Annotated in this window: 106 protein-coding genes, 1 tRNA gene and 3 pseudogenes (1 of these 110 cut by a window edge); 58 read left to right on the forward strand and 52 right to left on the reverse strand. The window is 65.3% G+C overall.

Annotated elements, in window-relative coordinates; genetic code table 11:
• Positions 1 to 160, reverse strand: a 160-nt coding sequence (locus tag HL666_RS27475) for a transposase (RefSeq protein WP_172184631.1), incomplete at its 3' end; no start/stop codon positions are given.
• A 335-nt stretch (positions 161 to 495) separates the two neighbouring features.
• Between HL666_RS27475 and HL666_RS27480 the strand changes: the two genes are divergently transcribed.
• Positions 496 to 978: a prepilin peptidase gene (locus tag HL666_RS27480; RefSeq protein ID WP_172184633.1), complete on the forward strand. Its 483-nt coding sequence runs from the start codon at positions 496 to 498 to the stop codon at positions 976 to 978.
• 69 nt (positions 979 to 1047) lie between these two features.
• Here HL666_RS27480 and HL666_RS27485 read toward each other — a convergent pair whose 3' ends face one another.
• The 15 genes and pseudogenes from HL666_RS27485 to HL666_RS27550 form a co-directional block, all read right to left on the reverse strand.
• The gene (locus HL666_RS27485) at positions 1048 to 1542 is read right to left on the reverse strand and encodes a hypothetical protein (protein WP_311976463.1); all 495 of its coding nucleotides are present in this window, start codon (positions 1540 to 1542) and stop codon (positions 1048 to 1050) included.
• 20 nt (positions 1543 to 1562) lie between these two features.
• On the reverse strand, positions 1563 to 2132 hold the full coding sequence (gene gspM / locus HL666_RS27490) for a type II secretion system protein GspM (RefSeq protein WP_172184644.1): 570 nt from the start codon (positions 2130 to 2132) through the stop codon (positions 1563 to 1565).
• Positions 2129 to 3244: a PilN domain-containing protein gene (locus HL666_RS27495; RefSeq protein WP_246741633.1), complete on the reverse strand. Its 1116-nt coding sequence runs from the start codon at positions 3242 to 3244 to the stop codon at positions 2129 to 2131. Before HL666_RS27495 ends, gspM begins: the two co-directional genes overlap by 4 nt.
• A gap of 43 nt (positions 3245 to 3287) precedes the next feature.
• Complete coding sequence (locus HL666_RS27500; RefSeq protein WP_172184789.1) at positions 3288 to 5054, reverse strand: GspE/PulE family protein; 1767 nt, start codon at positions 5052 to 5054, stop codon at positions 3288 to 3290.
• Positions 5055 to 5074: 20 nt separating this feature from the next.
• The gene (locus tag HL666_RS27505) at positions 5075 to 5902 is read right to left on the reverse strand and encodes a type II secretion system minor pseudopilin (RefSeq protein ID WP_172184648.1); all 828 of its coding nucleotides are present in this window, start codon (positions 5900 to 5902) and stop codon (positions 5075 to 5077) included.
• Between the two features lie 8 nt (positions 5903 to 5910).
• Positions 5911 to 6585 carry a prepilin-type N-terminal cleavage/methylation domain-containing protein gene (locus HL666_RS27510; protein ID WP_246741634.1) on the reverse strand — a complete coding sequence of 225 codons (675 nt, stop codon included), beginning with the start codon at positions 6583 to 6585 and terminating at the stop codon, positions 5911 to 5913.
• Positions 6586 to 6594: 9 nt separating this feature from the next.
• Complete coding sequence (locus HL666_RS27515) at positions 6595 to 7023, reverse strand: type IV pilus modification PilV family protein (protein ID WP_172184650.1); 429 nt, start codon at positions 7021 to 7023, stop codon at positions 6595 to 6597.
• Complete coding sequence (gspG, locus tag HL666_RS27520; RefSeq protein WP_172184652.1) at positions 7020 to 7523, reverse strand: type II secretion system major pseudopilin GspG; 504 nt, start codon at positions 7521 to 7523, stop codon at positions 7020 to 7022. Before gspG ends, HL666_RS27515 begins: the two co-directional genes overlap by 4 nt.
• 15 nt (positions 7524 to 7538) lie before the next feature.
• Positions 7539 to 8009, reverse strand: a complete 471-nt coding sequence (locus tag HL666_RS27525) for a GspH/FimT family pseudopilin (RefSeq protein WP_172184654.1) — start codon at positions 8007 to 8009, stop codon at positions 7539 to 7541.
• Positions 8006 to 9226: a type II secretion system F family protein gene (locus tag HL666_RS27530; protein ID WP_172184664.1), complete on the reverse strand. Its 1221-nt coding sequence runs from the start codon at positions 9224 to 9226 to the stop codon at positions 8006 to 8008. Before HL666_RS27530 ends, HL666_RS27525 begins: the two co-directional genes overlap by 4 nt.
• Positions 9226 to 11481 carry a type II secretion system secretin GspD gene (gene gspD / locus HL666_RS27535; RefSeq protein ID WP_172184793.1) on the reverse strand — a complete coding sequence of 752 codons (2256 nt, stop codon included), beginning with the start codon at positions 11479 to 11481 and terminating at the stop codon, positions 9226 to 9228. Before gspD ends, HL666_RS27530 begins: the two co-directional genes overlap by 1 nt.
• A 358-nt stretch (positions 11482 to 11839) precedes the next feature.
• Entirely contained in the window at positions 11840 to 12142 is a 303-nt protein-coding gene (locus tag HL666_RS27540) for a YrhB domain-containing protein (RefSeq protein ID WP_172184666.1), read from the reverse strand.
• Complete coding sequence (locus tag HL666_RS34305) at positions 12142 to 15462, reverse strand: toxin glutamine deamidase domain-containing protein (protein ID WP_311976468.1); 3321 nt, start codon at positions 15460 to 15462, stop codon at positions 12142 to 12144. The genes HL666_RS27540 and HL666_RS34305 overlap by 1 nt, the downstream gene beginning before the upstream one ends.
• Before the next feature lie 1248 nt (positions 15463 to 16710).
• Positions 16711 to 17535 (reverse strand): annotated as a pseudogene (locus HL666_RS34710) (glycine-rich domain-containing protein); the annotation flags it as partial.
• A gap of 252 nt (positions 17536 to 17787) precedes the next feature.
• On the reverse strand, positions 17788 to 20595 hold the full coding sequence (locus HL666_RS27550; protein WP_172184795.1) for an FG-GAP-like repeat-containing protein: 2808 nt from the start codon (positions 20593 to 20595) through the stop codon (positions 17788 to 17790).
• A gap of 515 nt (positions 20596 to 21110) precedes the next feature.
• On the opposite strand from HL666_RS27550, the pseudogene HL666_RS27555 reads away from it, so the two are divergent.
• Positions 21111 to 21623 (forward strand): annotated as a pseudogene (locus HL666_RS27555) (IS66 family transposase); the annotation flags it as partial.
• 92 nt (positions 21624 to 21715) lie between these two features.
• Here the strand turns inward: HL666_RS27555 and HL666_RS34015 are convergent.
• A complete protein-coding gene (locus HL666_RS34015) occupies positions 21716 to 22120 on the reverse strand; it encodes an IS630 family transposase (protein WP_210262222.1) in 405 nt (134 codons plus the stop codon).
• Positions 22099 to 22770 carry a helix-turn-helix domain-containing protein gene (locus tag HL666_RS34020; RefSeq protein WP_210262224.1) on the reverse strand — a complete coding sequence of 224 codons (672 nt, stop codon included), beginning with the start codon at positions 22768 to 22770 and terminating at the stop codon, positions 22099 to 22101. The genes HL666_RS34015 and HL666_RS34020 overlap by 22 nt, the downstream gene beginning before the upstream one ends.
• Before the next feature lie 1861 nt (positions 22771 to 24631).
• Here HL666_RS34020 and HL666_RS34715 point away from each other — a divergent pair.
• The 3 genes and pseudogenes from HL666_RS34715 to HL666_RS27575 all read left to right on the forward strand — a co-directional run.
• Positions 24632 to 24754 (forward strand): annotated as a pseudogene (locus HL666_RS34715) (IS110 family transposase); the annotation flags it as partial.
• Positions 24755 to 26057: 1303 nt separating this feature from the next.
• Positions 26058 to 26786, forward strand: coding sequence for a helix-turn-helix domain-containing protein (locus HL666_RS27570; RefSeq protein WP_172184672.1), 729 nt, complete (start codon positions 26058 to 26060; stop codon positions 26784 to 26786).
• Positions 26787 to 27322: 536 nt separating this feature from the next.
• Positions 27323 to 28828, forward strand: coding sequence for a tyrosine-type recombinase/integrase (locus HL666_RS27575; protein WP_172184674.1), 1506 nt, complete (start codon positions 27323 to 27325; stop codon positions 28826 to 28828).
• A gap of 26 nt (positions 28829 to 28854) precedes the next feature.
• Here HL666_RS27575 and HL666_RS27580 read toward each other — a convergent pair.
• Positions 28855 to 28939, reverse strand: a tRNA-Leu gene (locus tag HL666_RS27580).
• A gap of 136 nt (positions 28940 to 29075) precedes the next feature.
• On the reverse strand, positions 29076 to 29366 hold the full coding sequence (locus HL666_RS27585; RefSeq protein ID WP_283814272.1) for a FliM/FliN family flagellar motor switch protein: 291 nt from the start codon (positions 29364 to 29366) through the stop codon (positions 29076 to 29078).
• A gap of 20 nt (positions 29367 to 29386) precedes the next feature.
• On the opposite strand from HL666_RS27585, the gene lipB reads away from it, so the two are divergent.
• Positions 29387 to 30109 (forward strand): lipoyl(octanoyl) transferase LipB, encoded by a 723-nt coding sequence (gene lipB, locus HL666_RS27590; RefSeq protein WP_172184676.1) that lies wholly within the window; start codon positions 29387 to 29389, stop codon positions 30107 to 30109.
• 64 nt (positions 30110 to 30173) lie between these two features.
• Here lipB and HL666_RS27595 read toward each other — a convergent pair whose 3' ends face one another.
• Entirely contained in the window at positions 30174 to 31373 is a 1200-nt protein-coding gene (locus HL666_RS27595; RefSeq protein WP_172184678.1) for a pyridoxal phosphate-dependent aminotransferase, read from the reverse strand.
• Between the two features lie 162 nt (positions 31374 to 31535).
• Here HL666_RS27595 and HL666_RS27600 point away from each other — a divergent pair, with 162 nt between their 5' ends.
• Both HL666_RS27600 and HL666_RS27605 read left to right on the forward strand, forming a co-directional pair.
• Positions 31536 to 32933 (forward strand): M48 family metalloprotease, encoded by a 1398-nt coding sequence (locus HL666_RS27600; protein WP_172132037.1) that lies wholly within the window; start codon positions 31536 to 31538, stop codon positions 32931 to 32933.
• Between the two features lie 98 nt (positions 32934 to 33031).
• Entirely contained in the window at positions 33032 to 33796 is a 765-nt protein-coding gene (locus tag HL666_RS27605; protein ID WP_172109434.1) for a DsbA family protein, read from the forward strand.
• A gap of 86 nt (positions 33797 to 33882) precedes the next feature.
• Here HL666_RS27605 and HL666_RS27610 read toward each other — a convergent pair whose 3' ends face one another.
• Positions 33883 to 34554 (reverse strand): GntR family transcriptional regulator, encoded by a 672-nt coding sequence (locus HL666_RS27610; RefSeq protein WP_172184680.1) that lies wholly within the window; start codon positions 34552 to 34554, stop codon positions 33883 to 33885.
• Between the two features lie 200 nt (positions 34555 to 34754).
• Between HL666_RS27610 and tcuA the strand changes: the two genes are divergently transcribed.
• From tcuA to aat, 10 genes are all read left to right on the forward strand, one after another.
• The gene (gene tcuA / locus HL666_RS27615) at positions 34755 to 36170 is read left to right on the forward strand and encodes an FAD-dependent tricarballylate dehydrogenase TcuA (RefSeq protein WP_172184682.1); all 1416 of its coding nucleotides are present in this window, start codon (positions 34755 to 34757) and stop codon (positions 36168 to 36170) included.
• The gene (gene tcuB / locus HL666_RS27620; RefSeq protein ID WP_172184684.1) at positions 36157 to 37254 is read left to right on the forward strand and encodes a tricarballylate utilization 4Fe-4S protein TcuB; all 1098 of its coding nucleotides are present in this window, start codon (positions 36157 to 36159) and stop codon (positions 37252 to 37254) included. Before tcuA ends, tcuB begins: the two co-directional genes overlap by 14 nt.
• Positions 37255 to 37409: 155 nt before the next feature.
• Positions 37410 to 38165 carry a DUF1236 domain-containing protein gene (locus HL666_RS27625; protein ID WP_172184686.1) on the forward strand — a complete coding sequence of 252 codons (756 nt, stop codon included), beginning with the start codon at positions 37410 to 37412 and terminating at the stop codon, positions 38163 to 38165.
• A gap of 265 nt (positions 38166 to 38430) precedes the next feature.
• The gene (locus tag HL666_RS27630) at positions 38431 to 38922 is read left to right on the forward strand and encodes a type II 3-dehydroquinate dehydratase (RefSeq protein WP_172132039.1); all 492 of its coding nucleotides are present in this window, start codon (positions 38431 to 38433) and stop codon (positions 38920 to 38922) included.
• Between the two features lie 51 nt (positions 38923 to 38973).
• Complete coding sequence (accB, locus tag HL666_RS27635; RefSeq protein WP_172184688.1) at positions 38974 to 39459, forward strand: acetyl-CoA carboxylase biotin carboxyl carrier protein; 486 nt, start codon at positions 38974 to 38976, stop codon at positions 39457 to 39459.
• A 76-nt stretch (positions 39460 to 39535) separates the two neighbouring features.
• A complete protein-coding gene (gene accC, locus HL666_RS27640) occupies positions 39536 to 40885 on the forward strand; it encodes an acetyl-CoA carboxylase biotin carboxylase subunit (protein ID WP_172132040.1) in 1350 nt (449 codons plus the stop codon).
• Positions 40886 to 41000: 115 nt separating this feature from the next.
• Positions 41001 to 42521, forward strand: coding sequence for a sensor histidine kinase (locus HL666_RS27645; RefSeq protein ID WP_172109442.1), 1521 nt, complete (start codon positions 41001 to 41003; stop codon positions 42519 to 42521).
• Positions 42518 to 42955 carry a response regulator gene (locus tag HL666_RS27650; RefSeq protein ID WP_172109443.1) on the forward strand — a complete coding sequence of 146 codons (438 nt, stop codon included), beginning with the start codon at positions 42518 to 42520 and terminating at the stop codon, positions 42953 to 42955. Before HL666_RS27645 ends, HL666_RS27650 begins: the two co-directional genes overlap by 4 nt.
• The gene (locus HL666_RS27655; RefSeq protein ID WP_172184690.1) at positions 42952 to 44040 is read left to right on the forward strand and encodes a sensor histidine kinase; all 1089 of its coding nucleotides are present in this window, start codon (positions 42952 to 42954) and stop codon (positions 44038 to 44040) included. Before HL666_RS27650 ends, HL666_RS27655 begins: the two co-directional genes overlap by 4 nt.
• Before the next feature lie 73 nt (positions 44041 to 44113).
• Positions 44114 to 44794 carry a leucyl/phenylalanyl-tRNA--protein transferase gene (gene aat, locus HL666_RS27660; RefSeq protein WP_172184692.1) on the forward strand — a complete coding sequence of 227 codons (681 nt, stop codon included), beginning with the start codon at positions 44114 to 44116 and terminating at the stop codon, positions 44792 to 44794.
• 5 nt (positions 44795 to 44799) lie between these two features.
• Here the strand turns inward: aat and HL666_RS27665 are convergent, their stop codons facing one another.
• Entirely contained in the window at positions 44800 to 45765 is a 966-nt protein-coding gene (locus HL666_RS27665) for a DUF2155 domain-containing protein (protein WP_172184694.1), read from the reverse strand.
• Positions 45766 to 46010: 245 nt separating this feature from the next.
• On the opposite strand from HL666_RS27665, the gene HL666_RS27670 reads away from it, so the two are divergent.
• From HL666_RS27670 to HL666_RS27710, 9 genes are all read left to right on the forward strand, one after another.
• Positions 46011 to 46784 (forward strand): SDR family NAD(P)-dependent oxidoreductase, encoded by a 774-nt coding sequence (locus HL666_RS27670; protein WP_172109447.1) that lies wholly within the window; start codon positions 46011 to 46013, stop codon positions 46782 to 46784.
• Between the two features lie 48 nt (positions 46785 to 46832).
• Complete coding sequence (gene lipP1 / locus HL666_RS27675) at positions 46833 to 47795, forward strand: LipP1 family hormone-sensitive lipase (RefSeq protein ID WP_172132043.1); 963 nt, start codon at positions 46833 to 46835, stop codon at positions 47793 to 47795.
• A gap of 102 nt (positions 47796 to 47897) precedes the next feature.
• On the forward strand, positions 47898 to 48254 hold the full coding sequence (locus tag HL666_RS27680; protein ID WP_172184696.1) for a cupin domain-containing protein: 357 nt from the start codon (positions 47898 to 47900) through the stop codon (positions 48252 to 48254).
• Between the two features lie 227 nt (positions 48255 to 48481).
• Entirely contained in the window at positions 48482 to 48652 is a 171-nt protein-coding gene (locus HL666_RS27685) for a hypothetical protein (RefSeq protein ID WP_172132045.1), read from the forward strand.
• A gap of 186 nt (positions 48653 to 48838) precedes the next feature.
• Positions 48839 to 50005 (forward strand): amino acid aminotransferase, encoded by a 1167-nt coding sequence (locus HL666_RS27690; protein WP_172184698.1) that lies wholly within the window; start codon positions 48839 to 48841, stop codon positions 50003 to 50005.
• A gap of 16 nt (positions 50006 to 50021) precedes the next feature.
• Entirely contained in the window at positions 50022 to 50645 is a 624-nt protein-coding gene (locus HL666_RS27695; RefSeq protein ID WP_172184700.1) for a YitT family protein, read from the forward strand.
• A 224-nt stretch (positions 50646 to 50869) separates the two neighbouring features.
• On the forward strand, positions 50870 to 51934 hold the full coding sequence (locus HL666_RS27700) for a ketopantoate reductase family protein (RefSeq protein ID WP_172109453.1): 1065 nt from the start codon (positions 50870 to 50872) through the stop codon (positions 51932 to 51934).
• A 129-nt stretch (positions 51935 to 52063) separates the two neighbouring features.
• Positions 52064 to 53077 carry a bile acid:sodium symporter family protein gene (locus tag HL666_RS27705; RefSeq protein ID WP_172184702.1) on the forward strand — a complete coding sequence of 338 codons (1014 nt, stop codon included), beginning with the start codon at positions 52064 to 52066 and terminating at the stop codon, positions 53075 to 53077.
• A gap of 124 nt (positions 53078 to 53201) precedes the next feature.
• Entirely contained in the window at positions 53202 to 54083 is an 882-nt protein-coding gene (locus HL666_RS27710; protein WP_172184704.1) for a transporter substrate-binding domain-containing protein, read from the forward strand.
• 130 nt (positions 54084 to 54213) lie between these two features.
• Here HL666_RS27710 and HL666_RS27715 read toward each other — a convergent pair whose 3' ends face one another.
• The 7 genes from HL666_RS27715 to HL666_RS27745 form a co-directional block, all read right to left on the reverse strand.
• Positions 54214 to 54882 carry an amino acid ABC transporter permease gene (locus tag HL666_RS27715; RefSeq protein WP_172109456.1) on the reverse strand — a complete coding sequence of 223 codons (669 nt, stop codon included), beginning with the start codon at positions 54880 to 54882 and terminating at the stop codon, positions 54214 to 54216.
• Positions 54883 to 54913: 31 nt separating this feature from the next.
• The gene (locus HL666_RS27720; protein ID WP_172184706.1) at positions 54914 to 56164 is read right to left on the reverse strand and encodes an NAD(P)/FAD-dependent oxidoreductase; all 1251 of its coding nucleotides are present in this window, start codon (positions 56162 to 56164) and stop codon (positions 54914 to 54916) included.
• 15 nt (positions 56165 to 56179) lie between these two features.
• Positions 56180 to 56938 carry an SDR family NAD(P)-dependent oxidoreductase gene (locus tag HL666_RS27725; RefSeq protein WP_172184708.1) on the reverse strand — a complete coding sequence of 253 codons (759 nt, stop codon included), beginning with the start codon at positions 56936 to 56938 and terminating at the stop codon, positions 56180 to 56182.
• A gap of 142 nt (positions 56939 to 57080) precedes the next feature.
• On the reverse strand, positions 57081 to 57359 hold the full coding sequence (locus HL666_RS27730; protein ID WP_172184710.1) for a hypothetical protein: 279 nt from the start codon (positions 57357 to 57359) through the stop codon (positions 57081 to 57083).
• A gap of 82 nt (positions 57360 to 57441) precedes the next feature.
• Positions 57442 to 58968 carry a peptide ligase PGM1-related protein gene (locus HL666_RS27735; protein WP_172184712.1) on the reverse strand — a complete coding sequence of 509 codons (1527 nt, stop codon included), beginning with the start codon at positions 58966 to 58968 and terminating at the stop codon, positions 57442 to 57444.
• Positions 58965 to 60047 (reverse strand): M14 family metallopeptidase, encoded by a 1083-nt coding sequence (locus HL666_RS27740; protein WP_172184714.1) that lies wholly within the window; start codon positions 60045 to 60047, stop codon positions 58965 to 58967. The genes HL666_RS27735 and HL666_RS27740 overlap by 4 nt, the downstream gene beginning before the upstream one ends.
• Before the next feature lie 71 nt (positions 60048 to 60118).
• Complete coding sequence (locus tag HL666_RS27745; RefSeq protein WP_172132055.1) at positions 60119 to 61066, reverse strand: GlxA family transcriptional regulator; 948 nt, start codon at positions 61064 to 61066, stop codon at positions 60119 to 60121.
• Between the two features lie 110 nt (positions 61067 to 61176).
• Between HL666_RS27745 and HL666_RS27750 the strand changes: the two genes are divergently transcribed.
• Entirely contained in the window at positions 61177 to 61875 is a 699-nt protein-coding gene (locus HL666_RS27750) for a DJ-1/PfpI family protein (RefSeq protein ID WP_172109463.1), read from the forward strand.
• Positions 61876 to 61973: 98 nt separating this feature from the next.
• On the opposite strand, the gene HL666_RS27755 is transcribed toward HL666_RS27750, so the two are convergent.
• On the reverse strand, positions 61974 to 62384 hold the full coding sequence (locus tag HL666_RS27755) for an NADH:ubiquinone oxidoreductase subunit NDUFA12 (RefSeq protein WP_172109464.1): 411 nt from the start codon (positions 62382 to 62384) through the stop codon (positions 61974 to 61976).
• A gap of 162 nt (positions 62385 to 62546) precedes the next feature.
• On the opposite strand from HL666_RS27755, the gene HL666_RS27760 reads away from it, so the two are divergent.
• The 3 genes from HL666_RS27760 (at position 62547) to HL666_RS27770 (ending at position 68463) form a co-directional block, all read left to right on the forward strand.
• Positions 62547 to 63224: a BA14K family protein gene (locus HL666_RS27760; RefSeq protein ID WP_172184716.1), complete on the forward strand. Its 678-nt coding sequence runs from the start codon at positions 62547 to 62549 to the stop codon at positions 63222 to 63224.
• A gap of 465 nt (positions 63225 to 63689) precedes the next feature.
• Positions 63690 to 65978 carry a CHASE3 domain-containing protein gene (locus HL666_RS27765; protein ID WP_172109466.1) on the forward strand — a complete coding sequence of 763 codons (2289 nt, stop codon included), beginning with the start codon at positions 63690 to 63692 and terminating at the stop codon, positions 65976 to 65978.
• Between the two features lie 196 nt (positions 65979 to 66174).
• Positions 66175 to 68463, forward strand: coding sequence for a CHASE3 domain-containing protein (locus tag HL666_RS27770; protein WP_172109467.1), 2289 nt, complete (start codon positions 66175 to 66177; stop codon positions 68461 to 68463).
• Here the strand turns inward: HL666_RS27770 and HL666_RS27775 are convergent.
• A complete protein-coding gene (locus HL666_RS27775) occupies positions 68426 to 69319 on the reverse strand; it encodes a DMT family transporter (RefSeq protein ID WP_172184718.1) in 894 nt (297 codons plus the stop codon). The genes HL666_RS27770 and HL666_RS27775 overlap by 38 nt on opposite strands.
• A gap of 713 nt (positions 69320 to 70032) precedes the next feature.
• On the opposite strand from HL666_RS27775, the gene HL666_RS27780 reads away from it, so the two are divergent.
• From HL666_RS27780 to HL666_RS27790, 3 genes are all read left to right on the forward strand, one after another.
• Positions 70033 to 73809, forward strand: a complete 3777-nt coding sequence (locus tag HL666_RS27780; RefSeq protein ID WP_172184720.1) for a vitamin B12-dependent ribonucleotide reductase — start codon at positions 70033 to 70035, stop codon at positions 73807 to 73809.
• A 91-nt stretch (positions 73810 to 73900) separates the two neighbouring features.
• The gene (locus HL666_RS27785; protein ID WP_172184722.1) at positions 73901 to 74836 is read left to right on the forward strand and encodes a hypothetical protein; all 936 of its coding nucleotides are present in this window, start codon (positions 73901 to 73903) and stop codon (positions 74834 to 74836) included.
• A 132-nt stretch (positions 74837 to 74968) separates the two neighbouring features.
• Positions 74969 to 75736, forward strand: a complete 768-nt coding sequence (locus HL666_RS27790) for a metallophosphoesterase (protein WP_172184724.1) — start codon at positions 74969 to 74971, stop codon at positions 75734 to 75736.
• A 253-nt stretch (positions 75737 to 75989) separates the two neighbouring features.
• Here HL666_RS27790 and HL666_RS27795 read toward each other — a convergent pair whose 3' ends face one another.
• Positions 75990 to 76475: a phosphatase domain-containing protein gene (locus HL666_RS27795; protein ID WP_172132064.1), complete on the reverse strand. Its 486-nt coding sequence runs from the start codon at positions 76473 to 76475 to the stop codon at positions 75990 to 75992.
• A 95-nt stretch (positions 76476 to 76570) separates the two neighbouring features.
• Here HL666_RS27795 and HL666_RS27800 point away from each other — a divergent pair, with 95 nt between their 5' ends.
• A complete protein-coding gene (locus HL666_RS27800) occupies positions 76571 to 76798 on the forward strand; it encodes a hypothetical protein (protein WP_172132065.1) in 228 nt (75 codons plus the stop codon).
• A 277-nt stretch (positions 76799 to 77075) separates the two neighbouring features.
• Here HL666_RS27800 and HL666_RS27805 read toward each other — a convergent pair whose 3' ends face one another.
• Complete coding sequence (locus tag HL666_RS27805) at positions 77076 to 78623, reverse strand: hypothetical protein (protein ID WP_172184726.1); 1548 nt, start codon at positions 78621 to 78623, stop codon at positions 77076 to 77078.
• Between the two features lie 699 nt (positions 78624 to 79322).
• Between HL666_RS27805 and HL666_RS27810 the strand changes: the two genes are divergently transcribed.
• Positions 79323 to 80483, forward strand: a complete 1161-nt coding sequence (locus HL666_RS27810; RefSeq protein ID WP_172184728.1) for a cytochrome P450 — start codon at positions 79323 to 79325, stop codon at positions 80481 to 80483.
• A 263-nt stretch (positions 80484 to 80746) separates the two neighbouring features.
• Here the strand turns inward: HL666_RS27810 and HL666_RS27815 are convergent, their stop codons facing one another.
• Positions 80747 to 81496: an SDR family NAD(P)-dependent oxidoreductase gene (locus HL666_RS27815; RefSeq protein ID WP_172184730.1), complete on the reverse strand. Its 750-nt coding sequence runs from the start codon at positions 81494 to 81496 to the stop codon at positions 80747 to 80749.
• Positions 81497 to 81588: 92 nt separating this feature from the next.
• Here HL666_RS27815 and HL666_RS27820 point away from each other — a divergent pair, with 92 nt between their 5' ends.
• Positions 81589 to 81900, forward strand: coding sequence for an ArsR/SmtB family transcription factor (locus HL666_RS27820; RefSeq protein ID WP_172109477.1), 312 nt, complete (start codon positions 81589 to 81591; stop codon positions 81898 to 81900).
• Positions 81901 to 82268: 368 nt separating this feature from the next.
• On the opposite strand, the gene HL666_RS27825 is transcribed toward HL666_RS27820, so the two are convergent.
• The gene (locus HL666_RS27825; protein WP_172109478.1) at positions 82269 to 82502 is read right to left on the reverse strand and encodes a DUF2171 domain-containing protein; all 234 of its coding nucleotides are present in this window, start codon (positions 82500 to 82502) and stop codon (positions 82269 to 82271) included.
• A 614-nt stretch (positions 82503 to 83116) separates the two neighbouring features.
• Positions 83117 to 85186, reverse strand: a complete 2070-nt coding sequence (locus HL666_RS27830; RefSeq protein WP_172109479.1) for a methyl-accepting chemotaxis protein — start codon at positions 85184 to 85186, stop codon at positions 83117 to 83119.
• Between the two features lie 176 nt (positions 85187 to 85362).
• Between HL666_RS27830 and HL666_RS27835 the strand changes: the two genes are divergently transcribed.
• The 4 genes from HL666_RS27835 (at position 85363) to HL666_RS27850 (ending at position 87319) form a co-directional block, all read left to right on the forward strand.
• Positions 85363 to 86130, forward strand: coding sequence for a lysozyme family protein (locus HL666_RS27835; protein WP_376698628.1), 768 nt, complete (start codon positions 85363 to 85365; stop codon positions 86128 to 86130).
• A 146-nt stretch (positions 86131 to 86276) separates the two neighbouring features.
• A complete protein-coding gene (locus HL666_RS27840) occupies positions 86277 to 86558 on the forward strand; it encodes a DUF2312 domain-containing protein (protein WP_172184732.1) in 282 nt (93 codons plus the stop codon).
• A 154-nt stretch (positions 86559 to 86712) separates the two neighbouring features.
• The gene (locus tag HL666_RS27845) at positions 86713 to 87063 is read left to right on the forward strand and encodes a zinc ribbon domain-containing protein YjdM (RefSeq protein ID WP_172109481.1); all 351 of its coding nucleotides are present in this window, start codon (positions 86713 to 86715) and stop codon (positions 87061 to 87063) included.
• A 64-nt stretch (positions 87064 to 87127) separates the two neighbouring features.
• Positions 87128 to 87319, forward strand: a complete 192-nt coding sequence (locus HL666_RS27850) for a hypothetical protein (RefSeq protein WP_172132070.1) — start codon at positions 87128 to 87130, stop codon at positions 87317 to 87319.
• Positions 87320 to 87383: 64 nt separating this feature from the next.
• On the opposite strand, the gene HL666_RS27855 is transcribed toward HL666_RS27850, so the two are convergent.
• Positions 87384 to 88355: a VOC family protein gene (locus HL666_RS27855; protein WP_172132071.1), complete on the reverse strand. Its 972-nt coding sequence runs from the start codon at positions 88353 to 88355 to the stop codon at positions 87384 to 87386.
• A gap of 456 nt (positions 88356 to 88811) precedes the next feature.
• Between HL666_RS27855 and HL666_RS27860 the strand changes: the two genes are divergently transcribed.
• Entirely contained in the window at positions 88812 to 89027 is a 216-nt protein-coding gene (locus HL666_RS27860) for a hypothetical protein (RefSeq protein ID WP_172109484.1), read from the forward strand.
• 230 nt (positions 89028 to 89257) lie between these two features.
• Entirely contained in the window at positions 89258 to 89488 is a 231-nt protein-coding gene (locus HL666_RS27865; protein WP_172109485.1) for an FmdB family zinc ribbon protein, read from the forward strand.
• A 27-nt stretch (positions 89489 to 89515) separates the two neighbouring features.
• Here the strand turns inward: HL666_RS27865 and HL666_RS27870 are convergent, their stop codons facing one another.
• The 6 genes from HL666_RS27870 to HL666_RS27895 all read right to left on the reverse strand — a co-directional run bounded on the left by HL666_RS27870 (position 89516) and on the right by HL666_RS27895 (position 94859).
• Positions 89516 to 89947, reverse strand: coding sequence for a Rieske (2Fe-2S) protein (locus HL666_RS27870; RefSeq protein WP_172132124.1), 432 nt, complete (start codon positions 89945 to 89947; stop codon positions 89516 to 89518).
• 176 nt (positions 89948 to 90123) lie between these two features.
• Entirely contained in the window at positions 90124 to 90846 is a 723-nt protein-coding gene (locus tag HL666_RS27875; protein ID WP_172132072.1) for a DUF3750 domain-containing protein, read from the reverse strand.
• A 129-nt stretch (positions 90847 to 90975) separates the two neighbouring features.
• The gene (locus HL666_RS27880) at positions 90976 to 91812 is read right to left on the reverse strand and encodes an SH3 domain-containing protein (RefSeq protein WP_172132073.1); all 837 of its coding nucleotides are present in this window, start codon (positions 91810 to 91812) and stop codon (positions 90976 to 90978) included.
• 168 nt (positions 91813 to 91980) lie between these two features.
• Entirely contained in the window at positions 91981 to 92796 is an 816-nt protein-coding gene (locus tag HL666_RS27885; protein ID WP_172184734.1) for a DUF2066 domain-containing protein, read from the reverse strand.
• A gap of 23 nt (positions 92797 to 92819) precedes the next feature.
• A complete protein-coding gene (locus tag HL666_RS27890) occupies positions 92820 to 93113 on the reverse strand; it encodes a copper-binding protein (RefSeq protein WP_172109489.1) in 294 nt (97 codons plus the stop codon).
• A gap of 894 nt (positions 93114 to 94007) precedes the next feature.
• Positions 94008 to 94859, reverse strand: a complete 852-nt coding sequence (locus tag HL666_RS27895) for a 3-hydroxybutyryl-CoA dehydrogenase (RefSeq protein ID WP_172109490.1) — start codon at positions 94857 to 94859, stop codon at positions 94008 to 94010.
• A 240-nt stretch (positions 94860 to 95099) separates the two neighbouring features.
• On the opposite strand from HL666_RS27895, the gene HL666_RS27900 reads away from it, so the two are divergent.
• From HL666_RS27900 to HL666_RS27920, 5 genes are all read left to right on the forward strand, one after another.
• On the forward strand, positions 95100 to 95546 hold the full coding sequence (locus HL666_RS27900) for a hypothetical protein (protein ID WP_172109491.1): 447 nt from the start codon (positions 95100 to 95102) through the stop codon (positions 95544 to 95546).
• A 120-nt stretch (positions 95547 to 95666) separates the two neighbouring features.
• The gene (locus HL666_RS27905) at positions 95667 to 95864 is read left to right on the forward strand and encodes a hypothetical protein (RefSeq protein WP_172109492.1); all 198 of its coding nucleotides are present in this window, start codon (positions 95667 to 95669) and stop codon (positions 95862 to 95864) included.
• Between the two features lie 124 nt (positions 95865 to 95988).
• Positions 95989 to 96195 carry a hypothetical protein gene (locus HL666_RS27910; protein ID WP_172109493.1) on the forward strand — a complete coding sequence of 69 codons (207 nt, stop codon included), beginning with the start codon at positions 95989 to 95991 and terminating at the stop codon, positions 96193 to 96195.
• Positions 96196 to 96331: 136 nt separating this feature from the next.
• Complete coding sequence (locus tag HL666_RS27915) at positions 96332 to 97126, forward strand: DUF72 domain-containing protein (protein ID WP_172132075.1); 795 nt, start codon at positions 96332 to 96334, stop codon at positions 97124 to 97126.
• 29 nt (positions 97127 to 97155) lie between these two features.
• Positions 97156 to 97689: a DUF4142 domain-containing protein gene (locus HL666_RS27920; protein ID WP_172109494.1), complete on the forward strand. Its 534-nt coding sequence runs from the start codon at positions 97156 to 97158 to the stop codon at positions 97687 to 97689.
• 136 nt (positions 97690 to 97825) lie between these two features.
• On the opposite strand, the gene HL666_RS27925 is transcribed toward HL666_RS27920, so the two are convergent.
• Entirely contained in the window at positions 97826 to 99901 is a 2076-nt protein-coding gene (locus HL666_RS27925; protein ID WP_172184736.1) for a methyl-accepting chemotaxis protein, read from the reverse strand.
• Between the two features lie 309 nt (positions 99902 to 100210).
• Between HL666_RS27925 and HL666_RS27930 the strand changes: the two genes are divergently transcribed.
• The 6 genes from HL666_RS27930 to HL666_RS27955 all read left to right on the forward strand — a co-directional run bounded on the left by HL666_RS27930 (position 100211) and on the right by HL666_RS27955 (position 106298).
• Entirely contained in the window at positions 100211 to 100948 is a 738-nt protein-coding gene (locus tag HL666_RS27930) for a Crp/Fnr family transcriptional regulator (protein WP_172109826.1), read from the forward strand.
• Between the two features lie 72 nt (positions 100949 to 101020).
• Entirely contained in the window at positions 101021 to 103093 is a 2073-nt protein-coding gene (locus HL666_RS27935) for a sensor histidine kinase (protein WP_172184738.1), read from the forward strand.
• 564 nt (positions 103094 to 103657) lie between these two features.
• A complete protein-coding gene (locus HL666_RS27940; protein WP_172132079.1) occupies positions 103658 to 104548 on the forward strand; it encodes a hypothetical protein in 891 nt (296 codons plus the stop codon).
• Positions 104549 to 104684: 136 nt separating this feature from the next.
• Complete coding sequence (locus tag HL666_RS27945) at positions 104685 to 104891, forward strand: hypothetical protein (protein ID WP_172109498.1); 207 nt, start codon at positions 104685 to 104687, stop codon at positions 104889 to 104891.
• 119 nt (positions 104892 to 105010) lie between these two features.
• Entirely contained in the window at positions 105011 to 105397 is a 387-nt protein-coding gene (locus HL666_RS27950; RefSeq protein WP_172109499.1) for a hypothetical protein, read from the forward strand.
• A 226-nt stretch (positions 105398 to 105623) separates the two neighbouring features.
• On the forward strand, positions 105624 to 106298 hold the full coding sequence (locus HL666_RS27955; protein WP_172184740.1) for an HAD family hydrolase: 675 nt from the start codon (positions 105624 to 105626) through the stop codon (positions 106296 to 106298).
• 6 nt (positions 106299 to 106304) lie between these two features.
• Here HL666_RS27955 and HL666_RS27960 read toward each other — a convergent pair whose 3' ends face one another.
• The 3 genes from HL666_RS27960 to HL666_RS27970 form a co-directional block, all read right to left on the reverse strand.
• Positions 106305 to 107141, reverse strand: a complete 837-nt coding sequence (locus HL666_RS27960; RefSeq protein WP_172109501.1) for an HD domain-containing protein — start codon at positions 107139 to 107141, stop codon at positions 106305 to 106307.
• A 325-nt stretch (positions 107142 to 107466) separates the two neighbouring features.
• A complete protein-coding gene (locus HL666_RS27965) occupies positions 107467 to 108351 on the reverse strand; it encodes a hypothetical protein (RefSeq protein WP_172184742.1) in 885 nt (294 codons plus the stop codon).
• 220 nt (positions 108352 to 108571) lie between these two features.
• Positions 108572 to 108754 (reverse strand): hypothetical protein, encoded by a 183-nt coding sequence (locus HL666_RS27970; protein ID WP_172109827.1) that lies wholly within the window; start codon positions 108752 to 108754, stop codon positions 108572 to 108574.
• A gap of 221 nt (positions 108755 to 108975) precedes the next feature.
• On the opposite strand from HL666_RS27970, the gene HL666_RS27975 reads away from it, so the two are divergent.
• From HL666_RS27975 to HL666_RS27985, 3 genes are all read left to right on the forward strand, one after another.
• The gene (locus tag HL666_RS27975; protein ID WP_172109503.1) at positions 108976 to 109209 is read left to right on the forward strand and encodes a DUF6894 family protein; all 234 of its coding nucleotides are present in this window, start codon (positions 108976 to 108978) and stop codon (positions 109207 to 109209) included.
• Between the two features lie 14 nt (positions 109210 to 109223).
• Complete coding sequence (locus tag HL666_RS27980) at positions 109224 to 109385, forward strand: hypothetical protein (RefSeq protein WP_172184744.1); 162 nt, start codon at positions 109224 to 109226, stop codon at positions 109383 to 109385.
• 100 nt (positions 109386 to 109485) lie between these two features.
• On the forward strand, positions 109486 to 109884 hold the full coding sequence (locus HL666_RS27985; protein WP_172184746.1) for a hypothetical protein: 399 nt from the start codon (positions 109486 to 109488) through the stop codon (positions 109882 to 109884).
• 14 nt (positions 109885 to 109898) lie between these two features.
• Here HL666_RS27985 and HL666_RS27990 read toward each other — a convergent pair whose 3' ends face one another.
• The 4 genes from HL666_RS27990 to HL666_RS28005 form a co-directional block, all read right to left on the reverse strand.
• Positions 109899 to 110825, reverse strand: a complete 927-nt coding sequence (locus tag HL666_RS27990; protein WP_172184748.1) for a 2-hydroxyacid dehydrogenase — start codon at positions 110823 to 110825, stop codon at positions 109899 to 109901.
• The gene (locus HL666_RS27995; RefSeq protein ID WP_172184750.1) at positions 110822 to 112120 is read right to left on the reverse strand and encodes an ArgE/DapE family deacylase; all 1299 of its coding nucleotides are present in this window, start codon (positions 112118 to 112120) and stop codon (positions 110822 to 110824) included. The genes HL666_RS27990 and HL666_RS27995 overlap by 4 nt, the downstream gene beginning before the upstream one ends.
• Positions 112121 to 112157: 37 nt before the next feature.
• A complete protein-coding gene (gene gabT, locus HL666_RS28000; RefSeq protein ID WP_172184752.1) occupies positions 112158 to 113447 on the reverse strand; it encodes a 4-aminobutyrate--2-oxoglutarate transaminase in 1290 nt (429 codons plus the stop codon).
• A gap of 130 nt (positions 113448 to 113577) precedes the next feature.
• Positions 113578 to 114465: a LysR substrate-binding domain-containing protein gene (locus HL666_RS28005; RefSeq protein ID WP_172109509.1), complete on the reverse strand. Its 888-nt coding sequence runs from the start codon at positions 114463 to 114465 to the stop codon at positions 113578 to 113580.
• Between the two features lie 386 nt (positions 114466 to 114851).
• Here HL666_RS28005 and HL666_RS28010 point away from each other — a divergent pair, with 386 nt between their 5' ends.
• Positions 114852 to 114889, forward strand: the beginning of a protein-coding gene (locus HL666_RS28010) for a hypothetical protein (protein WP_172132085.1). It continues 208 nt past the right edge of the window; the window shows 38 of its 246 coding nt (coding positions 1-38); its start codon is at positions 114852 to 114854; its stop codon lies beyond the right edge, outside the window.

Raw genomic sequence — 114889 nt, forward strand, 5'->3', positions numbered from 1 at the left:
TGGCCTCCGAGACGTCCATTCCACCGAATTTGGCCTTCCACTTGTAAATGCTGGCGTCGCTCACGCCATGCTTGCGGTACAGATCGGCGACAGGAACGCCAGCCTCGTGCTCCTTCAAAATCCCGATGATCTGCTCTTCCGTAAAGCGACTGCGCTTCATGCTCTGGTCCTCTCTAGGGGCCAGAACGAACTTCAAACTGGATTAAGCCCGAGGGGCAAGGTCACGAGCATTCTCCCACTCAAGACGTCCACGGCCTAATGAGCTTAAGACGCGCGAGCGTCTATTTTCCCACCCGCCGCCAAGGCGGAAATCAAAGGCCAAAAAAGCCAACAAAATCAATGTTGAATTTCGGGGATGGTGCGCTCGGAGGGCGGGTATCTCGATCGCGAGTTCAATGGCTTGTCTCGCAAGCTGAACAAAAAGGTGCTTATCGGAAGGAGAAGTGCACTTTCTGGCGGCGGTGTTCTTAGAGTAAGACAGCCTCCGAATCCGACATGACCGCCCCCGATATTGCCTCGACCTGTCTGTTCTTACTCCCATGCATCTTGCTTTTGCTCACGTGGAGCGACTTCGAGCGCAAGATCATACCAAACTCATTGAACGCTGCGGTCGCCGTGCTCGGGGCTGTGCGGACGGCCGCCTTGGACGGATTTCTTGCCCTGACGGAAACCGTGCTCCAGGCGTTGCTTGTCGCGGCCGTCGTTTGGCTCTTTCGCAGGCTGTATGTCTTGGTTCGAAACCAGCAAGGTCTGGGGCTCGGCGACGTGAAGCTTTTGGCAGCCTCCACTCTTTGGGTCGGTCTTGCCGGAATTCCGATCGAGTTGCTCTGTGCCTCCCTGACGGCGCTTGCGGCGGTCGCAGCTCTGCACATGATCGGCTACACGATGACGCGAAAGAGCGCTCTGCCTTTTGGACCGTTTCTGGCTTTTGGGCTGCTCGCCAGCATTGCCGTGCAGGAGAACGGGTGGCTGGCTTGAGCCGGCTGCGATAGGCCCGAACGAATACGGCCGATATCCGCGAGCCCCGATATGATGCGCGATGCAGCCTCAGTTTCGAGGATAGAGCTGCAATTCGATCGCGCGCCCCGCCTGCTCGATCCGAACACCTGACGCGTCGATCGACGTCACCCGCCAGCCCTGAAACGTCTCGTTCTCGGTGACCCAGGAGCCTGCGCCACCTCCCACCTTGCTGAGCAGATAAGCCTTGCTCGTGCCGCCGTTGATCATGACGCCGCCGACCAGCACCCCCGCGTCAACGACCACCGGCGGCGGTGCGATCACCGGCGTCGACGGCGGCGGCGGGGGTGGAGGCGGAACGAACGGCTCGCGCGACTTCTGGAACACCGGATGGGCCAGGATCTCGGCATATGTCTGCAGCGGCTGCCGTTCAGCCACGCCCGCCATGGTCCGGACCACCGGCGCTTCCCAAGCCGCGCGGCGGGCGCCGGGGGCTTCTCCGCCCCCAACCAACGTCGCGAGCCAGGCTCCGAACAGCAGATCAAGACCCACCAGGAGCGCCAGAACTCCGGCAAGCGGCGTCACCCGCCATCGCACAATGCTCCTCATTGCACGGCACCGTAGATATCGAGCTGCGCCTGAAGCACCGGCTCCTCAGCCGTTCCCGGGCGCACCGCAGGCGCGCTCTTCAATACCGCATTGGCAATGAACAAATATGGCCTCGCGCTCTCGACCGCGTGGACCGCGCGCATGACGGCGGGCAACGGCCCAGACAGGTCGATGCGCGCGCCGCTGTACTTGATCTGATCGACGGTCCGGCCCGGCAGCGATTGAATCGCGCGGGACTGGGCGCCGGCATTGCCCATGATCGTCTTCAGCTTCGTCTGCAGGTCGGCGGCGATCACGTTCTCATTCGCACCCGTCAGAAACTCCCCGTTCTGGAGCTGCGACTCGGTTTCGGAGGCAAGGCCCTCGATGGCCGATGCCTGGGCTGCGATCGCGCTCAACCGTGCCAGCAGCGCCTGCTGTTGCTGGATCCGCGCCTCCCGCTCGGCGAACATCGCCGCGATCGGCGCCACGAAGCCCCAGAACAACAGCGCGAGCAGCGCGAGGTTGACGACGATGAACAGGCCGCGGCGTTCGAGCGCGTCCCTGCGCTTGGTCCATTCGCTCATGGCGCCACCTCCTTGATGGCATCGGGCACACGAATCCTGGCCTGCAATGAAAAGCGTTCCCGGTTCTCGATCGGATCCATCGCGACCGGGGACGTCAGGGCAGCGTCCACGAACAGTCTCGATCCACCGAGCGTGTTGATCAGGCTCGGCGCCGCGGCCGAGAATCCGGTCATCGTGACCGTTGCGCTCCGCGGGTTGGCTCCCTCCACGAGCCGCAATTCGGTCAGCCAGGAATGCTTCGGCAGAATGCGCGAGGCTTCATCCCAGACGTCGATCAATCCCGGGACTTCGCTGCGCTGCAGACGAAGGCGCGACAGCGCCGTCCGCCGCTCCCGCAATTGATCCACCAGGACGCGAACGCGCTCGGCGCCCTTGCGGGCCACAACGATCTCGGCATCGAGCCGGTCCAGCGTGGCCTGTTGCCGGGCAAAGGTCAGGACCGCGATGCCGGACCCTAGAAGCACGGCGAGCGCGCCGAGCCCTGCGATCGCAACGGTGTAGGTCTTGCGGGCAGCCGCAGGACGCGCCAGTCGGATCGACGGCGAGTTTTGATCGTCGCCGAACACGACAAAGTCGATGTGCGCGACGGCAAGCCCGACCTGATCTGCGGCCTGCTGCACGTGATGGCGCCGCGTGACCCATTGCCGAACCGCGATCCGACCGTCAGGCGATGTGGCGGTCAAGTGGTCGCAATAGATGTCCTCCGCCTTGAACGGCGTCCGGCGCAACAGGTCCTGCGGCACGATCGTATCGATCGCGCCCTTCGCCTCGGGTGGAAGCATGAGCTCGCGGCGAAAAACACTCTCTTCCGGCAGACGCAAGCCCAGATCCGCGTCGCGCCGATCCAGACCATGACGCCGCAGGATGGATGCGATCGCCGCCGTCACCTCACCTGCATGGGTCGTTTCGACAGCCTGCACTCCTGATCGGGGATCGTTCAACTGAAGCCGGATCCCCGTGTCGTCGCGATCGACCAGAAGTCTCGGCCGGCCGGCCGGCGCCAGCGCGGCCACGAACCGGTGCGGCAGCAGATCGAGCGCTTCCCTGCACCACCAGGCGACCGCCGATTGCGCCCAGTCGCGCGGACGCGTCGCACGAACCGTGGCCAGCAACGCGCCTCTATCCTTGCTCTCATGCATCGCCCGTCCCGCCGCCCTATCCCATGCGCGTCGCGCGCAGAACTTCGTCGATCGTGGTCTCGCCGCGCCAGACCTTCCGGACTCCGGTCTCGTACATGCTCTGCATGCCCTGCTCGCGGGCGGCGCGCTCGATCGCCGTGTCCGACGCCTTGGCCAGGATCAGACTCTGACATGCCTCGTCGATGACCAGCATCTCCGCGATGGTCGAACGTCCGGAGAAGCCGGCATTGCCGCAATCGGAGCAGCCTTGCGGCTGGCGAATGTCTGGCTGCCCCAACGCACGGAGTCCGGTCACGGACCGCTCGAAGCTCTCCGCCCAATAGCTCGCCTGCGGATGACCATGGGAACAACGGGAACAGAGCCTGCGTACCAGACGCTGCGCAATCACGCCCTTCAGCGTCGAGGCCAGCAGATAGTTCTCGACGCCGATGTCGATCAGCCGCGTGATCGCAGACGCCGCATCGTTGGTGTGCAGCGTCGAGAGCACGAGGTGACCGGTCAGCGAGGCCTGAATGGCGATGCGCGCCGTCTCGAGATCGCGGATTTCACCGATCATGATGATATCCGGATCCTGCCGGAGCATCGAGCGCAGCGCGTGAGGAAACGTCAGCCCGATCTCCGACTGGACCTGCACCTGATTGATCCCCGGCATCTGATATTCGATCGGGTCCTCCACCGAGAAGATCTTGCGCTCGGTGCTGTTGAGCGTCTTCAGCGCCGTATACAGCGTCGTGGTCTTGCCGCTGCCGGTCGGTCCGGTGACCAGGATGATGCCATTGGGCTGCTGCAGCAGCGCCTGGAGCGTCGCGATATGCTCCGCGGAGAAGCCGAGCTCGACAAAATCGAGGCTGATGCGATTGCGGTCGAGCACGCGCAGCACGACGCTTTCGCCGAAGGCCGTGGGGATCGTGGAGACGCGGAAGTCGATGTCGATGCCACGGACCGCGATCTTGATGCGCCCGTCCTGCGGCAGGCGCCGCTCCGCAATGTCGAGCTTCGACATGATCTTCACGCGGGACGTGATCGCGGCACGCAGGTCCGCCGCGAGCACCTGGACCGAGCGCAAGGCGCCGTCGATGCGATAGCGGACGAGCACCTGGTCCACATTGGGCTCGATATGGATGTCCGACGCCCTCGCCTCGACGGCACTGGTGATGATCTGGTTGACGAGACGGATGATCGGCGCCTCGCTCGCAAGATCGCGCAGCCGCTGCACGTCGGCTTCGTTGGCCTCGGCGCCGCCGGTGGCGCGGGTCTCGTCGCTGCGCGACATGGCGGGATAGAGCCCCGCACAGGCCTTGTCGAAATCTGCGGCCGTAAACAGCCGCATGTCGACCGAAAGGCCCGTGAGGAATGCAAGGGCCCGGATCGGATCGTGGTTGAACGGATCGGTCACGCCGACGGCAAGCCGGCCATCGCTGCAGCCGAGCGGCAGCACATGATTGCGACGCACGAACTCGGCTTCGACCAGTTCGGGCAACACAGGGTCGATCGGAATGTGATCCGGACGCACCAGATCGAGTGCCAGGAATTTCGCCAACGCCGCGACCAGACCGGCCTCCGACACCAGACCGAGCTTGGTCAGCACGGTGTCGAGCCTGTCTCCGGTGGTTTGTGCCGCGCGTCCGGCACGGTCGAGGCTCATACGATCGACGATGCCTTCGGCCCGCAGGAAGTCGCCGAAGCCCTGCAACAGCGCTGTCCTGTCCACGTCTTGCATGGACCGGTGCAGCTGCGCTCGCGGCTCCTCGATGTCTGCGGCGAAGGCGGCGTCCTGCTGCATCGCTGGCCCTGCGCGTCCGGTCATCGCGTCCTCCAGCTCAGCACCCAATAGGGCTGCTGCGGATTTTCCGTCAGGCGCACCGCGACCTCGCCTTCGACGACGCGCGACGCCTGGGAAAACTCGGTCCGGATCGTGAAGGCGCGGCCACGCAGCACCGTCATCGGGTTGCCTTCGGCAAGGCCAGACCTGGCACCGTCACGCGCGGCCAGCGTCGCTTCGGCACTCTGCGCGGTCATGCCGGGCAGCGCGCGCAGCACCTCGCGCGGCGCCAATTGCGGATCAACGAACTGCCGTCCCGAATGGACCGTGAGCGCCGGCGCGATCCGCGCAAAGATCGCCGGAGTCATGTCCATCACCAGGAGCAGCTCATCGACGCTCTGGAACGGACCGTTGCGCGGATGATAGGCGGCGTCGCGCGACGCGTAGTCCCGGTCCTTGGCGCCGTTCAGATGCTTCAGGGACGTTGCGGTTCGCCAGTCCATGATCTTGTCGGTCAGGTCAGCGGCGGCCCGCGCGTCCAGCCCTGCTGATAGCAGCAGGCTGTTCAGCATGGCCTCATCGGTCTGGTTGAGGTCGACCCGTCCGAGCTCGTCCTGAATCCGGATGCCGATCCGCGTGCCGTTGAAATCGAGGGTGTAGAGACGGCCGTCGGCGCGCCAGCGGCGGTCCGCCCGGGCATCGAGCAGACCGTCGATGGCGGCGTTCACGCCGGCCTCGACGAGCGCACCGAGAGAGGCCTGATCGACCTCGTTACGGGCAAGGCCATAGGACACGCTGCTCGACCATGACAGCGACAGCGCAATCGCCGTAAGTAGCGCAAGCCCCCAGAGAACCGACAGCACCGGCATGTCGCCCCCTATCGCCCGCGACAGCGCATCGTGAGCGGGTCGTAGACGCAGGCCACATCGGCCTGCACCCGCGGCGCGATCACGAGCTCCGGCCAGTGACGGGCATCGCCGGGACGCATCAGGACCCGCAGCCGGATCAGGCCGGGAGCCTCGCTCTGATCCTGCCAGCTCGTGCTCCAGGCCGCATTGGCGTCTCCCGTTGCTCTTGCCGCATAACTGAGCTCGATCCGATCGATGTCGGACACCAGCAGCGTCCGCTCGGTGTCCTGCTTCACCGCCAGTTCGGGTCGGGACTGCAGAACGAGATCGACCCCGTCACGCCTGCGGTCGGCGAGCAGCTTGAAGCGGAAGCGGCCGGCCCCACCGAACACGGCCGGCGCGTCGCTGAGGAACTCGAGGCTCTCGGCCTGGCCGTCGATATCGATGCGCCGCTGCGCCGCGCCTTCGCCCAGCATCATCGGATAGAGATTGCCGATCAGGCGCCGCAGCACGTCCTGCGCCGCGAGCTCGCGCTGGAAAGACTCCGCGCGGGCGCTGCCGCTGCGCCAGGCCTGCACGCCGAATTTGAGATTGTCGAACAGCAGGACGGCGAGCAGGCTGAACAGCGCCAGCGCAACGAGAACCTCGACCAGGGTGAAGCCGGCGTCGCGATCATCCATCCCGCTTGCTTTCGGCGACGTCATCGGCCTGGCTCACTGCGATCTGGAGGCTCTGGGCCCGAGGCGGAGCGTCGAGAGCGCATAGGAGCGCGGGTCCTGCCCTTCCTGCCAGCCGATCTCGACCGAGACCTGATACAGCTCGACCGGGCGTGCATCGCCGCCTTGCACCGGCCGATAGGGCTGCATCGCAAGGCGCCACCGATAGCCGTTCGCCTCGGCGCCATCGCGCGTCTCGGTGCGCAGCGGAATCGAATTGCCGACCTGGGCCATGAGCGACTGCGCCAGCGCAACGGCACCAGCCACGCGTTCGGCCATGCCCGTTCGTGACAGTCCGGTCGAGAACAGGCTCATCACCAAAGCGAGGCCGACCGACAGCATGGCCAGCGCAACGAGGACCTCCACCAGCGTGAAGCCGGCGTCGCCGCCGTCCGCGTGCTTCATCTCTGCCGCGGCGGGAGTCACGGCTGCCAGCTCGTCACATTGGCCGTGGCCGAGGTCTCGTCCTCACGTCCCTCGGGCCCGAGCGAGACGATGTCGTAGGTGCCGTGCTGCCCCGGGAATCTGTAGACATAGGGCCGTCCCCACGGATCGTTCGGGACCAGGGTGCCGCTGAGATAGGGCCCGTTCCAGGTGGTCGCGGTGGCCGGCTTCTGCACCAGCGCACCGAGCCCTTCGGCTGCGGTCGGGTAGCGGCCGTTGTCAAGGTGATAGAGGTCGAGCGCCGAGGACAGGCTGCGGATCTGGATCCGCGCCGTCTTGAGTTTGGAGTCGGAGAGATAGCTCAGCACGCGCGGGCCGACGAGACCCATGATCAGGCCGATGATGGTGATGACGACAAGCATCTCGACCAAGGTGAAGCCGGCCTCGCCATCGCGGCCTCTGCGTAAACGAAGCCGGAATTGCCCGCGCCACGCGGCCACGCGCAGCTTCACGACATCACGACATTCCATCCATCCCAGCATGATCGTCCCCTCCCCTCAACACGTCGCGGCGGTCCGCACCGTCCCTGTCAGCCATTCGACACAGAGCCTGATATGATGCCCGTTCAACTCCAGGCTCAGATCGCCGCCGGTCGACGAGCCGTCCGGAAAGAACCGGAAGCCGCCCACGGCGGCGCCCACGCGCGTCGCGGCGGCATAGGTCAGCTTCGCCTGGATGTCCGGCGCAAAGGTGCGCGGCCGGACGACGTCCGAGCTGAAGGTCCGGCGGTCGACGTCGATGGTCAAGGTCATCACGCGGTTCTGCACGATCGCAGCCGAGCGCGTCGCGCGCAGCGCCGACGCAATCTCGCCTGTCGCCGCATCGAGGCTCACCGTGCTGGCGCCGCGTGATAGCAAAGGGACAGCGGCGGATACCGTCAGCGCCAGGATGACGAGCACGGCCAGCATCTCGACCAGCGTGAAGCCGGCGCTCGCCTCGTCCCGTCCCGGTTCAGCCCGCGCGCTCATCGCCCCGCCAGATCATTGATACTGAGTACGGCGTTCATCACCGGCATGATCAGCGCGCCGATGATCAATGCGATGCCGACCGTCATCGCCGGCGTCAACGCCGCCATGAAGCGATCGACGCTGGTCTGCAGCTGCTTCTCCAGCATCTGCGCCACGCGCAGCAGCATGCGGTCGAGCTTGCCCGCCTCCTCGCCAACCGCGATCATCTGCAGCGCCACGGCCGGCAAGGCGACCTCGTTGCGCAGCGCGCGGTGCAGCGCCGTGCCTTGTTGGATCTGCTCGATCGCCTGCTCCATGCTGGCGCGGAGATGGCGGTTGCCGACGACGTCACTCGCCGATTTCGTCGCCGCGATCAACGGCACGCCGGCCATCAGCATCGTACCGAGCGTGCGGGCGAAGCGCGCGGTGTCCTGCTGCAGAAGGAAGCCGCCCAGCAGCGGCAGCCGCAGCGCGAGCCGGTCGAGACGCCGGCGGCGGCCGGGATCGGCCAGCACGAATGCGACGACCGCCCCCCCAGCCACGATGGCGGCAACGCCGCCGACCACGATCTCGAGCCAATGCGCCTTCAAGGCCAGCATCAGCTGGATGGTCAATGGCAGCGGCTTGCCGCTCTGGGTGAAGATCGGGGCCATCGACGGGATCACGCCGCCAACGATGATCGCGAGCGTTGCGAGGCTCAGCACGATCAGCATCGCGGGATAGATCAGCGCCGACTGGATGCGCGCACGGATCTCCGCCCGCCGCTCCAGGAGCTCGGCGAGCTCGGTCAGCACCTGCGCCAGCCGCCCGCCGCTCTCGCCGGCTCTGATGACAGCGACATAGTCGGCCGGGAAGATGCGCGGCTGCGCCTGCATCGCCTCCGACAACGGGCGGCCATTGAGGACATCGGCGAGCAGTGCCTCGACCAGGGCGCACAGCCGTGCTGCCGAGGCCTGCGTCTGCACGATGCGCAAGGCATCATCCATCGGGATGTCGGCCGCGCAGAGCGTGGCGAACTCGCGCGTGAAGGCCAAGAGGTCCGCGCGCGCCGCGCCGTTGCCGAGCGTGATCTCGCGGTTCCACCATGCCGTGCCGGCGCTATCGGCGGCCTGCATCTGGAACGGCGACAACCCCTGCGCCCACAGCGTCGCGCTCGCCGCATCCGCGGACGCGGCCTCGATCGTCCCCTCCGCGAAGGAGCCGTCGGTGCCGTAGGCGCGATAGCGGAAGCGCGGCATCAGTCGAGGATCCTGCGGCCGGTGTCCTCGACACGCCGCCGCACCGGCGGACGGCGATGCGGGCCCTCGATCGCCATGAAGTGGCGGTACTCCTCGGTCACGCTGCGCGCCTCGTCGAGGCTGCGCATCACGTGCGGCCTGATGAGAATGATCAGCTCGGTCTTGCCGATGACGTTGTCGCGGCTGCCGGCGAAATTGCCGATGAACGGGATGTCGCCAATGATCGGCAGCTGGCTCCGGCCGGTGGTGCGGCCCTCCTGGATCAGCCCGCCCAGCACCAGCGCGTCATTGTCGTTCACGACCACCGATGTCCTGATCTTGCGCTGCCTGATGGTCGGCGAATCGATGTTCGACGACGTGGTCGGCGCCACGCTCGACACCTCCTGCTCGATGTCGAGCAGCACCCGCCCGCTCTCATTGATGCGCGGGATGATCGACAGGATCACGCCCGTATCCTTGTAGCTCACCGAATTGACGATCGGCGCGCCGGGCGTCAGGGTGCCGGTCGCAGACTGCGTCGTGATCGGCACCTGATCGCCGATCTGCAGCACCGCCGGCTTGTTGTCCATGACCGCCAGCGACGGCGAGGACACGATGTTGACGTTGGTGATCTGGTTCAGCGTATCGATCGTGGCGGCGATGTTGGCCGCGGTCAGCGCGTAGGAGAAGCCGGGAAACACCGAGCTGACGGCGCCGGAGGCCGCTTCCGTCAGGGTGAATTTCGAGCTGTGCTTCTGCATGTACCATTGCACGCCGAAGCGCAGCTCGTCGTTGAGCGTCACCTCGGCGATGGTGGCTTCGATCAGCACCTGGTTCGGCATCTGGTCCAGCCGCTCGATCACCTGCAGCACGCGCTTGTAATCGGCATTCGCCGCCTCGATCAGGATCGCGTTCTTGGCCTCGTCGGCCACGATCCGCAGCCGCGGCCCATCCGCATCGCCGTCGCGGCCGGTGGGTGCGGCCGGAGCCGCCGCCGGCATAACGCTCGGCGCAGCAGCCGCCGGCGCCGCATTGCGCATGCCGCCGAAGCCGCCACTGGTCGCGCCGAGCCCGCCGGTGAAGGACGGCGACGACGATCCGGACAGCCCGCCTCCGGAGGGCGACGGCTGCGACTGCACGCTCGCCTCCTGATAGTTCGGCGCCACGGTGCGCCGACCGGCCGTCGCGGTCTGCGTGTCCGTCGGGAACATCGACTGCAGCACGTCGACCAGCTCTTGGGCCCGCCGGTTCTGCACCGCGTAGGTGAAGAGCTGCTTCTCGCTGCCTTGCGCCTGCGCGTCGAGTTTGCGGATCCAGGTCTCGGCGCGGCGCAGATACTGGATCTGTGGCGAGATCACCAGGATCGAGCGCAGCCGCTTGTTCGGCACGAACTGCACCATGCCGGCCATCGGCCCGTCGCGGTCGGAGGCAAACACGCTTTTCAGCTCGCTTGCGATCGCATCCGGCGCCGAGGTCTTGACCGGGATCAGCGCGAACGACATGCCCTTCATGGTGTCGACGTCGAACAGCGCGATCGCCTCCATCATCGCCGCGATCTCCTGGCGATTGCCCGAGAGCGTGATCAGGTTGCGCGCATCATCGACCCGCACCACCCCGCCGCGCGGCGCGATCGGCTCGACCACGCGCCGGATCTCGGAGGCCGAGACATATTTCAGCTGCACCACCTGCAACCCGTTGCCGACCATCTCGCCGCCATCGGCCACCTCGTCGGTGCGATACGCCGCCGACACCGCCGTCTGGTCCGCCGCCACGATGCGATAGATGCCACGATTATTGACGACAGCCGCATTGTTGGCCCGCAGCGCCGCCTGGAACAGATCGATCACCGCCGCCCGCGCGACCGGCCGCGGCGTCTGGATCGTGACCCGCCCCTCGATCCCCGGATCGACCGTGTATTTGACCCCGAGAATGTCCCCGAGCACCGTCTTCGCCGCCTGCGGCACGGGAACGCCAGCGAGATTGATGGTGACGCCGTCGGCGACGTCCTCGGACGCCCGCGATACTGTTCCGGTCGGCGGCTCACCAACGAAGCGCCCGGTGCCTTCGACCATCGTCGCCGGCCCGCCTTTGTTGTCATCGAGCAGCGGTGAACCGGAAATCCGCCCCGCCCGAGCACTCCCCGTGGCGGACCGTATCGCCGCCTGCGCCTGTGCCGTCCCTCCCTGCTCTGGACCGTTCGTGCTCCAGGCGAACGAGGACCTTCCCTCCTCCATGGTCTGGCACGCCGGCAGCGCCAGTGCGACGGGCAGCGCAATCAACCAAATCCAGCGAACCCCGCCGCGCACTGCAATCACCCCGACCCAAAGCAGCTTGGCTGCCCAACAACTAACAAGCGCAGTCTAGAGGGTATCGGCAGCGAGAGATATTGCTTACAGCGCACGTCGGCGAGTCATGCACACCCTTTGCTGCAACACTCTACAATTACGCCAGATCGACACAATTGCCGGCTGCAAACTTCAAGCGCCGGCCGAAAGCCGCCTCGCCCGCCCCTTAAGACGGGGCCATCAAAATGAACTCCGTCCTCCGAGCCGGTCTAACCAATTATGTGCACTGTCACCGCAATATCTGCTTTCCTCACAACCTCCAAAAGGGCCGTTCAACAGAATTTCCATATCAAGCCTTCAACGATTTAATTGCACCGTCACCGCAATCCTTTATCGCCTGCTCCCAAGGAACCGCACTAGGAAGTTGACATACATCACCCCTTCGACTGACATATATCGGGCCGTTCCCAGCAAGGGCTAAGCGCGCATCACGAGTCTCAACGAAATCCTTGGTATTATAAAAGAATACCCACCCATTTTCCAACTCAATTGTCCTATCATTCATTAGAGCAAAAACATCGTTACATTCGTTTGCAAGGGCCTTGATAGCTTCCTCCGCCAACCTCTGGGCTTGATCGCTTGAGATTTTCATTAGTTGGTCCTTAGCAGCTGATACGAGGTATACCCTTCAAGCCGAGCAGCTCCACCTGTTTGGCCATCGAGGAAGCGTATCGTTCCGTTCTGGTTTATGACGTTAAACACGTGCCCCACTTCATTCGGACCTCTCGATCCAAAAACAATGCCACGAGCCCCGCTACCAGCTTCCGACATCGAGCTAGTAATCCGATCAATTGTGGTCGGTGAGCCAAATCGGCGACCGAACTCTCTTTCTAGAACAGTAATCCTAAACGGGCCACCTGCAAGGGCCGACGATGGGCGGCCTGCTAACGTGGCGTCGGTTGCGATCGAGCAGGAGACGCAGTTATTGCGCCCCTTGACGGCATTCACTCCACGAATGGTTCCGGCAAGCCCATCAACACCTTCCCCGAAAGCGCGGAGAGCCGATCCGCCCAACGTCGCTGCGCCAAGAAGCAACTCTTCACCAAAAGCGATTTCGGGAGCACCAGGCAACCAACCCAGACCGCCGCCCGGGCCGGCCCCTAGCGCACCGCTGTTTGGATGTAGAGCTTCCCCAAGCGCTCTGAACGGATCCGGTCCTTTGCCATTCCGTGGACTTCCGTTGTTTCCGACCTGTATAACTTGCGCCTGAGCGGAATTTTTTTGCATTTGTTGCAAATTATAGCCCGTCGCAAAAGCCTCAGCGTTTTGCTTAATTTGCTGATTCCAAGCGTCCATGCCCGCTAACACTTGCGCCTGGCGGGCAGCATTTGCTGCATTGTCGGCAGCCACCTGGGCTTGAAACGACGACAAATCAACCGAAGGGAAGATAGTCGGAGACGGCAACGGCGTGTAGCCGGGACTCCAGCTCGATCCTTTCGAGGCCGCGTTCAACCCATAGAATTGAATGTTCTGATTGAGCGGAATACCGGAAGTATCGAATGGATCGAATTCACCTTCGTAGACCTGACCAGCTATTTGGTATCCCGTCGGATCAGTAAACCTAAGAGGCCGGTTAGCAGCGTAAGCGTATCGATTCCATCCCTGAGTGTTTGTTGACTGTGAGACAACGGGATCCGCACTCGTCATACGGGCAAGAATCGGATCGTAGACGCGGCCATTGAGGTGAACGAGCCCCGCGACCGACAGCTGCTCTTCTCCCGTAAAGCCCCGCGTCGACTGGCTTGTGATGCTGCCGGCCGTATCGTCGGCACCGCTGGCGAGGCGCCGCTTGCCCCAGGCGTCATACGAAAGCCGCTCCTGCACGGCCCCGTTGTCATTGGTGATGACCGCGACAGAGCCGAGATGGTCCTTGTGGAAATAGCGCGTCGACGGCGTGGCCACACCCGCCTGCGTGACGCGAATGCCGACCGTTGCACCATCGACGGACAGATAGTCCGTCCAGCTTGCCGAGACAGTGCCGGGATTGCTGACCTCCGCCATCACGCCGAAGGCAGCAACGTACAACGTCGTCGCCTCCGGCGTCACCTGCTTGAAGCGCTGATGGTCGGTATCGTCCAAAAACGAGATCGTTCGCGCGCCCTGCGTGATGCTCGCCGGCTTATTATAGGAGGTGTAGACGAGGCTGCGGCCCAGACCAGAGGTCTGGTTACCGTTGGCGTCATAGGTGAAGGTGGTGCTGATCGATCCGCCGGAGACGCTCATCACCGCGTGCGGCTTGGCGGAGCCGGCCGCGGGATAGCTGTAGGTCCCGACGTCGGACTTGGTCAGCAGATTGCCGATCGGATCGTAAGTGAAGGTCTTCGCCAGCGGCGTCGGCGTCAAGTTGACGGTCGACGAGGTCAGCCGGCTCAGCGCGTCATAGGTGAAGGTCTCGCTCAGATTGGTATTGGCATCCGATCGCGACAGCGGGTTGCCGCAGCGGTCGTAGCTGTAGCTGAAGTTCTGCACGGAACCGCCGCTGCCGGTCGAGACGCCCGCCAGCCGCCCGGTGAGGGCGTCGAAGCTGCGCGTCGTGGTCAGCCCATTGCCGACCGTGTCCTGCGTGATCCGCAGCTCGGCATCCAGTGCGTTCGCCGTCCAGTAGGACTGCCCGGTTGCGTTGTCGAGCAGCTGGTTGACGTCGCCCAGGCCAGTATGGCCATAGCGGGCAATGAAGCCCGAGGGATAGCTGACCGTGCTCAGAAGCCCATTGGCGTCGTAGCTCGCGCCCATCGTATAGGTTGCGCCGTCGATCGTGGTCGCGACCTGGGCCGGACGCCCCAGCGCATCATAACTGACGGCTTTCGCGTATCCATTGCCGGGACCTGCGGTAATCCCTGTCGAGACGAGCTTGCCGATGCCGTGCGCGGCGGTGTCATAGACCCAGACAGAGGTCATATCCGGCTCGACCGATTGCACCAGGCGGTCGAGCTTGTCATAGGTCATCGTGACCGTCTGGCCCTTAGCGTCGGTCTGGCTGACCAGAAGCCCGAGCGTGTTGTAGCTATAGCTCCAATTGCCGAGATCCGGGTCCGAGCTCGCGATCTTGTTGCCCCTGACGTCGTAGCTCGCGGTGACAACATTCCCAACGGGATCGGTGGTGCGCACCAGTTTGCCGGCCGCGTCATAGACGAAGGTCATGGTCTGGCCGACTACATCCGTCACCGACACGACGTTGCCCTGGCTGTTCCGCGTCGCCGAGCGGGTTTGGCCCAGCGCATTTGTCTTGGTGACGCTCAGCCCATGATAGGCCACCTGCGACACGCTGCCGTCGGGCTTGGTCTTGGTCAGCGCCCGACCGAGGAGGTCGTAGGTGAAGGTCGTGTAGACCGGCGAGCCGCCAGTGACGAAATACGGGCGGCTCGTCTGCGCCACACGCCCTAGCGCATCATAGCTGGTGGTTGCTCGGATTGCGCTGCCATCGAAACCCTGGCTTTCGCTGACGATCTCACGATCGAGAATATCGCAATAGACGATGACATACGGCCCGTTGACTGTGCTCCCGTCCGCAGCATAGGGCGTCTCCTGGACCTGGTAGCTCGCCCCCGGTGGACAGGCCGCCGTGCCGCCACTGACGCCGCTGCAGAACTGGTAGGTCCATCTCGTCCGGGTGCCGTCGGGGCGGATCTCCTGGATCTTGCGGCCGAAGCCGTCATAGCTCCAGCTCGTCGTCAGCCCGTTCGGCCCGGTCTGGCTGGTCGGCAGCCCAAAGCGAGCATCATATTGCACGCTCTCGCTCTGCCCAAGCGCGTTGCTGTTTGCGGTGGCGAACTGTCCACGGGCATCATAGCTGCTCGTGCTGCCGCGCGTGACGATGTCAGCCCCGCTCACCGTCGTGGTCAGCACGTTGCCATAAGTGTCATAGGTGTAGTCGGCCTGCAGCCGCAACGCCGGCGTGTCCGGTTCCACCACGCTTTGAGTTATCCGTCCCGTACTGCCGTCATAAACGAAAGACGACGTACGCGTAATGGTGCTCGAACTTCCTCCGCCGGAAGGAGGAGACGAGTTCGTCGTTGGCGCGTAAGTGATGACAATGATGCCTTGAGCGCCAGAAGTGCCGCGAGCATTTGCGCCGGAGCCACCGGGACCACCGCCACCGTACAGTCCAGCCGAGCCGTTCGCCGCTCCGGTGCCACCTCCGCCGCCGCCGGCACTTCCCCCCCCACCTCCGGAGCCGTGGGTCGCGTCCCACTCCGTCCCGGTGCTACCGCTGCCGCCAGCGTAGTTGAGCCAAGCATTGCCATCCCAGGCGCCTGCACCACCTCCACCTCCATTGACGCCATTCCCGGCAGCCACGCCCGCCGAACCGGCAAGGCCGCCACCTGTACCAGCTGAATTGTTGCCACCAGGTCCTGCAAGTTGGCCGTTCGATCCACCGCCGTTGCCACCACCTCCCGCTCCCCAACCACCTCCGTTGGTCGTAGCTCCCGCGCCGCCATTGCCGTTCGGGCCAGCAGCACCACCACCGCCGCCGCCGCCATTGCTCGATGCTCCTGACGGACCGCCAGCACCGCCAGAATATCTGGCTGTTCCTGCACCGTTCGCAGCGGCCCCACCGACACCGCCTGCAGCTGAAGCCAAGCCGCTACTAACGCCACCACCGGCGCCGCCCTGGGCACATACCCACATAGCGGAGCAGTTGCCGCCCGCCCCGTTGAAATAGGAGTCGCCGCCGGCGGATCCGACACTTGCGGCAGCACCTCCGACACCGCCCGCTCCGATCTGATACGCAACGCTGGTACCAGGCTGAAGAGACAGGTTCACCAGCTTGGAGTAACCTCCACCGCCTCCACCACCAGCGCCTTCACCCGACGAATTCGAACCAGCACCACCACCGCCGCCGCCAATGAGCTCGATGGTATTGTTCGAGCTATTCCAATCGGCAGGAACGGTCCATGTAGAACCGGACGTCAAGAACACACGCGTCGTCGAGGATGCCGGAGGCGTGGGATTGGTGGTTGGCGTGTAACTTACGACAACGATGCCCTGAGCGCCGGCAGTCCCGCCAGCACTTCCGCCGGATCCACCAGCCCCACCGCCGCCGTACAACCCAGCCGAACCATTCGCCGCACCAGCACCACCGCCGCCCCCGCCACTACCACCGCCGCCGCCCGAGCCATGGCTTGCATCCCATTCGGTTCCCGTACTGCCGCTGCCGCCGGGGTAATTGAGCCAAGCATTGCCATCCCAGGCACCCGCGCCCCCACCTCCACCATTGCTCCCGTTGCCGGCAGCCACCCCAGCCGAGCCCGCGACCCCTCCTCCGGTGCCGCTCGAATTGTTGCCACCGGATCCCGCAAGCTGGCCGTCGGACCCGCCACCATTGCCGCCGCCCCCGGCTCCCCAACCGCTTCCGTTGGTCGTAGCTCCCACGCCACCGTTGCCATTCGGCCCGGCTGCGCCGCCGCCACCGCCTCCGCCATTACTCGATGCACCTGAGGGGCCGCCGCTACCGCCGGAATATCGGAGGGTCCCAACTCCAGCGCTTGCAGCTCCTCCCGAGCCACCGATCGCCGAAGCGAGCTGATTGCTGTTCCCGCCTCCACCTCCACCCTTTGCGCAAACAGATTGCGCCGCACACGAGGCGCCCGAGCCATTGAAATAAGAGTCTCCGCCAGAGCTACCTGGATTAGCGGCACTTCCAGGCGCACCGCCTGCACCGACGCGATATGAAACAGCCGCGCCAGGCTGAAGAGGCAGGTTCGTCAGCTTGGAGTAACCGCCACCGCCGCCGCCTCCCGCTCCTTCGCCAGAAGAATTCGAACCACCGCCGCCACCACCGCCACCAATAACCTCGATGACATTGTCCGCATTATTCCAATCGCTCGGAACCGTCCATGTCGTTCCAGAAGTTAAATAGATTCTCGTCGTGCCAGCTGACGACTCTCCGGCAAATATCAAGCCAAACAGAGCTGTCAACCCAAACGCGCAAACTCGTATGGCGCAAGACATACGCGACCACTGAGCAATCTGACCGCCGAGCATCAACAACTCCGACCGTAAAAAGAAAAAAGAGCCTCTTGAGACACACGCTACGACGCACCAGACACTCGCGTACTAAGTCGGCTTGCGCCCCACCGGGGCGTCGCCGCTATTTCGAGCCTCACTCATTCGACCAACGCGTCTTCCACAACCGCGCCTCGGCACACGCAACTCGCATCGCACTACCCTGTCATGCCGGATGACCTATGGATAAGGACTAACCCGCTCGATCCGCATTTCCCATCGGTCGGCACATCACGGCGAGACACTGGTCACAACCGATCGAGTCAACCGACCAATATACCAAAGTGTCGGATCATTGAGATAGGTGTTTGCGGATGTCTTGCTGAACCCGTCCGAGCTCAACACAGTCACAACTGTCGGATTGCCGTACGGATCATATTGGCTCGAAGTCGTCACTGTAGGAAATGGCGAACCATCAAGATCGCCTCCGCCTGTGACGCTCTGGACCAGATTGACTCTGTAAGGTGAAGCCGACGGAGCAACCGAAGCCTGACCGGTGTTGTTGCTGAACTGGTAGCTATTTGTCACCTGACCGAGAGTTGCGGACCCGATCGCCTTCGACGATGAGGACAGCAAGCCCACAAGAGGATAGTCTTGCCTGTAAGACACCGCGCCGACAATCCCGGTCTGCAAATCACTGACGATCACCTGCCGGAAGCCAAGCGCTCCCCGGCCGGTTAGGTCCATCTTTGCGCCAACATAGCTATAAGTTGAGCTATACACCCCGCCAATCCCATTTGAGCTATCAACGCGAGACACAACATAGCTAGCTTGTTGAACATCCACTGCGGGATAGGCTGCATTTGCGTCCTTGGAATAGACTCCGGAATCAGTCAGCGGAAGATAACTCAGGCTGATTTGCGACCCGACGCCAGTAGAAATCGAATTGATGAGGTCGCCGACCGGCCCGACGCTTATGTATACGTCTTGAAACGGAAATCCATCTTGGGTGATCAGGAGATGTTCAGACCTTCCATCGCCGTTGAAGTCACCAACAACGGGGATGAATGACGCAGGCGTCGAAAAGCTAGCACCATTTGGTAACATCTGCTGCTGGCCCGTGAAGGTGCCGTCACCGGTGTTCAGGAACGCATATTGGACCTGGTGACCCCACGTATCAATTACCGCGTAGTCCGTCTTTCCATCCGCGTTGAAATCGCCAACCACCAAAGGAGGTGCGGTAAGACTGGTATCCGTGAGATTGAATCTCCACCCGTTCGGCAGCTGCTGAGCTTGCCCCGTGAATGAGCCGTCTCCTTTCGAGGTGAAGACATACTGAAATGGCTGGCCAGTACAATCAATCACGGCAAAGTCCGAGTTTCCGTCACCATTGAAGTCTCCTGAGGCAATCAGCGGCGTTCGACAATTGCCGTCAAAATGAAAGCCCCATTGATTCGGTGTTTGTTGCGTCTGCCCCGAAAACGTTCCGTCGCCATTTGAAATGGCTACGTATTGAGCTGAGGCGCCAGCGCAGTCCAGAAATAGATAGTCTGTCTTACCGTCTCCATTGAAGTCGCCAACGACGAATGGAGGTTTGGTACAGCGGCTATCTGACGTGAATACAAACCTCCACTGATTGGGTAGAGGTTGCTGCTGCGTAGTAAATGATCCATCCCCATTTGAAATGAAGACGTACTGAGCAGAACTGCCCATGCAGTCAACTAGGAGAAAATCGGCGCGACCGTCGCCGTTGAAGTCACCATCAACGAGAGGAGGCGAGACGCAGTTGTTGGGGTTTTTAAGATCCCAACGCCATCCGTTCAGATTTTGCGCGTGACCCGCGAACGAGCCATCGCCATTTGAAATGAATATGTATGCAAAGGATCCGCCCCAGCAATCGATGACGACAAAGTCGGTCTTACCGTCACCATTGAAATCTCCGACAGAAATTGGTGGAGCAATGCAGTTCTTGGTGATACCTGTTATCGGATCGGCGTGCGGCGTGTAGTCAAATCCCCAACCGTTCGCTATCCCCTGCACTTTCCCGGAAAATGTGCCGTCACCATTAGCCATGAACACATAGGTGGCCGGCCTCCCCGTGCAATCAATCAAAAGGTAGTCGGTTTTCCCATCGCCATTGAAATCCCCCGTAACAAGGGGCGGGCGACACGCATTTGTGATCTTCCGGTCCCAAGACCAGTCATTGGGCAGCCTCTGCACGCTACCAGCAAGCGATCCATTGCTAGCTCCAGCCTGCCAACCGAAAGTCGTCGCCGGCAGACACGTTCCTCCCGAATCGCAAAGCGTTACCGACGAAAGCTCAATCCTGCCGGTCGACGGACTCAACTGATACCTCAGCGAGTATATACTAACGAGGTTCGATTCCGAATAGGTCCTAATATCTGACAGAACGACTGTGGACTTGACCAAGGAACCAGCCTGATACTGCGACACGACGTCTGGTCGGCTCTGATACGCAAATTGCACCGAATTGTATGGCGCTACACCAGCTGCACCATTCCCAGCATAGTCAATTCGGCTCGGGTAAAATTGGCCGTTGGCGCGATCGTTGGTGTAGGTCACAGTGTAAGAGTTCGAATTTGAGTCGCTCACCTTGTTAAGCGCCCAGACCCTCGCAACATTGCTTGCCTGAGCTAGAATCTGTGAGTCAGGCGTATTTCCATACTCAAGCACTTGGCCGGACTTGGTGTGCACCTCGAACCACGAAGGTCCATTCCCATTTCCTCCATGCGAAACAACTTTCGAGTACGAGTCAATTTCTGTACGGTACTCAGCCCCATCAGCGCCATAAGCGCCGCTGACAGCAACTAGACGTTGGCCGGACAAGCAGAAGCGATCGTTCGTGTCATAGCGGACGCCGCCCGACACCCCATCTTGCGCAAGCGTTCGCGGACAGCGGTCGATTGCTGACAGACCACCTAAGCCCCAACCTATTCCAAGGAGTCCGTTACCCTTTTGACTGCTATAATTGAGTGACAGCGATGGGGCGAGACCGCCGGTGCCGGGCGGAATCGCGAGCGGAATCACATAATTCGCAGCACCGGTGGGACTAACCGACACGCCTCCAGGGAGCGACATCACTCCGGAGCGACCTAAGGTCGAGTTAGAGACCAAAAAAATCGAGCACAGACCAAGAGCTGCCAATCTCATTGGAAGTCGCGGTCCCGGCCAGACAAGCCACGCAGTGCCTCGATGAAAGCGGGTCGAACTACGAAACATCATCTGCACTCCGCAGCGTCCATACAATTGGAAACACTATGCGGTCATACATGCACGTGTCTCAAGGAGCGCGAGTAGATATTCACAACATCAGGAACTGATCAGAAGGGACGCAACCTGAACTTGCACAAACTGCGAATTCACCGGATGAGAGTGGCCGCTATTCGAAGGTCAGACCGGCGAGAGCATCGCGGCTTCGGCAAGCGTTCGGATCCGCTGTGCGATTCCTCGTGTCGAGCTCGAACAGACTGTCCCAGCGGCCAGACTCCAATTCGCGCGATGAAGCACCGTGCCCACCGCGCCTACCGAATAGGAGTCAGCTTCGCTGATTTAAGGCTCAATGTAAGGAGGTTGAGAGTCAGCGGCTGAAGAAGGCGCCGATCGCGATCGAAGCGATCGCGAAGATCGACGCCCTGTTTGCGATCGAGCGCAAGATCAACGGTCTGCCGGCCCACGAACGCAAAGCCGTACGCAACGAGCGCAGCCGCCCGTTGGTCGATGAGCTTCATAACTTCCTGCACGAGCGCCGCGCCAAGCTCTCCGGCAAGAGCGAGACCGCCAAGGCGATCGACTACAGCCTCAAGCGCTGGGAGGTGTTCACGCGCTTCATCGACGATGGCCGGCAGTGCATGACAAACAACGCCGCCGAACGCGAGCTGCGCACCGTGGCCGTCGGCCGCAAGAACTGGACCTTCGCCGGCTCCGACGATGGCGGCCGCCGTGGCGCCGCCATCTACACCCTGATCCAGACCACCAAGCTCAACAACGTCGACCCGCACGCATGGCTTGCCGACGTCCTCGCCAGGCTGCCCGATCGTCCGGCCAGCAGGATCGCAGACTTGCTGCCCTGGAGCTGGAAGCACACCGCCATCCCTGCCGCTGCCTGATCGCTCCGATCTCCGTCCGCGCGGGCTACTCCGCCTGTGGTCTTCACCGGATGCGTACGCCCTAGACGACCGTTTCCTTGGTTTGAATCATATCACGCGGCATCGGCGGGCCTGTAGGACCAAGTGTGGACGATGGGATGGCGGTTGAAGTGAGTTATGCCGGCCATGATGCGTTGCTTGAGTTCGATCTTGGAGGTTACGCGGATGTGGCGGAGGACGGAGCGGGTCAATTTGGAGAAGAACCCCTCGATGAGATTCAGCCAGGAGCCGTGCTTCGGGGTGAAGATGAGCTCGAAACGTCCGGCCGGCTGGGTCGCGAGCCAAGCGTTGGTTTCTTTGGATACGTGGGCAGAATGATTGTCGAGGATCAACTTGATTGCGGTCCCTGCCGGATAGGTGGCATCGAGGAGCTTGAGTAATTCGATGAACTCGCGACTACGATGGCGATCTCTGACGAGGGCATGGACCTTGCCAGTCAGCAGATCGATGCCAGCCAACAGACTGAGCGTGCCATGGCGCGTATATTCATGATCCCGCGCGAAGGCAGGATGGACATCGGGTTCGGGGGCAGGTCAGGAGTTGTTGTGGCGATGGCTTGGATGCCGGGCTTTTCGTCACAAGAGACGACCGCGACGGACTTTGCCTTGTTCGGTTTGCCCTTCGTCGACTTGGTCCGGGCCTTCTTCAGCACCGCGACTTCCCGATAGACGCACAGAACCTCGGCCATCTTCCGTTCGAACTCGGCGTCACGATTTTCAAGATAGCAGCGGACCTTGTGTGGCTTGATGTCCTCGTTGCCGAGGATCTTGCAGACGGTGCCTTGGACCAGGTGGGCCAGGCACTGATGTCCTGCCGCCGGCCCCTGTTTACGCCCGTGGTCAGCCAGCAATCGCGTCGTCCACAACTCGTGCGGATAGCCGTGGTCTTTGGCCTTGTCGCAAGCCAGCCATACCATCCACGTCCTGGCCTCTGGAGTGATCGTCGGTTCCTTGCCGGGCCGCGGTCGATCGTCCAGCGCCGAAAGCGGCCCGTAGGCCAGCGCCCGCTCGACGCAGCGCTCGACCGTTTGATGGTGCACTCCAACGGCACGCCCCACCGCAAAGAACGAGGGCGTCTCCCGGTAGGCGAGCAACATCTTCGCACGCATCACCCGGCTTCCCGTTCAGTTCGGGACCGGGCAATCGCCGTCAGCTTGGAGATGTCGTCGTCGCTCAAGGCCAACTCGATCGCCTGCCGCCATCCACCCATCACCGTATCCTCGTTTGTCCAGCTCAAACAAGGCAGCCACCAACAAATTCATCGTTCCATGAAGCTGGTTTCATGGAATCGGTCGTCTAGCTTCGCCGGCAATGCCGGTGGAAAATCCCGAAGACGCGGACGAAATCATTGGGGAGGATGCTGAGTCGGTCAGCTTTGACTTTCATGTACGGACTGCTGGCCGCCCCGTCCTCGTGGCCCGCGGGGCGGTTCAGTATGTCCGGCAAGGATACGTGGAGGATCAGATCCTTGGCGTTGGCTGCTGCGTGCCAAGAACTCGTCGCCGCGCCGATTGCGGCATCGCCGACCTCTTCGACCGATCTCTCTAACCTTCTCGATCTCGCTCGACGGCAAGATTGTCAACGAATTGTGCTAGATACCAAAGTGGCGCTGGTCGGCAAGACTTCGGCACACTGGCGCGCATCGGCGGCTTCGATCTGCTCGCCATCGTCGGTCTTCTTGTGCTCGGCATCTGGCAGCGATGCGCGGGCTCACGGACTTCTTACGCTTCGACTGATCGAGCCTTGATCCATGCGTCTGCCGGAGACGATGAACCATGGGCATGCATAGGCTGCTGTCCTCAGCAAGCGCATCCTCAGAGAAAATGCGCAGAGTGCCAATATTCCGCGAGCCAAGCCTCTGCCACGAGCTAACCAGCCTCAAGCACGACTCACCTGATGATGGGCCAGAAGGCGCCAGCAAAACTTGCGGTCAAGCAATGTATGGAAAAGGCAGCTGGCATACACACCAGCGCCACGATCAAAGAGGCCCGATCGAGCGTTACCGTGGAACGGCCAACTCGTTCGGCCCCGGAGATCCCGTCAGCGCCAGCGAACTCCGTCACGGCACCTGTACTCTCTTCACCGTACTGCATCGCTGCTCCCGTTACAATGATCGTTCCTGCGGTTACGGCGTATCAGGCCAGCCCGCTCCCAGGATCTCAGCCGACGGCTGGTCCGCATCCTGTTCCAGCTCCACTGTCGTCCCAGCTCAGCAGCACTGATGGTCAGGCAGCTTGCCGGTTGCGACCATAGCCAGGTCAGGGCCTCGGTATCATCAAGCGTTTGGAAAGGACCGGAATCGGTCATGATCAGTTGCCGCCCCTAACCTGGTGTTCAAGAGAGCCCGATATCCGCGCTTTTGTCGGCCGCTCACCAAGGTAAGGCTAAGCCCAACAACCGAAACGGAAACGAACGACCTCGACTGCGATGGCTCATGCTGTCCTGCGATGTCGCGAGCAAGCACTGACTTGCACACAATGGTCGGCGAAGGTGGCTCGTCCAAAGCGCGAGCGGAACGAGCAGCCGTACGACAACGCACGCTATGGCGCTTTCTCTGGGGACGACAAGCGCGTGGCCGTCAGAGGGACATGCAAACAGCACGCTGTTATGGTTGCGAAGACGGGCGGCTTGACGCGCGCCAAGCGTCAGCTTGGACTCGAAATCCGCTAGCTTCACGGCTGATGAATGGTCACAGACGAGGAATTCTTCGCATCTCATTCACGGCCGACCAGCGCGTTGAATGCAGGTTCTCCGTCCGAATTCCATCAACGGCCAGCAAGGATCTCACGACAGAATGTGCAGCGCACTGCAATTTCTCGCAGCCGAGACGTTGCCTTGCGCTGGTCGTTCGTATGGCTCCCGTAGAGGGCGAGCTGGAGCACCGTCCGTAATCGGCCTAACCGCCCAACTGCTGACGCGACAGCGGCGGCCACGCAGAATGAGCGCTCTCAACAACACAGGAGGCGCGCTATGGAGCTCTTCCGCGGACTGGATGTCGGCATGGATCAGACCGCGATTTGCGTGGTCGACGATAAGGGCGGCGGACTGCTGGAGGTCGCGGCGATGACCGACCCGGAAGCGATCAAGGGCGCAAGCGATGTGGTGCGACGGCACGGCGTATTGGGGCGATCAGGCGGTCAGCACCGCCGACGCTGGCGCGCATGCCCAACGCAAGGACCGCAGGCTGCTGGGAGAACTTGCATGAAACAAAGCGGCATGAACCAGAGCAGTAATCCTGCAGCAACCGATGGGCGTCGCGGGCGGCGCGCGAAGTGATGGAGCTCCGCTGTCAGCGGATGAGGACCGGTGCAGATCCAAGACGACGGAACGCACGCTATCTTGCCTGCGAGGCGGTGTCCGAAGGGACGGCGCGATCGCGCAAAATTGCCTGTGACGTGGCTCCGTCAGACCGATGGAAAATTGCGCCGCGACGGCTATGCTGCTGCCATCGTGCAGGAGCGCCACGCCGTCGCTGAGCGCGGAAAGCTGCACGGCGCACTGGGACTTCTCGCTGTCAACGAGCTGCAGATCAGGCTGCGCTGCAGACGTGTTTTTGACGATGAAGATGGAGAGCACCGATGGCGAAAGCGACGAAGACGATCGTGGCAGAGAGGCAGACCACCCGGCCGATTAAAGCTGCAAGATAAAAGCGCCTCTCCGCGGCGTAGAATCGGCGGTCGTAAGTGCCTGTCTTGACTACTAGCACTCTGGCACTCACGAATGTTATTGTTGCTGTTTCAATACAATTGGTGAGGAGGATCAATCCCCCGAATGGCACTATTCCCACCATAGCGTACGTCTGCGTGGGATCGGCGGAATTGGACCTTCGACGGAAGAACGTGCTCTCCCCGGTGATCCAAGCATCAACACACGTGATGGCCGCTATGACTAGCGACGGCTGCTCTAGCAGGACGCAGTTTCTCCCTCCGGGGGACGGCCGATACCTTGTTCGGAACATGAGCAAATTTGTCGAAGCGCATCGTAGGATCGGCATGATGGTGGTTCGCGTTTGCCGTGGCATGTTCGCTCATGAACTACAGCAACCCTCCCTCTCAACAACCACGCCTCTCCAGGGAAGCTAAGCCAGCTGCAGTCGGCGATAGCGCGTCCGCAGGCATGATCGATCAGCGTGCGGTCAAACTGACCCGCCGGCGAGCGGGGCTCAGCATAGGCCGCCGACGGTGCACGGGCATGTTCTCGTGGGTTTCCACTGCAGCCGGCCCTGAAAGACCATCAGCAACCTCTTCCATGCGGCCGCCCTGCTCTCCGGCCGCGACGGCTGAAGAGGCCGTGAGGCTTGCAATCCTGCAACGCTCATGAGCCGCGCTGTTGGTCTTTCCGCATCTCGGTCCCGGTCGATTGCGGTGACAAGGGCCGACGAATTGGGTGCGCGCGCTTGACCATCGTTCGCCGCGAGCACAGGGCGCATTTCACGATCGTGCCGAATGCCGTGTTCACTGACGAACGGCTTTCGGTCGAGGCCAAGGGCGTGCTCGGTTTGCTTCTGTCACGCCCACACAAGTGGCGCGTCCGTCTCGACCATATCGGGCGGACGCTTCTGGTCGGCAGGAAGAAACTGCAACGCATTTTCCGTGAATTGATCTCAGCTGGTTACGTCAGCCGCGAGCAGCAGCGACTCGCCGACGGCCAGCGGTTCGGCGAGATCGATTATGTCGTCCGCGACGTGCCGGTCCCTGCCAATATTGCTGGTCCGCCGCGGGGCCAAAAGGGACCTGCGGCGCCGCAGGTCCAAAAGGGACCTGCGTATAAAGAAGCACCGCGGGGCCCTAAGGGACCTGCCTATAAAGAAATAAATAAAAACAGATCACCGGCATCGGCGAACCATCTTCCTCAGGCGTCCCGCAGACATCTGCAGGCCAAGCCGATCGAGGCAGCCCATGACGACGATGATGCCGCGCGGCACGATCTGCGGATCGTCGAGCTGTTCCCGGACAGGGGCGAAGGCTGGGCATTCCTAATCGCCCTTTCAGCGGAGGATCGTGGTGTTCTGCGCGACTGTCAGCGACGAGGCGAGCTCAACCGAACTGCGGTGGACGAATTGCGCAAGAGGTACCGTGCCCTGCTGGACGACGGCCCCGTCAAACCGACGACAGAAGGCCAATAGCGCCGGGTTCGGGTGCCGTCGGAAGCGGAGCTGCCGCAATGGCGCCTGATGCAGTCGATCGTCGAACTCGGCACCGACTGTCCGTTTCACGCGCATTTCCCGCCAAACGTTCTCCGCCAAGAGACCGAGCACTGTTCCAATGGGGCATTTCGGCGTTTCTTGCTCGCGATCGCCGACGGCGGTTCGTCGCCTGGACAACAGTGGTCCGACGGCGCTCACAGATCGCATGGAGATGGTCGATGCCCCGCCGCCCGGCCAGGGTCACACAGGCAGACATTGCACGCGCAATTCGCGCTGCCAAGGAAGCTGGCGCCAGTGAGGTCACCGTAGATACGAACGGCGCCATCAGGATCGCTCTCACGTCGAGTGTTCGATCGGCTTCCCAGCCGAAGATCGACTTTGACCAAATCTGGACGCCGTCTGAGGCGCTTGCGCGTCGGCTCAATGGCACCGAAAACGGGTGAAACGCACCTTTCGCCATTGATGCCGAATCTGAGGATTCGTAGACTCCAGGCATTGGCTCACGGAGCACACCAATGCCTGAGACCGACCGTCCCGATCCCCGCGCGCCTGGGGATCGCCGTATGTATCTCTATTTCGACTATTCCGCAGTGGGCGCGTTGCGCTGGTACGTCAAGGTCAGCCGCAAGGGTCGCCGGATCGGAATCAGCGGGGACTATGGCACGGCTGGCTTCGACGCCGCCTATGAGGCTGCAGTTGCAGCGCTTGGGGGAGTGATGCGTAAACGCCGTGTCGAACCCGATCCACTTAAGCAACCAGAACGGCGATACGTCGGAGCCGACCGCTCGCAACGCGGACAGACGCGCTACTATGTTCAGCTTCGCAATGGACTTCCCAAGATCCGGATCAGGGCCGAATTCGGGTCAGAAGAGTTCGACAAAGAGTGCGATGTGGCAATCGTCTCGCAGATCGCGATTTACGGCGATACGACTGATGACGTCCACGCGCAGAAGCAACGCAACGAGCCGCGTGCGAGACTACCCTCCACGCCGCCGCAGCCTCACACCCTGCGCTGGTACTGGACGCTTTACAAGCAAAGCGACCATTGGCTTGGCGACCTCAGCGTCGGCCTTGACGGCCTCTCTGACACGACCAGGCTGCAGCGGACTGGACTGATCGAGAGCCTGCTGTACGAGAATGGCGAGAAGCCATTTGCCGTGATGACGCGCAAAGTCATCAAGGAGGAGATGAAGGCGAGGACCCCCTCGCAGGCAGGCAATCTTCTTTCGGCGCTGCGCGGCATGATCCGCTGGATGATCGACGAACGCTATCTGGACGAAGACGATGATCCAACCATCGGTCTTCGCTCAGGCAAGGCCAAGGCCTCTCGCGAGAGCGGCGGGTTCCTGCCCTGGACCGAGGACGACATGGCGCTGTACCGGGCGAAGTGGCCTGTTGGTACCGAGGCGCGGCTGATGTTCGACATCCTCCACTACACGTTTCTTCGGCTGGGAGACGCTTATCGCTTCGGACCGCCCCACCTCCGCCAGATCGTACGCAAGATGGCGGTTCAGATCGCAACCGAGAAGAGCAAGGGCAACACCACCGTCACGGTGCCGGTCCATCCCGAATTTGCCGAGAGCCTGCGAGCGGCACGAGCGGCTGGGATCATTGGCGCCGAGGTCTTCACCGGTAAAACGACCAAGGGCCGCGTGCTGCCGATGAACAAGAAGGCGTGGGCGATGAAGTTCAAGAAGTACGCCGTTCTGGCCGGAATCAACGAGCGCAAGAAGAGCTGCCACGGCGTCCGCAAGGCGCGGGCGGAAGTGGCCGCCTATGCAGAATGTACCGAGAGCCAGATGATGGCGATGTTCGGCTGGACCGATCCGAAGATGCCGGCCCACTACATCGCGAAAGCGAACCGGGAAAAGCTAGGAATTCGCGGAATGGACAAGATCGTTGCGTTCGATCAGAGCCAATCGCTGGATGATTTCCTTCAATCACCGGAGGAGAACGCCGCCGGAACACCGGCAGGGAACAAAGTCGTAACTTTCCGTAGTAACTTTGGGAAAAAAGCGTAACAACCTCAGTTGCTTGCGCGTGGGTATGGTGCGCTCGGAGGGACTCGAACCCCCACGGTGTTACCCACTGCCACCTCAAGGCAGCGCGTCTACCAATTCCGCCACGAGCGCTAAAAGAAGCCGGGACCAGAGGAAACTGCGGCACCGGATCAGTGGCGCCCGTGTATCAAATCGATGTCGGGGGGACAAGGCCCGCCCTGCCCCTATCTGCGGGTTTTGTGGACAGTTTTTCGGAGCCTGTCCGGTGCTATCGCGTGGTCGGCGTCGGCGATCGCGGCAGCATTTGCTTGACCTCGACCGCAATGCGGTTGCGGTCGACCAGGACCACCCCATTGGCGATCGGCAGATTGTTGGCAAGCACCTTGACGTCGTCGGCCTCGGTGGCGTCCAGCTCGATGATGGCGCCGCGGGACAGGCGCAGGACCTGGTGAATGGGCATTGAACAGGTGCCGAGCACGACCATGAGGTCGACTGTCACTTTATCGAGGGTTGACACTGCAGGACCACCGAAGTCACTGGATTCCGTTACCCGAGACATCACCATGTTGTGGTTAGCCAATGGTTAACAGCCGCGAAACGCTCGACCTGACCACCTTCGCGGGCCCTCCCGGCAATGCCGTGGCGTGGCGGATCTCCGATTCGCTCGAGGACTATGCGGCGGCCACTGCCTTCATGGAGACCCGGGCGGCGGCGATCGCGGCGCATGAGGCCGATGAGCTGGTCTGGCTGCTCGAGCACCCGCCGATCTACACCTCCGGCACCTCGGGCAAGCCTGAGGACCTGCGCGACCCGCGCTTTCCCTTCGTGCCGACCGGCCGCGGCGGCCAAGTCACCTATCACGGTCCCGGCCAGCGCGTGGCCTATGTCATGCTCGACCTCAAGCGGCGCCGCCCCGACGTCCGGGCCTATGTCGCCGCGCTGGAGGAGACGATCATTCGCACCCTGGACGCGTTCAACGTGCGCGGCGAGCGGCGCGAGGACCGCGTCGGCGTCTGGGTCAGGCGGCCCGACAAGGGCGCCGGGTACGAGGACAAGATCGCCGCCATCGGCGTGCGGCTGAAGCGCTGGGTGACCTTCCACGGCATCGCCATCAACGTCGAGCCCGACCTGTCGCATTTCCAGGCCATCGTGCCCTGCGGGGTCACCGACCCCCGCTATGGCGTCACCAGCCTGGTCGATCTCGGCCTGCCGGTGACCATGAGCGACGTCGACGTCGCGCTCCGACGGGCGTTCGAGAGCGTGTTCGGCGCGACGCGCGTCACCCTGCCAGAGAGCGCATGAACTCAGGCGGCGCCCCGCTGCGGCGAGACGTAGAGCCTGGCGGCGACGTAGCGATCCCTGCGCCCTAGCCGAGCCAGCGCGCGATTCGGGCCACCGCCTCGCGCATGTCGTCGGCCGAGCGTGCATAGGAGAAGCGCACGAAGCTGCGGCCGTGGATCGGGTCGAAGTCGACGCCGGGCGTCGCCGCGACGTGGGTTTCCTGCAGCATGCGCTTGGCGAAATCGAAGCTGTCGGAGGTGAAGTCGGAGACGTCGGCATAAAGGTAGAAGGCACCATCGGCCGGCAGGAACCTGGTCAGGCCGGCCTTCGGAAAACCCTCGATCAGGATGCGGCGATTCTCCTGATAGCCGTGCTTGATCGATTCCATCTCGGCGCGGCCATCGAAGGCTGCTTCCGCGGCGATCTGCGACAGGGTCGGCACGGAGATCGCCAGATTCTGCTGGAGACGCTCGATCGGGCGGACCAGGGCATCCGGCACCACCATCCAGCCGATACGCCAGCCGGTCATGCAGAAATACTTCGAGAACGAGTTGATGATCAGGGCATCCGCCGACAGCTCGGCCGCGGTGACCGCCGGAAAGGCATAGTCGAGGCCGTGATAGATCTCGTCGGAGATGAAGCGAATGCCGGCCTCGCGCGCGGCCGCAATGACGCCGCCCAGCGCCTCGCGCGACATCATCGTCCCCGTCGGATTGGCGGGGCTCGCCACCAGCACACCCTTCAGCGGCGTCTTGCAATGGACCGCGAGCAGTGCCTCGCCGGTCAGCGCATGGCGGTTCTCGGCCGTGGTCTCGATCAGCACCGGCTCGCAGCCGAGCGCGGTCAGGATGTGGCGATATGGCGGATATCCCGGCACCGTGACGGCGACGCGATCACCCGGCTCGAACATCGCGAGGAACGCCAGGATGAAGCCGGCCGAAGATCCCGTCGTGATCACGATGCGCGATGGATCGATCTCGCAAGCGTGCGTCTCGCGATAGTGACGCGCGATTCGTTGTCGCAGCGACGAGAGCCCGAGCGCGGACGTATAATCGATGCGCGCCCGATCGAGCGCAGCATGCGCGGCCGCGATCGCGTCCCGCGGGGCCGGCGCGGCGGGCTGGCCGACCTCCATGTGGATCACGTGGCCGCCCTCTGCCTCGATGCGCTCGGCCGCAGCCATCACGTCCATCACCATGAACGGCGGAACATTGCTGCGCGCGGACGGCGCCGTGAGGCTGGCGATCCGCTGTTCCAATGTCGGTATCACTGTCGCATCCACCATCAAGATCTGCTATGCACCCCGGCTGTTCGGACCCGCTCCCTGAACCGGCCGGCCCCTCGATGGGTCTCATTCGGGACTTTGTTCGCCGCAGATGAGCCGCATTCCGCCGTTTGGTGGGCAATAGCCCGTATCGAGCCTCACGCCAATTGCAAAGATCGCCTGATGTTGCTCCCTATCGTGCTTCGCAAGAAATTGTCCGGCGGACTCGCCGCGATCATCGCGGCGGCGGTGGCGCTTGCGCCGTTCGCGCCCGCTTCGGCACAGCAGGGCAAGGGACCGCCGATCCTGCGCGACACCGAGACCGAGGTGCTGCTGCGTGAGTACACGCGGCCGATCCTTCGCGCAGCCGGCCTCGAGAAGCAGAACATCCAGATGGTCATCATCAATGATGGCTCGTTCAACGCATTCGTCGCCGACGGCCGCCGCATCTTCGTGAACTACGGCGCGATCATGCAGTCGGAAAATCCGAACCAGTTGATCGGCGTACTCGCCCACGAGACCGGCCATCTCGCCGGCGGTCATCTCGCCAAGCTGCGCCAGCAGCTCGCCACCGCGCAGACGCAAATGATCATCGCCACCATTCTCGGCGCCGGCGCGCTCGCGGTCGGCGCCCGCGGCGGCGGCAATAGCGGCCTGGCCAATGCCGGCGCCGCGACGCTGTCGGCCCCGGGTGAGGTCATCCGCCGCTCGCTGCTGTCCTATCAGCGTCAGCAGGAGGAGAACGCCGACCGGGCCGGCGTGAAATTCCTCAGCGCGACCGGCCAGTCGCCCAAAGGCATGTACGAGACCTTCAAGCGCTTCACCAACGAGAGCCTGTTCGCGGCCCGCGGCGCCGATCCCTATCTGCAATCCCATCCGATGCCCGCCGACCGCGTCGAGGCGCTGGAGGGGCTGGCGCGGCAGTCGCCCTATTGGGACAAGAAGGACGATGCCGCGCTGCAAATGCGCCACGACATGGTCCGGGCCAAGATCTCCGCCTTCATGGAGCGGCCCGACACCGTCGCCCGGCGCTATCCGTCCTCCGACAACAGCCTGCCGGCGCGCTATGCACGGGCGATCTCGACCTATCTCCACGGCGACCTGCGCAGCGCGCTGGGCCAGATCGACGCCCTGATCCAGGTGCAGCCCAACAATCCCTATTTCTACGAGGTCCGCGGTCAGGCCCTGCTCGAAGGCGGCCGCCCGGCGGAGGCGATCGCGCCGCTGCGCAAGGCTGCACAGCTCTCCAATAACGCGCCGCTCATCAACATGTTACTTGGCCAAGCCTTGGTGGCGTCCGAGAACAAGGCCTACACTGAGGAGGCGATCTCGATCCTGCGCGCGGCGGTCGCGCGCGAATCCGAGGCGCCGCTCGGCTATTCCCAGCTCGCGATGGCCTATGGCCGCAAGGGCGACTATGCGGAGGCCGATCTGGCCTCGGCCCAGGCGGCTTTCCTGCGTGGCGACAACAAGACCGCGCGCGAGCTGGCATCGCGCGCCAAGACGCGCTTTGCCGTGGGATCGCCGGGATGGGTCAAGGCCGACGACATCGTCGCATCAAAGCCACTTTCGAGCCAGTAGAACGAAGAGTTTGCTGCTAACATCGACACCGGAATACTGAGATACCGCTCCCCGCCCTCGTCAAGGACCCGATCATTTTGACCAAAAGGACCTCCTTCATGCCGTCATTCCGCACGCTCATTCCCGCGGCGTTGCTTGCGCTCTCGCTCTGCGGCCTGCCGCAGGTTGCGACGGCAGAGAGCATCTCCGACAGCCAGCGGAGCGAGATCGAGACCATCGTCAGGAACTATCTCATCTCGCATCCCGAGGTGCTCGAGGAGGCGATGGCCGAGCTGCAGAAGCGCCAGACGGCAGCCGAGGCGGCCAAGCACGCAGCCGGCATCGCCAAGAACGCCGAGATGATCTTCAACTCGCCGCGGGGCGTCGTCGTCGGCAACAAGGATGGCGACGTCACCTTTGTCGAGTTCTTCGATTACAATTGCGGCTACTGCAAGCGCGCGATGCTCGACATGATGGAGCTGATGAAGAGCGACCCGAAGCTGAAGGTCGTGCTCAAGGAATTTCCGGTGCTGAGCCAGGGCTCGGTCGAGGCGGCCCAGGTCGCCGTCGCCGTGCGCATGCAGGCGCCGCAGAAATATCTCGACTTCCACCAGAAGCTTCTGGGGGGCCGCGGTCAGGCCGACAAGGCTCACGCGCTCGCCGTTGCCAAGGAGATCGGGCTCGACATGGCCCGCGTCGAGAAGGACATGGCAAGCCCGGAGGCCAAGGCGACGATCGAGGAGAACTTCAAGCTCGCCGAGGAGATGGGCATGAACGGCACCCCGAGCTACGTGATCGGCAAGCAGGTCGTGATCGGCGCCGTCGGCGTCGAGGGCCTGCGCGAGAAGATCAGCACCGCGCGTTGCGGCAAGGCGAGCTGCTGAGAGAAGCGCACTGCGCGATCGAGATCGGAAGGCCGGCTGGATCAGCCGGCCTTTTGCTTATGAACCGCTCGAAAACGAGCCGGGTCTTACGCCGTCAGCGTCATTCCGAGCCGGGTCCGCAGCGCCTCGCGAATATGGGCGCGCGCGACCCTTTCGGCGCGGTCGGGATCGCGCGCTGCAAGAGCCTCGATCAGCTCGCCATGCTCGGCGGCCGCCGTGGCCGGCCGTCCCTCGGCCGCAAAGGTCGTGGAGCCCAGCAGCGAGATCGCGACATGCATGTCGGCAAGGGCGGAATCCAGATAGCGATTGCGCGCGGCGCGCTGGATCGCGCCGTGCAGCAGCCGGTTCAGGCGCGCAAGCTCGGCGGCGTCCCCCTCTCCGCTCGCAAAGCGCGCATGGATGTCGCGCAGCGCCGCGATCTCGGCCGGCGCGGCATATTGCGCCGCGAGCCGTGCCGCCGCGCCTTCGAGGATCTCCCGCATCGCGTAGAGTTCGAGGATGTCGTTCTGGTCAAGGCTGCGCACGATCAAGCCGCGGCCGCCGGCCGGCTGCACCCAGCCCTTCGCCATCAGCCTGCCGAAGGCCTCCCGGACCGGCGTCCGGCTGACGTTCAGCCGCTGGGCGACCTCGTCCTCGCGCAGCCGGTCGCCCGCGCGATAGACGCCATTCTCCAAGGCCTGGCACAGCGCACGGAACACCGCCTCGCCGAGCGAGACGTTGTCGCGATCAATCGTGAACGTGCGCGTTTCGATGGACATGACCGCACTGTCTCACACCCTCGCTTTGAACAACAGCGGCTGTTGCATATTTTTGTATACAATAGTATACGAAATCAAGCTCGTCATTCTCTCGGCGCACGACGTTCCGGCGGTCTCTGCGGGCGTCGCAGCCGAACAGCGAGCGTGCACAGCAGGAGGGGCCGGCCGCCCGATCAGCCCTGCGTCGGGAACGAGGGGTCATGACGGCTGAGAACGATATTCCCGAGCATCCCGTGGCCTACGACGTCGTCGTCGCGGGCGGCGGCAATGCGGCGCTGTGCGCGGCCATCGCGGCCCGGCACGCCGGCGCCTCGGTGCTCGTGCTGGAAGCGGCCTCGAAGTTCTATCGCGGCGGCAATACGCGGCACACGCGCAACATGCGCTGTGCCCACGACACGGCGACGGCAACGTTGAGCGGCCCCTACACCGAGGACGAGTTCTGGGACGATCTCCTGCGCGTCACCGAAGGCCAGACCAACGAGCAGCTCGCGCGCATGATGATCCGCGAGTCCAAGGAAATGCTCGACTGGATCGTCGAGCAAGGCGTGCGCTTTCAACCCTCGCTCGGCGGCACGCTGAGCCTGGGCCGTACCAACTCGTTTTTCCTCGGCGGCGGCCGGGCCATGCTCAATGCGCTCTATCTGACCGCCGCGCGCCTCGGCGTCGACGTGCTGTACGAGGCCGAGGTGGTGGGGCTCGACATCGATTCCGATCGTTTCCGCGCCGCCATCATCCGGCAGCGCGACGGCATTACGCGCATCCGCGGCAAGGCGCTGGTGGCTGCAGCCGGCGGCTTCGAAGCCAACATCGACAGACTGGTGGAAGGCTGGGGCGAGATCGCGCGCAACTTCCTGATCCGCGGCACACCCCACAATCGCGGCACCGTTCTGGACATGCTGCTCGGCGCCGGCGTGGACAGCATCGGCGACCCGACCCAGTGTCACGCGGTGGCGATCGACGCGCGGGCGCCGAAATATGACGGCGGCATCATCACCCGGCTGGACTGCGTCGTGTTCGGCATCGTCGTCAACAAGCACGCGATGCGCTTCTACGACGAGGGCGAGGACGTCTGGCCGAAGCGCTATGCCATCTGGGGACGCCTGGTCGCGGCTCAACCGGACCAGATCGCCTACATCGTCTTCGACGTCAAATCCGCCAATCTGTTCATGCCGTCGCTCTATCCCGCGATCGAGGCCGCCAGCATCGCCGAACTTGCCGGCAAGCTCGGCCTCGATCCCGACGGACTGTCAGCCACCGTCGCCGCGTTCAACGCAGCGGTGCGCGACGGCAGCTTCAATCCCGACATCCTCGACGATTGCCGCACCGAGAACCTGACGCCGCCGAAATCGCATTGGGCACGGCGCATCGATACCGGTCCATACTATGCTTATCCCGTGCGTCCCGGCATCACCTTCACCTATCTCGGCGTCCGGGTCGACCACGACGCCAGGATGATGATGAAAGCCGGAGGCTCGGCTCAGAACATGTATGCCGCTGGCGAGATCATGGCCGGCAACGTGCTCGGCCGCGGTTATGCCGCCGGCATCGGCATGACCATCGGCAGTGTGTTCGGACGTATTGCAGGCCGCGGAGCAGCAAGACATGCAGCGCAGTGAGGCGTTAACCGAGGCGGATCGCCTGATGACGATCTGCAACTCCTGCCGCTATTGCGAGGGCCTGTGCGCGGTGTTTCCGGCGATGGAGCTGCGGCGCTCCTTTTCCGGCGGCGATCTCAACTACTTGTCCAATCTGTGCCATTCCTGCGGGGCTTGCTATGTCGACTGCCAATTCTCGCCGCCACACGAATTCGATGTTCGCGTCCCCTCCGTTCTGGCTCGTGTCCGGCACGAGAGCTACGCCGATTACGCCTGGCCGCGCGCGCTGGCGCCGCTGTTCCGGAGCAACGGCATCGCGGTGTCCCTGATCACCGTCGTCAGCATCGCCATTTTCATCATCGGATTCGTCGCGTTCAACGACCCCAGTGCCCTGCTTGCGAGCCGGCATGGTCCAGGCTCGTTCTACGCGCTGATGCCGCACACCACGATGGCCGCGCTGTTCGGCGCCGCCTTCCTGTGGGCGATCGTCGCCTTGATCCAGGGCGCGCGGGCGTTCTGGCACGACATGGGAGAACCGGCGTCGGTGTTGGCAGAGCCACGCCCGTTGCTATGCGCGATTCGCGATGCCGCGAGCCTGCGCTACCTCGATGGCGGCGGCGTCGGCTGCTACAATGCGGACGAGCGGCCGAAGGATGACAGGCGCTTCTTCCACCACCTGACCTTCTGGGGCTTCCTGCTGTGCTTCGCATCGACCAGCGTCGCCACGCTCTATCACTATCTGCTGCAACGAGAGGCGCCCTACCCGCTATGGGATCTGCCGGTCGTGCTCGGTACGCTCGGCGGGATCGGCATCGTGATCGGGCCGCTGGGTCTTTATGCCGCGAAACGCAAGCGGGAGCCTGCGATGATGGATGAGGGCAGCCGCAGCATGGACGTCGCATTCCTCGCCATGCTCGGACTCACCGGCACAACCGGTCTCGCGCTTCTCCTGCTGCGCGAGAGCAGCGCAATGGGCGTGCTGTTGGCGCTGCATCTTGGTGCGGTGTTCGCGCTGTTCGTCACGCTGCCTTATGGCAAGTTCGTGCACGGCCTCTATCGATTTCTGGCGCTCGTTCGCTATGCTCGCGAGCGCCACGCAAGCTAGTATCCGGTCTGGTCATCCGGCGTTCATCAGCCTGAGCATTCGTTCATTTCGTCGCGACCGATGACATTTTTTCGGAACCATCGGGCGCACGCGGAACGACTCCAATGTCCTGCCGTTGTCGGCGCGGGTAGTGCCACGACAGAGGAGGATATAGGATGACTAATCGCTTGATGGTATCAGTTGCTGCAATCGCGCTACTGGCGAGTGCAGGCTTTGCTCATGCTCAGGGCGCCGGCGGTGCAGGCGGCGCGGGAGGCCAGTCCGGCGGCGCTGCGATGCAGGGCGGTGCGACCGGCGGCGCTTCTGGCGGAGCCTCGAGCGGTGGCATGAACGCGCCCGGCGGCGCGACGATGAATCGGGACAGCGCCGCGCCGTCGGCCGGCGGTTCGTCCGACATGCGCTCCAGCCAGTCGGGTCAGAAATCGGGTGCCGAGACGAAGGGCCAGCGCGCCGAGGACGGCATGAAGGGCCCGAATTCGAAGAGCATGAGCTCCGAGAACGACAAGAGCGGCACCAAGAACATGAAGGCCGAAGGCCGCGAAGGCCGCGACAACAACATGAAGGCCGAGGGCCGCGACAGCAAGACCGGCACCAACGCCGAAACCAAGACCGGCGGCGATCGCTCGCAGACCACCACCGGACAGGCCGGCGCCGGCGCCAAGCTCTCGACCGAGCAACGCACCAAGATCACGAGCGTGATCCGCAGCCAGCGCGTCGCGCCGGTGACCAACGTGAACTTCAACATCTCGGTCGGCACCCGCGTGCCGCGCGACGTCCGCTTCTACCCGCTCCCGACCGAAGTGGTCACGATCTATCCGGAATGGCGCGGATATGACTACATCCTGGTTCGTGAGCAGATCATCGTGCTCGATCCGCGAACCCACGAGATCGTTGCAGTCCTCGACACCTGATCCCCGACCAGGCGGGTGACGAGAAAAAGGGGCGGGCAGCGATGCCCGCCCCTTTGTTGTGCAAAGAGCGGCGGCGCGTCGCCACACGCCAAACGTGCAGACCTGTCCGCTGGTCTGGTTAATCAGCGATTTCCGAGGCTTGGTCGGATTTTTTCGCGTGGCGGAGCAGCATGGACCTAGCCCTGCCGGGCGCCGAAAGGCTTCCCCTTGGCGGCTTTGTTACCTATAACGCCGCCCACTGCAGCCCACACCGCCCGGGATAGGAATGGCCGACGACGCGGAAAAGACGATTCTCGTCCTCAACGGACCCAACCTCGATCTGTTGGCGACCCGCGAGCCGGAGACGCATGGCCATGCGACCTTGGCCGAGGTCGAACGGCTCTGCGTCGAGACGGCGGCCCGTTTCGGGTTGGTGACGGACTGCCGGCAGGCCAACCACGAGGGCGCGCTTGTGGATTGCATCCATGAAGCTCGCAGCCGCGGAGTGCCCGGGATCGTCCTGAATGCCGGCACCTACTCGCATACCTCGATCGCCCTGCATGACGCCCTGACGGGGGTCAAAATCCCCACGGTCGAGGTGTATTTCGGCAACATCCGCGCCCGCGCGGGCGTCCGGCACCATTCTTTCACCGCGAAGCCCGCGTTTGCGTCGATTTGCGGCTTTGGAATCGACGGCTACCGACTCGCGATCACTGGCCTTGCCGCCAAGATCGGTGCCAAAGCCGCTCCCTCGGCCACCACGACCACCGACATCTAGCGCAAGCCTGACGTCCTCGCTTTCACGCCACCCAACGTTCCGGATCAGATCATGGCGCCCCAGACCGACGACACCACCACCGCGAAGTCCGAAGACAGCCGGCTCATCCGCGAGCTCGCCGCGCTTCTGGACGAGACCAGCCTGACCGAGATCGAGCTGGAGCGGGCCGGCCTGCGCATCCGCGTCGCCCGCAACGTGACCATCGCAGCGGCCGTGCCGTCGGCGGTCCCGGCCGCGGCCTCGAGCGTCCCCGTGATGGCCGCCGCCACGGCGGCTGCCGCCGGCGCCGACCTCTCAAAGCATCCCGGGGTCGTGCCCTCGCCGATGGTCGGCACCGCCTATTGGGCGCCGGAGCCCGGCGCCAAGCCGTTCGTCGAGGTCGGCTCCAAGGTGTCGGTCGGCCAGACCCTGATGATCATCGAGGCGATGAAGACGATGAACCAGATCCCGTCGCCGCGCGCCGGCACGGTGACGCAGATCCTGGTCGAGGACGGCCAGCCGGTCGAGTTCGGCGAGCCGCTCGTCATCATCGAATAAGCGCGGATCGCGCGCGGCGACTGGTCTCCATTCCCCCGCCCGCGCATCACTGTCCGCTACTCGCGCCCGAGGCACCATGTTCGACAAGATCCTCATCGCCAACCGCGGCGAAATCGCTCTTCGCATCCTCAGGGCCTGCAAGGAGCTCGGCATCTCCACCGTGGCGGTGCATTCCACCGCCGACGCCGATGCGATGCATGTCCGCCTCGCCGACGAGAGCGTGTGCATCGGGCCGCCGCCGTCGAAGGACAGCTATCTCAACATCCCAGCCCTGCTCGCCGCCTGCGAGATCACCGGCGCCGACGCCGTGCATCCCGGCTACGGCTTCCTGTCGGAGAACGCGCGTTTCGCCGAGATCCTCGCCGACCACAATCTGCATTTCATCGGGCCGAAGGCGGAGCACATCCGCCTGATGGGAGACAAGATCGAGGCCAAGAAGACCGCCAAGCGGCTCGGCATTCCCGTCGTTCCAGGATCCGACGGCGCGGTCACGCCCGACCAGGACGCGATGGCGATCGCCAAGGGGATCGGCTTCCCGGTGCTGGTCAAGGCCGCAGCCGGCGGCGGTGGCCGCGGCATGAAGGTCGCGCACACCGAGGCCGACCTGCAGCTGGCGCTGACCACCGCGGCGAACGAGGCCAAGTCGGCGTTCGGCGATGCGTCGGTCTATCTCGAAAAATATCTGCAGAAGCCGCGCCACATCGAGATCCAGGTGCTCGGCGACGGCCGCGGCGGCGCCATCCATCTTGGCGAGCGCGACTGCTCGTTGCAGCGCCGCCACCAGAAGGTCTGGGAGGAAGGCCCCTCGCCCGTGCTCGATGCGGCCGCGCGTGCGAAAATCGGCAATACCGTCGCCAAGGCGATGCAGGAGCTGAAATATATCGGCGTCGGCACCGTCGAATTCCTTTACGAGGACGGCGAGTTCTATTTCATCGAAATGAACACCCGCATCCAGGTCGAGCATCCCGTGACCGAGATGATCACCGGCATCGACCTCGTGCTGGAGCAGATCCGCATCGCTGCCGGCGGCGACCTGCCGATGACCCAGGACGCGGTCGTGATCAACGGCCACTCGATCGAGTGCCGCGTCAACGCCGAGAACCCCGTCAGCTTCCGGCCCTCGCCCGGCAAGATCCAGCAATACCATCCGCCCGGCGGCCTCGGCGTCCGCATCGATTCCGCCGTGTACCAGGGCTACGTGATCCCGCCATACTACGACTCGCTGGTCGGCAAGCTGATCGTCCACGGCAAGAGCCGGGTCGAGTGCCTGATGCGGCTGCGGCGCGCGCTGGACGAAATGGTGGTCGACGGGATCGAAACCACGCTGCCGCTGTTCCGCGCGCTGGTGCGCGAGCCCGCCATCATCGATGGCGACTACCACATCCACTGGCTCGAGCAGTATCTGGCCGGCCAGAAGACGGACTGAGCCACCGCTTCGAAAAGTGCCTGCTGAGCCGGAACCTTCCGGCCGGCTCTGCGTTCTGCTCGGTCGGAGCAATTCCGCCAGGGGGCAGTGATTTTCAACGACATGCGAGTATGCGGTGGCGCCTGAGGCGAGACGAAGGCGCACGCTGGGTCAGGTCCTGCTGTTGTCGGCGGGCTTTCTGGTGCTGGTCGCCGTCAGCACGGCGTCGGTCCTGCTGGTCAACAAGGCCCGCAGCGACAGCGCCTGGGTGGTGCACACCGTCGAGGCCGAGAACCAGATCAACGCCCTGCTGCTCGAAGTGCGGCGCGCCGAGAGCGCCGCCCGCGCCTACCTGCTCACCCAGGGACAGGAGTTCCTCAACGACCACGAGGCGGCCGTCGCGGCCATCGGACCGGTGCTCGACAAGCTGAATGCGCTGGTCGTGGACAACCGCGCCCAGGTCGAGAATCTCGCCGCGCTGCGCAGCGTGATCGAGACGCGGCTGTCGCAGTTCGACCGTGAGAGGCTCCTGGTTGCACGCGGCGATGTCGCCGCCGCGATCGCCCTGCTCCGCGACGCCCGCTCGACCACCAGCAGCAAGACCATGCGCGACGCCGCCGAGGCGATGCGTCTCGAGGAGGAGCGGCTGCTGGCGCTGCGGACCGCCAATGCCGATGCCAGCCAGCAACTGGCGGCCATCGTCACGATCACCGGCTCCGCAATGGTCGTCGTGCTCGCCGTCATCTCGGTGCTGCTGGTGCGCCGCTCGACCCGCGCCCGCGACGACGCCGAGGCGCAGCTGCGCGAGAGCAACCTCAATCTGGAGGCCACCGTCGACGAGCGCACGGCCGATCTGCGCGAGGCCAACGAGGAGATCCAGCGCTTCGCCTACATCGTGAGCCACGACTTGCGCTCGCCGCTAGTCAACATCATGGGCTTCACCAGCGAGCTCGACGAGCTGCGCAACGACATCTTCCGGCGCATCGCGACGCTGGCGCGGGCCGTCTCAGCATCGCCTCCGCCGGCCGAAGGCGCCGAGCCGGAGCTCGAGGGCGCCGACAAGCAGCTGTCGGAAGATTTCTCCGAGGCGCTCGGCTTCATCAAATCGTCGATCGCCAAGATGGACCGCCTGATCACCGCGATCCTCAACCTGACCCGCGAAGGCCGCCGTGAATTCGTCCCCGTGCGCATCGACACCCGCGAACTGATCGAGCAGATCGTCTCGACCCTTGCGCATCAGGCCGACGAGGCGAACACCACCATCCGCGTCGAGCCCCTGCCCGCCATCGTCAGCGACCGCCTCGCGCTGGAGCAGATCTTCTCCAATCTCATCGACAACGCCATCAAGTACATGAAGCCCGGCGTTCCCGGCGACATCGCCATCCGCGCCCGCACCAAGCTGGGTTTCGCGATCTTCGAGGTCACGGATAACGGCCGGGGGATTGATCCCCGCGATCATCAACGTATCTTTGATCTGTTTCGCCGCGCCGGGACCCAGGACCGTCCGGGTCAGGGGATCGGATTGGCGCATGTGCGCGCTCTCGTGCGCCGGCTCGGTGGAACCATGTCGGTCGCGTCGGAGCTCGACCAGGGCAGCACGTTCACCATCACGCTCCCGATCAACTGGAACGTCTCAAACCGGAACTCAGACCGATGACCATGCCCGTGACCATCATCATGATCGAGGACGACGAAGGCCACGCCCGCCTGATCGAGCGCAACATCCGCCGCTCCGGCGTCAACAACGAGATCAAGCCGTTCACCAACGGTACAGATGCGGTGAAGTATCTGCTGGGTGCTGACGGCACCGGCCTCGATCACAAGGGGCACGCGTTGCTGATCCTGCTCGACCTGAACCTGCCGGACATGACCGGCATCGACATCCTCAAGATGGTCAAGCAGAACAGCTTCCTGAAGAGCGCGCCCGTCGTCATCCTGACCACGACGGACGACAGCCAGGAGATCAAGCGCTGCTACGAGCTCGGCTGCAACGTCTACATCACCAAGCCGGTCAACTACGAGAGCTTCGCCAACGCCATTCGCCAGCTCGGCCTGTTCTTCTCCGTCATCCAGGTTCCACCCGCCGCATGAGCTCAGCCGCCCCCACGCTGCTCTACATCGACGACGACGCGGCGCTGGCGCGGCTGGTCGAGCGCGGGCTCAAGCGGCTCGGCTTCACCGTGGAGCATGCGCCAGACGGCAGCGCCGGGCTGCAGCGCATCGCGCTAGGCGGCATCGACGTGGTCGCGCTCGACCAGTACATGCCGGGACTCGACGGGCTGGAGACGCTGGAGCGCATCATGGTGCTGCCCGATGCGCCGCCGGTGGTGTTCGTCACCGCCTCCCAGGATTCCAAGATCGCGGTGACGGCCCTGAAGGCCGGCGCAGCCGACTATCTCGTCAAGGACGTCCAGGGCGAGTTCATCCCGCTGCTGCAGGTTGCGGCCGAAGGCGCCCTGCGCCAGGCCCGGCTGCAGAAGGCGCGTGACGAGGCGGAAGCCGAAGTGCGGGCCTCGCGCGACCGCTACGCCGCTTTGGCGGCCGAGCGCGAGGTTCTGCTGCGCGAGGTCAACCACCGCGTCGGCAACTCGCTGCAGATCATCGCCTCGCTGCTGCACCTGCAGGCCAATTCGAGCACGCAGGACGACGTCAAGGCCGCCCTCACCAACGCCATGGGGCGCGTCGCCGCGGTGGCCCAGGTGCACCGCCGGCTCTACACGTCGCAGGATCTCAAGAGCGTGCTGCTGAACCAATACCTGGACTCGCTGCTCGACGATCTCCGCCGCTCCGCCGAGGGCAACCGGATGTCGCGGCTCACCCTGAAGGCGGAGCCGGTCGAGATCGATCCGGATCGCGCGGTCGCGATCGGCATCGTCGTCAACGAGCTGGTGATGAACGCCGTCAAATACGCCTATCCCGACGGGCCTGGCCCGATTCACGTCGAGCTGAAGCTCGCCGGCGACGACATCGTGCTGTCGATTGCCGACAATGGCGTCGGCGTCAATGCCACCAGCGACCCGCGTTCGACCGGCATGGGCCAGCGCATCGTCAGCGCCATGGCAACCAAGCTGGATGCGAGGGTGGAGCCCGATCCGAGCCATCACGGCACCAAGATCGTCGTGCGCTTCCGCTTGACCAAGGATTCGCCGAAACCGGCCGCTGCCGCGGTGGGCTGAATCTGAGCGAGTGGGTGCCGGCTGCGGCCAACGGACCATCGCGCCGCCTTCGACATCCTGCTAGACTGGCGGGATGAATTCGCGCGACTCCGCAGCGTCCGAGATCACGCCCGAGGTCCTGCTGCGTGCCTATGCCTGCGGCATCTTCCCGATGGCCGAAAGCGCCGACGACCCGACCTTGTTCTGGGTCGAGCCGGAGTTGCGCGGCGTCATCCCGCTCAACGGCTTCCGCGTCGCGTCACGGCTTGCCCGCACGGTCCGCTCGGATGCCTTCACCGTGACCGTGAACCAGGCCTTCAAGGCCGTCATGGATGGCTGCGCCGAGCCGCAGCCAGGGCGCGAGGACACCTGGATCAACCGGCGCATCCGCGAGCTCTACAGCGGCCTCTATGCGCTCGGCTATTGCCATAGCGTCGAATGCTGGCAGGACGGCGAGCTGGTGGGCGGCCTCTACGGCGTCAGCCTGGGTCGGGCGTTCTTCGGCGAGAGCATGTTCCACCGCACCCGGGATGCGTCGAAGGTGGCGCTGGTGCACTTGGTGGCACGCCTGATCGCAGGCGGCTTCGAGCTGCTCGATACCCAATATGTCACCGAGCACCTCAAGACGTTCGGCGCGGTCGAGATCCCGCGCCGGCGCTACACCGTCCTGCTCGAAAAGGCCCTGCAGGGGCCGGCCGCGAGCTTCCTCCGGCTCCCCGTCGACCGGCCGCTTACGGGAACCGATGCGCTCGCGATCATCGCCGAGCGCGGCTGAGGGCGCTATCGGAACACGCCGCCGAACGGTCCACCCGCCTGGGGCGGAGGTGGCGGCGGCACCTGCTGCTGGGTCTGGTACTGCGGCGGTCCCGGTGGACGCGGCGCGGCCTGCTTCTGTTGCGGCGGCCGCTTCTGGGCAGGCTGAGGCGCAGCGGGCTTCTGCTCTGGCGCGGCACTGACCACGGTGGTCTGCGGCTCTTTGCAGTCGACCAGCCAGATGTCGTAGATCGGGTGCTCGACGCCGTGCAGGCCGGGGCTGGCCGCAAACATCCAGCCCGAGAAGATCCGCTTCACTTCGCCCTGCAGGGTGATCTCATCCACCTCCACGAAGGCGTCCGTGTTTGCAGCTTCGGTCGCCGGGCGCGTGTAGCAGGCGTCGGTCTTCACCCGGAGCGCGCCAAACTGCACGGTCTCACCGACTTCCTCATCGAAGTTGATGATGCGGCCGGTGATCTTGTCCAATCCGGAGAAGCTCGCCTTCTTGTTCACGATCTTCTGCGCGGGCGGCTCGGTCACGACCTCGTCTCCCGGCTGAATGGTCGCCGGCGTCTGCGGCACCGCGCCGTTCGGCGGGATCGCCGCGTTCTGGGGCGCACCGCGGGGCGGCGCAGGCCGCTGACCGGGCTGGCCGGGCGGCGCGGCCGCGACGGGCGGATTGTTCTGCGGCAGGACGGTCATTCCCGGCGGCGGCGCAAGCGGCTGCGACTGAACCGGGCCCGGAAGGGCGGCGCCCTGCCCCGGCGGCGGGCGAGTCGGCGCCGGCAGCACGCGGCCCTGCGGCAGTTCGGGGATCTCCTCCTCTTCCTCCGGCGGCGGGATCGGTTCTCCGCGCCGCGGAATGTTGCCCGGCGGGCGAGGCACGGGGTCGGAGAAGATAGTGCCGATCTGCGCGCGTGCGGGCACGGCCAGCGCGAGGGATGTGGCGGCCAGGAACGCCGCGATACCGGTCAGGACGATTGTTCGGTGCATCTCGCGCGGCTTTATCAGGCGAATCGGGGTTCGGGACAATCAAATCGCGTCATGACCCATCCGCCGCTCTCGATCAGCCCTCCCGTTAACATGCCGAATACGGCGGGGGAAGGGCGACTTACCAGCGCACCGCGAGGTGGTCATCTGGTTCATCCAATGAGATAGTTGCATGATCAGAAGATAGCGTGAAACCAACACGCAACAAGGCCGCGGCGATGGAAGCCGGGGCCAAGGGAAGGAAGCACATGCCTGATTCGATTCGTCTCGACGGCCGGGTGGCCGTCGTCACCGGCGCGGCCGGCGTGATCGGCACGGCGACCCTGCAACGGCTGGCGGCGCGCGGCGCCCGCATCGTCGCAGTCGACCGCCGCGAGCAGGATCTGAAGGCCGCCATCGGCGATCTGCCCGCGAGCGCCGAGGCGATGGCCATTGCCGCAGATGTCACCGACGAGGCCGAGGTGGCAGCGTATGTGCGCAGCGCCTGCGAGCGCTTCGGGACCATCGACGTGTTCTTCAACAATGCCGGCATCGAAGGCGAGATCAGGTCGATCACCGACTATCCGCTCGAGACGTTCCGCCGCGTGCTCGACGTCAACGTGGTCGGCGTGTTCCTCGGTCTCAAGCATGTGCTGCCGGTGATGCTGAAGCAGAACCGCGGCTCGATCATCAACACCGCCTCGATCGCCGGCCTGATCGGCTCGCCGCAGATCGCGGTCTACAGCGCCAGCAAGCACGCGGTGATCGGACTGACCAAGAGCGCGGCGTGGGAATGCACCGGCACCAATGTCCGCGTGAACTGCATCTGCCCCGGCCTGATCGACAGCCGCATGCTCAGCGCGATCATCGAAGGCCGCAGCGGCGCTGCCGTTCCGATCGAGAAGGTCGTGGACCGCGTCCCGGCACGACGGCTCGGCCAGGGCGCGGAGGTCGCGGCGATCGTCGCCTTCCTCGCCTCCGACGATGCGAGCTACGTCTCCGGCGCTGCCTACACCGTCGATGGCGGCCGCACTGCCGCCTGACAGCCCCCTCACCTCACCCGCTTGCTCAACTCGACAGGTCCGTTGCCCATGCCCGTTCAGCTCGATGCCGATGCCGCTGCCGTCTACAAGGCGTTCCAGGAGGCCGGCAGGCCCGCTTATGAAACGCTGACCCCACAGGAGGCGCGTGACTACTATCTGGCTGCGCGCGTCGTGAGCAATCCTGAGCCGCCCGAGCTTGCGGACGTCCGGGAGCTCGCCATCCCTGCCCCGCACGGCGCGATCCCGGCACGGCTCTATCGGCCCAAGACGGTGCGGCAGACCAACGGCCTTGCACCGGGCCTGGTGTTCTTCCACGGCGGCGGCTGGGTGATCGGCAATCTGGACTCCCACGATGTGGCCTGCCGTGCGCTGGCCCATGAAGGTGAGCTGATCGTGATCTCGATCGACTACCGCCTCGCACCGGAGAACAAGTTCCCGGCTGCGGTCGACGACTGCCTCGCGGCAACGCGATGGGTGGCTGATAACGCGACCTCGCTCGGCATCGACGCCTCGAGGCTCAGCGTCGGCGGCGACTCCGCCGGCGGCAATCTCGCCGCCGTGGTCGCGCTCTCGGCGCGCGACGGCGAGGGACCAAAATTGTCGGGCCAGGTGCTGATCTATCCGGCCACCGACTTTGCGATGAGCCATCCTTCGCACAGCGAGCCCGAGACCAGCGTGCTGCTGACGCATTCGGTGATCCGCTGGTTTCGCGATCACTATCTCAACTCAGCCGCCGACATTCACGACTGGCGCGCCTCGCCGGCCAAGGCGGAGACGCTGGCCGGCCTGCCGCCCGCCTATGTTCTGACGGCGGGCGCCGATCCACTTCGCGACGAAGGCGACGACTATGCACGCCGCCTGCGCGAGGCCGGCGTGCCGGTCACGCATCGCACCCATCCCGGCCAGTTCCACGGCTTCTTCACTATGGGCAAGCTGCTCGACCAGGCCAATGTCGCCGCGCGCGACATCGGCGGCTGGCTCAAGCAGCTCGATCGTCCGAGCGGCGTCTGAGAGTGATCGCGCTGACCCTCGCACCGCAGCCGACGTCGCGTTTGCCGGCCTTGCCGGCCAGCGCGGCCAACTTATCTCGTTGATCGCAGTTGGAGACCGCGCATGAAGACCGTGAACCTCGCCGACAAGCTGAGCCAGTTCGCGAGCCATTGGGACCCGCACGTGGTCGCGGACTACAACGACAATGACGTGATGGTCGTGAAATTCATCGGCGAATTCCCGTTCCACAAGCATGACACGACGGATGACTTCTTTCTCGTTCTCGAAGGCGAGATGGAGATGGACATCCAGGGGCAGCCCTCGCGGATGGTGAAGGCTGGCGAGTTGTTCGTCGTCCCCAAGGGCGTCGTTCACCGTCCGCGCGCGGCAAAGGAGGTCAAGGTGCTCCTGATCGAACCCAAGGGCGAACCGAATTCCGGCGACGCCGACCGCGAACCCGCGCCAAAGCCGCGGATCTGACGCGCCGGGAAAAGTCAGAGCTTCGGGCTTGAAGTATCCAATCCACAGGAACAGGCGAGCATGACAGACATGGCGACAATTCTGGAGATTGCGCTGGCTGCTTCAGGCCCGAAGAGTGGGACGAGATCAAGCGGATCTGCCCGGACCTGCACGACACCTACGAGGAATGGCAGGCCAGCGCTCAGGAGATGATCGATACAATCGGGAGCCAACCGAACGAGCGGGTCGTGAAAGTCATCCTGACCGCGGCCGAGCTTCGGAAGTGGCAGCGTGCGACCGGACGCAAAGTCGATGGCAAGGTTCGCTCCCAGCTCGCCGCCAAGCGGGCCGGCAAGGCCGACATCGAGCATTCAGAACCAGACCTCGCTCCTAGGTCCGACGCGGGTGACGACGGCTGACGTTGGTCGCCCGGCGCGTTGTTGTGCATTCCGACGGGCTTGCGCCCCGACCGTCCATGCACGAAACGAGGCGGAGCACCGCCGAAATGTCCGCTGTTTTTGCAACGCAACCGAGATAGTGTCCCGGCTTCGCGACAACGGTCCATGGTCGGCTGGCGCGCCCCACTCGGAATAGGATTGCCCGCGATGTTCGAACGACTGAGCCGCCAGCCCGATGATCCCCTGCTCGCCCTGATCGGCATCTTCAAGGCCGATCCGCGCGCCGGCAAGGTCGATCTCGGCGTCGGCGTCTACCGCGACGAGGCCGGCAACTCGCCGATCTTCCGTGCCGTGAAGGCCGCCGAGCGCCTGATCTGGGAGAACCAGAGCAGCAAGTCCTACATCGCGCCGGAAGGCGACCAGGCCTTCCTCGACCTGCTGTGGACGATGGTCGGCGGCAAGGCCTCTCCCGTCCATGCCGCCGGCGTGCAGACCCCCGGCGGCTCCGGCGCGCTGCGGCTTGCCGCCGACCTGATCCGGCAGGCCGGCACCGGCAAGATCTGGCTCGGCCTGCCGAGCTGGCCCAATCACGCCGGCATCTTCGAAGCCGCGGGCCTCGCGATCGAGACCTATCCCTATTTCGACGTCGCCTCGCAGACGCTTCAGCTCGATCGCATGCTGGAGGCGCTGCGGCGCGCCGCGCCCGGCGATGCCGTCCTCATCCACGCCTCCTGCCACAACCCCACCGGCGCCCCGCTGACCGCGCAGGACTGGGCCCGCATCACGGACGTGATCGCGACCCGTGGTCTCGTGCCGCTGATCGACTCTGCCTATCAAGGCTTCGGTGCAGGTCTCGACGGCGACGCCGCCGGGCTGCGCGGAATGATCGCGGCCGTCCCCGAGGCGCTGCTCGCGGTGTCCTGCTCGAAGTCCTTCGGCCTCTACCGCGAGCGGACCGGCGCGCTGTACGCCGTCGCCGACGCGCAGGCCACGGCCGAGACGGCACGGTCCAATCTCGTCGCGCTCGCCCGCACCAGCTATTCCATGCCGCCCGACCATGGTTCGGCGATCGTGAAGACGATCCTCGGCACGCCGGAGCTGTACGCCGACTGGAGCGGCGAGCTCGAAACGATGCGCCAGCGACTTGCGGCGCTGCGCCACGCCTTCGCCGAGGCGCTCGGCGGCCGCTGGTCCAACACCGTCGCCATCGGCGTCCAGCAGGGCATGTTCTCGCTGCTGCCGGTGACGCCGGCGGAGGTGATGACCTTGCGCGAGAAGCACGGCGTGTACATGCCGACCTCCGGCCGCATCAACATCGCAGGCCTCAAGCTCGCCGACGTCGCGCGGGTCGCCGGCCTGTTCAAGTCGCTCTGAGGCGGCGAGCGTCGAGATGACCGGCGTGACCGAGGCGGTGGTGCAGGAGCGTCACAAGCTTTACGAAGACGCGATGGCGCTGACCTTGGGCACGCTGTTCGTGTCGCTCGGCATGCTCATCTATAGCAAGACATTGCTGCTGGTCGGCAGCACCGCCGGGCTGTCGCTGCTGCTGAGCTACGTCAGCGGCTACGGTTTCGGGGTCAGCTTCTTCCTGATCAACCTGCCGTTCTATGCGCTGGCGATCCGGCGCATGGGCTGGCCATTCACGATCCGCACCTTCGTGGCCGTCGCCCTGGTTGCGGTGTTCTCCCGGCTGACGACGATTTGGGTCAACATCAGCCATATCGACCCGCTCTATGCGACGGTGATCGGCGCCGGCCTGACCGGGACCGGCCTCTTGATGCTGTTCCGCCATCGCACCGGGCTCGGCGGCATCAACATCCTCGCGCTTTATCTGCAGGAGCACTGGAAGGTCCGTGCCGGCTATTTCCAGCTCGCGGTGGATGCGCTCATCATGATCGTCGCATTCTTCGTGATTCCGGTCGACCGGCTGGCCCTGTCGGTCCTGGGCATCGTGATCGTCAACGTCATCATCGCCATCAACCACAAGCCCGGGCGCTACATGGCGCTGAGCTGAGGCGCCCCACACGGCCACCCGCGCCGGATGCCGCACTGCCGCGCCGCACCTTGCCAGACGGCTCATTCCATGGGATGAAAGCTCTGGTATGCCAGCAATCGAGGCAATGGTTACCGCCTCCGTCCGCCCCTCCGGGGCGTCTGACGGCCTCCTCGGTGCGCGCTGGATCACCAATAAGAAAAGCAAACGCACAATCTCAAGCCAATCTCTGGGGAGACCAAGGCATGGCACGCAATATTCTGATTCTCGGAGCCTCCTATGGCTCCCTCCTCGGCACCAAGCTGCTGATGGCCGGCCACAATGTGACGCTGGTCTGCCGCAAGAAGACCGCCGAACTAATCAATCGCGAGGGCACGGAAGTCCGCATCAAGCTGCGCGACGAGCCCACCCACCGTTCGATCTTCTCGCGCGACCTGCCCGGCAAGCTCGACGCCGCCACGCCCGACAGTGTCGACCTGTCGCGTTACGATCTGGTCGGCCTTGCGATGCAGGAGCCGCAATACACCAACCACACCATCCGCGTGCTGATGGTCAAGATCGCCGAGGCCAAGCTGCCGTGCCTCTCGATCATGAACATGCCGCCGCTCCCCTACCTCAAGCGCATCCCGGCGCTGGCCAACAGCGATCTCGAAGAGGCTTACACCAACGCCCAGGTCTGGGAGCGCTTCACCCCTGGTCTGGTGACACTGTGCTCGCCGGATCCGCAGGCGTTCCGTCCGCCGGAGGAAGGCGCCAACGTGCTGCATGTCGGCCTGCCGACGAACTTCAAGGCTGCCGCCTTCGAGGACGAGAAGCACAATGCGCTGCTGCGTGAGCTGGAGCGCGACATCGATGCCGTCAGGCTCGATGGCCAGGACGTGCCGGTGAAGCTCAAGGTGTTCGACTCGCTGTTCGTGCCGCTGGCGAAATGGTCGATGCTGCTGACCGGCAACTACCGCTGCATCACGCGCGGCGAGCCGCAGGCGATCCGCGATGCCGTGCATGGCAATCTCGCTCTGTCGAAGTCGATCTACGAGCATGTCGACGCGATCGCGCGCAAGCTCGGCGCCGATCCGAGCGACCAGGTGCCGTTCGAGAAATACGCCAAGGCCGCCGAGAGCCTGCTCAAGCCGTCCTCGGCGGCGCGCGCGGTCGCCGCCGGTGCCCCCTTCATCGAGCGCGTCGACCTGCTGGTGAAGCTGATCGCGCAGCAGATCGGCATGCCCAGCGCCGAGATCGACCAGACGGTGCAGACCGTCGATTTCAAGCTCAACGAGAAGATCGTGCTGGGCGGCTCGACCGCGCAGTGACGCACGCGCTGCGGTCGGCGCCCGCAAAGCCGGGGGCGCGACATCGTCCGTAACGAGATGTGACTTTGCAGGAACGCGCGGCCATCGCATGGTTCGCGCGTTCTTTGATTCACATCGTTCGGAATAAAGATGCCGCCCTCCGGGCCTCTCGCTCTCCCCCTGCAGGCCCTGAGCTGGCTCGGCAACCAGGGCACGCGCGCGATCGTCGCGGTGCTGCTGGCGGCGATCGCGGTGCCGCCGCTCGGCGAGCTGGCGCGGCCCTACGTCACCGAAGCGATTTTTCTACTGCTCTGCATCTCATTCATGCGCGTCGACGTCGCGATGCTGCGCGCCCATCTGCGCCGCCCGCTGCTGGTGGTGGCGGCAACCGCCTGGACCACCATCGCCGTGCCCGGCCTCGTCGGCAGCATCGCGCGCCTCACCGGCGCCGATGCCGCCGCACCCGACCTCACCCTCGCGCTGATGCTGCAGGCGACGGCTTCGCCGATGATGGCCTCGCCGGCGCTCGCGGCCTTGATGGGACTCGACGCCACGCTGGTGCTGATCACGCTGGTGACCTCGACCGCGCTGGTACCGCTGACGGCGCCGGTGTTCGCCTATGTCTTCATGGGCGAGACCTTGTCGCTATCCCCGGCGACGCTCGGGCTGAAGCTCGCCGGCATTCTCGCCGGCGCGCTGGCTGCGGCCACCGCGATCCGCCTCGTCTTCGGCATCGAGACGATCCGCCGCCACCGCGCACCGATCGACGGCTTCAACATCTGCATTCTGTTCGTGTTCGCTTCCGCCATCATGGCGCACTTTCTGGCTGATCTGCTGGCAGCCCCGTTCCGCATGCTGGGACTCGCGGTGCTCGCCTTCGCGGTGTTCTTCCTGCTGCTGGGGACGACGGTGCTGCTCTTCCGCAACGCCGGCCGCGAGCGCGCGATGGCGCTGGGCATGATGGTGTCGCTGCGCAACATGGGGCTGATGCTGGCCGCGACCGAAGGCGCAATCCCGGGCACCACCTGGCTGTATTTCGCGATGAGCCAGTTTCCGATCCACCTGGCGCCGCAGCTGTTGCGCCCATTCGCCGAACGCCTGCGCGCTGCGCCAGGTCCATCCGGTGGAAACGATCAGGCCTTGATCAGTCCTGCACGGGAATGAGGCAGCGCAGCATCACGGCGCCGCGGCCACTCGGTCATTAGGAAGGCTGCTATCAAGTCCGACATGCTTGTTGCTGGCGCGCACGGTCAACGCTACGCTCCGCGCGTTGGTGCAGGAGGAATATGTGACAACATCAGACGATCAGAAGATTTCAGAGGACCGCCGCGAGGCGCTGCGCTACGCGCTCGCGATCGGCTCCGGCGCCGCGCTGGCGTCGGCCATGACGACGACGCCCGCCTCGGCGCAGGCCGCTGGCGACAACACGCTCGACCGCGTGCGCGCCAACAAGGTGCTGCGCATCGCCGTGCTGCCGGGCGAGCTGCCTTATTTCAACAAGGACCTCGCGTCGGGCACCTGGTCCGGCTTCTCGATCGAGATGGCCAACGACATCGCCAAGCTGCTCGACGTGAAGCTGGAATATGTCGAGTCGACCTACGGCAATTCGGTGCTCGATCTGCAGGCCGGCAAGATCGATCTCGGCTTCGCGCTGAACCCGACGCCGCAGCGCGCGCTGGTGATCGATTTCTGCGGCACGGTGTTCCCGCATCCGTTCGGCGCCATGCTGAAGAAGGGCATGGAGGCGAAGACCTGGGCCGACATCAACAAGCCCGAGGTCAGGATCGCCGTCGACGTCGGCTCCGCCAACGAGGCCGTGGCCCGGCGCTTTGCGCCGAATGCGACCATCAAGTCGCTGAAGTCGCGCGACGAGGTGATGCTGGAGATGGCGTCCGGCCGCGTCGACGTCGTCGTCAACGCGCTGATCCTCGGGCTCACCGCGATCGCCAAGAACCCCAATCTCGGCACCTACAAGATCCTGCAGTCGCCGTCGGTCGCCATCCCCTCCAGCATGGGCGTCCGCCGCGAGGCCGACAAGCGCTGGCGCGACTTCCTGGCGGTGTGGATCGACTATAACAGAGGCATCGGCCAGATGCGTGAATGGTTCGTCAAGGGCCTCGGCCTTGCTGGGGTCAAGGCCGAGGACGTCCCGGTCGAAGTGAATATCTGACGCCATCGCCACACGCACCCGCCGTCATTGCGAGGAGCGCAGCGACGAAGCAATCCAGGGCTACGCGTGCCGCCCTGGATTGCTTCGCTGCGCTCGCAATGACGGTGAGGATGTTGCTACGCCGAGCCTCTCACGCCTTGTCGTAGCTCATGCCGCGCTCGAAGCGCCGGCCCACGAGCGTCGCCGGAAACAGGATCGCGAAGTAGATGATCGCGATGATGGTGTAGACCTCTAGCGGCCGGTAGGTGTCGGCGTTGATCAGCGTCGCGTTGTAGACGAGATCCGGCACCGCGATCACCGACACCAGCGAGGTGTTCTTCAGCTGCGTGACCGACTGGTTGACGTAAGGCGCGAGCATCGGCTTCAGCGCCTGCGGAAGGATCACGAGCCGCATCATCCGCCAGGGCCGCAGGCCGAGCGCGCGGGCGGCGTCCCATTGGCCGCGCGGCACGCTCTCGATGCTGCCGCGGATGATCTCGGCGTAGAACGCCCCGCCATACAGCGACAGCACCGTGACGGCCGCGACATGCGCGGGAATGTTGACGCCGATCACCACCGGAAACGCGTAGTAGAACCAGATGATCTGCACCAGCAGCGGCGTGCAGCGGAACAGCTCGATATAGGCGATCAGCAGCCAGTCGATGACCACGGGCCGTCCGAGGCGGACGATGCCGACGACGAGTCCGATGATCGTGCCGAGCAGGATGGTGCCGAGCGTATAGGCCATGGTCCAGCCGAGCCCCACCCAGAACAGATGGCTGTACTTGGCGAGGATGGCGAAATCCCAGGTGTAGTTCATCGCAGCTCCGAGGTGGCGCGCTCGCGGCCCATCACAGATACCGGCCCGGAGCAAACGCCGAGGCGTCGAACGATGGCGCCTCGCCGGCGATCATCGCGGCGATCGCCGCGCCCGTGGCCGGCCCCGTGGTGAAGCCGATGTGCTGATTGCCGAATGCAAGCCACAGGCCGGGATGTCGCGGCGCCGGCCCGATGATCGGCAGCGAATCCGGCAGGCTCGGCCGCGACCCGCGCCAGGGCTGCGCCACCGCATCACCGAACTCGACCACGCCCCGCGCCAACGGCACCACCTGCTCGAGCTGGGAAAAGTTCGACGGCGCGTCGCGATCGGTCAGCTCGACGCCGGAGGTCACGCGCACGCCGTTCTCCATCGGCGTCATCAGGAAGCTGCCTTCGGCATCATGGATCGGCCGCAGCAGCTGTCGCGAGGGGTTCGGCGCAAACTCCTGGTGATAGCCGCGCTCGAACGCCATCGGCACGCGATAGCCGAGCGGCCTCAGGATGTCCGGCGACCACGGCCCGAGCGCGACCACGACGTGACGGGCGCGGACCTCGCCGTCGCCGAGCACCACGCGCCAGCCGTCCCCGTCCGACAACAAGGCCCTGATCTCGGACTGCCTGAGCACGCCGCCCGCCCCCTCGAACATCCGCGCATAGGCTTTGGTCACGTTGCCGGGCGAGTCGACCGACGCCGTCTGGCTGTGCAGCAGGCCCACTTTGTAGACCGGCAGCATGTTCGGCTCGAGTGCCGAGATCGCCTGTCGGTCCAGCAACTCGCTCTTGATGCCGTACTCGGCAAGAAAATCCTGCTCGGCCTTGGCCGCGCCGAGCGCCTCGCTGCGCCACGCCTTGAGCCAGCCGGTCTCACGGATGCGCTGCGGCTCGCCCGATCGGACGATCCAGTCGCGATGCAGCTTCAGCGAAGCGCCGATCAGGCCGTGCAGCGCGGTCGCGCGCGGCCTGACGCGGGACTCCACCGCATTGGCCAGGAAGCGCAACACCCATTCGACGTTGCGCAGCGTCCAGGCCGGATCCCAGCGCAGCGCCGCGCTGTTGTTGCCGAGATAGGACGGCAGCGCCCGAAACAGCGAGGGCCTGTTGAGCGGCAGGATCGAGCCGGAGGAGAGAATGCCGGCGTTGCCGTACGAGGTCTCCTCGCCCGGCGCCTTGCGGTCGACCAGCACCACCGACAGCCCGCGCTCGCGAATGGCGTAGGCCGCGGAGACGCCGACGATCCCGGCTCCCAGCACGATGACGTCGGCGGCCTGCGGAGGACTCTGCATTGATCTGAAATCCATCTACATCAGGGTCAGGCCGCCATCGACCGGCAGCACGGCGCCGGTGATGTGGCCGGCATCTTTCGACAGCAGGAAGCCGACCGCGGCCGCGATGTCGTCCGGCTCGGCGAGCCGCGCCTGCGGATTGGCCGCCGCGGCCTTCTGCCAGGCTGCCGGATCGAGCGAGCCGAGCCGGCCTTCATCCTTGCGGGTATAGCCGGGCACGACGACGTTGGCGGAGCCGCCGGTCGCGGCGAGCTCGATGGCGAGACACTTCACCAGCGCCTCCAGCGCCGCCTTGGCGGCGGCCGATGCCGGAAACGTGCCGCCCGGCAAGAAGCGATGCGCAACGAAGCTGGAGATCGCGACGACCCGCGCCGCCCCGCTCTGCAGCAGGTCCGGCAGCGCCGCGCTCGCCAGCTCATGAAAGGCGGCCGGCATCACCGCCAGGGAGCGGTCGAGCCCGTCCCGCGGCAGGTGCCGAAAACTGCGGCGATCGGCAAAGCCGGCGGCATGCACCAGCGCGTCGATGCGGCCGAACGTGGTCCGCGCCGCCATCGCCAGCTCGGTCGCGACACCGGGCTTCGCCAGGTTGCCGCAATGGAAGCCGACCTCGGCACCGGCCTGCCGGCACGCCGCGGCGACATCGCGCAGACGCGCGAGCCCGGCGTCGTCGGCGCCCTGCCCGTGCAGCATCAGTCCCTGCCCAGGCGCGGCCACGCGCCGCGCAACGGCAGCGCCGATGCCGGCTCCGCTGCCGGTGATGATGGTGACACGCATCGCGTCCTGATCCGCCCCTCGATTTCGCGGGGCGGACTATAGGTCTCACACCTGCCGATGCCAACACGCGGACGGACATGCGCCGATGTCCGCCGCGCGGGACTGCATCTCAGCTTCGGCCGTCAGAGAACCCAGGCGAGGCTCAGCACTTGGCGCCGACGCTGCAGGTCTTGGTCGATTGCGAGATCGTGCCGCCGGCCAGGCGACATGCGGCGGCGTTGGCGTTCACGCAGGCCACCTTCGCGGAGGTGCAGCCCGCATGGTCGTTCTTCACACATAGCGTCTCGCTGTAGGTGCTCAGAACGTTGCTGCCCTTCTTGCAGACACACATCCCGGTGACCTCGGCCTTCGCGGCAAAGGCGCGGTCGTGACCGCCGACCGAAACAGCAACAAACAAAATCAGCGACAGAAATACACGCATCATATCCTCCATCGGGAGTGGCAATATGCATACTATGCGCGCTTCCTACCCATGACACAACTTGAAATTGTTTCAATTGGAATCAATACGCGGCGTCGAGAACCGACACCGTGCGTCTGTAGAACTCGGCCGCGCGGACATGCGTCTGGCCGATGCAGACGACACCCAGCTTGCCGAACTCCGACAATGCCCCGATCAGGTGGAAGGCGACGCCTTCGCCCGCGGCAGCGTGGAAGTGAAGGCCGTTGACCACGGCGATGTCGACGAGATCGTCGGGCGTCAATCCGCGATAGGCGCGGCTTTCGAGATTGTCCGACGCGTAGTAGCAGCGCGGCTGACCGGCGGGCGTGAGGAATTCGCCGCTCCCAGGATCATAGCGGCCGTCCGTGAGGAACTGCAGCAACAGGAACGGATGCGTGGTGCCGCCCTTGCGCAGATTGATCTCGATCGCGACGTGGCGCCAGTCCGGCCCGTCGCGAACGGAGATGAAGTCGACCCCGAGCCGGCCGATCACGCCCTTGCGTGCGAGCGCCTCCGCGACCGCCATGCCGCGGGCCTGGATGTCACGGCGATAGTCGCCATCAGCGGGAAACCGGCAGCCGAGAAAGATCTGCCCGCTCGGTCCGCCCAATACCTGATCGTGGGTCGAGACTGCATCGACCCGGCCGAGCGGGTCGATGCGCAACTGCGCAGACGGCGACTGCTTGACGTGCCCCGGAATGAACTCCTCGACGATGCCGCCCATCCCGCGCAGCTTGGCTTCGAAGATCTCCCAGCTCATGCCGCGGGCTTCGAACGCCATGTCCGGCAGGCGATCGCGCAGCCACTGCGGCAGGCCGTGATCGTCGGGAGCCGCGCTGAGATCGATGATGGCGTTGCCCTCGCCGGAAAACCCTTCGTTGAGCTTCACCACCGCCTTGCGCAGCTCCGGCCTGCGGCGCTTCAGCTCCGTCAGCGCATCGGTGAGCGCTCCGGCATCGGAGAGATCCTCGAAGCCGTCGGGCAGATCGATGCCGACCTCCTTGAAGATGCGGCGCGAGCCACTCTTGGATCCCCATGACGACAGCGCCGGATCGCAGCCATAGATCGGCAAACCCAGTGCGAGCGCCAGCCTGCGCTCCAGCTCGCTCACGGTGAAGCAGCTCAGATGCCCCGGGCCGCCCTGCGCGAGCGCCGCGCGAAGGCGGCCGAGAAGACGCGGACGCGCGAGGATCTTCTGTGTCAGCGGAGCGGCGGAAGCATCATCGCAGGACAGCAGCGTCAATCTCGCGCGGGCGTGCCCGCCTGGCACGCCGGGCAGCAGGTGCAGATAGTAGTCGATGATGGTCTCGGAGATCGCCGTACTCGTGAGATAGATCACGCGGGTGCGCGGCATGCGCAGCAGGAGAAGCAGGCACAGCATGCGCTCCTCGTAGTGATGCACGCCGGAGACCTTCGCGAGCACCTCGGGATCGAGGCTCAGGCTCGGCACGATCACCACCGTGCGCGGCAGGCCGGGATCGTCGAACAGCGCCGTGTAGGAGGCAGCGAACTGCGCCTGCAGCGCGGCGAACCGGGCGCGCTCGGCAGCGCCGATGCCGTCCTGCGGAGCGAGCGCGGCGCCCGTCATTTGCGCGACCTCTGGGGATCGTTGAGCCGCCGTCCGTCGCGGCCGATGCGGTGCATGAGATAGCCGAGACAGTCGAGCCTGACGGCATCGGGATCGCGCGTCAGCATCGCCGGGATGGCGTCCTGCGCCAGACGGATGTCGCCGCCGCCATAGTCGAAGTAATCATCGCCGTCTTCGGCGGCGACGACCTCGAGCCGGCAGGTCCCGGCATGCGTTCCGAACGACACGCCGGCCTCGAGCTCGGCGAAATTCAGATGATCGAGATCCGGGCGGAAGCGGAAATCCGCATCGCTGCCGTCAAATGAGAACGATGCAGCCGCCGGAACCTTGATGATCGCGAAGGTCCGCATCAGATCGATGTCGGCATCGCCGACTGGATGGCCGGGAAAGTGCTGCAAGGTCAGGGCCGCCTCGATCAGCTCGACGGCATGCGCGACCCCCGCCTCCGCGCCCGGCTGACCGCATTCGACAGTGATGGCCGGACACAGCCGCGACAAGGCCGCCGATTGCACGCCGACAGGCTCCTCGAAGTACACGACGGTGCGGCCGAACAGCCGCGCCAGCTGCAACGTGTCGTCGTCGCAGCGATTGACGCAGGCATAATGCGGGTTGTTGCCGGTGTTGTTGTGGATGTCGATGCTGGCGAACAGCTGCGCACCCGCGGCGCTCGCCACGACCTCGCGCATGACGGCGGCCTCCGGCGACGAGGACTCCGCGGTGCCGGGCCAGGCGCGGTTGTAGTCGTGCTGACCGGGCAGCGTGCGCACGCCCGCCCTTGCGGCAGCGACGTTGCCGACGAGCAGCTTGATGGCACGGGCCTGCGGCCTGCCTCGCGCGCGCCTCAGGACGGTCTGGATGGCACGCCAGCCGGTGTCCTCATTGCCGTGCAGCAGCACGCTGACAAACAGCGTGCTGCTCTGCCGGCCCGGCAGATCGAACAGCGACGGCCCGGGCAGATGCCGCCACAGCTCCGACGCCGGTACGTCGAGCAGCACGTCGGGAAAGTGATCGAACCTTGCGAGCGAGAGCGGACGACTCTCGCCCGGGCACGCCGCGCGTTCAGCGCCATCAGCCGTCAATTTATCCTGCCTCGAGAGCCGCGCAATTCGACGAGCCTAGTCTCGCCCTGCCCCCTGCCCACTGATTCAGATCAACCAGCGGCCACGGTGCGCGCGGCCCGCCGCAGCGCCTGCGGCGGCTGGCCGAAGGCGCGGATGAAGGCGCGGCGCATCCGCTCGGGATCGCGAAAGCCGGTCGCTGCGGCGACCAGCTCGATCGGCTGGTGCGAGGCCTGCACGCGATCGCGCGCGACCTCCAGCCGCAGGCGCTCGATCGCCTTGGACGGCGTGGTGCCGGTCTCGGCGACGAATGCGCGGGTGAAATGGCGCGTGCTCATGCCGACGCGCTCGGCGAGGTCATCCACGGTCAGCGGCGCATCCAGATGCTCGCGCGCCCAGGTGAGCAGCTCGGCAAAGCGGCCATTCGGCGCCTTCAGCTCCAGCAGCGAGGAGAACTGCGACTGCCCGCCGCTGCGGCGATGATACAATACAAGCTGACGCGCGGTCTTCTGCGCGATCTCCTCGCCGTGATCCTCGGCGATCATCGCGAGCGCGAGATCGATGCCTGCAGTGATGCCGGCCGAGCTCCAGATCTGGCCGTCGCGGACATAGATGCTGTCCGGCTCCAGCTTGACGTTCGGATAGGTGCGCAGGAACTGCCGCGTGCGCTGCCAGTGCGTGGTCGCCCGCCGCCCGTCCAGCAGGCCCGCTTCGGCCAGCACAAAGGCGCCGGAGCAGACGCTGGCCACGCGGGTGCCGCGGCCCGCAAGCTTCTGGACGAAATTGAGGGTGCATGCATTGCGGCTCGCCGCCTCCACCCCGTCGCCGCCGGCAATCAGCAAGGTCGAAAACGCCGAGACGGGACCGAATTTCCGCGCCACCATCTCGACCCCAGACGACGATCGCACCGGGCCCGGCTGCGCCGCAATCACCCGGATCGACGGTGCAGCCCGCGCATAACGCGCGGCGATTTCGAACACCGAGATCGGTCCGGCGGCGTCGAGCAGTTGGAAGTCGGGGAAGATCAGCACGCCGATCATGCAGAGGCTCCGCGAGCGCCTGTCCGAAATCGAGGGAACTTCGACATATGAGACGGCCAGGGGATCATGCAGGATGGCGGGCGTCAACCCTTGTTCCGAACGAGCGCACCATGGCCGAACCGCTTTCGATTGCCCTTGTCCTGTTCCCGCATGTCACCCAGCTCGATCTCACCGGCCCCGTGCAGGTGTTCTCGAGCGTGCCCGGCGCCACACTCCACCTGGCCTGGAAGAGCCTCGAGCCCGTCCCGACCGACTCGGTGCTGACCTTGCTGCCGACCACGACCTTCGCCGACTGTCCTCAAGCCGACGTGATCTGCATTCCCGGCGGCTTTGGCGTCGACGCCATCCTCAACGACGCTGAGGTCATCGACTTCATCCGACGCCAGGCGGCGGGTGCGAAATACATCACCTCGGTGTGCACCGGCTCGCTCGCACTCGGCGCCGCCGGCCTGCTCGACGGCTATCGCGCTGCGACCCATTGGAGCGCGCGCGAATGCCTGCCGCTGTTCGGCGCAACCGTCAGCACCGAGCGCGTCTGCATCGATCGCAACCGCATCACCGGCGGCGGCGTCACCGCCGGTATCGATTTCGCGCTGACCCTGGTGGCGCAGCTGGTCGATCGAAGGACCGCGGAAGCGATTCAACTCCGGCTCGAATACAACCCGGCGCCGCCCTTTACGGCCGGTTCGCCGGACACCGCCCCGCCCGAGGTACTGTCAGGCATGCTGGAGCGGATCGCACCGTTCCGGAAGCAGCGCATCGCCGCGGCGGAGCGCGCGGCAGCCGCTCTCAGTCCGCAGCCACGTTGACGGCGGCAAGCTCCTGGGATCTGGGCTGCCGGACAGCAAAAAAGGCCGCCCGAAGCATCGGACGGCCCGTTGAACAGATGATCCCCAGCAAAATCGAATCAGCTGCCGGGGGTCCAGGGCTGATAATCGCCCGTCGCCTTCGGGCGGCGGCCGCTGGCCAGGGTCGATCCCGCCGGGCGATAGGCGAGCGGCGTACCGGTCAGATTCGGCTGGTGCGGCTTCTCCCATTCGCGCGGCTTGTAGCCGTCCTGCGTCGGCGGCACATCGACCATGTGATGCATCCAGGCGTGCCATTCCGGCGGAATGCGGCTGGCTTCGGCGAGGCCGTTATAGATTACCCAGCGTCGCTCGAAATGCAGCACCGGGTCGATCTTGCCGCCGGCAGTCCGATAATAGCGGTTGCCCTGCGCGTCCTGTCCCACCAGCTCGCCGAAACGCCAGGTCCACAGCTGAGTGCCGAAGGTCTGGCCGTTCCACCACGTAAAGAGCTTGAGAAAGAACTGTTTCATGCGCCTGGGGCCGGTTCTGTGAAGATCCCGGCTCTGATGCCACCGCGCTTGCGACTTGTCCAGTGTCGCCCGGCCGGCGCCCGCGACGACGCAACGGTTCGCACCGGGGAACGACATCCGCTGCCTGCGGTTAGGTCACTTTCCCCTCATGGAGCGACATCGATGACCAAACTGAAGACATTGAGCGCCGCCGCGGCCGTGGCGCTGATTCTGCCGCTGGCGGCAGCGACGACGAGCTTCGCCCAAGGTCCCGGCGGCGGCGGTCGCGGTCCGGGCGGCGGCGGTGCGGCGATCGGCGGTGGCGGTGGCGGTGGCGGTGCAGCCATCGGCGGCGGTGGCGGCGGCGCGATGGGCGGCGGCGCTGCAATCGGTGGCGGCGGCGGACGCGGCGGCTTCGCGGGTGGCCCGGGTGGCGGCGGCAGCTTCGCTGGACGTGCAGCCGTTGGCGGCGCAGGCATGATGGGCCGTGGTCCGGCGGCAGGAGCCAATGTCGCCGTGAACAATGGCGGCGGCCGCGGTAATTGGAGCGGCGGCAATTGGAGTGGCGGCGGCTGGCGTGGCGGTCACCACGGCGGCTGGCGCCACCGCGGCGGCGGCTTCTGGCCGGGCGTGGGCGTAGGGGTCGGGGTCGGCCTCGGCAGCTCCTATGCCTACTACAATGATCCGTACTACTACGGAAACGGCTACTACAACGACTACTCCTACTACGACGACTCGGCCCCGGTCGCCGTCGTCGGCGCGGAGCGAGACGATGCGTACTGCGTCCGGCGCTTCAAGTCCTACGATCCAGCTTCGGGGACCTATCTCGGCTATGATGGACAGCGTCATCCCTGCCCGTAAAACGCAGCGGAATTCCATCACACGACAACAGGGGCGGCGAGGTAACTACCTCGCCGCTTTTGCTTTCGAGAACGCCTCAATGGTGCTTGTTCTGTGTCCGATCCGCCACGTTGTCGACTGGAATTCGACGAAATTTCAACGATGTGCCCCGCGGCGTGCAGATGTATTGCGCGTTCCGGTCCAATATCCATCGAGTACTTGATTCTGCTTGGATGAGCTGAACGCAGGCCCGGTTGACTACTGCTGATGGAAACTCGATCGCGCAGACCCGAGCGCAGTGCAGAGCACTGCGCTCCGACGGTCGTGTCGCTCTCGAACGCGCCAAAAACTTTCGAACAAGGAGGCGCGCCTTGCCGACATATCATCACCGCTTTCGACGCGGCGGCACCGGAACTCGGGTGCATCAAGCTGGCCGGGACCATCCCCGAGCTGCATGCGATCCATGTCGATGACTGAGACACGCGGATGATTCATCAGCGCCTCGCTTTGGGGCTCGGGCTTGGAACTCTGCTGGCGATCGGCGCTGCGTCGACCGCGCTCGACATCAAGTCGCGCCAAGACGCGGCCTGGGTGACCTCGTCGTTGAACATCCTGCAGCGAACCTCGGATCTGCGGCTGTTGATCAGCGAAGCCGAAGCCACCTCGCGAGGATTCGCGCTCACGGGGACCGAGCCGTTTCGCGCCGAGTTCAATGTGGTCAACGCCAAGATCCCTGCCGCCGTCGCCGATCTGCAGCGCGCGGTTGCCGACAGCCCGATGCCGGCGCAGCTCCTCAATCAGACCGAAGCCCTCATCAGCCGCAGGCTCGAGATCGCCTCGGACGTGATCCGTCTGCGCGCGGCATCGGACCGCGCTGGGCTGGAGGCGCTGGGCAGCAGGGCCGAGGGGCCGGCGACCATGAGCGCGATCACCGCCAATCTCGATCGGTTCGTCGCCGATCAGCGCGAGCTGCTGGCGCAGCGCTCGGCGACGTCGAAGGCCACGGGAGCGCTGCTGCTGGCGATCGACCTGTGCGGCCTGGCGCTGGTGCTGATCATCGCCGGGTACCTGATCCGCCGTGCCTACCATGACGATCAGCTGCTGCGGGCCTCGCTGGTCCGCTCCGAGGCCGAAGCCGTCTCGCTGGCCGAAAGGGCCGAGAAGCAGCATCTCGATCTGGTCGAGGCTCACGAGAAGCTGCGCCATTCCGCCGAGATCCTGCAGAGCACGTTCAACAGCATGGCCGAAGGCGTGCTCGTGATCGACGCCGCCGATACCGTCGTGTTCTCCAATCCTGCCGTCGAGCACCTGCTCGGCTATCGGCACGGCCGCAAACTGTCCGAGGTCAGGTCGCGGCTTCGCGTCTATGAGAGTGACGGCATGACGCCGATTGCGGCACACGATCTGCCGACGCCGCGCGCCTTGCGGGGCGAGTCGTTCGACCGGCACGAGGTCATCGTCCACCAGCCCGACCGGGACGAAACGCTGCGCCTGATGATCAGCGGCCGGCCGCTGCGCGACTCGGCAGGAGGCATCACCGGCGCGGCGATGGTCTATCACGACATTACGACGGCGCACGAGACCGAGCGCCTGCTGCAGCAGGCGCAGAAGCTGGATGCGATCGGCAAGCTCACTGGCGGTGTCGCGCACGATTTCAACAACATGCTGACGATCATCACCGGCACCATCGAGACGCTGGCCGACGAGGTGAAGGACCGCCCCTCAGCCGCCGCCACGGCCGCGCTGATCGGCCAGGCTGCCGATCGCTGCACCGAGCTGATCCGGCATCTGCTGGCCTTCGCCCGCAAGCAGCCGCTGCATCCGCGCGACAGCGACGTCAACAGCACGATCCTGGACATCGCCAAGCTGCTGCGACCGACGCTGGGCGAGCAGATCGAGATCAACTCGATCCTGGAGGAGGAAACGCTGATCGCGCATATCGACTCCGCGCAGCTCGCCAACTCGCTGGTCAACATGGCCATCAACGCCCGCGACGCGATGCCCAATGGCGGCAAGCTGCTGCTCGAATCGCGCCGGGTGGAGCTCGACGAAGCCTACGCGGCAGCCAATGCCGGCGTGACCCCGGGCTCCTATGTCATGGTGGCGGTGAGCGATACCGGAACCGGCATGTCGCCAGAGGTTCGCGACCGCGCCTTCGAGCCGTTCTTCACAACCAAGGAGGCCGGCAAGGGCTCGGGCCTCGGCCTGAGCATGGTCTACGGCTTCGTCAAGCAATCCGGCGGCCACATCAAGATCTACAGCGAGGAAGGACGTGGCACGACGATCCGCCTCTACATTCCGATGCCCAAGGGCCTGCCGGCCATCCCCGCCCCGCCCGAGCCGCCGCCGCCACGCGGCGACGAGACGATCTTCATCGTCGAGGATGATCCGCTGGTGCAGGACTTCGTCGTCTCGCAACTCCAGAGCCTCGGCTACAAGACCATCACCGCGTCGACCGGTGTCGAGGCGCTGGCGAAGATCGACACCGGCCAGCCTTTCGATCTGCTGTTCACGGACGTCATCATGCCCGGCGGCGTCAATGGCAAGGAGCTCGCCGAGGAGGCGCTGCGGCAACGTCCCGGCACCAAGGTGCTCTACACGTCCGGCTATACGGACAACGCCATGGTCGAGCACGGCCGCATCGACCAGGCCGCGTTGCTCCTCACCAAGCCGTATCGCAAGTCGGAGCTGGCCCAGATGGTGCGGCGCGCATTGGTCGGCCCGGCGCAGGACACGTCGACCGCCGAGGCGCAACGGCGCGCGCATTCATCCTGACCGCCGCCCGGCATGCGGACCGAGAGCGACCTGACAAATTGAGATGGAACTCAAACGGACGATTGGCAGGACGCGCGCTCTTGCTTACAACTCATGACATTACCTAACCGAATTGTTCGCCATTCACGATAGAGCAACTCATAATCACGATGCGGCTTGATCGACCGCGCGCATCCAGCGCTCCTGGACAACAGCAATGATTCGCCGGCGCGTGGCGATCGGGCTTGGCCTTGGAACGCTGCTCGCAGTCGGTGCAGCGTCCACGGCGCTCGACCTCAAGGCGCGACGCGACACCGCCTTGGTCGAGCACACGATGGAGGTTCTCGAAAAGGCGTCCGAGCTGCGCCTGTTGCTGCGGCAGGCCGAAGCAGCCTCGCGCGGCTTTGCCTTGTCGCGCGCCGACCGGTTCGCCGCGGAGTTCCAGGAGACCAGCGGCCTCGTTCCGGCCGCCTGGGCGGAGCTGCGCCAGCTCGTCCGTGACAACTCCGCGCAAAGCGAGCGTCTGCGGTCGATCGACGGCGTGGTGCAGCGGCGCATCGAGCTTGCCGGCGAACTGATCCGTCTTCAAGCCGCGAACGATCGCAACGGCCTGCAGGCCCTGATGGCGAACGCCCCAGGTTCTGCGGCGATGACGACGATCAACGAGACGCTCGATGCCTTCACCGAGCAGGAGCGCCGCCTGCTCGCCGAGCGTGGCGCGACATCGCGGCAGACTGGAACCTGGCTGCTGGCGATCGATCTCGCCGGCGTCGCCATCGTGCTCGCGATTGCGGCCTATCTGGTCCGGCGCGCCTACTTGTCGGACCGGGCACTGCGGACATCCCTCACCCGCTCGCAGGCCACCGCGACCTCGCTGGAGGCCCAGGCGCTGCAGCAGCGAGGCGATCTCGCCGCCGCCTATGACGAACTGCGCCGCTCCTCCGCCATTCTCGAAAACACCTTCAACAGCATGGCCGAGGGCGTGCTGGTGGTCGATCCCGAGGGCACGATCATGCTGGCGAACCAGGCGGCGGGCCATTTCCTCGGAACCGATGTCGGCAAGACCTTCGCCGAAATGCTCGCCGCGAACCGCTTCTACGAGAGCGACGCCACGACGCTGATTGACGACCGGGAGCTGCCGATTGCGCGCGCGTTGCGCGGGCTCTCGTTCGATCGCCGCGAGGTCGTCGTCAAGCCGACCGACGGCCGGCCGCAATTCCGCCTGATGGTCAGCGGGCGGCCGCTGCGCAATTCGGCAGACGCGATCAGCGGCGCGGCACTGGTGTATCACGACGTCACGGAGGTCCACGAGATCGAGCGGCTGCTGCAGCAGGCGCAGAAGCTCGATGCCATCGGCAAGCTCACCGGCGGCGTCGCGCACGACTTCAACAACATGCTGACGATCATCACCGGATCGATCGAAATGCTGATCGACGCCGTTCACGACCGGCCGGCGGCGGCCGAGCTCGCCGTTCTCATCAGCAGGGCGACCGACCGCTGCACCGAGCTGATCCGTCATCTGCTTGCGTTTGCACGCAAGCAGCCGCTGCGGCCGCGTGACATCGACGTCAACGCCACGGTGGAGGACATCGCCAAGCTGCTGCGGCCGACGCTGGGCGAGCAGGTCGAAATCAGGACCATTCTCGCCGAAGGCGATCTCATCGCCCACGTCGATTCCGCGCAGTTGGCGAACTCGCTGGTGAACATGGCCATCAACGCGCGCGATGCGATGCCGGACGGCGGCAAGCTGCTGCTGGAGACGATGAAGACTGTGCTCGACGAGGCCTATGCAGCGGCCAATCCCGGCGTGGCGCCGGGCGCCTATGTCATGGTCGCCGTCAGCGACACGGGCGCCGGCATGCCGACGGATGTCAAGGACCGCGCGTTCGAGCCGTTCTTCACCACCAAGGATGCCGGCAAAGGCTCCGGCCTCGGGCTCAGCATGGTCTACGGCTTCGTCAAGCAGTCGGGCGGCCACATCAAGCTCTACAGCGAGGAGAACCGCGGCACTACGATCCGGCTCTATCTGCCGGCGGCGCACATGCTGCAACAGAACGAGCCGGAGCACGCGCAGGTTCTGCCGCGCGGCACGGAGACCATCCTGGTCGTCGAGGACGATCCGCTGGTGCGCGACTTCGTGCTCGCCCAGCTTGAGGGCCTCGGCTACACCACGCTCGTCGCCTCACACGCGGCGGAAGCGCTGACCATCGTCGCGCAGGGCCAGCCGTTCGATCTGCTGTTCACCGACGTCATCATGCCCGGCGGCATCAGCGGCAGCCAGCTTGCGGACACGATCATGGCGACGCGTCCCGGGCTTCGGGTGCTCTACACCTCCGGCTATACCGACAATGCGATCATCGAGAACCGGCAGCTCCTGCCCGACGCTCTGCTGCTGACGAAGCCCTATCGCCGCGCCGAGCTTGCCCAGATGGTCCGCCGCGCCCTCGACGGCGCGCCGGCGGGCGGAGCTAGCCCCGCGTCGCCAGCGCCACTGCCCCGAGCGTGAAGGCGAGCGCGGCGATCTGCCCTGCGCCGAGCGGCTCGCGCAGCGCGATCGCGGAGGCCACGACGCCGATCACCGGCACCGCCATGGTGCCGATCGCCGCCACCGAGGCCGGCAGCCGCGCCAGCGCCGCGAACCAGGCGACATAGGCGACGCAGAACTGGATCACGGTCGAATAGAACATCAGCGCCCAGTCGAGCTGGTCGAGCTTCGTCCAGTCCGACGTCTCCAGAGCGAATCCGACGATCACGATCGGCACGCAGCCGATGCCGATCTGCCAGGCCGCGGCCGACAGCGGCGGCAGCTTGATCGGCAGCTTCTTGGCCATGACCGTGCCGAGCGCGAAGCCGAACGCGCCGCCCAGCACCATCAGGATGCCCGGCAGCTTGTCGCGGCTGGCGTTGAGGCCATTGGCGCCCATGATCGCGGCAAGGCCGGCGAAGGCCAGCACCAGCGCCAGCACGCGCAACACGGTCGGCCGCTCGCCGAGGATCGGCCACGCCAGCAGCGAGGCCCACACCGGCATCGTGTAGGCGATCAACGCCGCCTCGCTGGCCGGCAGCCACAGCAGCGCCAGCCCCATCAGCACCATCCAGGCGGTGACGTTGAGCATCCCCGCCAGGATCAGCCGCGGCCAGATTTCGCGGGGGACCACCAGACTCTGGCTCCTGATGACCGCGAGCAGCGCCAGCAGCAGCGCGCCGACCACGCCGGTGGTGCCGCGCAAGGTCAGCGGCGGCAGCACGCCGACCAGGTGCTTGGTCACAGGCCAGTTGAAGCCCCAGCCGAGCGAGGTGATGGCGAGGAACATCAGCCCGGCGGGCGTGATCCGCCCGCTGGCCGTTGGCTTGTCTGTCATGGAATCACCGGCACCGTCCGTGGGAGTCCGAGCTTGCCGGCGTTCTCCCGGCCACACCAGGGATTGTGGGGCATGCCTGCCCCGCGCCCTGCCCGTAAGGCGCCGTGAGTCCCGCCGATGCAAGCAAAACACACCCGTGTGACGCGAATAAATTTGCCCCTGTGAACAGCGGGACGAAGCCCTGTGGACAGGGCGCCCGCCAAATTTTTTTGGTTTCGAATCCGTGTGGACTCGCCGATAGTTACGTCCATCACGATACCGGCAATCGCCCTGGTTATCCCGTACTTTCCCCCATATTTAGTGTTTGGTTAGGGAACCCCCACTAGTCCTTGACGGGGGAAGCGGAGTCGTCCTAGCTTCCGGCCCGGTTCGGCGCTTGATCGTGTTTCTCGTTTCGCCGCCCGCCTCCCAGAAGGGTTTGAGGACGACCGCGCCAGAAGGCCAGAAGGCCCGGCGTGCGGCTTGTCGTCTGTCCCGCGGCGGGGTGGTCGCGATGACGGGGCTGCGAAGGCCCCCACTAGATGTGGGGGCTGTCTTGCAGCGGCGACGGAGCCGGACGGCACGCGTGAGGCGTTGAAGAGAGACGGGACCGGGCGACCGGTTGAACTGCGGCGGCACACGAGATCTCGGGGATGGGACTCGCAGGCCACCGCCTTTGGATGCAATGATCCCGGCCGCCAAACGCGGTCCGGCAAGAACAATTGGGGCTCGCGATGCGGATTGAACGGCGCAACACCACCGAAGGACAGTCTCCCTATGCAGGGATCGACTTCCGCCTGACCACGTCCGAGATCAAGAATCCGGACGGCTCGGTGGTGTTCCGGCTCGAGAATGTCGAGGTCCCCGAGTTCTGGTCGCAGGTCGCCTCCGACGTGCTGGCGCAGAAGTATTTCCGCAAGGCCGGCGTCGCCGCACGCCTGAAGAAGGTCGAGGAAGAGACGGTGCCGTCCTGGCTGTGGCGCTCGGTGCCCGACACCGACGCGCTCGCCGCCCTGCCGGAGAACGAGCGCTACGGCAGCGAGCGCTCGGCCAAGCAGGTGTTCGACCGCCTCGCCGGCTGCTGGACCTATTGGGGCTGGAAGGGCAACTACTTCTCCTCGGAAGAGGACGCGGTCGCGTTCTACGACGAGCTGCGCTTCATGCTCGCCAAGCAGATGGTCGCGCCGAACTCGCCGCAATGGTTCAACACCGGACTGCACTGGGCCTATGGCATCGACGGCCCCGGCCAGGGCCACTATTACGTCGACTACAAGACCGGCAAGCTGACCAAGTCGAAGTCGTCCTACGAGCATCCGCAGCCGCACGCCTGCTTCATCCAGGGCGTCGAGGACGACCTCGTCAATGACGGCGGCATCATGGACCTGTGGGTGCGCGAGGCGCGCCTGTTCAAATACGGCTCCGGCACCGGCTCCAACTTCTCGCGGCTGCGCGGCGAAGGCGAGAAGCTGTCGGGCGGCGGCCGCTCGTCCGGCCTGATGAGCTTCCTCAAGATCGGCGACCGCGCCGCCGGCGCGATCAAGTCGGGCGGCACCACCCGCCGTGCCGCCAAGATGGTCGTGGTCGACGCCGACCATCCGGACATCGAGGCCTATATCGACTGGAAGGTGAAGGAGGAGCAGAAGGTCGCCGCTCTCGTTACCGGCTCCAAGATCAACCAGAAGCACTTGAAGGCCGTGATGAAGGCCTGCGTCAATTGCGAGGGCTCCGGCGACGACTGCTTCGACCCCGAGAAGAACCCGGCGCTCCGTCGCGAGATCAAGCTCGCGCGCCGCGCGCTGGTGCCCGACAACTACATCAAGCGGGTCATCCAGTTCGCCCGCCAGGGCTACAAGGACATCGACTTCCCGATCTACGACACCGATTGGGATTCGGAGGCCTATCTCACGGTCTCCGGCCAGAATTCCAACAATTCGGTGTCGCTGAAGGACGACTTCCTCCGCGCCGTCGAGACCGACGGCGACTGGAGCCTGATCGGCCGCACCAACAAGAAGGTCGTCAAGACGCTGAAGGCCAGGGACCTCTGGGAGAAGATCGGCCACGCCGCCTGGGCCTCGGCCGATCCCGGCCTGCACTTCAACACCACGATGAACGACTGGCACACCTGCAAGGCGTCCGGCGACATCCGCGCGTCCAATCCGTGCTCGGAATACATGTTCCTGGACGACACCGCGTGCAACCTGGCGTCCGCCAACCTGCTGACGTTCTACGACACCAAGACCAAGCAGTTCGACGTCGCCTCCTACGAGCATCTCTGCCGGCTCTGGACCGTCGTGCTCGAGATCTCCGTGCTGATGGCGCAGTTCCCGTCCAAGGCGATCGCCGAGCTGTCCTACGAGTTCCGCACGCTCGGCCTCGGCTACGCCAATATCGGCGGCCTGCTGATGACCATGGGCCTGTCCTACGACTCCAAGGAAGGCCGCGCGCTGTGCGGTGCGCTCTCGGCGATCATGACCGGCATCGCCTACAAGACCTCGGCCGAGATGGCCGGCGAGCTCGGCGCCTTCCCCGGCTACAAGAAGAACGCCGCGCACATGCTGCGCGTCATCAAGAACCATCGCCGCGCGGCGAAGGGCGAGGCCACCGGCTATGAGGCGCTGTCGGTCAACCCGGTGCCGCTCGACCACGCCCACTGCCCGCAGGTCTCGCTCGTCAGCCACGCCATCCAGGCCTGGGACGACGCGCTCGCGCTCGGCGAGACCAACGGCTATCGCAACGCCCAGGTCACCGTGGTCGCCCCCACCGGCACCATCGGCCTGGTGATGGATTGCGACACCACCGGCATCGAGCCCGATTTCGCGCTGGTGAAGTTCAAGAAGCTGGCCGGCGGCGGCTACTTCAAGATCATCAACCGCGCGGTCCCCGAGGCGCTGCGCGCGCTCGGCTATCGCGAGAGCGAGATCGCCGAGATCGAGGCCTATGCCGTCGGTCACGGCTCGCTGTCCAACGCGCCTGGCATCAACGCCTCGACCCTGAAGGCCAAGGGTTTCACCGATGAAGCCATCGCCAAGGTCGAGAAGGCCTTGCCGACCGCGTTCGACATCAAGTTCGTGTTCAACAAGTGGACGCTTGGCGAGGACTTCATCACCAGGCAGCTCGGCGTCTCCGCGGAAGCTCTGGCCTCCCCGACCTTCGAGCTGCTCGCCGCCATCGGCTTCACCAAGCGCGAGATCGAAGCCGCCAACGTGCACATCTGCGGCGCGATGACGGTCGAGGGTGCTCCGCACCTGAAGGCCGAGCACTATGCGGTGTTCGATTGCGCCAATCCCTGCGGCAAGATCGGCAAGCGCTATCTCTCGGTCGAGAGCCACATCCGCATGATGGCGGCGGCGCAGCCGTTCATCTCGGGCGCGATCTCCAAGACCATCAACATGCCGAACGACGCCACGGTCGAGGACTGCAAGGCGGCGTATCTTCTGTCCTGGAAGCTCGCGCTGAAGGCCAACGCGCTGTACCGCGACGGCTCGAAGCTGTCGCAGCCGCTCAACTCGCAGCTCATCAGCGACGACGAGGACGAGGACGATGCGGTCGAGTCCTTCTACGAGAAGCCGATGGCCGCGCGTGCGACCCAGGTCTCGGAGAAGATCGTCGAGAAGCTGGTCGAGCGCATCGTCGTGATGCGCGAGCGCGAGAAGATGCCGGATCGCCGCAAGGGCTACACCCAGAAGGCGGTCGTCGGCGGCCACAAGGTGTACTTGCGCACTGGCGAGTATGATGACGGCCGTCTCGGCGAGATCTTCATCGACATGCACAAGGAGGGCGCGGCACTGCGCTCCTTCATCAACAACTTCGCCATCGCGGTGTCGCTGGGCCTGCAGTACGGCGTGCCGCTGGAGGAGTATGTCGACGCCTTCACCTTCACCCGCTTCGAGCCGGCCGGCCCCGTCCAGGGCAACGACTCGATCAAATACGCGACGTCGATCCTCGACTACGTGTTCCGCGAGCTCGCCGTCAGCTACATGTCGCGCTTCGACCTCGCCCATGTCGACCCCTCCGAGAGCAATTTCGATGCGCTCGGCCGCGGCGTCGACGAAGGCAAGCCGTCGGAGGACGGCCCGAGCCAGCAGGCCGCAAAATACGTCTCGCGCGGCCTGACCCGCTCCCGCACCGACAACCTCGTCGTCATGCGCGGCGGCACGTCAGGCGGTCACGCTGCCTCCGTTCCCTCCCCCCTCGTGGGGGAGGGTCAGGGAGGGGGGCCCCGGATCTCCGCTCTCTCGACTTCGCGCGCCGGCGACGCCATCGAAGGCGCCGTCGCCCTGAAGCAGGAAGCGCAACACGACCTCTCGCCCACCGAGAAGCTCGAGGCCCTGCAATGGAGCAAGGCCGGCACCGCCAACGCGCAAGTCGCCTCCAAGGCCGAACGCCGCGCCGAAGCCAAGGCTAGGGGTTACGAAGGCGAGATGTGCTCGGAGTGCGGAAATTTCACGCTGGTGCGGAATGGCACCTGCATGAAGTGTGATACGTGCGGCAGCACGACGGGGTGTTCGTGAGGAACGCCAAGTCTTATTATCTTGTTGTGCTCGAGCCGCTAGCGGCTCGGGCACCTACCGTCGTAGCAGAACTCTTCACCAGAGTGCGTCATTGCCAGCCGCTCACCTTTACATTTTTAGCGATGGTAGCCCTGAAGACTGGCTCGTCGACGGGCACGATGAGCGTTGGCACACGATTGCCAATCTAGTTGTTCAATCAGATCCCGCCCGAATCGAAGACATTGAACGTGGCGCATCTCACGAAGAACTCTTGCCACAAGATCCCTTCTACAACACGATCGTTGAATCAATTTCGTCAGGCCTGCCGTCTCACACGCTAAGAAAGTGGAAGACTGGACCCCAATACAAGGCGCGATTCTGCCGCGCATTTGCAGGTGTTCTAACCAAATCAAGGCCGGTGATCTCAGCCTGCTCATTTCAGGAACGCACTCTTAGAGACTCCAAGCAAGCGCTGATGGCATCTTACAATCGCCATCTCGGAGGCATAGAAGGTCGCGGGATCGATTTCGAAGAATCCTTTGACGACAGAGGCCGAAGACGCCTCAAACACTCCTTCGTGCACTGGCGCACCGGTTATCACGAGATTGAAGGGCTTGAAAATCAGATCCTCGTTCTCTTGTTCATGGCTTGGTTCATTGCTGATCAATATCGCTTTTACTACCACAAACTAGTCTCAAGCGGAACATGCGGCTTTGACGAGTTACGGTTAACTGTAGTGTCTGACAAGCTTAGCGGAGATGATGATCTTCGCCATAAAAGCGAGGCGAATTTACGGAACCTCATCGATCCTGAAAACAACGCCGTACAAGTTACTGTTACCCGATCAAGAGCCAGCGACGATTTCTCTGGAGACCTGTTAGCGGACAACTTGGCGGGTTGGCTGAACAGCTCGATGATCGACCCCAGTGGCCCCTATGCGGAGCAAGCCAAAAGTTTGGCCCCGAGCGGCGTCTGGACAGGCTGGCATCAACTGCAACCGTCAAATGATCTACTCACCGCTCGTCCAGCAGTCGATGTTCTGAAGTAGCAAGAGCCGGCGGACTAGCGAGTAAGCGTAGGGCGGATTAGCGGAGCGTAATCCGCCGCTTGACCGGATCGGCGCGTTACGCTTCGGTGACGCGCCCTACACACCGAGCCCTGGGCTCCAACTCCCTCCCCCATGCACCTCCACATCTTCTCCGATCTCCACGCCGACATGGCCGACATCAAGCCGATCGCGGCGCTGCCCAGGGTCGATGTGGTCGTGGTCGCCGGCGATGTCAGTGAGGGGGCGGTGAACGGGTTTGCGCGGCTGCGCGAGATCGTGGCGGAGGATGTGCCGATCGTCATGGTGATGGGCAACCATGAGTCCTATCACCGCACTTTTCCCGAGGAGCTGAAGCTGGCGCGGGCCGAGGCGGCGCGGTTCGGGGTGCATCTCCTCGAGAACGAGGCGGTCGTGCTCGCGGGCGTGCGCTTTGCCGGCTGCACGCTGTGGACCGACTATGCGATCTTCGGCCCCGGCTCTGAGGTCCACACCATGGCGGTCTGCCGCGACCGGATGAACGACCATCGCCGCATCACCTGGCGCAAGCAGCCCTGGCTGCGCTTCCGGCCGCAGGAGGCGCTCGGCCTGCACCGGACCTCCCGCAGCTGGCTCACGGGCCTCCTGGAGACGCCGTTCGACGGCCCGACCGTCGTGGTCACCCACCACGCCCCCGGCTGGGGCTCGGTCGCCGAGCGCTACCGCAACGACCGCGTCACCGCCGCCTACGCCTCCGACCTGTCGGCGCTGATCCAGGCGACGCAGCCGGCGCTCTGGATCCACGGCCACATCCACACGCCCTCGGACTACATGGTCGGCGCCACCCGCGTGATCTGCAACCCGCACGGCTATGGCCGCGAGAACCCGGATTTCGATCCGGCGCTGGTGGTGGAGGTGGTGTAGCCCGCTCGGCGTGGCCGGGCAGGCTCTCTCCTCCGTCATTCCGGGGCGCGCGCAGCGCGAGCCCGGAATCCATAACCACGAGCGGCTATGAGTTGAGAGATGCGGGCCGCGACGATCCGTGTCCACCACAACAGCCTGTGAGTATGGATTCCGGGCTCGCGCTATCGCGCGCCCCGGAATGACAGGTTGAGAGGGATGGGGAGACGGCGGCCTGCGCCGTTGCTGAAACGTTAGGCCTGAGCTCTCAGTGCCATCAGCGCGTGTCGAGTTGCATCACCCACGCCCGCTGCTCCTCCGTATCCGGCACATCGACGCCGCGCGCGGCGGCGATCCGCGCCAGCGCCCCGGCCGCGCTGACGCCGAGCCGGCTCATCACGCAGGCCGCGACGACGGCGGAGCGGCCGATTCCGGCGCGGCAATGGATCAGGACATCAGCGCCGTCCCTCAGCCGCACGGCGACGTCCTGTGACAGCCGCAGCGCGGCGCTGCGGCTGTCGGGACAACCGCGGTCGGGGATCGGGAACGAAACGAAGGCGATGCCGTGGCCCTCGCACAGCGCGACCTCGCGCTGCAAACCGAGATCATGCACCTCGGCCGGCTCCAGCAGGCTAACCACGACGGCGATCCCCTCGCCCGCCCAGCCGGCGATGTCGTCGGCCAGCCAGTCCTCCGCGCGCGGCCGCGCCGCGATGGCGAGGCGGCCAGAGGCAGGCAAGTCGATCCAGTGCAGGCGGGACATGGCGATGATCCTGTCGTGAATGCATGTTCGTGCCCAAGTGAACCGGGCGGCCCCCTGGTCTTCCTCCTCAGGCAAGGCGATGCTATCATTCTCGCATGACGACAGCAGAAGACCTCGAAAAAGCGGTTGAGCAGCTCAGTCGCGACGAGCTGGCGCGGTTTCGCGCCTGGTTCGAACAGTTCGATGCGCAGCTCTTCGATGCGACGATCGAGCAGGATGCTCGTTCCGGCAAGCTCGATGCATTGGCCGACGAAGCCGTCGCGGCGGCCGCTCGCGCGAGCTGTGAGCCACTTCGCGTCATCGAAATTCTGGGCCGCCTATGAGGCGCTGCCGCCGGAGCGGCGGAAGAGATCGAAACCGTAAGCCGCGGTCAGATGCAGCGCCCTCTCCCCTTGTGGGAGAGGGCATCGCCGGCCCATCCATTCACGCGGTTGGGTGAGGGGTTCTCTCCGCGAGGCGTGCGTGTGGCGAGAGACCCCTCACCCGACCGAGCTTGCTGCGCTGTCCTACATGCCCTCTCCCACAAGGGGAGAGGGCGCGGTAACGTGCACCGCGCTCGCCTTCCGACACGTGAGCGCGCGAGGACAATCGCGATGGCGACTACTTGAAGCACACCGACTTGTCGTTCGGGTCGAACGAATTCCCCGGCATCGGCCGCAACGCGGTCAGCTTGGGGTTGGCAGCCAAGAGCCGCTTCGAATACGCCCCCAGCGCGGCGTTCATCGTGTTGAGCCGGTCCTGCGCGTCGGTGCGCTGGAGTGGCGCGGTGATGACGCCTGATGCGTAGACCTCGGCGCGCGACCATTGCACGCCCTGCACGATGCGGCCGACCAGGCGCGATTTCAGGTCGGCGGCGCTGTCACCCGCGGCGCTCTTGCCGCCGACGACGTTGGGCGGCAAGAGGCTCGGGTTGACGATCCAGCCGCGCGGCTTGGCGACGTTGTTGCCGAACAGGATCAGCTCGTCGACGGTGTTGTTCAGCGCCACGTAGTCGCGCAGCGGCAGGCTGACGTCGCCGGTGCCGGTCTCCTGGACATGGCTGGCGAGATGCGGCCCCGTCGCGCAATAGGTGCCGAACACCAGTTTCACGTTGCCGGAGTCCAGATACATGTAGCTGCCGGCATCCGAGCCGCCCGGGGGCGACGGCGCGTCGTCGCCGCAGAAGGTGCCGTGCGAGGAGGCATCCTGGAGGGAGTGCAGATAGAGCCCGATGCGGGCGATCTGCACCGGCACCGGCGGCTTCCGGGGATCGTCGAACAGCACGCCGGTGGTCTTGCTCTTGTCGTCGAGAAAGGATTTCAGCTTGGTGTAGTCGACGACGTCGCTGGTGTTGCTGTTGTCGAGTACCTTGGGGCCGGAGGCGACGTTGATCGCCGGCCCGATGGCGTAGTTCTCGAGCAGCGGCACGGTGCCGCTGATCGTCGCGCCGGACAGGCATTTCGGGCCGCTGAAGTTCGACGAGCCGTTCGGCACGGTGTATCCGACGGTGCACAGCAGGCCCGGTGCCTCGTCGCCCTTCATCGCCCATTGCCGGAGATCATACAGCGTGCCCTGATACACGCTGTCGATGGTGATGGGATAGCCGGGCGGCGGATAGTGGAACGGATACACCGCCTGGACGCCGCTGGCGCCGTGGACGTCGGTGCCCTGCCCGTTCGGCGAGAAGTTCAGCAGGTAATGATACAGCGGCCCGGCGGTCGAGGCGTTGGTGCGCTGGAAGCCGTTGAAGCTCGCGGTGATGTAGCTCGCGCCCGAATTGGTCGACGACGCCTGTCCGCCGCACTGGTCGATCGGCTTGTATTGCGCGTAGTCGGCATTCTCATTGTATGCCGCGATCCAATAGGCCACGTCGGCGCGATAGCCGAGCGCCTGGGCGATGAAATAGGTGGAATCGGCGTGGATCATGCTGCGGCCGGGCGGGATGAGCGCGAACTGCACTGCTTCCAGCAGGCAGCTCCGGTTCAGCGCCTCCGCCGGATCCTTGCAGGCGCTGGCCGGCGCGATGCAGTTCTTCAGCCCGTCCTTCACGCGCGGGATGCAGATGTCCTCCAGGAACGCCTGCGCGGGGCGCGGCGTGGTCAGGCCCAAGCCGAAAACGGCAGATCCCATGACGACGGAGAGGGTCGAGACGGCAAAGCCAATGCGCATGAAAAACTCCTCGGTGATTTGAAATCCGAAAAACGCCTTGTTCAAAAGGGCGAAAGCTCAACAGCCGGCGGCAGCTCCGTGATGCATCAGAGATTCGGCACACCGGATTTGATCCTAGATCAACTGATGAATCAATCTAAAGTTGTCTTGCTGGCGGCTCCGCTCGCTCCCAGGGCAATCGCATGTGACGGTCGCAGTCTTGTGCTCATCTCTTTCCACGTCGTCATGGCCGGGCTTGTCCCGGCCATCCACGTCGGCCGGCAAGCTGAGAACGACGTGGATGCCCGGGACAAGCCCGGGCATGACGGAGTCACTGATCGGCAGAATCGCTCGTCAAGAGACTTCGCATCTCCCCGCTCGCTCCTGCTCTCCGTCGTTGCCAGCCATCACAGCCGTCACGGCTTCTTCACTGGGCGATCCAGTACGCCGAGACGCCTGTGGGTCCATTGAAAGCCGCGGCGTACTGGATGCCCGCCTGCGCGGGCATGACAGCCGAGGTTGTGGCGGCTTGCTGGGTTCACACCGCTTGGCTCATCCGCGCTACCGGCGGAACTGCAGACGGCGCATGCGTTCCATCGACCGAGTTCATCATCATCGCGCGAGCAGTGATTGATCTCGCGCGCGAGCGCCCTACCTGAAGGGGCCGGCCGCCGGCGCCTTTGGCGGATCATGTGTTCCAACCGGCCAGTGGGTTTCAGCATGAGCGCTCAGTCCTCGCCGCACGCATCGACCAACGCCGCCGATGACGGCGGGAGCGCGGCCGTCATCCGCATCGACAGCTTCGCCGCCGCGCGCGAGGTGCTGCGCTCGGGCGACGTCCGGCAGGCCGGCTTCAATGCCGAGCTGGTGCATCGATTCATCGGCCCGCGCCACGCGCCGGTGCTGTACCAGGACGGCGAGCCGCACCAGAAGCAGCGCAGCGCCACCGCGCGGTTCTTCACGCCGCGCGTGGTCGCGACCCGCTATTGTGAGCTGATGGAGGCGACCAGCCGCGACCTCGTGGCGCAGTTCTGCAAAGCACGGCGCGCCCGGCTCGACGATCTCAGCCTGTCGCTCGCGGTGGCCGTGGCCGCCGACATCATCGGGCTGACGGACAGTCCGCGCGATGCGATGGCGGCGCGGCTGAACCGGTTCTTCAGCGCGCCTGTCGGCAAGGGCGCGATCGTGACGCTGCGCAACGCCGTCTTCGGCCAGCTCCGCACCCTCGCCTTCTATTGGTTCGACGTGCGGCCGGCGATCCGCGCCCGGCGCCGCCGGCCGCGCGAGGACGTCATCTCGCATCTCCTGGCGGAAGGCTATTCCAACCGCGAGATCCTGACCGAATGCCTCACCTATGGCGCCGCGGGGATGGCGACCACGCGCGAGTTCATCGTGATGGCGGGCTTGCGGCTGTTCGAGGACGATGCGCTGCGCGCGCGCTTTCTCGCTGCCGACGAGCCGGAGCGCATGACCATTCTCGAGGAGGTGCTGCGGCTCGAGCCCGTGGTATCCACGCTGAAGCGCCGCACCGCCTGCCCCATGACGCTGCACACCGATGCGGGCGCAACGACGATCCCGGCGCGCAGCCTGGTCGAGATCGACATCGGCGCCGCCAACCGCGACGAAGCCGCCGCCGGCGCCTGCCCGCATCAACTCGATCCGGATCGCGTGCGCCCGGCCAAGGGCTCCGCCAGCCTGCTGAGCTTCGGCGATGGCCCGCACCGCTGCCCCGGCGCCGCCGTGGCGCTGCACGAGGCCGCAATCTTCCTCGATCAGCTGATGCGCGTGCCAGGATTGAAGCTGGAGCGGCGGCCGACCAAGACGATCAACCCGGTGAGCAGCGGCTATGAGCTGCGCGACGCGATGATCGTGGTGGGGTGAGGTGAGATTGCCAGCCTCCGCCCGGCGTCATTTGGTGATCATCTCCGTCCATGGTCTCCCAAGGCATCCACATCCTCCGCTGTCATGCCCGCGCAGGCGGGCATCCAGTACGCCGTGGCCGCAGTGATCAAGCCGCACCGCCGCGGCGTACTGGATCGCCCGGTCGAGCCGGGCGATGACGGTGGTGTTTGTAGCACCGGCGCCGGCCTCTCCGACGACGGCTCAGCAGCCGTTACGCCGTACGATGCAATCGGCGCGCTTCCTCAGCGCAAGCCCCCCGTCACATGCAACGTCTCGCCCGTCACATAGGACGCATCATCCGACGCGAAGAACGCGACCGCGGCGGCGATCTCCTCGGCCTTGCCGACGCGGGCCAGCGGCGTGGCGGTCTCGATCCATTGGCGCATCTCGCCCTCGTGGAAGCCGGCGGCGATCACGCCTTCGGTGACGACCATGCCGGGATTGACGGTGTTGACGCGAATCTTGCGCGGCGCGAGCTCCTTCGACAGCACCGAGGAAATGGAATCGACCGCGGCCTTGGTGGCCGTGTAGACGGCGCCGTTCGGAGGCGCGATCGTCGACACGCCCGAGGAAATATTGACGATGCTGCCGCCGGCCGGATTGAAATGCCGCGCCGCCTCCTGCGACACCAGCAGCAGGCCGAGCACGTTGAGATCGAACTGCTTGTGGAAGTGCTCCGGCGTGATCGCGTCGAGCGGCGCGAATTCGTAGACGCCGGCATTGTTGACGAGGATGTCGATCGGGCCGAGCGCCTTGACGGTGTCGGCGACGGCGGATTTCACCTGAGCCGAGTCAGTCAGATTGCCGCCGACCGCGACCGCCTTGCCGCCCTTGGCGGTGATCGCAGCGACCACGCGCTCGGCGCCGTCCTTGCTGGCACTGTAATTGACCGCGACCGCCGCGCCTTCCGCCGCCAGCCGCGCCGCGATCGCCGCGCCGATACCCTTCGAGGCGCCGGTCACCAGCGCCACCTTTCCTGCCAGTCTGCTCATCTCGCTCTCCCCTGCGCCCACGGCGCATGCTTCAATCGTTCAGAACTAGTGAACTATTGAACCGGCGCAAGGGCGTCGCTATATCTTTTTTCATGGCGCCATTGTTTCACCCGTCGCGGGACGACATCACCCTGGCCGGCGTGCTCTCAGCCCTCGCCGACCCGATGCGGCTGCGCATCGTCAAGGGCCTGATGGAACAGAGCGACTGCATGTCCTGCACTGCGGCCGCGCCCTGCCCGGACATTCCCAAATCGACGCTGTCGAACCACTTCCGCATCCTCCGCGAGGCCGGCCTGATCCAGACCACGAAGAAGGGCGTCGAGCATCGCAACGTCGTGCGCGAGGCCGACCTGAACGCGCGGTTCCCGAAGCTGTTGAAGACGATCTTGGCGTCCGCCGAATAGCGCGAACGTGGGGCGGGCAAAGGCGCGCCGCTGTCGATCACATGGGGTACGCTCTTTCGCGCGCCGTGCCCATCGCCCGCACCCACCGGCGCCGATGGTGGGCACGCGCGCCTCCGGCGTTGTTCTGCCTACCCCGATTGCGCTGATCGCCTCTGCCTCTGATTTTCGCAGAGCATCCGCATTCACCTCCGTCATGCCCGCGCAGGCGGGCATCCGGTACGCCGCGGCCGCAATGATCAAGCCGCATCGCCGCGTCGTACTGGATCGCCCGGCCTGGCCGGGCGATGACAACTGAGTCTGCGGTACGGACGACGGCCTGGCGACAGCTCAGCCAGCCCGCTGCGCTCGCAATGACAGAGTTCGGAGTGCTACTTCTCCTGCTCCATCGTCACCGCGACCGCTCCCACCGCCGACAGTCGCACCTTGTCGCCTTCGACGTCGGCGACGAGGCTCTTGTCGATGAAATGGTGATGGCCCTTGTGGCTGCCCTCGCCGCTGTCCTTCTTGGTCAGCTTGATGCGATTGCCGTCGACGCGATCGACGGTGCCGACATGCACGCCGTCGGCGCCGATGACTTCCATATGTTCCTTGATGTCGTGCATGACGAACTCCTCTGCGGCTGATGTGAGAGCTGCGTCAACCGGCTGATGAGCCAAGGGTTCCGTCGCCCGGCGGGCTCGCAATGACGACGGAACGGCTGTTCGCACGATCGGGCTTCCGCCTTGCCCCCGTCGCACACTTCCGACAAAAATAAATCTATTGCCATTTATCCGAACTTATGATCATCTCTCTTCATCCCGGCCCGCGAGAGGGGCGCTTCGCGATCGTCACGAGACGTAGGGTCTGGGGATGCGGTGGCTGCGAGTTTGCTGCAGCGGGCCTTGCGCTCGCCGACGAACGGCAGGCTTGCGGACGTGAAGACGCGTGGTCCTGGCCTCCCGGTGCTGAGGCCAAGCCGGTGGTGATGATCCGCTGGCGACGGGGTCAAGAAGCCGGTCCCCGGGGAGATCGCGACATAAGCGTGAAAACCATCGCGCGGGGAATGCCGGGTGTTCTCGGCTGAACCTGTGGTGACTGCCGCCTGCTTATCTTCTGCAGGCGGGCCATGGGTGCGGCCAGCGCCCGGCATTCCCCGCGCCCTCTCGCTTCGGAGGGCCGACGACCGGCAAGCCTCGGGCGCCATCTGCGCCGCGGGATCGCGCTCGCGCGGGCGGTGCTACGCCTTGCGCACGGTGCCGAGGAAGCCCTCGACCGCCACGCGAAAACGGTCGGCATCGTCGGACATGCGACGCACGGACTCGACCATCGCAGCCCCCGCATTGCCGGTCTGGCGGTTGAGCGCGGCGACCGAACCGATCGTGTCGGTCACGGCGCGGGTGCCCAGCGCCGCCTGCTGGAAGTTGCGCGAGATCTCGGTGGTGGCGGCGCGCTGCTCCTCGACGGCGGCCGCGATCGCGGTCATCTTCTCGTCGATGCCGGAGATGTTGAGGCTGATGGCGCGGATCGCCTCGACCGATTCGCCGGTGGCGGCCTGGATCTCGGCGATCTGCCGGGTGATGTCGTCGGTGGCGGTCGCGGTCTGCGCCGCGAGGTTCTTGACCTCGCCGGCGACCACCGCGAAGCCGCGGCCGGCCTCGCCCGCGCGCGCCGCCTCGATGGTCGCGTTGAGCGCCAGCAGGTTGGTCTGGCTGGCGATCGCGGTGATCATCTTGACCACCTCGCCGATGCGGTTGGCGGCGCGGTCGAGCATCTCGACGGTGGCGTTGGTCTGCGCCGCCTTCTCGACCGCCTGGCGGGCGTCGGCCGCGGAGGCCTGCACCTGGGCGGCGATCTCGGAGACGGAGGCCGTCAGCTCCTCGGTGGCCGCGGCGATGGTCTCGAGATTGCTGGTCGCGGTTTCCGCGGCGCTGGCGACGGCGGCGGTCTGCTCGGTGGAATCGTCCACCAGCCGGCGCACGTCGGTGGCGGAGGTGTCGAGCTGGCCGGTGGAGCCGCTCATGCTGACGATGACCGCCTGCACGGTGTCGTCGAAGCTCCGGCAGGCGCTGTCGATCGCCTGCGAGCGCTCCAGCCGGCGGCCCTGGTCGAGCTCGCGCTCGCGCGACAGCTGGTCGGCGGTGGCGGCGCTCTCGCGCAGGCCCTCGAGCGCGGCGGCCATGGCGCCGAACTCGTCGGCATGGGCGAATTGCGGCACCGGGGTCTGGTAGTCGCGCTGGCCGATGCGCTGGATCGCCTGCATCAGCGCGCCCACCGGGCGCACCAGGCGAACGCGGACCGCGCGCAGCGCCAGGCCGGCCACCACGAGCGCGGCGAGGAAGGCGATGGACTGCACGATCAGGCTGCTCAGCGCCGCGGTCCTGATCGCCTCGGCGCGCGCGATCGAGCCGTCGAGCGCGGTCATGCCGATGGCGATGATGCCGGCGAACGGGCCCTGGCAGAACGCGTTCCATTCGGGGGCCGGCATCGCCGGCTTGCCGCTGCCGTCGAAGCCCTTGGTGAGCTGGTCCATGCGCTGTTGCGCGGCATCGACCTCGGCGCGCGAGGACTTCACGACCGAGGCGAGCTGGGTGCCGCCTGCGCCGGCCAAGAGGTCGTCGAGACCGGCCCAGCCGGCCGCGACGGTGCCGCGCCACTGGCCGATCGTGCCCTTCTGCGCGTCGTCGAGCGGCTTGGAGGCATTGATGTTCGGGCGCATCGCCGAGCATTGCAGCCCGTAGCGGTCGCGGACCTGCCAGGCCAGCCGCCGCGCCTGCACCATCTTGGCGATGGTCGGGTCGGTCATCCAGGCCCGGTTGGACACCGCGAGCGAGGCCGCATTGGCGGCGTCGAGCGTCTTGGTCATCGCGTCGTACCAGGCCTGGGTGCGTGCGAGCACCCGCTCGGGCCGCGGCTTGGCGGCCTCGTCGAACAGCAGCCTGAACTGCGGAACCGTCGCCTCCCAGCTCGATTTCAGCCTGGCCGTGAGATCATCCCGCTCGGGCATGTCGACGCCAGCGAGCGCCGTGACGATGCCGTCATAGCCCTTGGCCTCGATGGCCTGATATTCGGTGAGCTTGGCGCGCGGATCCTCCTCGCTGAGCAGCACGCTCTGGATGTCGCCGCGATGGGCGCGCATCACGAGGACGTTCTGGAAGATCGCCTTGTCCGCCGCCGTCAGTTGCTCGGTCGCCACGCTCTCGCGATAGCGGCCGGCAGCGCCGCTCATCAGGATTGCCGTCGACACCAGGATGCCGGCCGCCAGGACCGACAGGAGCACCATCAGCAGGGTACTGACCGACTTCTTCATCACGCACCGCCTCACACCATAAAGTGGCAGGATGGCGCAATTGCACAAATTCTTCCTTAACCATGGACCGGCACACCGACAGCCGAGGTAATCAGTTGCCGAACAGCCCTGCTCCACTCCAACAAAAATCGCGCAAGCCGCAGCGGAGCGGCCGTTGGCGCAGGCTGCGGCGCGATATGGAGCGAATCGCACCACGCGCTGCGCGGTGGCTGGGGCGGCAGGCGAGCGCGGCGCCGCGGTGGCTCAAGCTGACCTGCATCGCCGGACTGGCGCTCGGCACCTTCGCGCTGGTCAATCTGGCCTATCACGTCGTCCGCAAGCCGACCGAGTTGTTCGTGGTGACCGGCCACTCGCTCGACAAGGAGCCGGACGAGACGTGGCGGCAATACGGCACGCTGTTCCGCGCGCATGCGACACGCGCGATCACGGCGGAGCTGCTGGCAGCTCTGGCGCAGACCGAGAGCTCCGGCAATCCGGTGGCGCGCACCTATTGGCGCTGGCGCCTGGCGTGGAATCCGTTCGCGCTGTATCAGCCGGCCTCGAGCGCCGTGGGCTTGTTCCAGATGACGGATGGCGCGTTCGCCGATGCGTCCCGCTTCTGCATCCGCGATCACGAGGTCGTCAGCGACGGCTGCGGATCGCCGAGCCTGTACGTCCGCGCCTGGCCGCCGCACGCGGTGGCGCTCACGGTCATCTCGCTCGACCGCCAGGTCGCTTCGGTGCTCGCGCGGCACCCTGCCGCAAAGCCGACGGCGCAGCAGAGGCAGGATCTCGCCGCCGTGATCCATCTCTGCGGCGCCGGTCCTGCATCAGGCTTCGTCCGCCGCGGCTTCAAGCCGGACGATGGCGAGCGCTGCGGCGACCACTCGGTGGCGGGCTATCTCCGCAAGCTCAATGCGATGAAGAAGCAGTTTCAGAAGCTCGCAGCACCGGAGCGGAGCTGACGTATCGTCGGCGCGCGCCAGCATCGGCCGCCGCCCTGCTCCGCGTTAAGCACGTCGGACGTGCCGCTGTGGGCAAGACGCCGCCGTTAAGACATTGGCAACGAACTGCCGCGCATTTTCTCCATCCCATTAGTACAGGAGTCACCATGTCAGAGATCGGCATTCCCGGCGCGCGCATCCGGTCCTTCGTCGAACGGATCGAGCACCTCGATGGCGAGTTGGCGGAACTGAACGAGCAGAAGAAGGAAGTCTTCGCCGAGGCCAAGGGCGAGGGCTTCGACGTCAAGATCCTGAAGGAGATCATCAAGCTGCGAAAGCAGGACCAGGAAGAGCGCGACGAGCACGAGACGCTGCTCGACACCTATATGCGAGCCATGGAAGCGGCCGAGACGGAAACCGCCAAGGTCCCCGAGAAAAAGGCGGCCTGAGACCCGGCTGGCTCGGCCAGCGCCATCTCGACAACGACAGCGCGCGATGGCTCTGCAACGCGCGCTGTGACTGCGGCCGTAGGCGATTTTCCTTGCCCGGTTCCATGCGAGCCTCTAACGCTGCGCCACGCTTCTGCCAGCGCCCGAGGATGAGATGACCGACGCGATGACCTGCCCGCAATGCCGCTCCGAGCACGCTTATCAGGACGGTGCCTTGTGGGTCTGTCCGGAATGCGGTCACGAATGGAGCGGTGACGCCACCGGTGCCGCTGCGGCCGATGACGACACCAGCATCCGCGACGCCAACGGCAATGTCCTCGCTGATGGGGACAGCGTCATCGTCATCAAAGACCTCAAAGTGAAAGGCTCTTCCTCGGTGGTGAAGGGCGGCACCAAGGTGCGCAACATCCGCCTGCAGGAAGCCAGCGACGGCCACAACATCGCTTGCAAGATCGACGGCATCGGCCAGATGAACTTGAAATCGGAGTTCGTGCGCAAGGCCTAGCCTTCAATCCTCCCGGAACATTTCGCGACGCCGCGGCGTTCGGTTGAACAACGGGAGAATGACCATGCTGACGGACGACCAGATCGCAACGCTTGCGGATATCGGTCAGGCGATCGCCTTCTCCCCCGCGCGGCAGGACGAGATCGACGGCCTGATCCGTGAGGGCTACGTCGCCAAGGATGGTGACATCTACGAGTTGACGGCGAAAGGCCAGAAGGTGCTGACGGATCGGGGCGCAGGCCTCAACGAAGCCTGAGCGGACGATCCCGCACCGCCGACTTGCGCTCTGACAGCCGGTCGGCCGCCAGACACCTGCACCATCACGCCCGGATCAAACGGACCCTGGTGCCCCAGGGATCCGCGGTCTCCAAACCATTCGTGAGCGTCGTCAGCACGGCACCGGCCCGACGCAGCCGCGCCTCCTGTCCAGCGAGAAGCTCTTCGCCGCGAACCTCGAAGGAGAACCAGGACAAGCCGGTGGTGCCATCGTCACGGCGGCCGGCGCCGGCGCTGCGCCAGGTGTTGGCGCCGATGTGATGGTGATAGCGGCCTGACGACAGGAAGGCGGCGCGGTCGATCGTGCGCGTCGGGCTGAGGCCGATCAGCCCGGTGTAGAACGCCGCGGCCTGACCGATATCGCCGACCTTCAGATGGACATGACCGATCCGCAAGTCCTCCGGCGCGCCGGCGTAGTTCGTGGTGCGCGCATCGGTGAGCCCGACCAGATCGTCGAGGTCGAGCTGCTCCGTGCCCATGCGAACCGAGCCGTCGCGCCACTGCCACAACTCGGGGGCGCGGTCGGCGTAGACCTCGACGCCGTTGCCTTCGGGATCGTCGAGATAGACGGCCTCGCTGACATTGTGGTCGGCAAAGCCGGTCAGCGGCGTGCGGTTGCGCGCGACATGCACCAGCCAGCGCGCGAGGTCCTTGCGGGTCGGCATCAGGAAGGCGGTGTGAAACAACCCGGCGGCGCGCGGCGATTCGCGATTCGCATCCGGGCGCGGCTCGAGCTCGACCAGCGCCACGCCGCCGGCGCCGAGCCGGACCGACGTCTCCGTCCGCTGCAACACCGAGAGGCCGATGACGTCGCGGTAGAAGCCAGCGACCTTGTCGGGATCGTTCACGCGCAAGGTCACCATGCCGATCCGAATCGGCGTCCGGCTCGCGAAGGTCGGGCCCGGCGCGGTGCTCTCGCCCCCGCCCTCAGCGCGCGCGGCGGCGATGGCGGCCACTGTGATCGATGAAACGCCGGCCAGCTCAAGAAGCGCGCGGCGGGTGAAATCGACTGTCATCACGTCCCCCAGAATGGTCCGTCTTCCTACGGAACCGCCGCCCGAGGACGCAAGTCCGCCGCCTATCGCCCCCGTCACGTCCGTGTGAAATACGGTATCCGAACGCTGCCCGCATTCGGAATGCAGCGGCGAACCGGGGCCTTCAGGACAGCCGCCCCTGAACGCCTCAGGACTGCGCAGGCGCTGCCTGCAGTTTGGCTTCGGCGCACGACGATCGTAGCTCAAATTGAAGCAGAGTGGACGTAGCTACATCCAAACAGCCAACTGATCAGCAGCGCAGGAGATCGGCACTCGGAGCGATGCGTGACGTAAGCAGTGAATCCATCACGTTTCTGTCGCCATGAAGTGACACCCGTATCAATCCTTCCCGTAGCAGCACGGCCTGGATTCATAACTTGGCATGAACTCTGCTTTCTCGATCCTCACCGGGTCCCACTCTTTGGAGGCAGAATCAACGTGCTCGTCACTCTCGTCGCAATGCTATGCAACGGCCAGCTCTGCATGGAGAAGGTCGTTACCAACAGCGAGATGTCCGGCATCACGATGGCATCATGCGCAGTCAGTGCGCAGATCGGCATCGCAGACTGGATGTCGAAGGGTCCTTACCACGAGTGGCATCTGCAGAGTTACAAGTGCGTCGCCGGCAAGTACGTGCCGAAGACCCACGCCTGATCGCGTCCCCGGCTGGCTGGCGCCCGGATCCACGGGCCCGGCCGCCGGATCCGCCGTCGCGTGCAGCACTGTCGAACGTTGGACGCTCGCGACGTCGCGTTCGGGACAAGCGCGGAAGGAAAACGGCGCTGCTTGTGCGCAAATGAGCCCAGCAGCGGCGTTTTTCAGGCCAGCTCACCGCTGGCCCGCTTCCTGCAACACCCCCTCGTGTCAACGAAGGGATGCGTGTCATGCCGTTCTACAGCTTCCATTGCGCCACCTGCGCGCAGGACGTCGAGTTGCTGATCGGGATTTCGGAAAAGCCGGTGTGCCCCACCTGCGGCGGGCGCAAGCTCGCCCGTCTGCCCTCGCTTCCGGCGCCGCCGGCGCGGAGCCCCGGCATGATCAAGGCAGCGCGCGCGCAGGCTGCCCGTGAGGGACATCTCAGCAATTTCAGTCGAGCCGAACGGAAGAAGGGCTGATCCCCGGATGGCGGCCGGCGGGGCACGTCAGTCCGAAGTGATCTGGACCTCGGGGACGTCGTCCTCGGGATCGTCGATGTCGAGCCCGTCCTCCTCATCGAGATCCACACCAGACAGACAAACGTCGCCGTCGTCGATGACGAGCTTGACCGGCAGCAGCGCCCCGCCCTGACAAGGCCCAATGAAGCACCGCCCGGTATCGAGATCGAACTGCGCGCCATGCTGGCTGCAGACGAGGAAGTTGCCCTCCTCATCCATGAACTCGCCCGGACGCTTGTCTAGCCGCGCGCCTTGATGCGGGCAGGCATTCTCGAATCCGTAGAAGTTGTTGCCTTTACGCGTGACCAGGATCGGCCAGGGCTTCGCGCTGCCATCCGGATCGCGCCGCTGCAGCACGAAGCCGCGCGCGCTGCCGTCATCGACTTCGTAGGTCGCGCAGATCGCAAACAGCGTGTTCATCAGCAGTCTCCCATCGCCGCGCAGCGGATCAGGCACACGCAATGCGCTCGAAGCGAACCTCGACGCGCGCACGCGGCAGGACGCCGGCGTATGGCGCATCCGCGACATTGCGGGGTGCCAGTACGGATCGCAGCAAGGGCCGTGCCAGGCGATATCGATGGCCGCCGAGCGCAGTCTCAGGTCAGGGGCAGGCCGAGCCGGCCAATTCCGGGAAACTTCAGAGCCGGCCGACGCACATCAAGGCCGAGGACCCCGCCGAAGACGTTCAACTCCAGCCCTTCGATCCAGCCCACGGTGAAGCCGAGATAGCCTCCCAGTGAGACGAACAGACCGGTTCCGGAAGCCGTACGTCCCCACCACCCGTCATAGGGGAAGTCCTTGCCGATCGCAGTCGGCGGCAGCACCGCGTTCAGCTCAGGAACGGCGTTCAGAGCCGCCTGCACGAAGGTGTTCGAGTTCGGTCCGGGCCACGCATTGTAGTCGCCATAGGCGCGGAAGCGATAGCCCTCGATGACGCTGCGAATCCTCGGAATCACACGCTCGGCCTCGTCACCATCAACGGCCAGCACGGTTTCCGGCAGCGCACCGAACCAGCGCCCGTCCGGTGCGAAGCCGTCGATGCGGATCGGCTCGCCCCACGCCGTGTAGTCGTAGCGTGTGTAGCGCCGGGCGCCCTTGTCCTTGACGACGATCCAGGTGTGGACCGCGAAGATGCCGCGCCAGCGCACCGTCCGTGCAGCGAACACGCGAACGACGGCATCGACGTTCTGTTCGGGAGGCGGCAGCAATCCCGCGCTCGACCGGTCCGCCGTCTGCCAGCCGCTCCCGCGGTCGCTGCGCAGATAGTTTGCGGCGGATAGTGAGATCGGGGCGACGAGGAGCAGCAGGAACAGAAGCACGAGCTTTTTCACGGCAGCTGAGGATGGCATTCAATTGCAGGACGACCACACGCATATAGTCATCGCCTCCGCCTATCGCCATCCACGAACCCGGGCGTTTCCGCGCCTCCGCGTCGATCCCGGGCTGCGTCAATGTCGCCGGAAACCACCGCCGGGCCCGGAACGACCACCGCCCCGGCCGACGCTTGCGCCCATGCGCGGCCCACTCATGGCGGAATTTCCGAAATGGGGGGCTGCTGCGCCGGGGAGCGCTCCTCCCCCGCTCATGGCGCGCATGCCGCCCATTTGCGCACGTGCACCCTGCGACGGGCCGCTGATGCGCCCCATGGAAGGCTGCACGATGCTGACAGGCATCGCGCTCTGCGCATTGCCGGCCGGCATTCGCGGTCCGGCGAGACCTGTGGTTTGTGGTGCAGGCGAGCCTGCCGCCATGCGCGGCGGCGTGGGCTGACCGCCGGCTCCGGTCGTCGCGCCGGCGACGGCGTGCCCCATCCCGGCAGGACCGCGACCGGCACCACCAGGGTTTATGCCGGGCTGCTGCGGATTTTGCGCCATCGCTGGCGGATGGTGACGCGAGTAGCGGTTCCAGAACGCATGGCGATGAAACCACGGCCGTCCGAAGTAGAAGCTGCTCCAATACGTGGTCAATACGAACGGCGCCACCGGCACGTATTCCACATATTCGGGCAAAGAGACGTACTGCTCACGATAGAGATAAGCGAGCGCCTTCGCCGCCACCCAACCGCGTTCGCCGTCGATGCTGACATCACACCAGGCCCCACCCTGGATGCAGCCGTGGATGGTGACACGTGTGCCCGCCGGAATGCGCTCGACGACCGGAAAGCCGGCGCCCGGTCCTGCACGCATCGTGGCCGGTTTGCGCAGCAGCCCCGGAGCAGCCGCAGCCAGCGACACGGACGTTGTGAGCATCAGCGCGGCGACGAGACACGTTTTGAGCTTCAGCACGAGCACCTCCTGTCCGCTTCCGGCGGCGCATCGCCCGCGCATGGGACGTTGGCCGCTCCGGCATGAACACGACAGGACGGTGACAGTCTATCGCGGCAACCTCACGGCAATCCCATGGAGGCAACGGTATGTCAGCGTGTCAGGACCGCGCTCGCGGCGGACTGCGCGTCAGGGCGCGCCGTTGTGCGAAAGGATCTGGGCGACACCGCCCAATCCGCGGCGAAACGCTTCATCGAACGTGACACCACGAAACTCCCAGTGATGCTCCGCGCCTGCCGCATCAAGCTGCCATTGCGCGACCCAGCCGAGCTCGGCATCGTCCCAGGTAAGCCGGCCCAGCAACGTCGCCTCGGCGCCCGGTATCGTCGCAGCGAGGGTTGCAGGAGGCAGCTCGGCGCGGCCAAGCGCGATCGAGCCCGCCTGCGATGCAGGGAGGAGCATGGTGAGGCCGCGCTTGCTCGCGGCGGCCCGCAACGCATCGCGCTGAAGATCCGACTGCCGATCGTCGGATGTGACGAGATAGGTCCGGCTGCCCGACGACATCGCCACCACGGCCGCGACCAACGGCCGCGGCGCCAGCCACGGCTTGATGTCGAATGAGCGCAGCAGATCGTCGATCTTGCCGCGATCGAACGACACGGTCAGGTCATAGGGCCGGTCGCGTGTCCCCTGCTCATCGCGCTTCGGCTTGCCCGACATCTGGTCGTGATAGTCGAAGCTCGTGACATATTCGCCCGCCCGCAACTTGAGCGGCGCAAGCCTCTCATCCTCCTTGAGCTGTAAGGCGCCGGACACCTTGATGAGGACATCCTCCAGGCAAAGCGCAAAGCCAGCCCGGCGATTGTCCTCCCCCTGGCCGGTGACGACGGTTTGCGCCCGGTAGAGATCATCGATCCCTGCCCTTGCGACAGGCCACAGACCGACGATCAGCCACAGCGCAACACACCATGCGCAACATCGCTGCAAACGTCCCCGCGTCCGCATCGCGCGTCCTCAGTGGAGCAAAGCTATTTCTGTCGGTCGAGCTTGATGATCGTCTTCGCTCCGGTGCCGTCGGCAGTCGAGAACGTGACGCGATCACCGGCATGAACCTCCTCGATCATCGCATTGTCCTTGACCTTGAACTCCTCGGCCGCGGCGTTTGCTCCCACTGTTCCAGCCTGAACGCGCTTGATGGCGACGGTTCCATTCAGACGGTTGATGCCCGTCACGACACCTGCAACGCCTTGGTCCGCGGCAAGCGCAGGAAGGCTCGACACGAGAGCCGCAACCGCGGCCAGAGTGATCGTTGCTGCTTTCATCGCTGTTCTCCTGCTTGATCGCGGCAGACAAGACGCTGCGCCGCTCTTTTGGTTCCGGCTGCCAGCCTATCAGCCCCGAGTGCAATCACACATGAACGCGGCCATTCGAGCCACCGCATTCATCTGCGCGCCTCATTCTGTCGCGTCCATGCGCAGGTCGGCCTTCAGGCATCCTGCAGACAGCCCGTCTCATTTAGTCATTTTCGATGGTTTGTCATCACACGCATGGGTGCCATCGCGGCGCAGAAACTCGTAACGTCGAATTCATCATTGCGTCATGATGCGCCTTGACAGCATCGGCGCACAGGAGGAGCATCGCGATGCCGTCTGCTCGCAGCAGCGACCCAACGGCAGCAAGCAAACCGGATTGCAAGGAGGCTCTATGACTCCACCTCCGTACCAGAACCGCTGAATGCGACGGTATCGCTTCGGACCATCGCATAGCGGCAACTCACGAACGGCACGCCGGGACGCGGCTTAGAGGGCTGCATCAGCGAGGCATGGCCCCTTGCCGGCCCGGCGCTGTGCCGTGAGCGACGAATTTTCGATGCGGAAGCCTCTTCGATGCGGAAGTCTCCATTGGACTCGTTGCCGCCGGGCAACTGAGTCGTGAGTTGGTGATTGCGCAAAGCCGCAGAGAGCGCGCATCGATATAACGCCATCCATAGCGCCAATGGACATCGCAAGGAGCAAAATCCGCTCACGCTCTCAACAGCCGGACATTGCTGCACCACGCCCATTGCACGCGACATACCGTGCTGGCGTGCGGACGCTTCCTCAAGCGCAGAACTCTTTCTTGAGCGTAGAACTCTTCCTTGAGCGTAGAGCTGAAGTGTCACAAGCAACGGCGGATCCGCGTGATCCGCCGCGCCTTCACTCCGCTGCGCACCGCAGCTACTTGTTGTAGTCGTAGAAGCCCTTGCCGGTCTTACGTCCGAGTTGCCCTGCGGCCACCATTTCCTTCAGCAGTGGCGCCGGGCGATATTTGGGATCGTTGAAGCCGTTGTAGAACACCTCCATCACCGACAACATCGTATCGAGTCCGATCAGGTCCGCGAGCGCCAGCGGGCCGATCGGATGATTGCAGCCGAGCTTCATGCCTTCGTCGATATCGGCAGCGGTGGCAATCCCTTCCGAATAGGCGAAGATGGCTTCGTTGATCATCGGGCACAGGATGCGGTTCACGGCGAAGCCGGGACTGTTCTTGGCGGTGATTGCAACCTTGCCGATCCGCTTGGCGAAGTCGGCCGCCGCAGCGTGGGTGGCATCGGAGGTCTGCAGGCCGCGGATCAGCTCGAGCAGCGCCATCATCGGCACGGGATTGAAGAAGTGCATGCCGATGAAGCGGTCTGGCCGGTCGGTCGCGGTGGCGAGCTTGGTGATCGAGATCGACGAGGTGTTGGTGGCGATCAGAGCTTCGGGCTTCAGGCCGGCGCAGAGGTCCTTGAGGATCTTGTGCTTGAGCTCCTCGTTCTCGGTCGCGGCCTCGATCACCAGATCACAGCTCGACAGCTTGGCCTTGTCCGTTGTGCCGGAGATCAGCGACAGCGCCCTGTCCTTGTCGGCGGCGGTCATCTTGTCCTTCTTGACCAGGCGATCGAGGCTCGAGCCGACGGTGGCGAGCCCACGCGCCACCGCCTGCTCGGAAATATCAACCATGACGATTGGCAGGCCGGCCGCCGCGCACACCTGCGCGATGCCGTTGCCCATGGTGCCTGCTCCGATGATGCCGACCGTCTGAATCATTGCCGATGCCTCTCTCCTGTCGCTCGGGACCTCGTCCCGCAGTCAGGTGTTGCTTAACAGGCTATCGCCCCGCCCGGTAGGCCCCAGCAAGCCACCGGCGACGCCTCCGGAGGGGCCCGGCCTGAGCAGCCCGTCGAGCGGCACCGGGGCGCATCGACCTGGAACGGATGCATCACCCTCTCGTTGATCGTGCACTCGGCCGATGAGATCGGTCGGGACGAGCAGCGCGGGAGGCGAACGATGGACGGCGGAGCAGCAACATTCTGGGGTTGGGGGATCGGCATCGTCATCCTCGGCCTCGTCCTTGCTTATGCAGCGACGCGGTCCGGACGGCTGCGTCCCGGCGAGCGTGCCAGGCTCGACGAGAACACGCGTGCGTCGATCGCGGCGCACGATCAGGCCGAGCGCGCCAGCGGCGCCGGGTCGCGCGTCCCCGGAATGCAGAGCAACACACCCTACGCCCTGCTGATCCCGATCGTCGTGGTTGCCGCCGCCATCGTGCTGATGTTCTGGTCGTTCGCCGGCGACAAGGGTCCACGGCAGGACACGCAGGCGACCAGCCAGCAGACCACCGGCACTGCGGCCCCGAAGCAGAGCGCCCCGGCGGCCGCCGCGCCGACCGCCCCAGGCAACGATACGGCCAGCGACAGTGCGCGAGGAAAGGGCCCGCTCAACCAGAGCCGTTGAGGCTGTCGCGCAGCGCGCTCTGACATGGCGTCCAGCGGCTGCCCACTCATGGGCGTGCTCGCCGGCACTGCATCAGGTCGCGAGAATTGGCGCTCACGCGCAGTTGAGATGGAGGACGGAATGGGACTGGCTCAATACGCAATCGTCGCGGTCGAAGATCACTGGAGCGTGCTGCACGACGGCAATGTCCACGGCGACTACGCGACCAAGGAAGCCGCATTCGAGTCGGCGGCAGCGGCGGCGACGCTGGCGCTCAAGCAAGGGCACGAGGTTCATCTGAGCGTGCCCGGCAATGATCCGGACAGGTCAAACAACTAATCAGCTCGGCGGAGATTGTTTCGGAAACCGACTTCCGCGCATCGTGAACTGCACGCTAACGTGTGTTAGCGACACGAACGCGCCGTGGCCGCATTTTTCTGTCCAGAATGACAGGAGTTCGGCCATGGCCATCAAGAGGAACCGGAGCAAGCAGATCATCCCGTTCGCGGAACGTCTGCAGCAGGCCGCCGCGGCCGCGCGCGATGCAGCTGAGCTGCTACCTGCGGGCCAGGAACGCGACATTCTGTTGAAGAAGGCGCTTCAGGCCGAGACCGCCGCCCACATCAACGAGCTGTTGAGCGCCCCGATCATGCAAGCTGCTGACAGATAGCGCCCTCTGTCTCTACGGCAGAGAACCGTATAGCGTTAAATGCCCTCGCCTGCTGGACCGTGCCCCTGCCGAGGAACCCGACCGCATCCAAACGCTTGGATCGGGTGACAGACAGGGTGTCCCGGCGAGGGTAATGATGGCGCGGATCGTGGTCGGCACATCGGGATGGCACTACGCCTCCTGGCGCGGCGCCTTCTTTCCCTCCGGCCTGCTGATCAAGCATCAGCTGCCCTACTACGCGACTCAGTTCGAGACCACAGAGCTGAACGGCGTGTTCTATCGAACCCCCACCGAGGCGGCCGTTCGCAGCTGGCGTGATCAGACCGGGCCGGACTTCGTCTTTGCCTGGAAGGCCTCCAAGTTCATCACGCATTGGAAGCGCCTGTCCGAGCGCTCGGTGAACAGCATTGCGCTGATGGAGGGCCGGATGGCGCTGCTCGGCGACAAGGCCGGCCCCGTGCTGTTTCAGCTGCCGCCGCAGTTCGAAGCGAATCTCGATCGACTGCGATCGTTCCTGCCGCTGTTGCCCACGCACAGGCGCTACAGTTTCGAATTCCGCCACCCGAGCTGGTACACGCCTTCCATCATCCGCCTGCTGCGGGAGGCGAACATCTCGCTGTGCTTGTCTGACCATCACGATGCCCCGGCCCCCTGGAAACGCACCGCCGATTTCGTCTATGTGCGCGGCCACGGCCCGGGCGGCCGCTACAAGGACAACTATCCAGCCGCAAAGCTCGAGGAATGGGCCAGGCGTATCCAGGCATGGTCGGCGCACGGCATCGACGTCTACGTCTATTTCGACAATGACCAGAAGAGTGCCGCCCCCGCCGATGCCCTGCGGCTGCGCGCCATGCTCGGCGCAGGATACAGCCGCTCAGGCCGCAGCTCGCGCCGGCCTTCCGCGGAACATCGCGTCCCGCTCACGGTTTAGTCCTCAACCCCTGAGCAAGAGGAACGATCATGAAGCGCACCATCATTGCCGTCGGCTGTCTTGTGCTGGCCGGCCCCGCTCTGGCGCAATCGGTCGGAGAGAAGACCGGCGTCAATTCGGCGCTCGGCATCGCGCCGAGCACGGAAGATTTCGTCAAGCAGGTCGCCATCAGCGACATGTTCGAGCTGCAATCGAACGAGCTCGGCGAGGAGAAAGGCAACGCACAGGAGAAGAGCTTCGCCGCGCAGATGGTGAAGGACCACACCAAGACCTCGAGCGAGCTCAAGAGCATGGTCGACAGCGGCAAGGTCAAGGTGCAGCTTCCCGCCGGCCTCGACAGCGCGCATCAGAGCAAGCTCGACAAGCTGAAGGCAGCCAAAGGCAAGGACTTCAGCTCCGATTTCGACGACATGCAGGTCAGCGCCCACAAGGACGCGGTGTCGCTGTTCGAGCGCTATGCGAAGGGCGGCGACAATCCCGAGCTGAAGGCGTGGGCCGGCAAGACCCTGCCCGCCTTGCAGCACCATCTCGAGATGGCGCAAACGCTCGACAAGGCCAAGTAGTTCTCCGCAGGTATTTCACCTCGGGCAGGCCGCGTTGCCGGATGCCGCGACGCACGGCACGCGCAAATCATGAAATGAAGGGCGCCGGATCGAAGAGGTCCGGCGCCCTTTGGTCGCTACTGTGTTGCCTTTCGCCTCAGGCCGCCCGGACCGAGCCCAGGAAGCGCGCCACTTCGCGCTTCAGCCGGCTGCTTTCGCCGGCCAGCGATTTGGCCGCATTCAGCACCTGCGCGGAAGCCTGGCCGGTTGCGCTCGCGCCACGCTGCACGTCGGTGATATTGGCCGAAACCTCCTGCGTCCCGTGCGCGGCCTGCTGAATGCTGCGCGAGATCTCCTGCGTCGCGGCGCCCTGCTCCTCCACGGCGGAGGCAATCGTCGAGGCGATCTCCGACATCTTCTCGATGGTCTCACCGATATCGCGGATCGCGTTCACGGACTCCTGCGTCGCGGCCTGGATGCCGTTGATCTGGTGGCTGATCTCATCAGTTGCCTTGGCGGTCTGCTCGGCCAGCGCTTTCACCTCGGAAGCCACGACGGCAAAGCCACGCCCGGCCTCACCGGCTCGCGCCGCCTCGATGGTCGCATTCAGCGCCAGCAGGTTGGTCTGACCCGCGATCGAATTGATCAGCTCCACGACGTCGCCGATGCGCCCGGCGGCCTTGGCAAGCTCGCCGACACGGTCGTTGGTCCGCTGAGCCTGCTGAACGGCTTCGTTGGCGACACGGGCGGAGTCCTGCACCTGGCGGCTGATCTCCGTCACCGACGAGGACATCTCCTCCGTCGCAGATGCGACCGACTGCACGTTGGTGGAGGCCTCCTCCGATGCCGAGGCCACGGTGGTCGCCAGCCGCTCCGACTGCTCGGCGGTGGTGGTGAGCGTTCCGGCCGAGCTTTCGAGCGCATTGGAGGCCGACGATACCACGTCCACGATTTCGCTGATGACCGCCTCGAATTCCCGGGTGATCGTATCCACCCGCTGTCCGCGCTGGATCTTCGCCTCAGCCTCGCTTGCTGCCGCACGATCGGCTTCCTTCTTCGCCAGCAGCGCGTCCTTGAACACCTGCAGCGAAGCGGCCAGCGTCCCGATCTCATCCTGGCGATCGCTGGCCGGAACGATCACGTCGTCACGGCCGGCGGCGAGGTCGCCGACGACCCCGGTCAGGGCTGCGAGCGGCGAGATCACGCGGCGGCGGAGCATGAAGGTGACGACACCGAGCATGCCGAGCAGCGCGATGACGGCACCCCCGCCGATACCCAGCATGAAGAAAGCGTCGTCGCGCGCGGCTTCGGCGCGCGCCCTCGCCTCGGACAGGGCGTTGTCGCGGACCGACAGGAATTTCCCGATCGGCGGCACGACCGTGCCGCCAAGTTGCTCCGGAGTGAGGCTGTAACCGGTGTTGGCGCGCGAGGCCGCGATCTCCTTTTCGATCAGCCCAGCGGCATTGTTGAAATAGGCGTCGACGGCTTCCGTCATGGCCTGCGCGACCCTGGGCGGATTCCCGAGCTGGTCGATGCTCGACTCGATCCGCTCACGATCGACCTCGACCCGGCCCTGCGCGCGATCGATGTTCGACTGCTCGGCGGGGTTCAGCGGCCTCTTGGCGCCGATGGCCGGAACGAGCATGGCGGCACGGCCGCCGGCGGTGATGCGCAGGTCTTGCGTGATGCGCGCGATCGACAGCAGCGGCGTCAGCGAGGCATCTGCGCTCGCGACGCGATTTTCCAGGCGGTTCAGCAGCGGCTCGATGGTCTTCAGGACGTCGGCGAGCGCCGGCAGGAAGCCTTTCATCGCCGCCGGATCACGCGCATTGACGGGCAGCTTGACGGCGCGGTCGACCGTCGTGCGCACGTCGGTCAGCTTCGTCCTCGCGGCATTGAGGCCATCGAGAATGACCTGGCTGTCGGAGAGATTCTCGACCGCGGCCTTTGCCTTGAGGAAGGCTGCGTCCACCTGCTGTCCGGCCTTGTCCAAGGCGTCCTGCTGCGCCGGAGTAGCCGGCGTGTCCTGGAACATCGGCGTTACGAACGGCGCGCGCAATGCAGCAACTGATTGTCCGGCGAGGAGCACGGCGCCGAACCCGTCCACCGACTTGATCGCTTCGGTCCTGCTCGCATAGGCGCGATACTGAGTGACCAGGACTTCGCCTCCGAGCACACAGGCCAAGGCCGTGACCGATAGCATCGAGACCGCGAAGAGCTGACCGACTCGCATGATTCATTCCCGGTTTATGATGTGTTGAAATTAGGCAGCGGAGCCTAAAGGGGGATTAATCTCGGGACGTCGGCGGTCGCCAGATTGTCGCGGGACTCCTTCGTTCCCCGTAGTTCACCGGGCTCTCGCGATGATCCAATGTCGTTTCGCGCTCGCCGGTGTTGCAACACGATCTCATCCGGAACGACGCTGTCATCGTTCCCGGCGCTCATGCAAAAAGAAGCGCGGTTGACGAGGTATCATGCTAACATAAGTTATTGTAGTCGCAGCACATGGAACCCCTATAAGCAATCCCGGGGGAGCCGCTCTTTGAGTCATCTTGTCCGCAAGCTCGAAAACTTCGTCCGCCTCTCTGCGGCCGACCGCCTGATGCTCAACCGCGCAGCGGCGCAGCGGGTCAGGACCTTTGCACCACGCACCGACATCGCCCGCGAAGGCGAGAAACCGAAGGATGTCCATCTCATCCTGAACGGCTGGGCCTGCCGCTACAAGCAACTCGAGGATGGCCGTCGTCAGATCGTCTCGTTCTTCCTGCCCGGCGACATCTGCGACCTCAACATCTTCATCCTGCGCGAGATGGACCATTCGATCGGCACCATCACTCCAGTCTCGATCGCCGATTTGTCGCGCGAGTTCTTCGACGAGATCAGCACCGGCTATCCGCGCATCGCCACTGCATTCTGGTGGGAAACCCTGGTCAACGCTGCCATTCAGCGCGAGTGGACGATGAATCTCGGACAGCGCACCGCGTCCGAACGAATGGCACATCTGCTATGCGAGCTGTTCTTCCGGCTACGTCTCGCGGGCCTCGCCGAGGATAACGGCTGCAGTTTCCCGTTGACTCAGGCGGATCTGGCCGAGGCAACCGGGCTGTCGAAGGTCCACGTCAATCGTACGCTTCAGGAATTGCGGGCCAACAACCTGATCGTGCTCAAGGGCAAGATGCTGGTGCTGCCAGATCTCGAGCGCCTGATGAGCGCCGGCCTGTTCAATGCGAATTATTTGCATTTGGATCGAGAAGGTCGTCAGCTCGATGCGAATGAGTAAGGCGTTCCGGGCACTGCCGCATACGACTTGCGCGAGGCTGGCCGGCTCGGGCACTCTGCCTGGGAAACGGCGATGGTTGAACAGCGCATGGCTGACGGGCCTTTTGAGCAGGAGATCGTGCAGCGCCTCGGGCTGATGCCGAATCTGTTCCGGCCAACGCCCTCGGCGCCCGAGACCGTGCGGCAGTTGTGGCAGCTCGCGAAATGCGCCTATCTCGATGCGCCATTGCCGGCGCTGTTCAAGGAGCGGCTTGCGGTCCATCTCTCACGCCTCAACGGGTCGTCCTATTGCCTCACCCGGCATTTCGCCTTCCTGATCGGGCTGGGCACCCCCGCCCCGGATGCGGCATTTCAGCCGGAGACGCTCGATCAGGCCCGCGCTCTGCTCTCGCTTCCGCTCGCGGATCCCGCGCGCATCACGGCGGCGCTGACCCGTCTGGAGGCGGTCGAGGGCCCCATCGACATTCCTGAGCCACGCAGCGACGGCGAGGCCGACGTGCTCGACGCGGCTTCGGCCATGTTCGTTTCGAGCCAGGCGGCCGCTCGCTCGAGGCTGGCGCTTCGCAAGGCGTTCGGCGAGCCCCGCTTCGAAGTCCTGACGGCGTTCATGGCCTATCTGCGCATGGCGCATTTCTGGGCCGACGCCCATCCCGAGCTCTCGCTCGATCCCGACGTGCTGGCACTCACACGGTCGGACCCGGATCTCGCCATTCGCCTGACCTGCGGTGAGCCGCGCCACCACGACATGCCGGCGCCTGCCAAGCCCGGTGCAAACGGCAGCGAGGCCAGCGCGCATCGATTGCAGCGCATCCTCGAGATCGACTCGGTCGGCGTGTTATTCTTCGATCATGTCGAGGGCACGCTGATCGATGCGAACGACGCATTCTTCAACATGACCGGCTATTCGCGCGAGGAGGTCGCGAACCGCCAGTTGACGTGGCAGCGCATGACACCGCCAGAATGGCGCGTCAGCTCTGCCGCCCAGATCGACCTGCTGCAGCGGACCGGCCGGATCGGTCCATACGAGAAGGAGTATTTCCGCAAGAACGGCGAGCGCACCTGGATGATGTTCGCCGGCCGCGACATTGGCGACGGCACCCTGGTCGAGCTCGCGATGAACATCGACGACCGCAAGCGGACCGAGGCCGCGCTGCGCGACAGCGAGACGCGCTTCCGCCAGTTCGGCGAGGCGTCCTCCGACGTGTTGTGGATCCGGGACGCAGACCGCCTGCATTGGGAATATCTCAGCCCCGCATTCGAGGCGATCTATGGAGTCCCGCGCGCGGTCGTGCTCCAAGGCGATCATATCACGCCATGGACCGATCTGATGCTGGCCGAGGATCGACCGCGGGCCGTCGAGAGCCTCGACCGTGCCCGGCGGGGCGAGCGCGACAGCTTCGACTTCCGCATCATCCGACAGACGGACGGTGCGATCCGCTGGCTGCGAATCCGTAGTTTCCCGATGGTCGATGCGACCGGTCACGTCCAGCGAATCGGCGGCATCACCCAGGACATCACCGCAGTCGTGTCGGCCAACGAGCACCAGAAGTTCCTGCTGGCCGAGTTGCAGCACCGGGTGCGCAACCTGCTCGCCGTGATCCGCTCGATCATCAGGCGCACCGGCGACAGCAGCGACAGCGTCGAGGATTTCGCAGGCCATCTCGAGGGGCGCATCTCCGCACTGTCGCGCATCCAGGCCGTGATCACGCGCGATCCGGTCGCCGGCTTCGATCTTGCCGAGCTGATCGCCGATGAGCTACGCGCAGGCGCCGCGCGCGAGGACCGGCAGTTCTCGCTGGCGGGTCCCTCGCTCCGGATCAAGGCGAAGGCGGCCGAAAGCATCGGGCTTGCTATGCACGAGCTCGCAACCAATGCGCTGAAATACGGCGCGCTGACCGTTCCGCGGGGCTTCATCAGCATCGAATGGCGTCTCGACGAGCGCGACGCGACCCGTTCTCTCGTGATCGACTGGACCGAGACCGGGATGTCCGGGCACCGGCTCACAGCGAGCAGGCAGGGATTCGGAACGGTGCTGCTCGAGCAGATGCTGCCCTATGATGTCGGCGCGCAAGTGACGCGCCGTTTCGAGCCGAGCGGCCTGCGGTGCGAGATCAGGCTGCCGGCCGACGATATCCTCAAGCGCTGACCGGTCGGCAAGGATCGCCGAGCGTACAGGGTGGCCGCGGCGCAGCCTTGCGCCATCGGGTAGCCTTCGTCGGTCATTAGGGGTATGCTCATCCTGCAACCTCCCGGACTGCAGTGTCTTGACGGGAGTGTCTTGACTGCCATGCGCTAACTGCCATGCCTTTGCCTTGGTTTGGCCTGATATGGCAGGGAGTGCGGAGTACGCGAGTGAATCGGCCGAGCGTCGGCGCGGCGGAACGATGATGGGGCGTTCCGAGGCATCCGCTCAGGCCACGACCAACACCGTGCACATGCAGAAACATGCGCACGCGGGACAACCGGTATCCAGGTTCTGTGCTGATGCGGCCTCCGGGCCGAGCGTCTCGTGACGTCGTCATCGTCAGACGACCTCGTCACCCGACGCTGTGACCACGAGACGTTGCTGCCACGAGGCGTTGGTACGACGACGTTAGTACGACGACGCGTTGGTAGGACGACACGCTGGTAGGACATGTCGGGTAGGACATGTCGGGACAGAGCCGAGCGCCGCCGCCCGAGGCGGACGACAACGGAGGACGGAGCGTCAATGCTTGCAACGACCACCACCAAAGACGCCGATCAGCAGCCCCATGCCATGATCGATCCCGACATCGTGCTGGCAGCGCGGGCCGACCGGCCAGGCATCGAGGCCGATCGCCGGAGCGCGCAGCGTCCGCCGGAGGTTCCCTCGCCCAAGATCGATCCCGAGTTCCGAACTCAGCCGGCCAGCGGCCTCGCGGAGGTCGAGCGGCGCACCACGGTCGGCACCTGGGTCGTCCGCACCGTTCTGGCCGTGCTGTTCGCCGTGGGCAGCGCGGTTGCAGCAGCCGGCTGGCAGAGCTATGGCGACCAAGCCCAGGAGATGATCGCACACTGGATGCCGCGGATCTCGCTGGCCTCGAATGCCGACAAGGATGCAACTCCGCAGTCGGCAGCGCCAGCGGCGCAGGAGAGCACCGCGGCCGCCCCATCGCAGGCGCAGGAATCCGCGACGGGTGCGATCAGCGCGAGCGCGTCGCAGGAGCAGGCGCAATTGCTGCAATCCATGGCTCACGACCTCGCGGCCCTGACCCAACAGATCGGCGAGCTGAAGACGAGCCTCGCCCAGCTGAGGTCCGGCCAGGAGCAGATGGCGCGCGAGATGGCGCGCGCGGCGGAGGCCAAGGCGTCCGACAAGGCGTCCGAGCGGACGGCCGAAGCGCGGCCGTTCGACCCGCGGGCCATCGAGCAGACGATACGGCCGCGCCCGGCCCCGCGGCCCGCAACCGCCGCCGTGACGCCGGCGCAGCCCGCAGCGGCGGTGCCGCACCGTCCGCGGACGCCCCCACCGTCGTCGGCAGCCAACATGGCTCCGCCGCCCCCGGCGCCGATGGCCTTGCCGTCAGCACCCGCCGATCCGGATCAGCCGGTCGTGCGCCCGCCGATGCCGGTGCGCTGACGCCGCTCGGCGCAGCGCTCACAGACATCTCTACCATCAACCGCAGCGGGGTTGATGCAGCGGCCCGATGCACTTGTCGCGACGAGGCTTTCCGAGCTAAGGAACTGCGCCAGAAAAGCCTATCTGCGAGGGGTTCATGAGCCTGACCGATCCGACCGTTCTTTCCACCTCCGACCTCGCCGACCGCATCGCGATCCTGCGCGACAACATTCGCCAGATCACCGAGCAGGCCGCCTCGCAGTCGGGCGCCGCCGACGAGGAGCGCAACGCCGACCGTCTGGCCCAGCAGAGCGAGGAGCTGGAGATCCTGCTCAAGGAGCAGGAGCGCCGCCTCAACAAATAGGCCGCTGCCGGCGCGATCAATTCGCGCTTGCTGCACTGCCCTCGTTGTTGATCGCGCCGCAGTCCGAGGCTAGCCTTGCCGAAAATACTTGCCGAAAATAAACGGGAGGTCTGCTCGGTATGCGTTCCAAATTGACCATTGCGGCACTGCTGGTGAGCGCGGCCGTGGCTCCGGCCAGCGCCGAGCCCCGCCATGTCTACACGACCATGGTGCTGGAGGCGTTCGCCACCAAGGTCGAATGCCCCGGCATCGACGTCGCCTATCAGGATCTGGTGAAAAAGGCGCAGGACATGCAGATGCCTGACGGCACCACCGAAAAGGTCCGTAAGGCCATCGCCTACATGCACACCGGCGGCAAGATGGGCGAGAAGCAGGACGACGATCTGATGGCGGAGGTGGCCGTCGCCACGCAGGCCATCGACCTGGATCAGCGTCGCATGGGCATGACGAACTGGTGCGAGGCACACAAGAAGACCCTCGCCGGCTTCATCCGCCCCAAGAGTTGAGATCGAGGGCTGAGACCACGAGCCAAGAGCATGGCCTGAGCACGCTCGACGATGCGCCGGCTGCGGCGCACGCAATGGGGTGCGTCTCCAAACACGGATGCTGGCGCGTCCGGTAAACCGCTGCGGCAGCCTGCATCGGACGGCCGGATAACCTTCGCCGCCTGCGAAGGAACCCGAACGGCCGCCGATGCTTGGCTCAGTCTCATCGCCGCCGCGGAGCAAAGCCATGCGCATCGAGACCGCCTTTCTGTTCGACCTCGACGGCACCCTGGTCGACAGCGTCTACCAGCATGTGCTGGCGTGGAAGACGGCGCTCGATGCCGAGAACATCGAGCTGTCGGTATGGCGCATTCATCGCAAGATCGGCATGAGCGGCGGGCTGTTCACCAACCAGCTGCTGCGCGAGACCGGCTTCGCGATGGAGCCGGACCGGATCGAGCGGCTCAGGTGCGCGCATGCGGCGGCCTACCAGGAACTCGGACGGCAGGTCCGTCCCCTGCCCGGGGCCCGCGAGCTGCTGGCCTTCCTGACCGATGCCGGCATCCCCTGGGCGATCGCGACATCAGGCCGGATGGAGACGGCCGCCGTCAACCTCGCAGCGCTGGGCGTCGATCCCAAGCAGAGCCCGGTCGTCACGCGCGACGAAGTTCGCTACGCCAAGCCCGATCCCGACCTGTTCCTGGCGGCAGCCGCCCGCCTGGACGTATCGATCGAGCGCGCCGTGGTGGTCGGTGACAGCATCTGGGACATGCTGGCCGCAACGCGCTGCCGGGCGCTCGGCGTCGGCCTCCTGAGCGGCGGCTATGGCTCGGAGGAATTGCGGCAGTCCGGAGCGATCCGCGTCTACGAGGATCCGGCCGACCTCCTCGGCCATATCGACGAGGTCGGCGGCCGGCGCTAGCCGCTCTCAGCTCTGCGGGCCGGACAGCGAGATGTCGCGCTCGGCGCGGAACACGTTGGCGTAGAGATTGGCGATCCACTGCCGCCCCGTCGATGTCATGTTGAGATAGCGGATCTCGGTCTGGATGTGGGGCGCGACGCTGTTCCAATAGAACTGCGGATAGCGATTGACGATATCGGCGGGCGAGCCGTAGCCCAGCTGCCGGTTGATGCCGACCTCCTCGAATTCGTGATACAGCGCATTGGCCTTGCGGATGTAGTTGGGATCGCCGAGCTGGCCGATCAGATCGGCGGCGCGCACGATCGACTGCTCCTCGTCGAACAGCTGGCCGGCGAGCGGCGGAAAGCGCGTGCCTTCGATGGCGCGGGCGATGCGATCCTTGTCGAGCGGCGCCATGCCTTCGATGCGGTTGATCACGTACAGCTTGGATCGGTCGACGTGATACGGCATCAGGCTGGCATCCGATGAGCCGCGCGGCAGACAGATCTTGCGGCCGCCGCGATCGACGACGAACCCGTCGCTGTCGTCTTCCTTGAACAGACCTCGGACATAGCCGATGTCGTGCAGCAGGCAGGCCATGATCACATGGACGTAGTCTTCCGCCGTCATGTGGCTGTGGAGCGCGCGCCCGCGCAGGATTTCGTGGCCAGCCAGCGTGACCAGCAGCGTGTGCTCGACGTTGTGGTACAGCGCATCGCTGTTGCCGATGCATTCCAGCGCGATGCGGGCGGCCGCCGGAAGCATCTCCGACAGCTGAGTGTGGGAGGATCCGAACCGCCGGCGCATATAGGAGCTGAGGAACCGCTCCAACGCCGCTGCCGCGAGCTCCGGTAAGGTCATCATCGCTGCCGCCCCGCCTCAGACAGCTCAAAACACAACGCTAAAGACACAACTCGGCAAAACGCAAATCGCCAGGACGCTGCTAGGAAAGGCACGGCTCAGGACACGGCTCGATGTCGGACGCGAGCGGTCGAACACATCAGGGCGCAACCGCCCGCCTCGCGCGCGGAGCATAGCGCAGGTTGCGGATGTCGGCCACACCCGGATGACGATGCCCGGGAAATTGCGGGCGCCGTCCCATCTCGTTTGGCGGCGGGGCCGCGAACCGGCAGCGAGCCGGATCGCACTCGTCGCAGGCAACGCGAATGCCGCTGCCCGGCCGCAAGGCTCAGGCGACGTCAGCCCGCGGGGTTTCCTCAGGCTGCGCCGCAAGCGCGTCGAGATCGACGAGCGCTGGATCGTCCGGCGTCGGCTCGCTCTGCTGCGGCCCGCTGCCATGGACATGCATCAGCGTCTGCACCCGCCGCGCATTGAGATAGTCGACGTGCTGGTGCGCCAGCGCGAGCGGCAACAGCGCCTTGGGCAGCGCCGTCATGGTGAAGGCGGGAACGCGCTTCACCTCCTCGCCCTCGCGCCAGGTCAGCGGATTGAGCGTGTAGATCATCTGGCGGTCGGTCTCGGGCGCGGGCAATTGCCTGACCTCGGGCGGCGCCAGCAGCGCCACGTTGATGTTGCCCGCCCGCGTGCGCGTCGCCGCCGTGCGCAGCTCCCAGCAGATCAGCTCGGCGGCCGACAGCACCTCGCGGCGGATATCGTCGACATCGGCGGCGAAGCGGCTGGCCTCGGTCAACGCGGCGCGGCCGCGCGTGACCGCGTCCACGAGGGCCGCCGCACCGATCTCGAAGCGCGGAACCGCCTGCTCGATCGCGGACGCCACCGCCTCGATCTCGTTGGCGGCGCGGTCGCGATCGCGCTGCGCCACCGCGTCGGCAAAGGCGCGTTCGGCCAGGACGATCTGCTCGTCGCATTCGGCCACGGACGCGCGCAGCGCCTTGGCCTTGTGCTCGACCGCCTGCATCTTCGCTTCGGCGCGGTCGAGCTGGCCGTTGCTGGCCCCCGCCTTGGCGAGCCGCTCGGCGGCGACGCGCTTCTCCTCCAGCGCCCGCTCGGCGACGACGAGCCGCTCGGTCAGCCGCTGCCGCGCCGCCTGCTTGTCCTTCAGCGCGCGCTCGAAGATCTCGACCGGGCTCAGCTCACGCTTGAAAAAGACCATGGCAATATCCCTGGACGGCGGTCGTGCCGACGACGTTGGTCAACGGCGAATCCGCTGCCGAATCATTGCCTGAATCTTGCGGGCAAATTGGGTCGGAAACCAGGATGAGAATGCGGACGCCCCCTCTTGACGGGCATCCCCTGCCACGAATGCGCGCAGCAGAGTCGGCGCCTGCGCCCGAGCGCGCGGCCGACGATTCACTAAAATCAGAATGATGACCTTAGCTCTGATGCGGTCCGCGCATCATCTTCATGGCTTCCGCAATGTGACGCCATTCTCTGGCCTCCTCCGCCTCGCCGCCCGTCTCGCATCTCTGCGCCTGCTGCGCCGCCTGCGCGATCGCGGCAGGCCCGTGCATCTCGAGCATCTGACGCGCGACGGCATGGATCTGCGTTTCGGACATCATGCGCGGTGCTCCTATCGCCCTGGAATTCGCCGTTAACCACGACGCGCGCGATAAGTTCCAGAATCGCGCAATTGTGTGATTCCGGTCACGGCAGATGCGGTTCCAAAAGGCAACACTGCGCCCGTAATTTACCTTACGTGCTCAATCGTAATTTCGCGCAGCGCGCTGCGCTGCTAGTTGTGAGATAGATTCGAGCGATGGTGGCTGAGGAGCGAGACATGACACAGGTCTTCTTTCATTGCTCCAACGACGATGAGATCCTGATCGACCGGCGTGGAACCGCGGTTCTCGATCTCTCCGAAGCGCGCGACCACGCGACGCGCGTGATGCACGCGCTGATTTCGGCAGAGAGCGAGGAGGACTGGCGCGACTGGGTGCTTCACGTCGCCGATGACCTCGACGAGGAGATCTTCGCGGTGCCGTTCTCATCCATCCTCGGCCGCATGCATTGAGATCGAGGCCCGTGATGTTCGCGTCTGGAAATCTCCGCCTGGCTGCGTTGCGCGATCGCTGGAAGAGCTTCTTCGCGCTGGTCAGCGATCCCTACCGTCCCGAGCGCTACTACATGCGCGGCCCCGGCCCGAAATGGCGCGCCAAGTACGGAACCCGCCGTGTGACGCAGAGCTGACGCACTCATCGGCCGCCCACGCAGCGGGTCGTCCCCAACCGCATTCTTCTCGCCACATTTGTCCTTCATTTCGGCGGCGGTGAGACGAAGGGGACATCGCATGACCAGAATGCTGGCCACAACGGCGCTTGCAATCATACTCATGACATCTGCCTTGATGCCGTCAGCGCGAGCCGACGAGCATCGCGGCGGTGATGCTGCGCTCGGCGCCTTGTCGGGCGCCGTCGTGTTCGGCCCGGTCGGCGCTGTCGCAGGCGCCGTGGTCGGCTACACCGCCGGCCCTTCGATCGCCCGCTCCTGGGGCTTCCGACGCTCGCGCGCAGCCCGCTCGCAGCAGGTCCGTCGTCCGGTCCGCGACAGCCAGGCGGCAATGGTCGACTCCGCGCAGCCGCCGCAACAGGCATCGCCACGCAGTGCGCCGTCGCAACCGAGGACAGCCGCCGCTGCGCCGCCGGTCCCGCGCGGCCCCGTCGCACCGCCGGTGCAGACGCTCGAATAGACCCGCGCGTCGGCTCAATAGCCGCGGACGCGATCGACGACGTTGAGCAGCGGCTCACCGCGCAGCAGCCGCCGGGCGTTCTCGGCGACCTGCTGCGCGATCGTCTCCCAGGACGCGATCGCCGCCATGTGCGGCGTCACCAGCACGCCCGGCTCGCGCCACAACGTGTGGTCCGCAGGCAGCGGCTCCTGCTCGAACACGTCGAGCACGGCGCCGCGCAGATGACCGCTGCGCAGCAGCGCGAGCATGTCGTCCATCACGAGGTGCTCGCCGCGGCTGCACAGGATCAGCGCGGCGCCCTTCGGCAGCCGGCTCAGACGCGCCGCATCGAGCAGCCCGACCGTCGACGGCGTGAGCGGCAGCAGTGAGACCAGGATATCGGCCTCGCTGAGGAAGTCATCGAGCGCATCGGCACCGCTGAACGTCCTCACGCCTTCGAGCTGCTTGGGCGAGCGCGACCACGCGCTGACAGCGTAGCCGAGCGCGACCAGACGGCGCGCAGCGTCGGTGCCGAGCGCCCCGAGTCCGAGAATGCCGACCCTGCAATCCCCGGCCGCACGCTGCTCGTAGCGGCGCCACAGGCCGTCACGCGCATTGCCGATCACGCGGTCGAAATCACGATGAAAATACAGCGTGGCCCACAGCACGAACTCGGTCATCGCCGAGGTGATGTCGGGATCGACGATCCGGCACAACGGCACATCGGGAACGGCCGGGTCGGACAGGATGTTGTCGACGCCGGCGGCGATCGAGTGGATCAGCCGCAGCTTCGGCATCGCCGCCAGCGCGCCGGGCTCCGGCTTCCAACACACCGCAAGCTCCGCGCCGCGCGCGGCGGGCTCCGGCCAGGATGCGACGGTCACGCCCGGCAGCTCGCGCGCGAGCACCGCCTTCATCGGATCCATCAGCCCCGGGCGGCTGAGGAGTGCGACGCTGATCATGCCGGCCGCAACCCGCACCATTGCGCGACGAACATCGCGATCGAGAGCGTCGTCTTGCGCACGCTGTCGAGATCGACGCGCTCGTCGAACGCATGCGGACCGATGCCGTAGGGGCCGTAGCACAGCGCCGGAATGCCGTAATCGATCGCGTAGTAGCGCGTGTCGTTGACCGCCGTGGACAGCCGCACGTCCAGTGGCTTTTCGAACACCCGCGCATGAACCTCGGCGAGCGCGGCCTCGGCAGCGCTGCCGGGCTCGCAGACGGCGGGATCGGCCTGGAAGCCACTCCACACCAGCTCGACCGGATTCTCCGACAGGAAACTATCCGTCGCCTGCGCCTTGGCGAGGCACTGCTCGATGCCCGCCATGGCCTGTGCCGGCGTCTCGCCGGGCAGCACGCCGAGGCGGCAATCGAGATCGCACCAGGCCGGCGTCGAGCTCGCCCAGTCGCCGCCCTTGATGATGCCGACGTTGAACTTGATCGGATTCTTCACGCCCGAGAACCACGCATTCGAGGTGGCGCGCGCGTTGATCTCGTCAGTGTGCTCCTGGAAGGCGCGGATCAGATGCATCGCCGAGAGAATGGCATTGGTGCCGGTCTCCGCATAGGCGACGTGCACCGGCGTGCCGCGCACGCGCAAGCGAAACCAGATCGCGCCGACCTGGGCGCGGGTCAGCGTGTGGCCGGTCGGCTCCGGGATCAGGCACGCATCGGCCGTATAGCCGCGCATCAGGGTCGAGAGCGCGCCGTTGCCGGTGCTCTCCTCCTCGGTCACCGTCTCCACGTGAACGCGCCCGTCCGGCACGAAGCCCGCGGCCTTGATCGCATCGAGCGCGAAGATCATCGCGGAGACGCCGGCCTTCATGTCCTGCGCGCCGCGGCCGATCATCCAGCCGTCGCGCACGATGGCGTCGTAGGGCGCATCGCTCCAGAGGTCGGTCGGTCCCTCCGGCACGACGTCGATGTGGCCCTGCAAGATCAGGCTGCGGCCCTTGCCCTGGCCATCGAGGGTTGCCACCACCTGCTGCGAGCCGTCGAGCGCAATGGTGTCCATCGGCGCGGCCTTGGGATGCCGCATCAGGTCGACGTCGGCGAGGTTGAAGCGGTCGACCTTGTAGCCGCGCGCTTCGAACTCCTTCGCCAGCCAGTCCTGCACCGGCGCTTCCTCGCCGCGCAGGCTGCGAAACTGCACCAGTTGCTGCAGGAAGGCGACCTGCTGCTTGAAGTTGGCATCCACAGCGGCGGCGAGCCGCTCCATCACATCGTTCGGCACAGCCGCCGCAGTTTCAGTCACGCAAAGCCTCCAGCCTTCCCAACTCACCCTGTCCGCGTCACGCGGCCAGGCATTTCTCCAGGATCGCCAGCCCCTCGTCCACGATCGCGTCCGACGCCGTCAACGGCACGAGAATGCGGATGGTGCTCGCAGTCACGCCGCAGGATAGCAGAATGAGTCCGTTCTCGTGCGCCACGCGGGTCACGCGCTTGGTCATCTCGGCATCCGGCTCGTCGCTGCCACGCTGCTTGAGAATATCGAATGCAACCATCGCGCCAGGACCGCGCGGCCCGGAAACCGGAACCAGATTGTTGGCGCGCGAGAAGCGCTCGATCGCCGCCCTCAGCCGTTCGCCGATCGCATTGGCGCGGTCGAGCAGCTTCTCCTGCTCGAACACGTCGAGCACGGCGAGCGCGGCCGCACAGGCCAGCGGATTGCCGCCATAGGTGCCGCCGAGGCCGCCCGGCTCCGCCGCATCCATGATCGCGGCGCGGCCGATCACGCCGGACAGCGGCATGCCGCCGGCGAGACTCTTGGCGACGCAGATCAGGTCCGGCTGCACGTCGTAATGCTCCATCGCGAACATCTTGCCGGTGCGGCCGAAGCCGGTCTGCACCTCGTCGGCGATCAGCACGATGCCATGGGCGTCGCAGATCCGGCGCAGGCCGCGCATCAGCTCGGGCGGCGCCGGGTGGAAGCCGCCCTCGCCCTGCACCGGCTCGATGATGATCGCCGCGACCTGCGAGGCGTCGATGTCCGCCTTGAAGATGAAGTTGATGTAGGACAGCGTATCCTCGACTGAGACATTGCTGCCCGCGATCGGGAACGGTGCGTGCCAGACGCCCGGCAGCGGCGGGCCGAACGGCTTCTTGTACGGCATCACCTTGCCGGTCATCGCATTGGCGAGCGCGGTGCGGCCGTGGAAGGCGCCGGTGAAGGCGATGATGCCGCTGCGCCCCGTGGCGGCGCGCGCGATCTTGATGGCGTTCTCGGTCGCCTCTGCGCCGGTCGTCAGCAGGATCGACTTGGCGGGGCCGGCGATCGGCGCCAGCGCGTTCAGCCGCTCGCTCAAGCGAACGTAGGGCTCGTATTGCAGGACCTGGAAACAGGTGTGGGTGAAGCGGTCGAGCTGCGCCCGGATCGCGGCCACCACATGCGGATGGCAATGGCCGGTGTTGAGCACGGCGATGCCGCCGGCGAAGTCGACATAGCGCTTGCCTTCGACGTCCCAGACCTCGCTGTTGAGAGCGCGGTCGGCGAACAGCGGCGTCGCGTAGCTCACGCCCCTGACCACGGCCTCGTGCCGACGCGCCAGCAGTTCTTCATTCGCAGCCGAATTCGCTACCATGGCTCACCTCTCGTGCAGGATTTGAGCAGCAGGCTAGGCCGGGCAGCGACGTGATCAATCAGCTTGTTCCGCCCGACAGGTGACTTCAAGGCACCAAACAGCAAGGCACCAGACAGCCACCGATGCGCCGCTACAGCGCCAGCACCTTCTTCAGCCAGGCGCGGAGCGCCACGATGGCAGGCTCGTCCCAGCGTTCCCTGAGCGCGACGAGCTGATAGGCGCCCATGTGAACCGTCGACGGCAACACCTCGATCAGCGCGCCGCTGCGGATGTCCTCCGCGACCAGCACCTCGTTGGCGAGGGCGACGCCCTGCCCGATGCGCGCCGCCTCGATCGCCAGATGGGCATGCCACAGACGCTGGCCGCGCAAGCTGATCGGCTGGTCCAGTCCCGCCAGTTCGAACCAGCGCTCCCACTGCGCGGTGGACTCCTCGTGGATCAGCGAGGCCTTGGCGAGCCCCGTGAGCGCCGCGATCGCCGGGAAGCGCGCCAGATAGGCCGGGCTTGCGACGGGAAACACGCGCGGCCGCACCAGCGCCTCGGCCATCACGCCGCCGTTCGGCTCGAACGCCTCGGCATAGACGATCTCGGCGTCGGCCTCGCCGCGCGGCAGGTCCGGGTGCGACAAGGTCGGCTGCAGGTTGATGTCCCAGTTGCGCGGCGGTCCGCTCAGCTCGGGCAGCCGCGCCAGCAGCCGCCGGTTGGCGAGGCCGGGAATGCACCAGATGTTCAGGGTCGGCCGCGCCACCGGCCGCACTTGCGTGGTGGCGCGAGCGATGATGTCGAACGCCTGGGTGACCTCGGCATGGAACTGGCGTCCGGCCTCGGTGAGCGCCAGGCCCCGGCCCTCGGCGCGCACCAGCGCCACGCCTAGGCTGCGCTGCAGGTTCTGCAGATGCCGGGACACGACGGTGTGGCTGACGGCGAGCTCGTCACCGGCGGCGCGCACGCTGCCCTTGCGGCCGACGGCCTCGAAGGCACGCAGCGCGATGAGAGAGGGCAGTCGGGGTCGCGTCATGATCGCACAATTGTCAGCCTGCGCGATCCACGCCCTCGCCCGCTCTTGCAGCGAACCGCCACGATCTCTCGTTGCCGCAGCTGATGTCGGAGCGCCGGCCACCTTGGCGACGTCCGTTGACCGAACGCAGCCGCCCCAATCGGAGGGCTGCGTGGCGATGAGGGCGCTCACGCGCGTCAGCTCCGCTCTTAGCCTCAGCAATGCGGCGGCGCCAGCCTCGATGATGCCACAGTCGGGGGTCCACGAGCCCAACCAGGCGACCGGGTTAACGTCGAGGAAGCCTCGGCAAACAATCGTTAGCCGTCGGACCGGGACCAGCGGATTTTGCCTAAATGTTTCCACAATCCGACTTTGAATCGGCGGTGCTTCGAGCAGGAGAACCCCACATGCGGATCACCCCCGTGATCTTCGTCGGTTCGCTGGC

The sequence above is a fragment of the Bradyrhizobium aeschynomenes genome, assembly GCF_013178945.1.
GTDB classification, from domain to species: domain Bacteria; phylum Pseudomonadota; class Alphaproteobacteria; order Rhizobiales; family Xanthobacteraceae; genus Bradyrhizobium; species Bradyrhizobium aeschynomenes.

Coding starts and splice junctions, on each gene's coding strand:
- HL666_RS27945 (WP_172109498.1), top strand. CDS start 104,685: ATGAGCCTGACCGATCCGACCGTTCTTTCCACCTCCGACCTCGCCGAC.
- HL666_RS27990 (WP_172184748.1), bottom strand. CDS start 110,825: ATGATCAGCGTCGCACTCCTCAGCCGCCCGGGGCTGATGGATCCGATG.
- HL666_RS27855 (WP_172132071.1), bottom strand. CDS start 88,355: ATGACAGTCGATTTCACCCGCCGCGCGCTTCTTGAGCTGGCCGGCGTT.
- HL666_RS27950 (WP_172109499.1), top strand. CDS start 105,011: ATGCGTTCCAAATTGACCATTGCGGCACTGCTGGTGAGCGCGGCCGTG.
- HL666_RS27870 (WP_172132124.1), bottom strand. CDS start 89,947: ATGAACACGCTGTTTGCGATCTGCGCGACCTACGAAGTCGATGACGGC.
- HL666_RS28005 (WP_172109509.1), bottom strand. CDS start 114,465: ATGACGCGACCCCGACTGCCCTCTCTCATCGCGCTGCGTGCCTTCGAG.
- HL666_RS27835 (WP_376698628.1), top strand. CDS start 85,363: ATGGAGCGAATCGCACCACGCGCTGCGCGGTGGCTGGGGCGGCAGGCG.
- HL666_RS27775 (WP_172184718.1), bottom strand. CDS start 69,319: ATGACAGACAAGCCAACGGCCAGCGGGCGGATCACGCCCGCCGGGCTG.
- HL666_RS27690 (WP_172184698.1), top strand. CDS start 48,839: ATGTTCGAACGACTGAGCCGCCAGCCCGATGATCCCCTGCTCGCCCTG.
- accB (WP_172184688.1), top strand. CDS start 38,974: ATGGCGCCCCAGACCGACGACACCACCACCGCGAAGTCCGAAGACAGC.
- HL666_RS27650 (WP_172109443.1), top strand. CDS start 42,518: ATGACCATGCCCGTGACCATCATCATGATCGAGGACGACGAAGGCCAC.
- HL666_RS27965 (WP_172184742.1), bottom strand. CDS start 108,351: ATGGTCTTTTTCAAGCGTGAGCTGAGCCCGGTCGAGATCTTCGAGCGC.
- HL666_RS27915 (WP_172132075.1), top strand. CDS start 96,332: ATGGCGCGGATCGTGGTCGGCACATCGGGATGGCACTACGCCTCCTGG.
- HL666_RS27480 (WP_172184633.1), top strand. CDS start 496: ATGACCGCCCCCGATATTGCCTCGACCTGTCTGTTCTTACTCCCATGC.
- HL666_RS27530 (WP_172184664.1), bottom strand. CDS start 9,226: ATGCCGCGCTTCCGCTATCGCGCCTACGGCACCGACGGCTCCTTCGCG.
- HL666_RS27885 (WP_172184734.1), bottom strand. CDS start 92,796: ATGCGGACGCGGGGACGTTTGCAGCGATGTTGCGCATGGTGTGTTGCG.
- HL666_RS34020 (WP_210262224.1), bottom strand. CDS start 22,770: ATGCGTGCGAAGATGTTGCTCGCCTACCGGGAGACGCCCTCGTTCTTT.
- HL666_RS27735 (WP_172184712.1), bottom strand. CDS start 58,968: ATGACGGGCGCCGCGCTCGCTCCGCAGGACGGCATCGGCGCTGCCGAG.
- HL666_RS27610 (WP_172184680.1), bottom strand. CDS start 34,554: ATGTCCATCGAAACGCGCACGTTCACGATTGATCGCGACAACGTCTCG.
- HL666_RS27540 (WP_172184666.1), bottom strand. CDS start 12,142: ATGAAAATCTCAAGCGATCAAGCCCAGAGGTTGGCGGAGGAAGCTATC.
- HL666_RS27525 (WP_172184654.1), bottom strand. CDS start 8,009: ATGAGCGCGCGGGCTGAACCGGGACGGGACGAGGCGAGCGCCGGCTTC.
- HL666_RS27665 (WP_172184694.1), bottom strand. CDS start 45,765: ATGCACCGAACAATCGTCCTGACCGGTATCGCGGCGTTCCTGGCCGCC.
- gabT (WP_172184752.1), bottom strand. CDS start 113,447: ATGGTAGCGAATTCGGCTGCGAATGAAGAACTGCTGGCGCGTCGGCAC.
- HL666_RS27705 (WP_172184702.1), top strand. CDS start 52,064: ATGCCGCCCTCCGGGCCTCTCGCTCTCCCCCTGCAGGCCCTGAGCTGG.
- HL666_RS27780 (WP_172184720.1), top strand. CDS start 70,033: ATGCGGATTGAACGGCGCAACACCACCGAAGGACAGTCTCCCTATGCA.
- HL666_RS27800 (WP_172132065.1), top strand. CDS start 76,571: ATGACGACAGCAGAAGACCTCGAAAAAGCGGTTGAGCAGCTCAGTCGC.
- HL666_RS27730 (WP_172184710.1), bottom strand. CDS start 57,359: ATGCGTGTATTTCTGTCGCTGATTTTGTTTGTTGCTGTTTCGGTCGGC.
- HL666_RS27810 (WP_172184728.1), top strand. CDS start 79,323: ATGAGCGCTCAGTCCTCGCCGCACGCATCGACCAACGCCGCCGATGAC.
- HL666_RS27935 (WP_172184738.1), top strand. CDS start 101,021: ATGGTTGAACAGCGCATGGCTGACGGGCCTTTTGAGCAGGAGATCGTG.
- HL666_RS27550 (WP_172184795.1), bottom strand. CDS start 20,595: ATGTCGCTCCCTGGAGGCGTGTCGGTTAGTCCCACCGGTGCTGCGAAT.
- HL666_RS27850 (WP_172132070.1), top strand. CDS start 87,128: ATGCTGACGGACGACCAGATCGCAACGCTTGCGGATATCGGTCAGGCG.
- HL666_RS27815 (WP_172184730.1), bottom strand. CDS start 81,496: ATGAGCAGACTGGCAGGAAAGGTGGCGCTGGTGACCGGCGCCTCGAAG.
- HL666_RS27820 (WP_172109477.1), top strand. CDS start 81,589: ATGGCGCCATTGTTTCACCCGTCGCGGGACGACATCACCCTGGCCGGC.
- HL666_RS27630 (WP_172132039.1), top strand. CDS start 38,431: ATGGCCGACGACGCGGAAAAGACGATTCTCGTCCTCAACGGACCCAAC.
- HL666_RS27715 (WP_172109456.1), bottom strand. CDS start 54,882: ATGAACTACACCTGGGATTTCGCCATCCTCGCCAAGTACAGCCATCTG.
- HL666_RS27925 (WP_172184736.1), bottom strand. CDS start 99,901: ATGCGAGTCGGTCAGCTCTTCGCGGTCTCGATGCTATCGGTCACGGCC.
- HL666_RS27680 (WP_172184696.1), top strand. CDS start 47,898: ATGAAGACCGTGAACCTCGCCGACAAGCTGAGCCAGTTCGCGAGCCAT.
- HL666_RS27575 (WP_172184674.1), top strand. CDS start 27,323: ATGCCTGAGACCGACCGTCCCGATCCCCGCGCGCCTGGGGATCGCCGT.
- HL666_RS27755 (WP_172109464.1), bottom strand. CDS start 62,384: ATGAAACAGTTCTTTCTCAAGCTCTTTACGTGGTGGAACGGCCAGACC.
- HL666_RS27890 (WP_172109489.1), bottom strand. CDS start 93,113: ATGAAAGCAGCAACGATCACTCTGGCCGCGGTTGCGGCTCTCGTGTCG.
- gspM (WP_172184644.1), bottom strand. CDS start 2,132: ATGAGCGAATGGACCAAGCGCAGGGACGCGCTCGAACGCCGCGGCCTG.
- HL666_RS27510 (WP_246741634.1), bottom strand. CDS start 6,585: ATGACGTCGCCGAAAGCAAGCGGGATGGATGATCGCGACGCCGGCTTC.
- HL666_RS27830 (WP_172109479.1), bottom strand. CDS start 85,186: ATGAAGAAGTCGGTCAGTACCCTGCTGATGGTGCTCCTGTCGGTCCTG.
- gspG (WP_172184652.1), bottom strand. CDS start 7,523: ATGCTGGGATGGATGGAATGTCGTGATGTCGTGAAGCTGCGCGTGGCC.
- HL666_RS27955 (WP_172184740.1), top strand. CDS start 105,624: ATGCGCATCGAGACCGCCTTTCTGTTCGACCTCGACGGCACCCTGGTC.
- HL666_RS27595 (WP_172184678.1), bottom strand. CDS start 31,373: ATGGTGGATGCGACAGTGATACCGACATTGGAACAGCGGATCGCCAGC.
- tcuB (WP_172184684.1), top strand. CDS start 36,157: ATGCAGCGCAGTGAGGCGTTAACCGAGGCGGATCGCCTGATGACGATC.
- HL666_RS27845 (WP_172109481.1), top strand. CDS start 86,713: ATGACCGACGCGATGACCTGCCCGCAATGCCGCTCCGAGCACGCTTAT.
- HL666_RS27865 (WP_172109485.1), top strand. CDS start 89,258: ATGCCGTTCTACAGCTTCCATTGCGCCACCTGCGCGCAGGACGTCGAG.
- HL666_RS27840 (WP_172184732.1), top strand. CDS start 86,277: ATGTCAGAGATCGGCATTCCCGGCGCGCGCATCCGGTCCTTCGTCGAA.
- accC (WP_172132040.1), top strand. CDS start 39,536: ATGTTCGACAAGATCCTCATCGCCAACCGCGGCGAAATCGCTCTTCGC.
- HL666_RS27975 (WP_172109503.1), top strand. CDS start 108,976: ATGACACAGGTCTTCTTTCATTGCTCCAACGACGATGAGATCCTGATC.
- HL666_RS27725 (WP_172184708.1), bottom strand. CDS start 56,938: ATGCGTGTCACCATCATCACCGGCAGCGGAGCCGGCATCGGCGCTGCC.
- HL666_RS27700 (WP_172109453.1), top strand. CDS start 50,870: ATGGCACGCAATATTCTGATTCTCGGAGCCTCCTATGGCTCCCTCCTC.
- HL666_RS27585 (WP_283814272.1), bottom strand. CDS start 29,366: ATGTCTCGGGTAACGGAATCCAGTGACTTCGGTGGTCCTGCAGTGTCA.
- HL666_RS27505 (WP_172184648.1), bottom strand. CDS start 5,902: ATGCCGGTGCTGTCGGTTCTCTGGGGGCTTGCGCTACTTACGGCGATT.
- HL666_RS27900 (WP_172109491.1), top strand. CDS start 95,100: ATGGACGGCGGAGCAGCAACATTCTGGGGTTGGGGGATCGGCATCGTC.
- HL666_RS27805 (WP_172184726.1), bottom strand. CDS start 78,623: ATGCGCATTGGCTTTGCCGTCTCGACCCTCTCCGTCGTCATGGGATCT.
- HL666_RS27745 (WP_172132055.1), bottom strand. CDS start 61,066: ATGATCGGCGTGCTGATCTTCCCCGACTTCCAACTGCTCGACGCCGCC.
- HL666_RS27500 (WP_172184789.1), bottom strand. CDS start 5,054: ATGCAGCAGGACGCCGCCTTCGCCGCAGACATCGAGGAGCCGCGAGCG.
- HL666_RS27920 (WP_172109494.1), top strand. CDS start 97,156: ATGAAGCGCACCATCATTGCCGTCGGCTGTCTTGTGCTGGCCGGCCCC.
- HL666_RS27960 (WP_172109501.1), bottom strand. CDS start 107,141: ATGATGACCTTACCGGAGCTCGCGGCAGCGGCGTTGGAGCGGTTCCTC.
- lipB (WP_172184676.1), top strand. CDS start 29,387: ATGGTTAACAGCCGCGAAACGCTCGACCTGACCACCTTCGCGGGCCCT.
- HL666_RS27670 (WP_172109447.1), top strand. CDS start 46,011: ATGCCTGATTCGATTCGTCTCGACGGCCGGGTGGCCGTCGTCACCGGC.
- lipP1 (WP_172132043.1), top strand. CDS start 46,833: ATGCCCGTTCAGCTCGATGCCGATGCCGCTGCCGTCTACAAGGCGTTC.
- HL666_RS27655 (WP_172184690.1), top strand. CDS start 42,952: ATGAGCTCAGCCGCCCCCACGCTGCTCTACATCGACGACGACGCGGCG.
- HL666_RS27695 (WP_172184700.1), top strand. CDS start 50,022: ATGACCGGCGTGACCGAGGCGGTGGTGCAGGAGCGTCACAAGCTTTAC.
- HL666_RS27980 (WP_172184744.1), top strand. CDS start 109,224: ATGTTCGCGTCTGGAAATCTCCGCCTGGCTGCGTTGCGCGATCGCTGG.
- HL666_RS27895 (WP_172109490.1), bottom strand. CDS start 94,859: ATGATTCAGACGGTCGGCATCATCGGAGCAGGCACCATGGGCAACGGC.
- HL666_RS27970 (WP_172109827.1), bottom strand. CDS start 108,754: ATGTCCGAAACGCAGATCCATGCCGTCGCGCGTCAGATGCTCGAGATG.
- HL666_RS27795 (WP_172132064.1), bottom strand. CDS start 76,475: ATGTCCCGCCTGCACTGGATCGACTTGCCTGCCTCTGGCCGCCTCGCC.
- HL666_RS27770 (WP_172109467.1), top strand. CDS start 66,175: ATGATTCGCCGGCGCGTGGCGATCGGGCTTGGCCTTGGAACGCTGCTC.
- HL666_RS27625 (WP_172184686.1), top strand. CDS start 37,410: ATGACTAATCGCTTGATGGTATCAGTTGCTGCAATCGCGCTACTGGCG.
- HL666_RS27940 (WP_172132079.1), top strand. CDS start 103,658: ATGCTTGCAACGACCACCACCAAAGACGCCGATCAGCAGCCCCATGCC.
- HL666_RS27720 (WP_172184706.1), bottom strand. CDS start 56,164: ATGCAGAGTCCTCCGCAGGCCGCCGACGTCATCGTGCTGGGAGCCGGG.
- HL666_RS27910 (WP_172109493.1), top strand. CDS start 95,989: ATGGCCATCAAGAGGAACCGGAGCAAGCAGATCATCCCGTTCGCGGAA.
- aat (WP_172184692.1), top strand. CDS start 44,114: ATGAATTCGCGCGACTCCGCAGCGTCCGAGATCACGCCCGAGGTCCTG.
- HL666_RS27600 (WP_172132037.1), top strand. CDS start 31,536: ATGTTGCTCCCTATCGTGCTTCGCAAGAAATTGTCCGGCGGACTCGCC.
- HL666_RS27765 (WP_172109466.1), top strand. CDS start 63,690: ATGATTCATCAGCGCCTCGCTTTGGGGCTCGGGCTTGGAACTCTGCTG.
- HL666_RS27790 (WP_172184724.1), top strand. CDS start 74,969: ATGCACCTCCACATCTTCTCCGATCTCCACGCCGACATGGCCGACATC.
- HL666_RS27750 (WP_172109463.1), top strand. CDS start 61,177: ATGGCCGAACCGCTTTCGATTGCCCTTGTCCTGTTCCCGCATGTCACC.
- HL666_RS27825 (WP_172109478.1), bottom strand. CDS start 82,502: ATGCACGACATCAAGGAACATATGGAAGTCATCGGCGCCGACGGCGTG.
- HL666_RS27760 (WP_172184716.1), top strand. CDS start 62,547: ATGACCAAACTGAAGACATTGAGCGCCGCCGCGGCCGTGGCGCTGATT.
- tcuA (WP_172184682.1), top strand. CDS start 34,755: ATGACGGCTGAGAACGATATTCCCGAGCATCCCGTGGCCTACGACGTC.
- HL666_RS27605 (WP_172109434.1), top strand. CDS start 33,032: ATGCCGTCATTCCGCACGCTCATTCCCGCGGCGTTGCTTGCGCTCTCG.
- HL666_RS27985 (WP_172184746.1), top strand. CDS start 109,486: ATGACCAGAATGCTGGCCACAACGGCGCTTGCAATCATACTCATGACA.
- HL666_RS27905 (WP_172109492.1), top strand. CDS start 95,667: ATGGGACTGGCTCAATACGCAATCGTCGCGGTCGAAGATCACTGGAGC.